This window comes from Micromonospora sp. NPDC050200 (assembly GCF_040656135.1).
In the GTDB taxonomy this organism is placed as follows: Bacteria; Actinomycetota; Actinomycetes; order Mycobacteriales; family Micromonosporaceae; genus Micromonospora.
The window spans coordinates 1-100,471 of record NZ_JBFALG010000024.1; the positions used below are offsets into that span (position 1 = coordinate 1).

A 100,471-nucleotide genomic window follows, 5' to 3' on the forward strand; every position below is an offset into this window, starting at 1 on the left:
CCTCCTTGACGACCTCGCTAACGGCGAGACCCTGCGCATTGGCGCCCTCCACCACCCGCATGGCCTGACGACCCAGGTCATCTCCTTGGTCAGCGAAGGAGACACGGCAGTACCCGACTACACGACCTTCGACACCCGCGGGCTCGGTCACGATCCACGTACCGGAGGGCGCCTGACGGACAGGGACCGGCATCTTCCCGTCCTTCACCCACCGCCAAGCGGTCTGATAGCTCACGCCCTGCTGGCGCGCCCACTCCGAAAGCTTCACCCAACCAGAATACACGGCGATGCATGACTACGCCTGCCTATATAATGGCGAGCAGTTGTTACCCCCCCCCCCCCCCCGCCGTCGAGGTTGACCGCGTCGTACATGCCGAGCGCCTGGGCGACGGCGGCAGTCTCGTCCATGGTGGTGCCGACGCTGGTGGACTGGCGGCCGTCGATGGTGGCGAGCACGATCTTCCCGTCCCGCGTGGTCCCGGCGATGGTGCGCGGGTTGCGGGCGAAGAAGCTGCCGGAGCCGGCCGGTACGACGATCTGGCCGTCCGCCGTCAACGGGTACCGCCCGTTCACCCCGAACAGCCCGGGCCGCACGGGAAACTCCTCACCGTCCTGGTCGGTCAGGGTCGAGGTCTGGCTCACGCACCCCTGCCCGGTCACGTCCAGCAGCGCCACGGCGTCCCGCCCGGTGGCCTGCAGCGACGTCTGGCCGGCGGCCAGCGCTACGCCCCGGGTGGTCGAGGTACGCACCACGCAGCCGAGCCGGTCGAGCACGACCTCCACGCCCGCACCCGACGGGGTGGACGCGGCGAACTCGGGGGTGAACGCGACGACGTCGCCGGGGAGGGCGCACTGCGTCTGGTCGGCGAGGGCGGCGCAGCCGGCGGGCACGACCGGCGGATGGTTGACGAACCCCAGCGGCAGGCTGGCTCCGGTCAGCCGGTTCCGTACGCTGCCCGACCAGGTCAGCTTCCCAGTAAGGGCGCGGTTGCTGTTGGCGTCGACGACGAAGCTGACCTCGGCCGGGTCGCCGGTGGGCTCGCTGAGCAGCTTCCCGCCGAACAGCCCCAGCCCGACCGGGTCACCGGGGTAGAGCTGGCTGGCGGTGAAGGTGAAGAAGGAGGCGTTGACCCCCGCCAGGGCGCCGGAGGCGCGGACAAGGTCGGTGGTCTTCTCGACCTGGCTCAGGTTCGGGCCGTACGTCGCCTTCAGGTGCCCGCGGGCCTGGCTCGGGTCGATGGTGAGCACGTTGACCACCCACGGACCGCGCGTGGTGGTGTTGATCTGGTCGGCGGGCGCCGGCTCACTGCCCCGCTCAATCCGGGTAAGGGTGACACCGCCGGCCAGGGCACGAGAGGTGCGTACCTCCGTCAGGTCGGCGTCGCCGAGCGGAAGGGCGCCGGCGGCGGCCTGGGCCCGGGCCTGCGGTACGACACCAGAGCCACCGCGGCCAGCGCGGCCGCCGCGATCGCCCCCGCCCGGCGGAAGCGGGACAGGTCAGGAATGGAAACAGTCATGCCCCTGACCCTGGTACCGCCACCGAACCACATGATCGAACTTCACTTGACACCGAGTCGAACTATGGCCAACGGACTTACCTGGAGGAGGCGGCGGTGAGCGGCACCGACAAGCCGATCGGCTACTGGCTCAAGCACCTGCACAACCTGATCGAGGAGCAGTTCGACGCGACGCTCGGCGACCTCGGCCTCGACCGCCGACAGTGGCAGATCCTGAACGTGCTCTCCAGCGCGCCGCGCAGCCGCAGCGAGATCGAGCAGGCGCTGGCACCGTTCTGGCCGGATGGCGTACCCGCCCTCGGTGCGGCCCTCAACGGTCCCGACGGCCTGGTCAGGCGGGGGTGGGTGGGGCACGACGGCGAGGCGCTCACCCTGATGGAGGCGGGCCGCTCGGCACATAGAACGGTGGCGGAGCGCGTCGGTGAAACGCGGCGGCTGCTGCTACGCGGGCTCTCCCCCGAGCAGTACGTCGAGACCGTCCGGATCCTGTCGGTCATGGCCGGCAACCTCGAATCGACGTTGGGCAGCCCGACGGCGAGCGGCAACCAGAACTAAGGGGACCACCTGCCGGTGCCGAGTTCCGGACGCGTGGCGGAACGGCTCCTGAGCGGCAACCAGCGGTTGGTCCACCTGCAGAACGCACTCATCGATGTGATCGATCTGCTCGATCCGCACGGAGAGCGGATCCCATCAGAACATCGCGGCCGACTGCCGGTGGATAAGCAGCAGGTGCCGGCACCGTTGGCACCAAGACATCGTTGAGCCTTGGACACCAGCCGGCCCTGACCGGCGGCACCGACACGACGTAGCCAACTGCTGCCCCTGGCGACTCGTCGCCGCCGGCTGGCGCACTGGACGGCCCGGATCACTGACCGGAGGGGGCACGAATGAGAGCCGTGGTGTACGAGGACGTCCGGACCGTCGGGGTGCGGGAGGTGCCCGACGCGACGCTGGAGGCGGAGACCGACGCGCTGGTGCGGATCACCTCCAGCGCCCTGTGTGGCACGGACCTGCACATGTACGACGGGCGGACCGGAGCGAGCCCCGGCCTGGTGCTCGGCCACGAACCGCTGGGCGTGGTCGAGCAGGTGGGTGGCGCCGTGCAGACCGTCCGGCCGGGCATCCGGGTGGTGATCCCGACCCACCTGTTCTGCGGCACCTGCATGATGTGCGCCCGCGGGCTGTCCGCGGCCTGCCTGAAAGCGCGTCCGGAAGGGCCGGGCGCCGCATACGGCTACGCCGGGATGGGCCCCTACGGGGGAGCCCAGGCAGACCTGCTCCGCGTGCCGTGGGCGGACGCGAACTGCGTACCCGTGCCCGGGGAGCCCGGCGACGCGCACGAGGACGACTTCGTCCTGCTCGCCGACGCGTTCGTCACCGGCTGGCACGCCGCCGCCACCCTCGCCGTCGTCGAGCCCGGCGACACGGTGGCCGTGTTCGGCGCCGGCGCCATCGGCCTGCTCAGCGCGTACTCGGCACTGCTTCGGGGTGCCCGGGTGGCGTACTGCGTGGACGGCGTGGATGCCCGGCTGGACAAGGCCGGCGAACTCGGCGCGGTCCCGGTCGACTTCCGTCGCGGCGACCCGGTCGAGCAGATCCGCGAGGACAGGAGACGGGCCGGCCTGCCCCTCGGCGAGGAAAAACTGAGCGGAGTCGACAAGGTGGTCGACGCGGTCGGGTTCCAGGCCCGCGACCGCGAACACCCCGACCAGGAACGCCCCAACCAGGTCATCGCCGACGCGGCACGGCTGGTCAACCCGACCGGCGCTATCGGCGTCGCCGGCGTGTACCCGGACAAGGACCTGCACCCACGACCCGGCGCCACCGCCCGCGAAGACCTGGTCGCACCGTGGGGGACCCTCTTCAGCAAAGGCGTCGCGGTCCGGTTCGGCCGCACCCACGACCGCCGCTACACCCGGCTGCTGCGTGACATGGTCGTCTCCGACCGGGCCAGGCCCGGTGTCATCGTCACCCACCACGGCACACTCACGGACGCACCCGACCTGTACCGGCGCTTCGACCGCCGCGAAGACGGGGTGATCAAAGCCGTCCTGCACCCGTGACAAACGCTCGGGAGTCCCGCCCCGCCGTTGACGAAGCCGACGCCAGCGCGGGGTCCAAGCGTGGAGCGGGCACTGCAGCCGGTACCCCACATCGGTCTGACGGGCTGTTCCGCCATGCAGTGGAATCAGCAGCACGATGAGTGCCCCGACCACGGCTGCGCCAGCAGCCGACTACGAAGCACAGGCGGAACGCATCGTCACGCCTGGCACCGCCGTCTTCCTTCATGAAGCCGTCGTACCCGGCGTGGGAGCATCCGATTCCAATACGACCGGTCGGACACGGTCGCCCGGGAGATCAGCCCCTCCCTTCCCCGGTCGCTGGTGAAGCGTAGTCAGCCCGCGATGTACGCCGGGAAAGCAGAAAGGCGGCGTCGTGGTGAACCGGTTGCCGCTGGAACGCAACAGAGAAGGCGATGGACAACGATGAGCTGATCGCTGCCATGGCGGGCGGTGACGACGTGGCGCTGCGGGAATTGTTCTCGCGGCATGCGCCGTGGCTGGCTGCCCGGCTGCGCGCGGTGCTGCCCGCCGCCGATGTCGAGGACGTGCTGCAGGAGACGTTCCTGGCGGCCTGGCGGGGTGCTGGGGGTTACCGGCGGGAGGGCGCAGGCGGCTGGCTGTGGGGGATCGCCCGCCGGCAGGCCGCGTTGTGGCTCCGCCGGCGCGGCCAGCCCGACGTACTGCTGGCCGCCCTGGTCGCCGACGATGAGCGACAGTCGGCAGACCCGGCGGAGGCGGCGTTGTCCAGGGTGGAACTCGCCGATGCTCTCAAGGCGTTGGGGCCGGAGGGCAATCCGCAGCGCGAGACGTGGCGGCTGATGTATGTCGAGGACAGGACGGTGGCTGAGGTGGCTGCGCTGATGGGTGTTCCCGCGGGCACGGTGAAGAGCCGCGCCCATCAGGTCCGCCGGCTGCTGCGCGCGGCGCTGCGGCGGAACGAGCCGGTGCGCGACGGGGGCAGTGATGACCGGCGGTGATGAGGTGACCGGCGACCGCGAGGACTCGGTGGGACGGGCTTCCAGGCCACGCGACGTCGATCTGGGCCGGGTCTGGATCGGGGTGGCCGCGGACGTGTGGCGACGCCGCCCTGGGCCGCTGGAGCGGCTGGCTGGGCAGGTGCTGCGGTCACCGGGCCTGGCCCGGGCGCTGGTGACCACGCCGTCGCTGCTGCTCGGGTGGGTCATCGCCACAGTGGTGGTGCTGGGCGCCGGGACGCTGGCCACGCTGGGGACCGGGGCACCGTACGTGGCTCTGCTCGCGCCCGCTGTCGCTGCGGCGGGCATCGCGTACGCCTACGGGCCGGGGATCGACCCCGCCTGGGAGTTGTCCTGCAGCATGGCGGTCAGCGACCGGATGGTGCTGCTGGTCCGGACGCTGGCGGTGTTCGGCCTGAACGCGGCGCTCGGACTGGCCGCCTCGGCCGCGTCGGGCGCCGCCATGACGGTCACGTTCGGCTGGCTGGTCCCGATGACCGCGGTGTGCGCGCTCGCCCTGGCGGCCGCGACGGTCGCCCAGTCGGCGAACGTCGGCGTGGCGGCGGGCGTGGCCGGCTGGGTGATCACGCTCATGTCCGGGCAGGCGGCCGCCGGGCGGTTGACCGCTGCGGTCACCGACTCCGCCCTGATGCTTCCCTACCTGGCGTTCACCGCCTGCTGCGCCGCGATCGTGCTGTTTGCGACCCGGACCCCGAGAGGAACGTCATGAACGTCGAGATAACCGACCTGACCCGGCGGCTCGGCCGCACCCAGGCGGTAGCTGGGGTAACGATGGCAACCGGTCGCGGGGTGTTCGGACTGCTGGGCCCGAACGGGGCGGGCAAGACGTCGTTGCTGCGGATGATGGCCACGGTGATCCCGCCGTCCTCCGGGCATATGCGGCTGCTCGGCCGCGATCCCGGCGACTACGGGCAGCGGAAGCAGATCCGGCGCAGGCTCGGCTACCTGCCGCAGAACCTGGGCTACTACCCGGGGTTCACCGTCGTGGAGTTTGTCGAGTACTTCGCGCTACTGAAGGAGATGCCAGCGGTAGGGGTGCATCACGCGGTGGCGGCTGCGGTCGAGCGGGTGGGCCTGGGCGACAAGGCGACGGCCAAACTGCGCACCCTCTCCGGCGGAATGCTGCGCCGGGTGGGGATCGCACAGGCGATCGTCAACGAGCCCGAGCTGCTGCTGCTGGACGAGCCGACCGCCGGACTGGATCCCGAGCAGCGGGTGGCGTTCCGTGCCCTGTTGCGCGACCTTGGGCAGCGCGCCACCGTGATCGTCAGCACGCACCTGGTCGAGGACGTCGGCGCCGCCTGCACCCAGGTTGGCCTGATGGACCGGGGAAAGATTGTCTTCCAGGGCACACCGGACGAGCTGACCGCCCGCGCCGAGGGAACCGATGCGGCGGGCGATGCCCCGCTGGAACGCGGATACAGTGCGGTGCTGGCGGAGGCGCGGTCATGACCGCCGCGCCACCAGTGCCGGTGCCTGCCAGGCCGGTGCGGCCCCCGCGGTTGCCGCTCGACGCGGCCGGGCGGCTGCTGCGGCTGGAGTTGCGCCGCAACGCGATGCTGTGGATGCTGCCGCTGGCCGCCGCGCTGTTCTGGTTCGTCACTTACCGCAGGAGCATGGCGTACCCGCCGTTGTGGAACGTCCGCGCCATGACCATGCAGACCGCCGGCGTGGCGGTTTTCGTGCCGACAGTGGTCGGTGCCGCTGCGTGGATGGGTTCGCGGGAGGGCCGCCACGGCATGGCCGACCTGGTGGCATGCAGCGCCCGGCCGCGCTGGGCCCGCCAACTTGCCGCCTGGGCGGCCACGACCTGCTGGGCGGTGGTGGCCTACCTGGGCTGTGTGGGCGTCCTGTACGGCGTCACCGCGCGGCAGGTCGCCTGGGGCGGGCCGTTGTGGTGGCCGGCCGCGGTCGGCGCCGCGAGCCTGCCGGCCTTCTCCGCGCTCGGGTTCGCCGCCGGGGCGCTGCGCCCCAGCCGGTTCACCACACCGCTGGTCGCGGTCGCCGCGTTCCTCGCGCTCGAACTCAGCGCGCAATTCATCCACGGCGACCAGTCGTACTGGCAGATTTCGCCGCTGGTTGCCGGTCCCTGGGAGATCGGGCCGAATGAGGGTGTCGGGACTTTCTACCGGTACCTGCCAGACCTTCCCATCGCCCAGGTGATGTTCCTCGCCGGCCTCACTGCGGCCCTGCTGGGCGTCCTGGGCCTGCCCACCGGCTCCGGCGGGCGGTGGCTGCGCCGGTCCGCCGCGGCCATCACCGCAGTCGGCCTGCTGGCGGCCGGAACCGCCGTCGCGCTGGCCGGCACCGGCCGGCTCGACGCACACGGCATGATCGCCATCCCCGCCCTGCGCGATGCGGCCAACGACCGTCCGATCCGCTACACCCCGGTCTGCAGCCACACCCCGATCCCGGTCTGCCTGCACCCCGCCTACACCATCTATCTGCCCGCCGTGGCGGCCGCCCTCGAACCGGTCCTCGGCGAGGTGGCGGGCCTGCCCGGCGCGCCGGTCCGCATCGACCAGGCCGCCGCGACCTATCAACAGGGACCAGGCAACAGCGTCGGTATCCGCAGGGCGGGCCCTCCCCTGAGCGGCACGCCGCCGGTGTTCCACCTGCTCCTCCCCAACCAGCTACCAGGCCCCGCCATGGCCACCAGCGACCTGACTGCCGCGATACGAACGACCGCCGGGCGCGACATCGTAGCCAGTCATAGGCGCCGGTCGCAGCGCCAGCCCGGCGCAGCAGGCCGTCATGGCGGCCATTCTCGACACAGTCGCCACGGCGCCCGATAGTCAGATCGCTGCTGCGGCTCAGCGGCTTGCCGCGCTGTCGGCTGCTGCCCGGCATGCCTGGCTCGTTGAACACCTGGCCGCGCTGCGGGCCGGCCACCTCACCCTGGCGCAGTTGCCATGACCGCGGGCGAAGCGCGTAAGGTGCCGCCAGGATTGGCGCCGGCCGATGGGGTGCTCCCCGGCGAGCCGCTGCGGCCCGGCCTGCGCCTGGCGCGCCTGCACCTGGCCAGCCGCCGGGTCCCGGCGGCTCTGGCAGCAGTCGCGGCCTGCGCTGTCACGCTGCGGATCGCGCTGCACTGGGACTGGGACGCCTACGGCGCTCTGCAGTTGCCGCTGATATTCGAAACTGGGTGCGCCGCAGCCATCGCTGTCACCACCGCCAGCCCGTTCGGCGAGCCGGAACGCGCTACCGGCCGGTGGCTGCCGCTCCTGCGGCTGGGCGCCGCGCTGGCGCTGACCGCAGCCGCAGCCGGCGCCCTGGCCGCCGCTGGAACCGGTGCGCACCTGGCCGGCGGCACCTTGGAGGTGCTGCGCAACATGGCCGGGCTGACCGGCATCGGCCTGCTGTGCGCCGTCGCGCTCGGCGGCGCGCTGGCCTGGACCGGCCCTACGGCCTACCTGATGATCGCTGTATACGCGCTGTACACGCAATGGCACGGCCCGGCCCTGACCACGCCATGGATCTGGCCGGCCCGCCCGGGCCACGACATCGGCGCCGCGATCTGTGCCGGCCTGGTGTTCGCCGTCGGGATCGTGCTCATCACGGTTTTCGGAGCCCGCGACCCTGTCGGGGAGTGAGTCCCGTGGGTGGTCCACCAGCAGCGGGCGCCGGGCGGCATCGGCGTCAACCCCGGTCAGTGGTCGCCGCAGCACGGGGTCGGGTTGGGGATCTCGAAGGGTGCGAACCGATCCGACCCTGCGGGCGTGACGATCAGCGTGAGGATCCCGTCGCGTCATAGCGGCGCGGAACTCCGGTGGTGGTCTGTGAGAGGAACACTTCGTAGCGGAGTTCCGCGCTCTACCTCTCACAATCCAGCCGATTCCCGCCCGTTGCCACTTATTCCGGACGGCACGTTTCGTACTCAGCTCAGGGCGTTGCGCGGACAGCTTCACTCTGCTACACGGAGCAGCCGCACAAACCATCCCACTCGCTTTTGTGGGCGGGATGGTTTGTGCGGCTCAATTTCCTGTCCGGTGGGTGAACCTCCACCGGTTACCGACGGCTGGTCCCTCGCTCAGCAGTGAGGCCTCACGATCGGCCCAGTTCGACGGTCTGCATGGCGCGGTTATGCGCCCGGCGAGTCACTTATCCCTTGCGGCTGAACCGAACCTTCGGTGCGATGCGCAGTAGCGCTGCCCCCACCGCCACGAACGCGAACCCAGCCAGAACAACCCACATTGTTGATGCCCCGGTCAGAGCCAGTCCACCGCCGGTGGCCATACCGCCACCGATGAGGCCGCCGCCTGTGTACCCATCCATCGCCTACCACTTTCTCTCTCTGCGCAGAAGCGCGTCCGCGAACGCCTTCGCGTGTACGAATTGGAGGAACATGTCGAGCACCAGCTCATACATGGTTGCGGCCAGAAGCATGTGCTTCCAGCCGCGATATCGCAACGTCACTACCCGTTCCAGAACAAAAACGGCAGTAACGAGCATCCAGAGAGGACGGGCTTGAAATCCGCCCACGGCCGCCGCGTATATTAGGGTGCCTAAGTACGCGAACGTGACGAGTATGCCGAGCATAGTGAACAACTGTCGGCCCCAATAGCGCCACGTGATACGCGTGAGGCCATATTGAACGCAGTTCTCGATGGCTCCGCGCTTCCAGCGTTCGCGTTGCTTCCACAGCGCGCGCCACGTCGGCATCACCTCGGTGACGAGCGTACATTCCTTCGGGCTGAGAACCTTGTAGCCGAGGTGAAGCAACGCGAAGGTCAATTCATTGTCCTCGGTAAGAACGCTGGTGTCATAGACGCCACCCATCCCGTCGCCAGCAGGCAGAACGCCCGCAATGCGCCCGCGACTGACGGCCTTGAGGGTGGCGACCCGAAACAGTGCCGCCGTACCCGTAACGACCAGGCACTTACCGTTGAGGCGTGCCACATCCCGGGCATACCGCGCGTACTCGTTGCGCTGCAGATGACCCACGAAACCGCCGCCTGCGCCGCCTCGGAAGATACCGCCAACCGCGCCCATCTTCGGGTCCGCGTTCAGCTTGGCAACGGCGTAGTTCAGGAAGTCAGGGTCCAGTTCGCTGTCCGCGTCCACGACCATGACCATGTCATTGTCGGCCATTTGTGGTAACAGATCAGCGAAGACCTGGTTAAGGGCGCCCGCTTTCTTGTGACTGTTGTCTCTGGTCACAAGAACCTGCGCACCAGCCCAATAGGCCAGCTTCGCGGTCTGATCGATGCAATTGTCCGCCACCACGACGACACGGCTCGGCCGGTATGTCTGATTCTGCAAGGCGTCTACCGCACCACGGATGCCCGCTTCCTCGTTGTGTGCCGGTATCACGACGATGAGCCGCCCCTTCGGGGTGGCGCGACCAACGGCGAGGACGCTCTCGCGACTCGGACGACGCCCCGATTTGCGAGGCGAAGGGATATGGCTTTCCCGCGAAGGGGGACTTACTGGCGCGCTGCCGGGGAGAGTCGCCGCCCTGGTGTTCGCCGCATCCGACATTCCGCGATGACGCCCTGCAACCGGCACCCCAGCGTAGGGTCTATGGGTTGTTGTGGCCGGAGTTTCCCGGCCTACTCCCGCCCAGGTTCCCACGCAGAGCCCCTTCCTCCGGGTCGACGTTCGGCCGCCGCGGATCCTTCAATTAGTCATGGACGGGACGTGGTGTTTCACGTTACCCGATGGCAGAGCGGTGGGTAGCCGACCGTTCGGCCGGTCGAGACGCGCCGAACGCATCGTGGTGCAACGTAGAGACGCAGAACCCGGCATGAAGGTGGTCCTCTCATAGCCGCACCGCGACCACGATCACCTCGGCTGGGAACCGCAACCCGGCGAACGCCGATTTCGGTGGCAGCCGAGCACGAGAGCGGGTCGGCCACTTCACCGGTCGAGCCTGCCTCGCCCCTGCCAACACTCAATGCAACGGTGCCCTGGTCGCTTGGTGCTTGCTGCGCGCCGAGCGACTCAGGCGAGGATCCTGCGGATGGCGTCGATGTCGTCGGCGGCGTGGGCGTGCAGCAGGGCGGCAAACTGGTCAGCGGGCAGGATCCGGACGCCCAGTTGCTCGGCCTTGTCGGCTTTGCTGCCCGCGCCCTCGCCGACGACGACCAGGTCCGTGCGTTTCGACACCGACCCGGAGGACCTCCCACCGAGCGTTTCAACGGCCTCGTTGCCCTCGTTTCGGGTCAGGCCCGGGACGGCGCCGGTCACGACGACGGTCATCGGGGTTCCGTCCGGCTTCTGCAGTGGACGCGGGCTGGGCGCGCCGTCCGGGGCCGGGGCGGCGAGGGCAGGGCTGTCAGGTTCCGTCATGTTCATCCAGCGTGCGGTGAGTTTGTCGATCACCGGGGCCAGTTCAATCAGCTCGGCGGCGATGGTGACCGCGCGTTCCGGGCCGACGCCCTCGACCTGCTGGAGGTCCTCGACGGTGGCGTCGAGCAGGGCCTGCATGGTGCCGAAGTGCCGGGCCAGGCGCCGGGACATGGACCGGCCTGTCATCCGTACCCCGAGGCCGGTCAGCACCCGCGACAGTGGCCGGTTCTTCGAAGCCTGGATGTTCGCCATGAGCTTGCCGGCGGATACCTCCGCCATCCGGTCGAGCGTGGCCAGGGTCGGCACGTCGAGGTCGTAGAGATCGGCGGGGTCGGTGACCAGGCCGGCCGCCACGAGACCACTGATGATCTTGTCGCCGAGGCCCTCGATGTCCATCGAGTCGCGGGCGGCGTAGTAGGCCAGGGACTCGTGTGCGCCGCAGGACCGGCCCCGGGTGCACCGCCACCGCTTCTGGGAGCGGTCGATGTCGCCAGCGCAGCGGGGACAGGCGGTCGGAGGTTCAAACGGTGTCGAGTCGGCGGGCCGGTCGCCGAGCCTGGCACCGGTGACCTCGGGGATGACGTCGCCGGCCCGGCGCACGAACACGGTGTCCCCGGCGCGGACGTTGCGCCGGGCCAGATCATCGAAGTTGTGCAGGGTGGCGGAGGTGACGGTGACGCCGCTGACCACGACCGGTTCCAGGACGGCGACCGGGGTGATGACACCGGTGCGGCCGACCTGGACCTCGATGCGCAGCAGCCGGGTGGTGCGGGTGTCGGCGGGGAACTTGTAGGCGATGCCCCAACGCGGAGCCCGGCTGGAGAAGCCGGCTAGGTCCCGGTCAGCGGGCTGGTCGGCCTTGATGACCGCCCCGTCCACGCCGAACCCCAGCTCCCCGCGGCGGGCGTGCAGCGCCTCCACCGCGGCGACGACCTCGTCAATCATCGCGCACAGCGGCATCCCGGCCGCCGAGGTCGCGGTGGTCGCGACGCCGAGCTGGCCGATGCGGGCCATCCCGGTGGAGTGTGGTACCGGCTCACCGTCGGCACCGTCCAGCCCATGCACGGTATACGCGAGGAACGACAGCGGTGCGTCGTAGGCGCGGTCCTGCGCGCGTAGGGTGCCGGCCGCCGCGCTGCGCGGGTGCGCGAAGGCCGGCTCGCCGTGGCTGGCGCGCAGCACGTTGGCGGCGGCGAAGTCGGCGTCGGTCATGAACACTTCGCCGCGGACCTCCACGGTCAGCGGCTCCGCCAGTCGGGCGGGTAGCCCGGCGGCCCGCCAGGCCTGCCTGGTTACGTCCTCGCCGGCCCGGCCGTCACCGCGGGTGGCGACCAGCGTCAGCTGCCCGTCGACGTAGCGTCCGGCGACTGCGAGACCGTCAATCTTCGGCTCGACCGTGTACCCGCCGACCGGGCGGCCCAGCAGCCGCTCCAGCCGGGCCGCCCACCTACGCAGGGTGTCGGCGTCGAACACGTTCTCCAGGCTGAGCATGGGCGAGCTGTGCTCGACATCGCCGACCACACCCACCCCGGCTGCGACCATCTCGGTCGGCGAGTCGTCGGCCTTCCACTCGGGGTACCCGACTTCGGTCGCGGCGACCCGCGCCAGCAACGCGTCGTAAGCCGCGTCGTCAATGACCAGGTCGGGCCCACTGTAGTACGCCGTAGCGGCCGCTCGGGCTTCGGCGACCGCTGACCGGTACGCCTCCACCGACTCGAAGGGCTTGGCCCGCGCGGCGTCAACGACCGGGTCGACCAGCTCATCCACACCGCTGCCACCCTGACTAGGCATCGGACCGACCTCCTTGATTCGCCGATGGTCTTCACAGCGAGTCACCTCGCACCCCGCTGGCGCATCGCATGGTCGTCCCACCGGGCTGACCTGCCGCGCAGCCTAGCCATCGGATACGACATGAGGCCTCCGTCGGGGCGAGATCGTGCCTACCGCGGTTCGGTCGGGATGGTGTGGCTGCGGAGCTGGGCCAGGAGTCGTCCTCTGTGGAGGCGGGAATGGCGAGGCCGAGGAGGCGTCGGGCAGCCGAACCCTGGGATGGGCAGAACGGGCCACCTGCTGATCTTCAGCAAGCGAGCGCAGAATCCGGTAGGTACCGGTATTCGAAATGGGTGAGGTGGAGTGCGGCGCGGACGATTTACCGTGTCGCCGGACCAACACCTCCATCAGCCCCCGCCGCAGGCGACGACGACCCCGATCAGCGTCGACCGACCGGCCTCGACCACCCGCTCATCCTCGGCCGACAGGTCGACGCCCGTGCTGGCGTTGACCTGGATCACCCGGTACGCCGTCAACCCACACGGCGTGTCCTCGTCGAACAGGGCCAGCCAGCCCAACTCCTCTTCGAAGCGCGACCGGGAGAGGGAGTCCCGGCCGGGGTGATCCTGACGCAACGGCCGCCCGTCGTACGTCGGCAGGGGCTCGACCTCGGCCCGGGTGTTACGCAGAGTGCTTTACTGCCCGACTCGGCCGTCGATGCATTCGCGTAGCAGATCGGCGTGCCCGCAGTGTCGGGCGTACTCCTCGATCCGGTGGACCCACAGCGCGCGGACGGCGATGCTGTCCTTCCCCACCCGCTCACCCAGATCCGGATGCGTGGCCAATGCTGTGTCGGTGGCCGCCTGCTCGCGAGCGAGATCGGCGAATGCGCTGTCGACTATCGCCTGCTCAGCGACGGCTCCGTCGAAGTCCCCATCACGCGCTCCGTACAGCTTCGGCGCTGGGTTCCCTGGCCGGATCCAGTTGCGCCAGTCCCGTTCCACTTCGGCCAGATGGCGGAGGAGTCCGAGCAACGACATGTTCGATGGAGGCACCGACCGACGAGCCAGCTGCTCCGGGTCCAACCCCTCACACTTCATCTGCAGGGTCAGTCGATAGTCCCTCAGGTAGTCCTGCAGCGTCGCCAACTCACCGTCCGGGCTGGCTCCGTCATTGTTTCGGGGATCCTGGTCGGGGTCCGCCCACATGTCGGGGTAGACATTGGCCTGGCTCCACCGCTCGGGTACGTCGCTCACCGGGTTCACGATGCCGAGCAGTGACCCGACAGGCAAGCGAGTATTCAGGCGGCGCCCAGCCGACGCTACCGGGCGCGGGCCGTCGTTCAGGGACCCGCTTCAAGATCTGGCTGACTGTTCCGCCGCAATCCGCGCGGGCAGCCGTCACTCGGTACATCGCAATCCGCAGACTGTAGTTACGCAGGGCGACCGACCGCGTGGTGGTAATCACCGTGCGGTGGGCCAGTCATAGCCGTCCTGGTGGAGCCGGCTTGGCCTCCTCCGGCAGCATGGTTCTATGAGCGAGCCGCCTCGTAGTCGGGGAGTGCGGCCGGGGTGGTCCGGGTTGCCGGGCGCATGGTCACGATCAGTACGGCCAGCCCGGCGAAGATGACCGTGGCGACGACGCCGGTGACGTGCAGGCTGGCGGTGAACGCCTCCCGCGCGGTGTGCAGCAGTTCCGCGCCCTGGCTGGCGGGAAGGTGCTGGCTCGCGGCGACCGCGCCGGCCAGCGAGTCGGACGTGCCGTCCATCCGGCTGCGGTAGACCACCGCGGCCACCACGCCGATCAACGCGAAGCCGAGCGAACCGCCGAAGTAGTTGCCGGTCTCCGACATCGACGCCGCCGAGCCGGCCCGCTCCGGCGGTACGGACCCGACGACCAGCCCGGTGCCCAGCGCGAACAGCGGGCCGGTGCCCAACGCCAGTACGGCGATGCCGATCATCACCATCGGCAGGGCGCTCGCACCGTGGACTCCGACCAGCAGCAGGCTGCCCAGCGCCGACCCCACCAGCCCGCCGGCGATCGCGGTCGTCTGCTTCATCCGCCGGGCCAGCACCGGTGCGGCCATGGTGCCGACCGCCACGCCCAGGCCCATTGGTGCGAACAGCACCGCCGACGCGACCGGCGAGAAGCCCAGCACGCTCTGCAGGTATTGGGTCACCATCAGGCCCGTACCCGCCATGGCGATTCCGGCGAAGACCAGCGCGACGAGTACGGCCGCTAACGGGCGGTTGCGAAACAGCCGCAGGTCCAGCAGCGGCGTCTCCAGCCGCAGTTGCCGGAGTGCGAACAGCAATCCGATGCCTGCGCCGACAACGAGGGCCACGGCCGGCACGACTGACAGGCTCTCGACGGTCAGCTGCTTGATGCCGTAGACCATCAAAAGCACCGCCACGAGCGACAGCCCGACGCTGGCCAGGTCCAGCCGGCCGGCCTGGTCGCTGCGGAACTCCGGCAGCAGGACCGGCCCGCCGAGCAGCAGCAGCAGCAGCGCCGGCACGGCGGCCAGGAACACCGATCCCCACCAGAAGTGTTGGAGCAGGAATCCGGCGAATACGGGTCCGAGCGCGCCGCCGGTGAACTGGCAGGTCGCCCAGATCGCGATGGCCTGCCCGCGCTGCCGTTCGTCGCGGAACATGTTGGTGATCAAGGCAAGGGTGGACGGCGTCAGGGTCGCGCCGGCGACGCCCAGCAGCGCACGCGCGACGATCAGCATCAGCGGGCTGACCGCGAAGGCCGCCACGAGCGACAGCACAGCGAACGCCGCTCCGCCGATCATCAGCAGCCGCCGGCGGCCGATCCGATCGCCGAGCGTACCCATCGTGATGACCAGGCCGGCCACCATGAATCCGTAGCTGTCACTGATCCACAGCTGTTGGACGTTGGTGGCACCCAGGTCGGCGCTCAGCCGTGGGAGCGCGAGGAGCAACGCCGTCATGTCCACCGCGACGAGCAATGTCGGCATCATGAGGACGGCCAGTCCCAGCCATGCCCGGTTGACCCGCATATCCGAAACTTCCTGTTCTCTCGACGTTTCGCAGGCTGGTCGGAGCGGTCGAGAGCTTCTTGACATCGGTACGGACGGGAAATCTCTCGTGTCTGCCACAGCGGGGGCACCAGAAATGACGACCTCGCGGTCCGGGCGATGCGGCGGCGAAAGACTCATGCGTAGGTTCGGACGGGGGATGTCAAGACTGCGGCGGCGGCTCCGACCAACCGGCTGAAGGGCCCAAGCTGGGGCTCGCGAACGACGAGGAGTACGAGGTGCAGTTCCTGATCAGCATGTATATCAACCCGGCCGTGCTGGACGCGCTGACCGACGAGGAGAAGGCGGCGATCGGCGACGGCCACGGCAAGTTCATCGGGACGCTGAAGGCGTCCGGCGAGTTGATCACCACGCAGGCGCTGGTCGACCCGTCACAGGCCGCTGTGGTGTCCGTCCGCAACGGCCAGCCGGTGGTGACCGACGGACCTTTCCTGGAGTCCAAGGAGTATCTGGGCGGTTTCTACCTGATCGACTGCGAGAACAAGGAGCGGGCGATCGCGCTGGCATCGCAGATCCCGGACACCGCGATCGAGGGTCTGGGGGTCGAGGTGCGGCAGGTGATGTTCGCTGACGGACAATTGGAGGCATGACAGCACCAGCCATCGAGGACCTGCTGCGTGAGCTAACGCCGCAGGTCCTCGGCATGTTGGTACGTCGGCACGGCCAGTTCGAAGGGTGTGAGGACGCCGTACAGGAGGCCGTCCTCGCCGCCACCGTGCAGTGGCCGGCCGAGGGAGTGCCGAACAACCCGCGCGGCTGGCTGGTGACTGTCGCGTCCCGGCGGCTCATCGACGAGATGCGCAGTGACCGCGCGCGCCGCGAGCGGGAGGCAGCGACGGCCGCCGAGGTGGTGGCCGAGGGCGTACCGGACATCGACGACTCGCTCGTCCTGTTGTTCCTGTGCTGCCATCCGACGCTGACCGCGGCCTCCCAGACCGCCCTGACGCTGCGGGCGGTCGGCGGCCTGACCACTGCCGAGATCGCCCGCGCGTTCCTGGTGCCGGAGGCCACGATGGCGGCCAGGATCAGCCGGGCCAAGCAGCGCATCAAGGCCGCCGGCAGTTCGTTCAGCCTGCCGGACGGCGCGGAGCGCGAGGAGCGGCTACGGGTCGTCCTGCAGGTGCTCTACCTGATCTTCAACGAGGGCTACACCGCCTCCTCAGGCAGCCAGTTGCACCGTGCCGACCTCGCGCACGAGGCGATCCGGCTGGCCAGGATGGTGCACGCGCAGCTGCCCGAGGACGGCGAGGTGACCGGGCTGCTCGCGCTGATGCTGCTGACCCACGCCCGCCGGGAGGCACGTACGACGGCGGCCGGTGAGATGGTGCCGCTGGACGAGCAGGACCGCACGAAGTGGGACCGCGGGCTGATCGACGAGGGCACCGAGCTGGTCAAGGCGTCGCTGGCCGGCCCGGCGCTGGGGCCTTATCAGCTGCAGGCCGCCATCGCCGCCACGCACGCCGACGCGGCCACGGCCGAGGAGACCAACTGGCCGCAGGTGCACGCGCTCTACCTGATCCTGGAACGGGTCGCGCCCAACCCGATGGTCACCCTCAACCGGGCGATCGCGCTCGCCGAGACCGACGGCCCGCTGGCCGGGCTGGCCCTGCTGTCCACGTTGAACAGCGACGAGCGGATGGCCGGGCATCACCGGCTGCTGTCCGTACGGGCGCATCTGCTGGAGAAGACCGGCGACACGGCCGGGGCGTACGAGGACTACCGGCGCGCCGCGAAGTCCACCGCCAGCATCGCCGAGCAACGCTACCTGGAGTCCCGGGCCAGCCGGTTGAGAAGATAGATTCTGCCCCAATCCACCACCAGGTCGGCGTGTTTGACCGAGGACCAGCCGGTCTGCGCCAGCAGATGCTCGTGCCGCACCCCCGGAAGAGTACGGGTGCCGCCGCCCATCACCCCCCACCCCGCAGGCCGGAACTTTCCTCCTTGACGCACCAGAGATATCGATGGCTTCGTCGTCGCGCCGCACTCGCTCACCACCCCGGCGAACCGGGTCCGGGCCGAGTTCACCGCGAGCCCGGACCGGGGCGGCACGGTCGAGGTCGAGGCACGTGGGTGGCGATCGGACGGGTGGACCGAGTGGCGGGCCGCCACCGACGAGGCCGTCTTCGACCAGCCGGTGACCCAGGTGCAGATCCGGGTGGTCCTCACCGCCGAGACGTCGAGCGCCGCCCCCGCCGTACGCGCGGTCCGACTCACCGCCGACTCGGTCGTCACCACCATGGGCGCCACCGCCGGCCTGACCTACCGGGTCTACGCCACCCGCGAGGGGCTGGTCGGCGGAACCACCGCCAATGGGCACGTGATCACCTCGCGGGACCACTTCGTCGCCCTGCCCTCCCGCCGCGGCCTCTCGCCGAACTACAGCGGCGACTACACCGTGCGGGTCTGCACCACCTCCCGCAGCCGCTGTGAGTACGCGCCGGTCTGGGACGTCGGCCCGTGGAACACCAAGGACGACTACTGGAACCCGAGCAGCGTCCGGGAAATGTGGAAGGACCTGCCGCAGGGCTTGCCGGAGGCACAGGCGGCGTACCAGAACGGCTACAACGGAGGCAAGGATCAGTTCGGGCGTATCGTGGCCAACCCCGCCGGGATCGACCTCGCCGACGGCACGTTCTGGGATGGCCTACTGCTGAGCGACAACTCCTGGGTCGACGTCGCGTACCTCTGGACCGGCACCGGCACCCGGGGCACGGTGGGCAGCGGCCCGCTGAACGTGCGCTCCGGTCCGAGCACCAGCTACTCGGCCGTCGGCCTCGCCGCGACGTACGCCAAGGTGCCGATCGAGTGCTACGTCACCGGCCAGACGGTCAGCGGCCCGTACCGCACCACCAGCCAGTGGGACCGCCTCGCGTCCGGCCACTACGTCAGCCACGCGTACATCTCCAGCGTGAGCGGTACCGTCTCGGCCTGCTGACCCCGACCGTGTCGGGTGCGCGGCGGGTACCCCCGCCGCGCACCGACTTTTCCCGCGCGCTGGCGCTGGCCGGCCGCCGATCAGGACCGTTCGGCGGCGGCCCAGGTCTCCCGCAACAGGGCGAGCAGGCCGCGGCCGTCCTCGGCCCGTGCGTCCGGCGCCGGCGAACCGGCTGTCCGACGCCGAACGCGCCCACGTCCGCGGTGCTCGACAGCGACCGGTTCGTCGACACCACCGTGACTGAGGCGTTCGCGACGCTGCTCGACGAAGGCGTGTACCTGGACTCGATCTCCACCCTCTACCAGGTTGTCGACCGGCGACGGCAAGCCCGACACCCCACCCGGGCCCGCCCGGAGTTGACCGCCACCGCACCCGGTACGTCCATGAACTCGCATCTTGCGAACTGATTGATGTACGCCGATACTGACGAAAGTGTCTGTCTGGAGGACGACATCGGCTGACCCGGCGATGCGTCTCCCGACGACGACTCACAGGGCCATCACCCATCTGGTCCTATCACTCCTGAGGAGGAGACAGTGAGGATCAAGCTCAACCCATCCCGCAGTCGCATCGGCCGATCCGCCCAGCTGCTCGCCGTAACCGTCGGCATGGCCGCCACCACCGCCTTCGCCCTACCGACCGCCGCATCGGCATCCCCTCAGGACTACAGTGCCAGCCAGCTCTCCCAGGTGAGCGACGCGGTGCAGCAGTCGGGCGTCGAGGGCATCGCCTGGCACGTGGACGCCGCATCCAACCGCGTCGTCGTGACCGCGGACAGCACCGTCTCCCGCGCCGAGATCGCGAAGATCAAGCAGACGGCCGGCGCCAAGGCCGGTGCGATCCGGGTCGAGCGCGCATCCGGTGTCTTCACCCCGCTGCTGTCCGCCGGCGACGCCATCTACGGCGGCCAGTACCGTTGCTCACTCGGCTTCAACGTCGTCAGCGGCAGCACCTACTACTTCCTCACCGCCGGGCACTGCGGCAACGTGGCCAACACCTGGTACACCAACTCCAGCCACACCACCCTCATCGGCCCGACCATCGGCTCCAGCTTCCCGGGCAACGACTACGCGCTGGTCCGCTACGACAACACCTCGCTCAGCCACCCCGGCGGGTACTCGGTCGCGGACGCGTTCGTCGGGGAGTCGGTCAAGCGCACCGGGTCGACCACCGGAACCCACAGCGGAACCGTCACCGCGCTCAACGTCTCGGTCCGCTACGTCGGCCAGGGCGGCGGCACCGTGAAGGGCATGATCCAGACCACCGTGTGCGCCGAGCCCGGCGACTCCGGCGGCCCGCTCTACGACGGCACCAAGGCGCTCGGCATCACCTCCGGCGGCAGTGGCGACTGCAGGTCCGGTGGCACGACCTTCTACCAGCCCGTACGCGAAGCGGCCAACGCGTACGGCGTGACCGTCTACTGATCCACCAGCGAGGCGAATGAAAAGGGCTCCCGGCCGTGGCCGGGAGCCCTTTTCCGTCACCGCCTTGGCCATGAGTAGCGTGTCGGCCATCACCTCGGCCCACGCCTGCCTGGAACGAGGCGGCCGATGGCAGCTCGGCGACCGGGTGGCGCAGGGTTGGCCTGTACGGGCCCGACCGTCTCGCCTGCCTGTTGGTCGGCTCAGTCCTGGCCCACCTCTGATAGATCCACGGCTTGGTTTACTGCCGTGCAAGCGACACTCCGGTATGGGGATCCTGCACAGTGGAGGTGCCGCGGTCCCTGGTCCCCCTAACGCACGAGGGGGCGGAGGCCCTATTCCGGCGGGAGGGGTTGCGGGCCGACCCCCGATGCCTGACGGCGGCCATCCGTCATACCGTCGCTGTCAAGGTTCGAGGTCGCTTACGTCTGAGGAGTACCAGCACATGGATTCGCAGCAGACCACTCCCGTTGATTCGCACCAGACCACTCCCGTGGATTCGCACCAGACCACTCCCGTGGACTCGCACCAGACCGTGCAGATGAACGGACACATGACGCTGCAGGACTTCGTGCTCAGCCTGCTCAGCGACCCCGACGCCAAGGCGGCGTTCGACCACGATCCGGAGGGTGCGCTGCAGGCCGTCGGGCTCAGCGACATCACCGCTGCCGACGTGCAGGACATGGTCCCGCTGGTGGTCGACTACGCCTCGGTGGCCCCGGTGACCGGTCAGCTCGGGATCGACTCGCCGGTGGCCGACGCCACCGACGTGGTCGGCCAGCTCCAGACCGCGCCGCAGGAGACCAGCATCAGCGGCACCTACAGCGGTGTGGACGTCAAGGCCGGGGTCCTGGGCGCCATCGCCGTCGACCCGACGGCCGTCGCCGTCGGAGCCACCGTGCTGCCCGGGATCGGCCTGGGCGTCGGGCCGGACGGTCTCGGCGCCGATCTGACCGGGGCACACGACGTGGCGCACACCCTGGACGTCGACATGGTGGGCGCGGTGGACATCGTGGCCGACCCGATGGTCGGGGACGTGGCCGGCACGGTCGGCAGCCCGGACAGCATCCTGCACGCCACCGACCACGGTCTGCTCGGCACCACCGACGGCCTGCTCCGGGGTGTGCTGTCGGGCGGCCAGGGCCAGGTCGGCGGGATCGGCGGCTCGCTCGGCGTTGACGACACCCTGGGCGGGCTCGGCCTGGGCGACGGCGGTGGCGGCGTGGTCGTCCCGGCCGACGCGCCGTCGATCGTGGGCGGGGTGACGCACCAGGTCGACGGCGTCCTGCCCGGTGCCACTGGCACGGTCGGTGGCCTCACCGGTGACGTCACCGGCGGCGTGACGGCCGACGCCGGAGTCCACAGCGAGGTATCCGCCTCGACCGGGCTGGGCTTCACCGACGGTCTGCTCTGACCGGTTCCGGTGGGAGCAGAGGGCCGGATCGCCACGGACGATCCGGCCCTTTCCCCATTGCGATGCCGACCACTTCGGGGTCGGCGCAGCGCTGCACCATCCCGTCGCCGCCCCAGACCAGGATCAGCTCGGCGTCGGCGGTGCTCGTGCTCATGACCCCGGCGGTACCCAGCGGCCGGAGCGTCCACGCCTGACCACGGCGCGACGCGCCGGATTTCGATCAGCGGCAGGCTGTGATCGGACGACCGCATTCGGTAGAGTGCGGGCGTTGATCGTCGGCGATGGTCGAGGGTCGGAGAGGTGCCGGGATGACTCGACGGGGCGGGCGGTGGACGCGGGTCGCGCTGCGCCTCGGGCTCCTGCTCGGCGGGGTCGTCGCGGTGTGGGGCGTCCACGAGGCATCCACCACCGCGGCCGCCCACGCCGCCGACCGTCCGCCGGCCGCGCCGGTGAACGCCGCCGTCGACCTGCTCACCGGCGTCCTCCACCCGATCCTCGACACGACACCACCGCCGGCACCGGAAAAGCCCGCCGACGAGACGGCCCCCGGCACCCCGCCGAGCGGAGCCGCCCCCCACCCAGCTTCGGGCCGTCCTCCGGCCTTGCCCGTGGCCCGGCCGGCGAACCAGGTCACCCCACCGCCGGCCCACCCCGTCCAGGTCGACACGCCGAAGCCCGCCGCCGACGGCCCCCGCCGCCCGGCGACCCGGCCGCGCGGCGGGGAGGTGCTGGCACCGGTGGGTGACGTTCTCCGTCCGGTCACGGAGCCGGCCCTGGCCGGGGTCCTGACCCCGGTGAGCGAGGCGCTACGACCGGTAACCGATCCGGTGCGGGCCGGTGTGCTCGCCCCCGTAGCCGGCGCCCTCAGCCCGGTGACCCAGCCGCTCGCCCCGATCCTCTCCCCCGTCTGGCGAGAGCTGGAACCGGTGCTCGAGCCGCTGGACCCCGTGCTTGAGACCCTCGAGCCGGTAACGGACCTCCTGGACCCGCCCACCGGCCCGCCGGCCACGCCACCACCCGCGCCACCACCCGCGCCACCACCCGCGCCGCCGACCGGCACGGTCGGCGGCCCCGTGACCGGCACCGGATCGGTCGGCGAACCGGCCGGGCCCGTTTCGGGCCCCGCCCCTACGAGCACCTCGACGGACTGGCAGAAGACGACACAGCTCTCGGCCCCGCCGCGCCTCGTTCGTTCGGACGGGCCGTACCCGCTCCGGCCGGACGCGGACTCCACGCCAGCCATGCCCGCCCCCGGCACCAGTGGATCCGGCTCGTCCGGCACCGTCCACGGCCACGCCGCCGACGCCCCCACGTCGGTATGGACCCCGCCCAGCCTGGCGGGGCACCGCTGCCACCCGACAGGCGGCGACGCCCTCCCGTCCCACTCGCCCCGCCCGGGCACCCGGCCCGCCTGACCGGCGGGCCGTTCCGTGCCGTCCGCGCGGCATCGGCGGCCTCTGCGTACCCGTATCCCTGACGGCCCCTGATGGCCCGCGCCGGTCCCGCGACGACGCCGGCATCCTTCCCCCGACGTACCCGATCACGATGGTGACCAGGAGTTACCCATGAACGTGACCCAGCCCGTCGTCCGGGCCCGGTGGTGCGACATCGACCGAATCGCCGATCTCGTCACCGAGGCCCTCTCCCCCACCGCCCTCGGCGCCTGGCTCGTCCCCGACGAGCAACGCCGGCCGACCATCCTCGCCGCCGTGGCCCGGATCTGGACCGAACACGCGCTGCTCTTCGGCGACGCGTTCCTGCTCCCGGACGGCACCGCCGCCACCGTCTGGTTCCACCGCTACCGGCCGATCCCGCCCCCCGCCCGGTACGCCGACCGACTCGCCGACGCGTGCGGCGAGCACCGCGACCGGTTCCTCCAATTCGACCAAGCCCTCGCCGCGCGGCGGCCCACCGAGGCGCACAACCACCTGGCGCTGCTCGCCGCGCCGGGCCCGGCCGGCTCGGGCCGCGCCGCGGCCGTCCTCGCCGGAGCGCAGCGCCGGATGGACACGCTCAGCCTGCCCACATACGCGGAGGTCTCCACCGACGCCGACCTCGACCTGTTACAGCAGCACGGATACACCCACCGAGACGCCTTCCCCGTCGGCTGCCACACCACCACACACGCGATGTGGCGGCTGCCGCCGTACTGGACCGGCCGGTCCAGCCGCAACAGCCACTCACCCGTGCACCGTCCACTCGTCCTGTCCCACAACAACCCGTCAATCCGGTGGGCGCTGCACTGATCCACCCGACCTGACCGGGGTGGCCCCGCCACCCCGGTCAGCGGGCCGCAGTACAGCGCTTCACCAGTGGGCGACCCGACACGAGGATCAGCAGCATGGACCCGATCACGGCGACCCACCGGAGCAGGGCGGCGGCCGGCCCGCGCTCGCATCGGTGGAACACGCCAGGCACCGCCAGGTCTCGACTGACCCATCCCGAGCCTGCGCCTGTACCGCAAACCGATGCGCCCCGCCCGGTTCGGGCGGGGCGCATCATCGTGTCAGCGGACGTGTGTGCCGCATCGTTGTGGTGCCACCGGCAGGCCCTCGCCAGCCTGCGGCACCGTGTGGGCCGCCCGGTCGGCGGCCACCTCGATCCGTGGCGATCGGTCCGTCGGCAGGTGCGCCGGGTCGGCGATCACGACCACATCCACCTCCCCGTCGATCATCATCTGCTCGACGGTCTCCCATGGCGCCCGGACGATCCCCTTCAACCGGTAGCCGCAGCGGCGTGTGTGGTTCAGACCTGCCACGGCGGCGGGCTCCACCAGCTCGATGTCGACGGGGATCCATATCACGGCTATCTCCATGACCTCTCCTGACCAACGTCGTGGACCTGGATGAGTGATCAGGAGGTGCCGCGGTGGTGGAGGGCCCCTTTCCACCGGCCGGCTCGTGGCGCGGCTGTCCAGGGCCGCCGCGGTTCCCCCTCTGCACAGCGGTGACGCGGACGGCGGTGACCCCGGTGTGGCCCAGGACGCCGGCAGGTCGACGCCGGCGGCCCTGGCCGCGGCGGACGCGGACGCCGGCGCCAGCCACAGCGTCGGCAGCCCCGGTGCAGGGCCTGCGGGAAGGTCCGGCGGCGGCGCTTCGACGGCAGCCGCTGGCGGCAGCCGATGCCATCCGGGGGCGCGGGCGGGGCTTGGCTGGTCGCACGGCGAGCCGGGCATCGTGGGCGTCGCCGATGGCGACGGCGACCGCGGAGTTGACGTCATGTTGGGTGAAGCCGCAGGAGCCGAGGCCGCCGGGGTGGGAACCGTGGGCGAGGGCGCGACGCCGGGCGCGGGCGTGCCGGTCGGCGTGGCGGTCGGCGTGGCGGTCGACGTGGCGGTCGGCGGCTTTACCGAGGGCAGGGGCGGCGTGCTGGCCGGCGATGTCTCGATCACGTCCGGCAGCAGCGTCCTGACGACCTCCGGCCGTACGACGGCCTCCACCGGCCGGGGACCGGATGGCAGCGGCAGCGGGTCGGCGTGGGCGACGTCAGCGCCCAGGGATGCGCCTGCCGCCGCCACCCCGAGCGTCATCGCCCGTAGCCAGAGCCTCACCCGACACATTCTCTCCCGCGAGCACGGTACATCGTCAACGGTCCATGGCCCATTCGCCACCTGCCGAAGGAAGCCGAGACGGCGCGGTGACGCTTCGAGGAGTTGCTCGAGGAATGCTTCAGCCGGGCCTCAAGCTCCCCGATCCGCGCAAGCGCCCACTCCAGCCGCCTGCCCGACGTCCTCGACGGCACGGGCGCAATCTCAGGAGACGCCCAGTCGCCAGGTGGTGGCCGAGCAGTACGACTCGCCGGGATTGAGCACGGCCGAGGGGAACGTGGGCTGGTTCGGGGCGTCGGGGTGTCGTTGGGTCTCCAGCGCGATTCCGTCCCCCGCCAGGAGCAGCCTGCCGTCACGGCTGGTGATCGTGCCGTCGAGGCGATTGCCGGTGTACACCTGCAGCGACGGCTGGTCCGTGCTGATCTCCAGGAAGCGTCCACTCTCCGGATGCTCCAGCCGCGCTGCTCTGCGCATCCCTTCGCCCCGCAGATGGAAGGCGTGGTCGATGCCGACCATCCGCTTTATCTGGGGATGATTGTGGCGAGCTCGGTGACCGATGGCGGCTGGCGTCGTGAGATCGAAGGGTGTTCCAGCTACCGGATCGAGGCGCCCGAGGGGAATGGCGCGATGGTCGACGGGCAGGTAGGTGTCCGCCTCGTTCGTCCTGAGTAGGTACCTCTTTCCCCCGAGTGTGAAGCGGCCGCGGGCGATGCGGTTGGCGTAACGGCCCACCGTCGCGCCGAGGTACGGGTTGGTCGGGGAAAGGTATGAGGCCACGTCCGAGTAGCCGAGGACGTTCGTGGTCTGAACACGCTCCGCCATCACGCGGGCAGGGCCGGTGACCGGAGTGGTCGCCGGCCCTGCCGTGGGCAACAGCCCGTGTCCAGCTACGCCGGCGGGGTGCTCTCCAGGATCAGCGCCGACGGCACCGTGGCGATGGTGGCCGACGGACCACTCCGGGGCCCTGGGGCTGCTGGTGACTGCGGACAGTGCCGGGATCGGGCATGATGACATCGGAGGTCAGTGACCTTGTCGCGGCGACCCTCGTCCATCCCGCTCTGTGGCCCCCTCCATCCCCCATGCGAGAAAGGTGCAACGATGCACAGGAGATCGACGTTCCAGCTGGCAGTCCTCACCGCTACCGCTGCGACATTCCTGGCGGCCGGTGGAGCCTCCGGGGCGGTGGGTACGGCAGCGTCCGTGACCGCCTCCGCGGGTGTTGCGGCGTGTGAGCCGGGTGCCGAGGGGCACAGCGCGGCGCGGGTGAGCGAGGGCGCCACCGCCCAGGAGCCGGAGCTCTATTCCAAGAATGAGGCAAACGCCTACGGCGTGATCAAGGATTCGCCGCGCCTGGCCAACGGCACCGTCGCCGTGCCGACGGTCTTCCACATGATCTCCGACCACCCCCTCAGTGCCGCGGAGACGACCAGGTGGAACACCCTGATCGCGGCGCAGATGACGGTGCTCAACGATTCGTTCGCGGGCCGCACGGCGGCGGACGCCGCCGACACGCCGTTCCGGTTCGACCTTGTCGACACGACGTGGACGGTGAACAGCGACTGGTACACGGTCGTGCCGGGCAAGAACGAGCGGGACATGAAGAAGGCGCTGTACACCGGCGACTCCCGCACCCTGAACGTGTACGCGGCCGACATCGGCGGCGGGCTCCTCGGCTGGGCGTACTTCCCGAAGGGTTACAACAACGGCCGGGACTACATCGACGGCGTGGTGATGCTCGACGAGTCGATGCCGGGCGGAACGGCGGGCAAGTACGCCCTGGGTGACACGCTGACGCACGAAGTCGGGCACTGGCTGATGCTGGAGCACACCTTCGCGCACGGGTGCTCCGCTTCCGGCGACTACGTCGCGGACACTCCGCGGGAGGCGGCGCCGCAGTTCAACTGCCCGGTGGGCGCGGACACCTGCACCGCACCCGGACTGGACCCGATCCACAACTTCATGGACTACACGCAGGACTCCTGCATGAACATGTTCACCGCAGGACAGGCGGACCGAATGAGCGACGCCTGGGTGGCATTCCGGGCCGGTGGCGCCAAGTAACCAAGCCTTGCGGGGGTTGGCGGGCCGCGGTCAGCGGCCCGCCAACCCCTTTTGTATACGCAGACCGAAGCGCGGGACCGCCTCGGGATTTGGTTGACTTCCCGTGCTGCCCAGCGCCGAGGAGTACGCCATGCCGAAGCCGTATCCGGCGGAAGTTTGGCCGGAGTACGTCAAGGATGGAATCCCGCACCCCCCGATCCACCGCATTAGCCTACGCATGTAACGCCCCGGACATTGATGGCGCTTTCCCTCCGGTGAGATCATTTCGGAGGGACTCAACTGTGAAATTGACGGGGATCCGCTGGAGCCGCCGGACGGCCGGCATCGGGGCCGCGCTGGTGGCCACCGCCGTGACCGGAACGGCCGGCCTCGTGGCGGTGGGCTTCGGCGAGGACGGGACCGAATGGGCCGGCGCGGACGCGCCGGTCACCACGGCGCTGCACACCGTGGACTTCCCGGCCGCCGATGACCGCGAGGTGACCATCCCGCAGCGGGACACCGACCACTTCGCCATGGTCGGGGTGACCTGGGCGAACCCGAAGATCGATTTCGAGGGCACCATCTCCGTCCGGACCCGGGCGGTCGGCGGCGGCTGGTCGGGCTGGCTGCCGCTGGAGCTGGACAACCACTTCGGACCGGAGCCCGGCGCGGAGGCGACCAACGGAAAGGCGCGCGGCGGCACGGACCCGCTGTGGGTCGGTCCCTCGGACGGGGTCGAGGTACGCGCCAAGGCGGCTGGCGGCCGCAGCAGCGACCGGCTCCCCGCCGGACTGCGCCTGGAGCTGGTCGACCCGGGCCAGCCGGAGCGCCGCAAGGCCGGCGCTGCCGGTGCCGGGCAGGTCCGCCACGAGCGCCTCCAGCCGGTCGCCGAGGTGCAGGCCCTGGAACCCACCCCCACCGACCCGACGCCGACCGACACCACGACGACCGAGCCGGCGCCGACCGACACCGCCACCACGACGGCGCCGCCCGAGACCGCCGCCCCGACGCCGACCGAAACCACCGCCCCGGCGCCGACCGAGACCACCACGCCCACGCCCACCACCTCTGCGCCCGCGCCCACGACCAGCTCCCCCAGCGCGTCGCCCAGCCCCACCACGGCCCCGAACCCGATCCGCACGCCGAAGGTGGTCACCCGCGCGGGGTGGAAGGCCGACGAGTCGATCGTGCTCGACCCGCCGACGTACGGGACCACGGTCAAGGCGTTCTTCGTGCACCACACGGCCGGCACCAACAGCTACAGCTGCGTCGACTCGGCGGCCATCGTCCGGGGCATCGAGGTTTACCACGTGAAGAGCAACGGCTGGAACGACATCGGCTACAACTTCCTGGTCGACAAGTGCGGCGTGGTTTTCGAGGGCCGCAAGGGCGGCATCGACAAGCCGGTGACCGGGGCGCACACCTACGGCTTCAACACCGACACCGCCGCGATCGCCGTGCTCGGGACGTACATCACCTCCGGCGCGCCCACCGTCGTCCAGGACGCCATCGCGCACGTCGCGGCGTACAAGCTCGGCCAGTACGGGAACGACCCGTACGGCAGGGTCACCCTGGTGTCCGGGGTCAACGGCAAGTACGACCTCGGCGAGTCCGTGGTGATGAACCGCATCTCCGGTCACCGGGACGCGGTGGCCACGGAGTGCCCGGGGGACTCGCTCTACGCCCAACTGAGCGGAATCCGGACCAAGGCGGCCATGATGTCTGGTCTGGCACTCACCGGCCTCACCGGCCGCAAGTCCGGCACCACCTACTACAGCCGGGGCTCGTTCACCGCTTCCTGGTCGGTGGGCACGCCGAGTTCCCTCATCAACAGCTTCGAGGTACTGGTGGATGGGAAGGTGGTGGTCACCACGGCGGGCACCGCCCGCTCGGCCGGGGTCACGGTGACTCCCGGCGCGCACACCCTGCAGATCCGCGGCGTGCACCGGCTGGGGTGGACCGCCACCACCACCGCGCAGGCCGTCGTCGGCGACACCACCCTGCCGACCTTCGCGACGCAGAGGGGGACGCGCTGACCGACGCGTGGCGGCAGCGCTGGTGACGGCTCGCCACCGGTACGCGCGGCTCAACGCACGCGTCGCGGCGCGGGAGCCTGCTGTTCCCCGCGGCGACGGGGTGCTGTTCCTGCGCTGACGTCGGACGAGGACGGGCCCCGGGGGGATTCCTCCGGGGCCCGTCCTCGATTCCGGAACCGGGATCTTCCCGGAAGTGCCGGCGGGCGCCGGAGGCCTCGGTACCGACGCCCATCGCCGTCAGATCGCCACCACCTCGCGCCGGCGCCTGATACCCGGACGGCCGGGCAGTCTCCCGCCCAGTTGCGGGAGGTTAGGCTTCGGCGCATGTCGAGCTGGCGATGGCACGACCGGGCGGCGAACACGGCCCTGGTGCTTGTGGTCGGCCTGGTGGCCCTCGTCGGCCTGGTGGTGCAGTCGCGTGACATCGACACCGCCGCTGAGTGGGCGGCGCTGCTGGCCGTGCTGGCATCCTCCGGCGCGCTGTACCTCCGCCGCCGCCATCCGGTGGCGGTGGGCGTGGTGGCGCTGGCCGCCGTCGGCGCGTACGGAGCACTGCTGCACCGGCCCGGGCCGATCATGCTGGTGTTCGTCGTGGCGCTCTACACCGTCGTCGACGAGGGGCACCTCGCGGTCGCCATCGGGCTCGGTCTCGCCTCGGTGGTCGCCTTCGCCGTCGCGGACAGCTACAACAGGACAGCCAACAGTGTCAACGGGGCGACGCTGCTGCACGCCGGTTGGCTCATCGCGGTCATCGTCGGCGTGACCCGCAACCGCCGGGCCTACCTCACCGAGGCGCAGGCCCGGGTGCTCGCCGCGGAGCAGGGCAAGGAGGAGGAGGCCCGGCGCCGGGCCACCGAGGAGCGGCTGCGCATCGCCCGCGAGCTGCACGACGTGCTCGGCCACCACCTCTCGCTGATCAACGTGCAGGCCAGCGCCGCGCTGCACCGCCCGGACCCCACCCGGTCCGCGCAGGCGCTCACCGCGATCAAACAGACGAGCAAGGAGACGCTGCGTGAGTTGCGGACGACGCTCGGAATCCTGAGGCGGGAGGGCGAGGCGCCGACGACCGCGCCCGGCCTGAACCGCCTCTACGAACTGGTCACGACGGCCGGGCGGTCCGGGTTGGAGATCCGCACCGAGCTGGCCGAAACCCGGCCGCTGCCGCCGGAAGTCGACCTGGCGGCGTACCGGATCGTCCAGGAGGCGCTCACCAACGTGACCCGGCACGCCGGTGCGACCGCCGCGGTGATCCGGGTCCGGCCCGACCGCGACGACGTGCTGGTGGAGGTCGAGGACGACGGCACCGGCGCACCGGGCCCGCCCGGCAACGGGATCCTCGGCATGGGTGAGCGGGCCCGGGCGCTGGGCGGTTCGCTGACCACGGGCCCCGGTCCGGACGGCGGCTTCCGGGTGCGCGCCCGCCTCCCGCTGCGGCCCGGCCAGGTGCCGGCGGGAGCGCCGGCGCTGTGATCGGAGCCGGGGGACGCGGCGTGATCCGGGTGCTGCTCGCCGACGACCAGACCCTGGTACGCGCCGGCTTTCGGTCCATCTTGGACGGTGAGGAGGGCATCGAGGTGGTCGGCGAGGCCGCCGACGGTGCGGAGGCGGTGCGGCTCGCCCGGCAGGTGCGGCCGGACGTCATCCTCATGGACATCCGGATGCCCGAGCTGGACGGCCTGGCCGCCACCCGGGAGATCGCCGCGAGCTCAGATGTCCGCGTGATCATCTTGACCACCTTCGACCTGGACGATTACGTCTACGGCGCGCTGCGGGCCGGCGCGAGCGGTTTCCTGGTCAAGGACACCGAGCCGGCGGAGCTGATCCACGCCGTGCGGGTGGTGGCGCGTGGTGACGCGCTCATCGCGCCGTCGATCACCCGCCGGCTGATCTCCGAGTTCACCGCCCGGGTCACGCATCCGGACCCGGGACCGCGGCTGAACGCGCTCACCGAGCGGGAGCGTGAGGTGATGGCGCTGGTCGCCGCCGGCCTGTCCAACGACGAGATCGCGGCGCGGCTGGCGCTGAGCCCGGCCACCGCGAAGACGCACGTCAGCCGGATCATGACCAAGACCCAGGTCCGGGGCCGGGCCCAGTTGGTGATCCTCGCGTACGAGTCCGGCCTGACCGTTCCCGGCTGGCTCGCCCACTCCTGACAACACCCGCCGGAACAGGCCCATGAGGGGTAGGAATCACCACACGGACCATGACCCGGCACCATGGCCGGGTCACCCGGTGCGGCGGGAGCGGGCCAGCGCCAGCCCACCGAGGACCACGGCGATCAGCCCCACCACCAGGGCCACGATGCCCCCGCCCAGCCCGTTGCCGGTGCCGAGACCACCGTCGGCAGTGGCCACGACCAGCCCACCGATGACCATGCCGATCAGCCCGAGCACCGGGGCCACGATGGCCCCGATTCGCCCGTTGCCGGTGCCGATACGACCGGCGGAGCGGGCCAGCGCCAGCCCACCGAGGACCACACCGATCAGCGCCACCACGGCGGCCACGATGGCCCCGATTCGCCCGGGGCTCATGGTGTAAACATCGGCAGCGGCCGGCTGGACCGAGACGTGCGCGGCCGCCGGTGCGGCAAGCCCGAACCCCCCGAGCAGGGCGGCTGCGGCGGCGGTAAGCAAGTGTCGGACGTACATCGAGGATCCCTTCGGTCGAATGACGGGTACAGGCGGCAGCGTATGTACCGGCCTGGTCACGGGTCGTCATGCCGAAGTTGCGATGGGCCTACCACCCGGGTTGTACGCGCTCGGGGCGTCGTACCACCACGGTTGTCTCCCCCAGATCATCCGTGAGTGAGGCTCCTGGACGGGCAGAGACAGAACGAGCTCATCCACTCCGTACAGGCGCCGCTGGCGCTTCCGCGCGATCTGCGACTCGACCGTACCGGTCACATCCAGCGGCGCCCGAACCTCGATCGGCAGTCGGGGTCAGGTACGGGGTGCGGCCACGGCGGCCTGGGCGTCGATGATGCCCCAGCCGTACAACGGGGAGTAGACGCCGCGCAGGCCGACGAGCGGGGTGCGGGCAGTCGACATCAGCACCGAGTACACGTTGTTCAGGCTGCGCCCCTGGGCAAAGAGCAGGGCCGCGACCCCCGACACGTAGGGGGTGGCCATTGACGTGCCGGCGTAGGCGTCGTAGTCGCCTTGCCCGCAGCTGGCCGAACCGGTGCCCACCGGCACGCTGGACCACACGTCGTCGTCGCAGTTGACCAGGCCGGCGCCACCGGGGGCGGCGACCGCCTTCAGGTCAGCCTTCGCGCCCAGGTTGGAGTACCACGCCTTCACCTCGTTGCGGTCGGTGGCGGTGACGCAGAGCGCGCCGGCTTCCCAGGCCGGGGTGTCGCAGAGGGGCGCGGTCTCGTTGCCAGCGGCGGCGATGACGGCGACGCCCTTCGCCTGTGCGTACGCGATCGCCTCGGTCGCGTCCGACTCGAGCCCGGTGAGCGTGAGGGCCTGGGAGCCCGGCAGCGCGCCGAGACTGAGGTTGACCACCTTGGCACCATGGTCGGCCGCGTAACGGATGCCCGCGGCGATGTCGGCGAAGCTACCGCTGCCCGCCTCCAGCACCTTGATCGGCATGATCTTCGCGTCGGGCGCGACTCCGGCGACACCGACACCGTTGCCGGTGGCCGCGGCCGCGATGCCCGCTACGTGGCTGCCGTGCTCGTCGCTGGCGTCTGCCATGCCGTTAGGACCGCGCCAGTCGCCGTCGCCGCAGGAGGTCAGGCCGCAGTTGACGAAGGTCGCGCCGGGCACGAGCTTGGACCTCAGGTCCGGGTGGTTGAGGTCGACGCCGGTATCCACGACCGCGATCACCACGCCACTTCCCGTGCTGGTCGCCCAGGCCTGTTCGGCGTGGATCTGCCGCAGGCCCCACTGCTTGTCGTACAACGGATCGTTGACAGCCGCCTGCGCGGGCGTAGCGACGACGGCCAAGATGGCGGTGGCCACCGCGGTGGTGGCGAGTAACCGGGATACCGACATGGGGCTCTCCTCAGGATGCGGCAGCGCTTCCTCTATCTATCGGCGATCATGGCTGGAATGTAACAACGGCGCCGCGACGTACTGGCGTTCCTGTTCGGACAGCCGGGTCGACGATGGCCGAACGCTGAGCAGCCTTTCGTCGCGGCGCAGAAAAGCTACGCGGTCTCGGAAAGAAGTGAAGCTTTTCGTTGCGAAAGCAGGGACGGTCGGAGAGGATCATCGGAACCCGCAGGTGGTGGGCTTGCGAGTCCACGTGCCGTCGGTCCGAACTCGATCCGGCGCACCCGTCCGGATCCACGGAAGGAGCATGCGTGCCCGTTCTCCCGATCCCCGCTGTCCTCCGCTCCCGCAGGGCGCTGGCCGCCGCCGCACTGACCGCGCTGACCGGCTCGATCCTCGCCGTCCCACCGGCATCGGCCGCCGCACCCGAAGGGTCCGCCCAGGGCACCTGCAAGATCGCCGACGACCCGTCCTGGTCCGGCTGGAGCAACCACGAGCAGGTCGGCCGGCAGCTCGCGCAGATCGCCCAGGCCAGCCAGGGCCGGGTCACCGTCGACGTGGTCGGCCACTCCCCGCAGGGCCGGGAGCTGTACGCGGCCCGGGTCGGCACCGGCGACCGGGTGCTGCTGGTGACCAGCGCCATCCACGGCAACGAGCGGACCGGCACCGAGGCGCTGCTGGGCATCCTGCGCCAGCTCGGCGCCGCCGGCGACGCGCAGACCCGGCAGATCCTGGGCGAGGTCACCCTGGTGGCGATGCCGATGGTCAACCCCGACGGCGGCGAGCTCAACCGGCGGATGAACGTCCGCTCCTGGGCCGACACCGTGACCGAGTTCCCGCAGCTGGCCGGCGCACCCCGGGCCTGGTACCACCGGCTCAACGGCGACGGCATCGACCTGCCCGGCTTCGACCTCAACCGGGACTTCAACCCCGACCTCGACTATGTGCCCCGGGCCGGCGACCTGCCCGGCCGGGACACCGACGCCGGTTTCTTCCTCTCCCCCGAGTCGCGGGCCATCCGCGACGTGTACGTGGGGCTGCGCGCCGAGAAGGGTGCCGTCGACGCGTACGTCGACCTGCATCACATGGGTCCCTGCGACCGGCTCACCGGCGGCGAGCAGGACGGCAAGTTCATCTCGGTGTCGCTGGACTACCCGCCGCTGGGCGTGCAGGACGGCGCGAAGTACCGGGCGCAGTGGCCGGCGCTGGACCAGGACAAGTCTCGCCGCTTCGCGCTCACCGTCGCCAACGGCATCCAGGCGAGCTACGGCAGCCAGTCCCCGGCGGCCGCGATCGGCCGCTACTACCACCCGGACGCCCGTGAGTACGCCGGTCAGGGGCGCTCCGCGCTCGCGCTCAACGGCACCGGCACCGTGCTGTTCGAGGTGCGGGGCCAGCAGGACGACCTGGGGCAGAAGCTGCACGGCATGCTGGTACAGAGCGTGCGTACCGGCGTGGAGTCGCTGATCCTGGGGCTGGCCGACGGCACGGTCGACCGGGTCGACGGTGACGACTTCTTCGACCTGCCCGACTACGGGTGGGACACCGCGGCGGACTGACCGCCGATCGGACTGCGGCGGTCGTGCGGGCAGGGGGTGCCGGTACGACCGCCGTGCCGCGTCAGCCGACCAGAGGGGCCGCGCCCGCTGGCCGAGGACGGCCGAGCCGGCATCGGAGCTGGGTGTGCACCTCTTGGCGGCTGGCCGCCTGCCGCCTGCCGCCGAACCCAGCCAGTGGCTTTCCGATCACGAAACGTGAGCGTGCGAGCGTTTGCGAGGATCAAGTGATGTGCGCCTCGCCCGCGTCCCCGTCGGAGCCGCCGCCGGTGCCCGGGCTAGCGGAGGAGGCCAAGGGTTCCTGGCGTACCCGCTGGATACGCCTGCTCGCCGTCGCCGTCTCGGTGATAGCCCTGGCGGCGGTCGGGTTGCACGGCCGCCTGCCCGACCCGAAGGAGTTCCTCACCGCCCTCACCGGCGCCGAGTACGGCTGGGTCGCCCTCGCCACGCTCCTGCAGATCGCCTCGATCGCCGCCTTCGCCGGCCAGCAGCAGCGCCTGCTCGGCTCCCTCGGCGTCCGCCTCCGCCGTCGCCGCCTGATGGCGATCACCCTGGCCCGCACGGCCATCTCGATCTCGGTCCCGGCCGGCGGGGCGGTCTCCACCGGCTACGCGATCCGCGAATTCGAGCGGGCCGGCGCCGCCCGTGAGATCGGCGCGGTCTGCGCGGTCGTCTCCGGTCTCGCCTCCATCGGCGGCCTGGCCCTGATCTACGCCGGCGGCGGCGCCGTCCTGCTCACGTACAGCTCGACGACGTCGCTGACCTGGCGCCCCCTCATCATCGTCGCGGTCCTCGTCGCGCTGACCGGCGCCGCCGTGGCCCTCGGCCGCCGCCTGACCGACGAGCCGCTCGACGCAGAGCCCGCCAAACACCACGGCCGCGTCGCCCGCTACCTGCACGGCCTCCTCGTCTCCGCCCGCGACGCCTGGCGCGCCGGCGCCGGCCTGCGCGCCCGCGACTGGTGGGCGGTCCTCGGCTACGCCACGGCGAACTGGCTGACCGACCTCTTCTGCCTGGCCGCCTGCACCCGCGCGCTGGGCCTGCCGGTCGACCTGATCGCCCTGGCCGGCATCTACCTCGGCGTGCAGATCGTCCGCCAGGTCCCGCTGACCCCCGGCGGCATCGGCGTCATCGAGACCGCCCTGGTCGCGGGCCTCACCACCTCGGGCGCGACCGCGATCAGTGCCACCGCCGCCGTCCTGATCTACCGGCTGCTCTCCTGCTGGCTGCTCATTCCGGTGGGCGGCGTCGCCGCCCTCGTCCTGCGCCGCCCCGGCTCCGGACGGGCAACCCCGGACTCCGGCCGGTAGTCATCAGCCGACGACCCGCTGGTCGCCCTGCCCGCCGCCGTGACCTCCGGGCTCGTCGCGGTCACCGGTGATGGTTACGAGCTCGGCGGGCGGGCCGCATCCAAACGCCCGGCAGCGAGTGCGGCGGGCAGGGGTGGGTACGCACCAAGCTGTACGACTGCCGGGCCGAGTCGGTCAACGTCGTGTACCACCGGTCGGGCCAGCGGCGTGTGATCGAGCGCCTGCGGGGAGTCTGCCGTTTCGGCCGCTACATTCAGCGAGCGGCGTAGCGCTTCGGTTACCTTGAGCAAGGATCGTGGCCGCTGGCGCGGTAGGCCACAGCGCAGTGCGTCTCTCTGAGGTGACGGATGAATGGGTGCTGATGGTTCTGTATGGCGCTGCCGCCAAGCGAAGAGACGAGTCGAAGTCGCCACGTTCCCTGACTGGCGACCGGATGCTCGGGGTGATCGGGTCAACCGTGACCGCGGCGGGCGGACTGCTGTCGGGGGTGACGCCTCTCGGCGAGATCGCGATCGACCTGCCCCTCATCCGGGACCTGCGAGCGTCGGCGACGCTGTCCGTGTTCGTGGTCTACCTGGGGCTCACGATGCTCCTGCTGGCCTGGTGGCGCATCGGCGCGGCAGCACGCACTCCCGGCGGCCCGTCCCGGCGCGAACTGGTGACGACAGCAGCATGGTGGGGGGCACCGTTCGCCTTTGTGCCCCCGATCTTCAGCGGCGATGTCCACAGCTACCTTGCCCAGGGCGCGATGACAATGGCGGGCCTGGACGCGTACCAGGTGGGCCCCGCCGCCCTGGGTGGTCCCCTCACCGTCAACGTGCCCGCAATCTGGCAGCACACCCCGGCGCCGTACGGCCCGATCTTCCTCGCGCTCGCCGGCGCCGTGACGGAGTTGACCGACGGCGGCGTCTGGGCCGGCATCGTCGGGATGCGGGTGCTGGCACTGCTGGGCGTGGTACTGCTGGTCTGGTCGGTGCCTCGGCTCGCCAGCTTCTGCGGGGTGCAGCCGGCGGCCGCGCTGTGGCTGGGCGTGCTCAACCCTCTCGTGCTGCTGCACCTGATCGGCGACGCCCACAACGAGGCGGTGATGCTGGGGCTGATGTGCCTGGGGTTGCTCCTGGCGCTACAGCATCGACCCGCGATCGGCGTCGTGCTCATTACCCTCGCCACCCTCGTCAAGGCGCCAGCGGGACTGGCGATCGTCTTCGTCATCCCAATCTGGGCGCAACAGATTGACGGTCGACGGGCAAGGCTGAGGGCAGCCCAGCGAACTGTCCTTGTTGCCGCCATCACCGCCTTGGCGGTCACCGCCCTGACAAGAACCGGGTTCGGCTGGGTACGCGCCCTCGACGCCCCCACGCACGCGCACACCTGGATGTCGGTCACCACAGATCTGGGTTGGGCTGTCGGCACACTGCTGTCTCACCTGAGCGGCGTCGAGGTCGACCACACCATCCGAGCGTTCTGGTTGGCCGGAATGATCGCCGCCGCGGGCGTCAACCTGGTCCTGTGGCGGCGCGCCACGCGAATTGGACCGTTGTCCGCCCTCGGCCTGTGTCTCGCGGCGATCGTCATCGCCGGCCCGGTGGTGCACCCGTGGTACCTGCTCTGGGCGGTCGTACCACTGGCAGCGGTCGCCCGCAGTGTCGCGATCCGTCGTACTGTCGCGATCGGGTCGGTGGCCCTCGTCCTGCTGGTCCTGCCCGGCGGCGTCCAGCCGGGCCCTGAGGCGCTTCTCGGTGCTGCTCTGGGATCGGTGGCCGCCCTCATTGCCACCGCGGCGTTCACGCGCCTGACGCCCTCAGCTCGATTCTCCACCCGTGCGGAATGGGCAGAGTCCGCGGAACGTCTTCGGTTTCGTGTCCGCCGTGCCGGTTTTGCAGGTGGCGGCCGTCGGCGACAAGCAGCCCGGCGGTGAACAGCAGCGGGTCACCGGGCAGGAAAGGTCCACCGGCAGCAGCACGGTGACCGTGGTGCCGGCGGACGGATGGGCGCAGGGCAGGTCGTACCGGGTGTCCGTGCGGTGGTGGGCCCCGGCGGAGCAGATGCGCAGCTCGCCGTGGTGGGCGCGGACGATCGCCTCGACGAGTGACAGACCCAGGCCGGTGCCCGGTGACGTGCGGGCGGTGTCGGCGCGGGTGAAGCGTTCGGCGGCGTGCGGCAGAAAAAGCGGGCTCATCCCGGGGCCGTGGTCGTGCACGGTGAGCCGGACCAGGCCGTCGGCCGAGGCGGCGACGACCTCGACGGGCGGCGCGCCGTACCGGGTCGCGTTGTCGAGCAGGTTGGTGACGACCTGACCGAGGCGGGTGGCGTCGCCGCGGACGGTGAGGCCAGCTGTGATGTGGTCGCTGATCGCCTGTTCGGTCGCGCCGGTGCCGGTCCGGTACCGGTCGACCAGGCCGGTCAGCAGCTCGCTGACGTCCACCTCGGGGGCCATGGCGTCCTGGACGGGTGGCACGCCGACGGCGAGCAGGGCGTCGGCGAGGGCGATCAGGTCGGCGGTGTCGGCGGCCGCGCTGCGCAGGGCCCGTTCGAGCTCGACGGCGGTACGGGGCCGGCGCAGGGCAAGCTCCAGCTCGGTGGACAACAGCGTCAACGGGGTACGAAGTTCGTGACTGGCGTCGTTGATGAAGCGCCGCTCCCGCTCCAGGGCGGACTCCAGGGCGGCGAGCATCACGTTGAGGGTCCGCCCGAGCCGGGTCACCTCGTCGTCGGCCCGGTCGGGCACCTCCAGCCGTACCCCGGTGGCACCGGCGGCGATCCGGGCCGCCTCGCTGCGGTAGCGCTCCACGGGCGCGAGCGCCGCCCGCGCGAGGCGGTAGCCGACGAGGGAGGCCACCGCCAGCGCGGCCAGGTTGGCCAGCGCGAGCTGGCCGATGAGTTCCCGCAGGGCCTCGTCGCGCTGGTCACGGCGGACCGCGGCGACGGTGACGGCGGGCTGCCCGGCCGGCGGTGCGGCACCCGGACGCACCGCGACGGCGTACAGGCGCAACGGGCGGGCACTGATCGGCAGCAGGGTGCCCCGGTCGGCGCGCACCGGCTCCCCCAGTGCCCGTTCCAACTGGTCGGGGGTGAGCAGCGAGCCGGCCGGCAGGCCGGAGCTGGCGGCGAGGACGTGGTTCCCGGCGTCGAGGACCTGCCAGTACTCCCCCGGACCGGTCCGGGCCGAGTTCGGAGACACCCCGCCGGTGCGGGCGAGATCGGTCAGTTGCGCCGACCGGGCGGCCAGATCCTCGTTCAGTCGCAGATCGAGGGCGTAACGGACACGCACGTAGACGAAGGCACCCGCGCCGGTGAGAACCACCAGCATCGCCACCGCGAAGCCGGCGATCAGGCGGACGCGCAGCGGCAACCGTCCCAGCGGGCCGGCGCTCGGCTCGCCGGCCACCGACCGGGTCCGGACCGCTGGGCGAGGCACGTCAGCCACCGTCGGGGCGCAGCCGGTAGCCGACACCACGCAGGGTTTCGATGGCGTGCCGCCCGAACGGCTTGTCGACCTTGGCCCGCAGGGCGGCGATGTAGACATCGATGACGTTGGAGCGAATGTCGGTCTCGCCGTCCCAGACCTCGTCGAGGATCTGATAGCGCGTGAGGCACTGTCCGGCCCGAGCCAGCAGGAGAGCGAGCACGTCGAACTCGCGGGCCGACAGGTCGATCTCCACGTCGCCCCGGAACACCCGCCGCCGCGCCGGGTCGAGCAGCAGATCGCCGGCGCGTACCTCGACGGGCGGTGGGCCGGCGGCGCGGCGATGCAGGGCACGCAGCCGGGCCAGCAGTTCGTCGAAGGAGAACGGTTTGGCCAGGTAGTCGTCGGCGCCGGCGTCCAGGCCCGCGACCCGGTCCGGGATCTCGACGCGCGCGGTGAGCATCAGCACGGGCATCAGGTGCCCCTGCTGCCGCAGCGTCCGGCATACCGCGACGCCGTCCAGGCCGGGCAGCATCACGTCGAGCACCACCGAGTCATACGTGCCGGTGGACGCCGCGAGCAGCCCGCCGGAGCCGGTGTACTCGACATCGACGGTGTGCCCGGCCTCCCGCAGGCCTCGGGCGAGCAGGTCGGCCAGCCGCCGCTCGTCCTCGACCACCAGAATCCGCACCCCGCCTCCTCCCGTCGGACCGTCCCTGCCCAGTGCAGCACGGCGCCCCGCCGCCTTCATCCGCCCTTCATGTCCTCCTGCCTACCGTCGGCAGCCCAGCCGGGGAACGAGACGGAAGGACACCATGAACGAGCGACTCTTCCTGGAGATCAACGATCTCGCGCGGGCGACGCCGTGGCTGCACACACCGCTCGCAGGCTACGCCGCGTACGGGATCGTGCTGTTCGCCGTCCTGCTGCTCGCCGGCTGGTGGTCCGCCCGAGCCAGCGGCACCGGCATGCCGGCGGCCCTGTGGGCACCGGTGGGGATGCTGCTCGCCGTCGCGGTGAACCAGCCGATCGTGGCCGTCGTGCACGATCCCCGCCCGTACACCACGCTACCCGGCATCCTGGTGCTGGCCGACCGGAGCAGCGACCCGTCGTTTCCTTCCGACCACGCCACCATGGCCGGCGCCGTCGCCGCCGGGCTGCTGCTGGTCAACCGGCGGCTCGGCCTGCTGACGGTGGCGGCCGCCGCGATGATGGGCTTCACCCGCGTCTACATCGGCGCCCACTACCCGTCCGACGTGCTGGCCGGATTCGCCGTCGGCGCCACCGTGACCCTGCTCGGCTACCTGGTCGCCCGCCGCCCCCTGGCCGCCGGTCTGCGGTGGTCGGAACGCACCCGACTGCGGCCCCTGCTGAACCCCTCAACCGGATCCGCCAGCCCCGAACCCGCCCCGACCAGGCGGTAACGGTCACGCCCTCGCTCATTGACCTGGTCACGCACCACGGCTACCGGGATGCGGGCCAGTGCTCCGTCCTGCCACCACTGGTACGCGGTTGCCGCCCCGGCCGTCGCCGCGCTCGCCTACCTCCGGTGGCGGCTGGACCGCCGAGCGGGCGACCATCGCTGACACGCCAGCCGGTTTCGTGCTGGCTTCATGTGTGATCTCCAGCGTCCCGCGCCGAGGAAAACCAGCTGACTGATTCGTCGCGAAGGGTGGCGTGGCGGTGCGTCGGATCAGTGATCAGGTCCTCGTGGTCAAAGGTTCAGGGATCGATCGTGTTGCGGCGGGCGAGTACGCCGAGTAAGTTGCCGGGCACGCCGTCGAGCTGGAAGGAGGTCAGAACAATGTCCGATGTTCTGCGCCCCCTCCGCGTCCCGGCGTCCACGCGGATCTGACCCGGGGCGTTCGCTTCCCGGAGGATCCACCTATGACTGATCTGGTCATCCGTCCGCTTGTTGCGGGCGAGGAAAGTCTGTTCGAGTCCATGCCCGACCCGCTGCCTCAACTGCGCCAGGTCGATTACGCCGACGGGATCGCCGGTGGCGGCTACCGGCCTGAGCGCACCTGGGTCGCTCTCCGAGCCGGCCGAGTGGTCGCCCGGGCGGCCTGGCTCCTCCCGCCGGGTGCCGTAGGCGCCCCCTGGCTGGAACGGTTCGACCTGAACGCCGAGCCGGAGGTGGGTGCCGCATTGCTGCGCGCCGCCCACGAGGCACTCGGCGGTCCCCGGTCGTACTACGCCGCTGCGCCGGCGCACTGGCGGCGCCGGCCGGAAGTACTCGCCGTGATCAAGGCGCCGATGGCGGCGGCCCGGCTCGCCGGGCTCGTCGAGCGCGGTGAACGGCTGAGATGCTCCTGGACGGGCACGCCGCTGCCGGCCGCCTCCGGGCGGTACACCTTCCGCCCGGCCGTCGACGCGGCCGAGATCAACGCCATGGTCGCCCGGATCGCCGAGCCGGACGTGCTGACCGGCAAGGAGACAGCTCGGGCGGTCGGCGGAGTGGACCTGGCCACCGACCCGCTGGCCTGGCTGACCGGCCCCGCCGAAGACTGGCGCATCGCGTTGGACGCCGGGAAGCCGGTCGGCCTGGCCGGAACAGCCGGGGATGCCTGCTACCCGCTCATCGCCTACCTCGGCCTGCTCGACGAGGCCGTCCGGGGTGAACTGCTGGCCGAGGCGGTCGAGGTACTGGCCGCCGGCGGGGCCAGGGAGGTGGTGGCCGACGTGGACGCCCACCGGGTGGCGGTGCTGGCGGAACTGGAACGGACCGGGTTCCGGCAGTTGCGGTCCCGGGTCCTCTTCGAACCCGCCGCCAGTGCCCCGTCCGACTCGGCCGTCACGCCCGGCTCCGCCGTGGCTGCCTGTTCCGTTGCCGACCGGGAGGGTTCGGAATAGATCGGACTGGTGCGCCCCGGCTCGGCCGGGTGCGGCGGGGTGGGTCCGCTCTGGCCCCGCCGCACCCGGCCTGCCGGTCAGGCCCGGCGGGCCACTACCGCGCCGTTGGCGCCTGGGGCGTCGAACGGCACCGTGCGGATGTCGACGAAGCCCGCGTCGGCGAGCCAGGCCGTGTACTCGGCGCCGGAGTAGTTCTTGCCGCCCTCGGTCTCGACCAGCATGTTCATGCCCATCAGCGCCGCCTCCGGCGGCCCGGTGCGCTCGTCGTTGAGCAACAGTTCGCAGACGACGACCGCCCCACCGGGCGGCAGCGCCGCATAGCACTTGGCCAGCAGGGCTCGGTTGGTTGGCACGTCCCAGTCATGCAGGATCATGCTCAGCAGGATGACGTCGTGCCCGTCCGGCAGCGCCGGGTCGGCGAGGAAATCGCCGGCGACCGTGACGATCCGCCCGGCCAGGCCCGCTGCCGAGATCCGTTCCTCGGCCCGGACGCACACGTGCGGCAGGTCGAAGATGGTCGCCCGCAGGTCGGGCAGGCGTCGGCAGAGCTCGATCGGGAAGGCCCCGGCTCCCCCGCCGACGTCGAGCAGCCGGGTGTGCGCGCCGAAGTCGTACGCGTCGGCCAAGGCGCGGGCGGTGAAGCTTGAGGTGGAGTACATCGCATCCCAGAACTGCGCGAGCATCTCCGGGTCGGCGGTGTCGAACATCGACTGCTGGGTTTGCGGGTCCCAGGTGAGGGGCCGGTCGGATCGCAGTGCCTCGCCGATGCGGTGCCAGGGCAGGTAGGTGCGCAGGTCAGAGTAGCGGACCTGCGCACCGAAGTAGTAGGGGCGGCCCTCGACGAGGAACTGCTCGGCGAGATCGGAGTTGCGGTAGCCGTCGCCGGCCTTCTCGAGCAGGCCGAGGGAAGCGCTTGCGGCCAGCAGCAGGTCGGTCGGGCGCTCAGCGAGTCCAAGCTCGGCGGCTGCCTCGTCGACCGTGAGGGTCCGTCCGTTCGCGAGCCGGGTGAACAGGCCCAGTTCGACGGCGACCGCAAGGGTTTTGAAGCCCCAGACGCCGGCGACGAGACGCATCAGAGGAGTGGGAGTGATCATGGACATACGAGATCATTGATGTCGAGTCTCTCCCGCGTCAACCCTGACGGGGTGAACATGACTCCGCCCTCCTGGCGCGGCTGCTACGGGCCGAAGCGGAGCGGCTGGCTCTACTGGGTTGAAGAGCGCATCACCTCCGGGTCGTTGTTCCACCGCCACACCGCCGAGGCGCCCTCCGGTAGGGAGCAACCGGTCACCTGAGCCGCCACACTCATGTCCGCGCGGCTGCCGCAGGGCCCGCCACCGCCTTGTTAGCGTGAGGCGACGGACCATCAACGGGTCACCGACGACAGGTTGAGGCTGTTCCGCCCGCCGCGCGACACCCCTCGAGCAGCCACCCCGGTGCTGACGCCGCACTGAGACACCCCCTGCACCGGCGCACCGATCGCGACGAGGGAGGGGTGACGTGGCCGAGGCCTCGAAGCAGCGAGACGACCCCGCAGGGACGCCGGCATCGATGATCGACCGTGGCAGACACATCTGCGGCCAGGTCGTGAAGGGGTTGAACACCCTCTGGAAGCACCACCTCGCACCCGCGCTGAAAAATCTGAAAGCCGCCGTGGCGGCGGAGACCCCACCTCCTCCGCCCGACGAGCCCACCGAGCGACAGGAGGCCTCAGCGCCCTTCGCGCTTCCCGCTCAGGGGTACGTGTTCACCTTCACCGTGCGCGCGACCTTCACCTGGACGGCGACGGGCGTACGTCCTGACCTGTTGAGCTGGTATGCGCGGTACTTCATGCCGGATGCCATCCGGCGGGTGAAGCGGGTCGCCGCCGAGCAGGCACGCGCGTTTCCCGCGCACCGGGCCGGCGAGCTGGAGGTCTCACTGCGGCGGGCGCTCGACGAGCAGGACCGGCCCCCATGGCACTACAAGCGGGGCCGGGTGCACGTCGCGTGCCGCCCGGAGGTGTCGGTACGGCTCGACGAGCGGGTCAGGCAGATCCTCCAGCCGTACTCGGAACGCCTGATCAAGCTGGAGTGCCAGAACGACCTGTACACGAGACGGGCGCAGTACGCCGAGCAGCTCAACCGGCGCTGGAAGGCGATCATGGACGAGTTCGTCGACCACCCCGCTCCCGGCGAGGCGGAAGAGGCGATCAAGGAGGAGCTGAACCAGGCCAGGCGACACCTGATGGAGGAAGAGAAGGCCGCCGCACAGTGGAACAAGAAGCTCCAACGCGAGCGGCGCCGCCACGAGGGCTTCGACGACTTCTTGAATGCGATCGACATCATCCCGCAGAGATCACCGACGCAGTCCGACGAGACCTCCGGACAGCCGGGGCAGCCGACCGCAGCCGAAGGAAGGCCCGCGTCCGACTCTGGTTGATCTGGATACCGCTGGCGGCTCCACGACGACCATGCCGCGGTCCCGATCACCGCCACCGCAATCTCATTACGGACTGATCCCGCCGATGCCCGCCCCGGCCGGCGGTCAGCCGACCATCGCGCGACGGCAGCGAGCCAGTTCCGCCCGCAGGTCGCGTCGCAGCGCCCGGTCCAGGCTGGGCTGGGCGAGCGCGTCAGCGAAGTCGCGGGCGGCCTCGTCCCACCGCCCCAGCCGCATCAGCGCCGTGCCCCGGTTGTAGCGGGGCACAGGCGCCGCCGACAGCGCCACCGCCCGGTTCAGATCGGCCATGGCGGCGGCCACGTCGCCGCGTTCGAACCGGACGGCGGCCCGGTTCGTCCATGCCTCCACCAGCCCCGGATCCCCGGCCAGGGCCCGGGTGAGCAGCTCGTCGGCCTCGGCGGGGCTGCCGCGCTCCGAGCGGATCAGCCCGAGGGTGCACAGCAGCGCGGGCTCCTGCGGGGCCAGCGCCAGCCCGGCCCGCGCCCCCGCCTCGGCCGCGTCGAGCGCGCCGCGCTCCACGTGCAGGTTGACCAGGGCGATCCGGGCGTCGAGGTGCCCGGGATCAATGGCGAGCACGGTGTCCAGGTCGGCACGCGCCCGCTCGGGGCGGCCCCGCTCCTGCTGGAGCACGGCCCGGTTGTAGTACGCCTCGGGCAGGTGCGGTCCCAGCCGGATCGCGCTGCCGTAGTCCCTGATCGCGGCCTGGAGCCGACCCGCCGCCCGGTGCAGGGCGGCCCGGTCCACGTAGTACTCGCAGTTGCCGGGGTCGTGTGCGATCACGGTGTTGAGGTCGGCCAGGGCCTGTGCCGGATCGCCCAGGGCCAGGTGCACCTGCGCCCGGTTGTGGCGTAGTCGGGCCAGATCCTGCGGGCGCTCGCCCGGAGCGAGCACCGCCGTCAGCCGGGCCAGCCCGTCGTCGATCAGCCGCAGCGCCCGGGCGGGCTCGCCCGCCCTGCTGTCCAGCAGCGCCAGGCCCTGCTCGTAGAAGACGGTGGACAGCACCCGCTGCCGCGGGTCGTTCAGTCCGGCGGCGAGGTGGAGCGCCCGTTCCAGCCAGTGCCGCGCCTGCGCCGGGTCCTGTTCGGCCGCCGGCAGGTGCCGGGCGTACAGCATGGCGGTGGCGTACGAGGCCGACATGGTGATCTTCGGGTCGTCAGTGGCAGCGCGCGCCTCGTGGTAGAGCTCGAGCGCTTCGGCGGCGCTGTCCAGCGCCGCCAGGGCGGTGGCCAGGCCGGTGGTGAACGCCCACCAGTGCCGCAGGTCGCCGTCCGGGGTCACCGTGGCGCGCCCGCGCCGGGCGGTTCGGGCCGCGTGGTGGTAGAAGCCGCGGGCCAGACTGTCGCCCAGGGCCGTGCGCGTCGCCTCCGGTGTGGGATCGGCCGCGGCCGGCTTGCGGGCACCGCCGTCGCACAGATCCAGACGCAACGGGGACGGCCCGATTCGGCGGGTCAGCGTCTCCAGCAACTCGCTGGTGGTCTCGTCGGCGCTGCCGACGTGGTCGAACCGTACCGTGACCGGGTGCCGGAGCCTGCTCGCCCACGCCGCCACGAACTCCGCCGCGCCGTAGGCCAGGCAGGCGGTGCGCCGGGCGGGATGGAACCGGATCGGCTCCTCCTCGGCGGCCGGTCGTGCCGCGTGGTCGAGCCGGGGTGCGATGGCGTGCAGCTCGACCTCGTGGCGGGACGCCAGGCGGGGACGGTCGGCGGCGATCCGGCCGAGGAAGGCCGCGACCCCGGCGTACGGCCCGTGGTCGCGGTGGCAGTCGTAGCCGCCCAGCTCACCGGTCACGGCCGGGCCGATCGCCGCAGGGGCGGGCGCCCGGGAGCGCCCGCCGTGCCGGCACCTACCAGCACCACTCGATCCAGAGCCGGCGGGCGCCGGACAGCAGACGCAGCGTGCTCTTGTGGCGGATGGGCATCTTCCTCACGGGCACCTCCGTTGTGATTCACGTCAGGGCTGCACAGAGCATAATACCGATCGATATAAATATGTAGAGTTCTCGTGATTGCCCTGGCGCGGTCAGGTCCGAGCGCGGCGAGCAGCACCGTCGCCGGGCGGCGGGCGGCCCGCCTCATCGCCACCCACAACTCGGGCTCCCGCGCGGCGATGGAAGGGGGTGGCCTGACGGGGGATGTGTGCCCCGACAGGCCACCGGAACCGATCAGTAGCAGACTTTCTGGCCGCGGGTGATGTAGTCGTAGTAGCCCTTGCCGCAGCCGAGGTGCCACAGGTGCCGCGGTTGGGCACTCTGGCCGCCGTACAAGCCGCCGGCGGCGGTCAGCTTCGCGTTGTACTGCAGTCCGAAGTGCAGGTGGGGGGGGCGAAGCCGCCGGTGCCGCCGACCAGGCCGATCACGGTGGCGTCGGTGACCCACTGGCCCTTGCTGACCCGGATCGCGCTGAGGTGACAGACGTAGCTCCACCAGCCTCCGCCGTGGTCGACGACGATGTACTAGCCGCAGGTCTCCCAACCCGATGGCGCCCATCCGGCGTAGAGGATTCGATCCTCGGCTCCGAGCCGCGAACTTCGGGATAGCCCGTTCCATCCGGGGCCGGCTGGCGGCCGTGGGTGGCAGCGGCACCGTGTACTCCCAGCCCCGTCACGGCACACAGGTCGAGGTGTGCATCCCCATCACCGTCACGTCCGAACAATCCGGATGACGGGCTGGCGCGGGTCAGGGCGACGCCGAGCAGGACCACCACCATCCCGGCGACGACGCGGGCGGTCAGCGCCTCGTCGAGCACCAGCGCGCCCAGCCCGACCGCGACCACGGGCAGCAGGTAGCCGACCACGGCGGCGGCGGTGGGCCCCTCATCGGCGATGAGCCGGGCGTTGAGGTGGAAGGTGACGCCGGTGCCGAGCGTGCCGAGGACGGCCACGGCGGCCAGCGCGGCGGGGCCGGGCATCCGCCACGGGCCGGGGTCGGCGGGGAGGGTGAGGGTGGTCAGGGCGGTCGCGGCCAGCAGTTGGGCGGCGGAGAGGGCCATCGGGGCGGACCGGTCGGCGAGGTACCGGGCCATGTAGGCGAAGGCGACCGCGTAGCTGGCGGCGGCGGCCAGCACCAGCAGCGCGCCCCGGCTGGTCAGGTCACCCGACCGCCAGGGCGCGAAGATGAGCAGCACGCCGGTGAAGCCGAGCAGCAGCCCCGCAAGGCGCGACGGGTGCCGGTGACGTTCCGTGCCGAGCAGAAGGCCGAACAGCAGCGACCACAGCGGCGTGGTGGCGTGCAGGACGCCGGCCACCCCGGAGTCCAGCGTCCGTTCACCGGTGCTCACCAGCAGGAACGGCAGGGCGTTGCAGAACAGGGCCGCGACGACGAGGTGAGCCCAGACCCGGCGTCCGCGCGGCAGCCGCTGTCCGGCGGCGACGGCCACCGTGAGCAGTACGACCGCGCCGAGTGCGCACCGCACGGCGGTGACCTGCGACGGGGTCAGCCCACCCGCCAGCGCGATCTTGATCCAGAGGAAGCCGGACCCCCACAACAGTGCCAGCACCGCCATGCGGACGACGGATCGGGTGGCCACGCGGTTCTCCTCCCGGCTCGGTGGTCTCCACACCCTCCGCCGCTTCCAGCTTTAAGACAAGCGATGATTTCTAGCAGGAGCGTTAAGCTCTGCTACATGCTCGACCCGCGCCGGCTGCACCTGCTCCGTACCGTCGTCACCACCGGCTCGGTGAGCGCGGCCGCCCGCGACCTGGGCTTCACGCCGTCGGCGGTCAGCCAACAGCTGGGGCTGCTGGAGAAGGAGGCCGGCATCACCCTGCTGGAGCGCAACGGCCGGGGGGTACGGCCGACCGAGGCGGGACGGCTGCTCAGCCGGTACGCGGAAGCCATCGACGCCCAGGTCGCGGCGGCGGAGGCGGCGCTGGCCGACCTGCGGGCCGGGGTGACGGGACGGCTCGCGGTGCGCTACTTCGCCAGCGTCGGGGCGGCGCTGGTGGCCCCCGCGCTGGCAACCCTGCGCCGCGACCACCCCGGCGTGCGGGTCGACCTGAAGCTGACCGACCCCGCCGACCCGCTGCGGGAGGTGCGGGACGGCAACGGCGACCTGGCCCTGGTGGTCCGCCCCCGGGAGCAGGCCGCCACCGACGGCCTGCGCTTCACCCACCTCCGCGACGACCCTTACCTGGCCCTGCTGCCGGCCGGGCACCGGCTCGGGGGTCGGCGCGCCCTCGACCTGGCCGACCTCGCGGCGGACCCCTGGGTCGGCAGCGAACAGCCCGGTCCCTGCCAGGACGCCATCCTCGTCGCCTGCGGGCGCGCCGGGTTCACCCCGCGGTTCGTGGTGCAGAGCGAGGACTATGCCACCGCCCAGGGCTTCGTCGCCGCCGGCCTCGGCATCGCCCTGGTGCCCCGGCTCGGCCTGCCCGCCCGGTCCCCCGGCGTCGTCGTTCGCCGGATCCACGAGCCGGAACCGGTCCGCACGATCTGGGCGGCGACCCGTGGGACCGCTCCGGCCACGCCCGCACTGACCGGCCTGCTCGCCGCGCTGCGCACCGCCGGACGGTGAGCGGGGGTCGGATCAGTCGCTGACCTTGACGACGATCTTGCCGTGCGCCTTGCCGTTGGCGAGAGCGGCGAGGCCGTCGGCGGCCCGGTCGAGCGGCAGGACGGTGCTGACGTCGACGGCGAGGGTGCCGTTGGCGGCCTGCTCGACGAGCGGGGCGATGACCTCCCGGACGGGTCCGGCCATGATGTTGCTGCCGGTCAGCCCGGCGGCGGCCAGGACGTCGGAGTCGGCGGCGCCGAGGGTGCTGGCCACCTTGCCGCCCCGGCACACGGCGTTCAGCGGCAGGCCGTCGGGGCCGTGGGCGACGAGGTCGATGAGCCCGTCGACCCCGTCCGGGTAGCGGGCGAGGACCTGGTCGGCCACCGGCCCGGTGGTGTAGTCGATCACGGTGTCGGCGCCGAGCCGGCGCAGCCGGTCGGTGTCCTCGGCGGTGCCGGTGGCCACGACCGTGGCGCCCCGGCCGGCGAGCAGCTGCACCGCGTACGAGCCGACGCCGCCGCCGGCCCCGACCACCAGCACCGTGCGACCGGGCTGCGGGTCGACCGCGTCGACCGAGGCGAGCGCCGCCGCGCCGGCGAGGGGCACGGCGGCGGCGGTGACGAAGTCGAGCCCGGCGGGCTTGGCGGTGACCGCGGCGGCGGGCAGCAGGGCGTGCTCGGCGAGGGTGCCGGCGTGCACCGGCGGGGCGAGCAGGACGTGACCGACCACCTCGTCCCCCACGGCGACATGGTCGACGCCGGCCCCGACGGCCTCGACGACCCCGGCGGCGTCCCGGCCGAGGACCAGCGGGTACTCGTGCGGCATCCTCCCGGCCATCATCCCGGCGGCCAGGGCGTTGTCGATGGCGTTGAGGCCGGCCGCCTTCACCCGGACCAGGACGCTGCCCTCGGTGACCTGCGGGACGGGCAGCTCGGACAGTTGCGGCTGTGCGTCGGCAGCCGGGACGTTGAGCGCGCGCATGACTTTTTCCATGGGGAGATCGTGACCGGCGGAGCCGGTCGCCGGAGGACGAATGACGGAAGGACATCTCTCCCGGCGGCGCCTCGGCGGTCCAGACCATCGGGTGAGGCCCAGGGCGGCATCACCCGTTGTGAGGGCTTACCGCGGCACCGCCGCCGAGCACCGGCCCGACTGCCACACTCGGGCGGGTGAGCACCGACGAGGGTCTGGTGGGCGCCGATGGGCTCGAACCGGCCGCGCCCGGTGCCAAGGTCACCCGGTTGGAGCTCTTCTACGACCTCGTCTTCGTCTTCGCCTTCCTCAACGTCACCTCGGTGTCCGCGAAGTACCTCGGCCCGTCGGCGCTGTCGCGCAGCTTGCTGGTCCTGGCCCTGCTCTGGTACGTGTGGACCAGCTTCGCCACCCTGGGCAACGCCGTCCGTGCCGACCAGGGCATCATGCCGCTGTTCGGATTCGGCATCATGGCGGCGATCTTCCTGGCATCGATCGCGCTCCCCGAGGCGTTCAGCGACAAACCGGCGGGCCTCCCAGGGGACCTGACCTTCGCGGCCTGCTACCTGCTGGCGCTGGGCCTGCAGGTGCTGGCCTTCTGGTACGCCGTCCGCGGCGACCCGCGGCTGCACAGGTGGTGGCGCAGACTGGCCGTACCGCCGCTGGTCACGACGGCGCTGCTGCTCGTCGCCGCGCTGGTGCCGCAGCGGTTGTTCCGGGGCGACGCCGAGATCCGCGCCCGGCTCGGCCTGTGGGTGCTGGCCGTGGCCGTCGCGTACCTGCTGGGCGCGCTCACCCGGACGCCGGGGCTGACCATCGTCTCGGCCGGGCACTGGGCGGAGCGGCACGCCCAGATCGTCCTGGTCGCGCTCGGCGAGTCGATCCTCTCCCTCGGGACGGGGCCGAACCTGCTGGCGGGGCTGCCGCTGACCTGGCCCATCATCGGCGGGGCCGTCCTGGGGATCGCGGTGGTCGCCGCCCTCTGGTGGGTGTACTTCGACGCCCGGGTGATCGCCGGGGAGCAGGCACTGCACCGCACCCACGGCGTGGCGCGGCTCGCGCTGGCCCGGGACGCCTACAGCTACCTGCACCTACCGATGATCTTCGGGATCATCCTGTTCTCCCTCGGCCTCAAGCACGTGCTCGCCCTCATCGCCGATCCCACCGTGCCGTGGGACCGGGACCTACTGCGTGGGATCGACCTCGCCGTCCTGTACGGCGGCGTGCTGCTCTTCCTGCTGGCCGTGCTGGGGCTCCAGATCCGTGCCGTGCACCGGTTCAGGTGGTTCCAGATCGGCGCGTTGCTGGTGCTGGCGGCGCTTGTCCCCGTCGCCGGCCAGCTGTCGGCCTTCGGGGCGCTGGCCCTGCTGGCCGTGGCCGTGGTCGGCGCGGCGACCGTGGACAGCCTCAGGAATCGGCAACCGCGGCAACGCCTGCGCCGGGCGAAGCTGGAGGAGGAACGCGCGCTGGAGGCCGGGGAGACCGAATGGCGGCGACGCCAGCACCTCCGGCGGCCTCCCGAAACGTGAACCGTTCAGGTCCGGCCCGGTCGCCGACCAGCCGCGCGTCCGGCCGCCGGTGCTGCGTCCCGGTCAGGGCCGGAAGCGGTAGCCCATGCCGGGTTCGGTGATGAGGTGGCGGGGGCGGGCCGGGTCGTCCTCCAGCTTTCGACGGAGCTGGGCCAGGTACTGGCGCAGGTAGTTGGTCTCGTGCTGGTACTCCGGCCCCCACACGTCGTGCAGGAGCTGGCGCTGGCTGACCAGCTTGCCGGGGTTGCGGAGCAGTTTGTCGAGGACCGCCCACTGGGTGGGGGTGAGTTTGACGTCGCCGCCGTCGTCGTCCCGGGTGATGGTGCGGGCGGCGAGGTCGACGGTGTGCCGGCCGACCCGGACCGTGGCAGCGGCCGGGTCGGCGGCGGCGTGCAGGCGGCGGGTGACGGCGCGGATGCGGGCGAGGAGTTCGTCCACGCCGAACGGCTTGGTGACGTAGTCGTCGGCGCCGGCGTCCAGGGCGGCGACCTTGTCCTCGCTGCCGGCCCGGCCGGAGAGCACGATGATCGGCACGTTGGTCCAACCGCGCAGACCCAGGATCACCTCGGTGCCGTCGATGTCGGGCAGGCCGAGATCGAGCACGACGAGGTCGGGCGGGTGGCTGGCGGCGGCCCTGAGCGCCGCGGCGCCGGTGGCCGCGACCTCGACGTCGTAGCCACGGGCGCGCAGGTTGATACGCAGGGCGCGCAGGATCTGCGGTTCGTCGTCGACGACCAGGATGCGGGTCATTCCTGCGGCCCTTCCGCGACGGTCTGCGCGGCGGCGGGCAGCCGCAGCACCATGGTCAGGCCCCCACCGGGGGTGGTCTCCGGGGTGATGCTGCCAGCCATCGCCTCGGCGAGGCCGCGGGACAGGGCCAGACCGAGGCCGACGCCGGTCTGGTTGTCGCGGTCCCCGAGGCGCTGGAACGGCAGGAAGACGTGCTCCCACTGGTCCTCGGGGATGCCCGGCCCAGTGTCGATCACCCGCAGTTCCACCTGGCCGGCATGGGCGCTGGCGGTGATCGTGGGCGGCTGGCCGGGCGGGCTGTGCCGCAGCGCGTTGGCGACGACGTTGACCAGCACCCGTTCCAGCAGCCCCGGGTCGGCGGCGACGGCCGGCAGGTCGGCGGGGATGTCGGTGGCGACGTCCGCCGCCGCCGGGCCGAGTTCGTCCAGGGCCCGAGGTACGGCGTCCTCCAGGCCGATCGCGGCGCGGCTGACGCCGAGCGCGCCGGCCTGGAGGCGGCTCATGTCCAGCAGGTTCGCGACCAGGCGGCCGAGCCGGTCGAGGGACTCGTCGGCGGTGGCGAGCAGTTCGTCACGGTCGTCGGCGTCGAACTCGATGTCGTGGCTGCGCAGGCTGCTCACCGCGGCCTTGGCCGAGGCCAGCGGCGTACGCAGGTCGTGGCTGACCGCGGCGAGCAGCGCGGTGCGCATCCGGTCGGCCGCGGCGAGGGGCCGGACGGCGGCGGCCTGGGCGGCGAGGCGTTCCTGGCGGAGCGCGACGGCGGCCTGGGCGGCGAACGCCTCGACGATGCGCCGGTCGGCGGCCTCCAGCCGCCGGCCGGACAGCACGACGGTGAGCCGGTCGTCCACCGGTACGGCCGTCTCCCCCGCGCCCGGGCTGCCCGCCGGCGACTCGCCGACGCCGGCCACCAACCGCCAGGCCCCTTCCTCGTTGACCCGACCGGGTCGCCCCTCGGCCTCGGCGGTCAGTTCCAGGACGCTGACCGCGCGCAGCGCGAAGGTCTCCCGCAACCGGTCCAGCAGCGCCGGCAGGGGCCGCTCCCCCCGCAGCACGCCGCCGGCCACCGTGGCCAGGGTCTGCGCGTCGGCGGACGCGCGGGCGGCCTCCCGCGTGCGCCGCGCGGCGACGTCGACGACCCAGCTGACCGCGACGGCCACGGCCACGAAGACGCCCAGCGCGAGGAGGTTGCCCGCCTCGGCGATGGTCAGCGTGTGGAAGGGCGGGGTGAAGAACCAGTTCAGCAGCAGCGAGCCACCGAGCGCGGCGACCAGCGCCGGCCACAGTCCGCCGACCAGCGCCACCCCGACGACGCCGGCGAGGAAGAGCAGGATGTCGTTGGTCAGGGTGAGATCCGGCAGCACGGACAGCAGCAGGGTCAGCAGCGGCATGCCCAGCCCGGCGAGGGCGAAGCCGAGCAGCCGTCGCCGCCGCGACAGCGCCGCCGGCACGCCCGCCCCCTGCCGGCCGCGGCCGGCCTGCGAATGGGTGACCAGGTGCACGTCGATCGGGCCGGACAGGGCGGTGGTGGTGACCCCGACCCCCCGGGAGAACAGCTGGGCGAACCGCCCGCGCCGGCTGGCGCCCAGCACCAGCTGGGTGGCGTTGACGCCACGGGCGAAGTCGAGCAGCGCCGCCGGAATGTCGGCACCGAGCACCTGGTGGTACGTCCCGCCCAGGCTCTCCACCAGCACCCGCTGACGGGCGAGCTGGGCGGGGTCCGCGCCGGCCAGGCCGTCGCTGCGGGCGACGTGCACGGCGAGCAGGTCGGCGCCCTTGCTCCGGGCCGCGATCCGGGCTGCCCGCCGGATGAGCGTCTGCCCCTCCGGCCCGCCGGTGAGCGCCACCACCACCCGCTCGCGGGCCTCCCAGGTGGCATGGATGCCCTGCTGCGCCCGGTACCGGTCGAGCTGATCGTCGACCTTGTCCGCCAGCCACAGCAGGGCCAGCTCGCGCAGGGCGGTGAGGTTGCCGACCCGGAAGTAGTTGCCGAGGGCCGCGTCGATCCGGTCCGGGCGGTAGATGTCGCCGTGCGCCATCCGGCGGCGCAACGCCTCCGGGGTCATGTCGACCAGTTCGACCTGCTCGGCGGCGCGGACGACCTGGTCGGGCACGGTTTCGCGCTGGATGGCGCCGGTGATCTGCGCGACGACGTCGTTGAGCGATTCGAGGTGCTGGATGTTGACCGTCGACAGGACGGTGATGCCGGCGTCGAGGAGCTCCTGGATGTCCTGCCAGCGCTTCTCGTGCCGGGAGCCGGGCACGTTGGTGTGGGCCAACTCGTCGACCAGCGCGATCTCGGGGCGGCGGGCCCGCACGGCGTCGAGGTCCATCTCGGTGAACTCGACGCCCCGGTAGGTGGCGGTGCGGCGCGGCACGACCTCCAGGTCGCCGAGCATCGCGGCGGTGTGGACGCGGCCGTGCGTCTCGACCAGCCCGACCACCACGTCGGTGCCGCGCTCGGCGCGGCGCTGGGCCTCCTCCAGCATCGCGTACGTCTTGCCGACGCCGGGGGCCGCGCCCAGGTAGATCCGCAGTTCTCCTCTGGCCACGGGGAACATCCTCTCGCTGCGCGGGCCGCCCGGCCCACGGTTGCCGCCGACGGGCTCGCCGGGCGGGCCGCCGGTGGCCCGCCCGACGGGGGTCAGCGGGCCGGAAACCTCTCGTCGAGGGCGAGGTTCAGTTCCAGCACGTTCACCGCGGGAGCGCCGAGGAAGCCCAGCACCCGACCGGTGGTGTGTTCCGCGACGAGGCGGCGGACCTCCGCCGGGTCCGCGCCGCGCTCGCGCGCCACCCGGGCGACCTGGATCCGGGCGTACGCCGGACTGATGTGCGGGTCGAGGCCGCTGCCGCTGGCGGTGACCGCGTCGGCGGGCACCGCGGGCTCGGCCGGCGCGTCGCCCCGGACCGGGACGATCACAGCGCCGGCGGCGACGTAGTCCTCGCCCGGCTCCGCCACCCGCACCGGCACGCCCTGCCAGGAGGCGACGAACGGTATGGCGGGGGCGGTCTGGTTGACGCTGACCACCCGGGTGACCGGGCCGGCGAGCCCGTCGCGGTGGAACACCGCCAGCACCGCGCCGACCCCGTCCGGCGTGCAGTAGGGCCGCCGGCCGTCGACGCCGTCGAGTTCGCCGACGGCCCGACTGCGGGCGCAGACCTGGGTGAGCAGGCTCGGGGTCGAGTCGGCCGGATCGGTGGCGATCGTGTCGATCACGCTCTCCGGGCCGAGGTTGCCGGCCCCGGTCGACGTCGGGTCGTAGCCGTCGCCGGCCGCCGACGGGCGGGACTGGAAGTAGCGCGGGACGGGGTTGCCGTCGGTGTCGGTGAACGACTGGCCGATCAGGGCGCTGCCGACGGTCCGGCCGTTCGCGGTGAGCAGCGACCCGTCGGCGTGGGCGTCGAGGCCGGGAATCCGGCCGACGGCGACCAGGGCGAGCGGGTAGGCCAGGCCGAGCAGCACGGTGAAGACGAGCAGCGCGCGCAGCGCGGCCAGGTGTCGGGTGAGCCAGTTGGGCAGGCGCATCTTCAGATCCCCGGGATGGATTGGACGAGCAGGTCGATGAGCTTGATGCCGACGAACGGCACGACGATCCCGCCGAGGCCGTAGACCAGCAGGTTGCGGCTGAGCAGCTGGGACGCCGACGCGGGCCGGTAGCGGACGCCGCGCAGGGCGAGCGGGATCAACGCGATGATCACCAGGGCGTTGAAGATGACCGCGGCGAGGATCGCCGACTCCGGGCTGGCCAGCCGCATCACGTTGAGCCTGTCCAGGCTCGGGTAGATGCCGGCGAACATGGCCGGGATGATCGCGAAGTACTTCGCCACGTCGTTGGCGATGGAGAAGGTGGTCAGCGCGCCCCGGGTGATCAGCAGTTGCTTGCCGATCTCGACGATCTCGATCAGCTTGGTCGGGTCGGAGTCGAGGTCGACCATGTTCCCGGCCTCCTTGGCGGCCGAGGTGCCGGTGTTCATGGCCACACCGACGTCGGCCTGGGCGAGCGCCGGGGCGTCGTTGGTGCCGTCGCCGGTCATCGCGACCAGCCGGCCGCCCTCCTGCTCCGTACGGATCAGCGCGAGCTTGTCCTCGGGGGTGGCCTCGGCGAGGAAGTCGTCCACGCCGGCCTCGTCGGCGATCGCCTTCGCGGTACGCGGGTTGTCGCCGGTGATCATCACCGTCCGGATGCCCATCCGACGCATCTCGTCGAACCGCTCCCGCATGCCGGCCTTGACCACGTCCTTGAGGTGGATCACGCCCAGCGCACGGGCCGGCTGGCCGTCGGCGTGCTCGGCGACGACGAGGGGGGTGCCGCCGATGCCGCTGATCTCGTCGACGATCTGACCGACATGCTCGGTGGGGTGCCCGCCGTTCTCGCGGACCCACTTCATGACGGCCGCGGCGGCGCCCTTGCGGATCCGCCGGCCCGCGCCGACGTCGGGGGTGAGGTCCACGCCGCTCATCCGGGTGTGGGCGGTGAACGGCACGAAGGTGGCGTGCGGGATCAGGCCCGGTTCCCGTTCCCGCAGCCCGAACTCGTTCTTGGCCAGCACCACCACCGACCGGCCCTCGGGCGTCTCGTCGGCGAGGCTGGACAGCTGGGCGGCGTCGGCGACCTCGGCGGCGGTGACGCCCTCGACGGGGAGGAACTCGGCGGCCTGCCGGTTGCCCAGGGTGATGGTGCCGGTCTTGTCCAGCAGCAAGGTGTCGACGTCGCCCGCCGCCTCGACGGCGCGGCCGCTCATGGCGAGGACGTTGCGTTGGACCAGACGGTCCATGCCGGCGATGCCGATCGCCGAGAGCAGCGCGCCGATCGTGGTCGGGATCAGGCAGACCAGCAGCGACACCAGCACCACGCCGGTGACACCCGCGTCGGTGATCGCCCCGGTGTCCGGCGCGGCAGCCTGGTACGACTTGGCGAAGATCGCCAGCGGCTGGAGGGTTACCACGGCCAGCAGGAAGATGACGGTGAGCGCGGCGAGCAGGATGTTCAGCGCGATCTCGTTCGGGGTCTTCTGCCGGTTCGAGCCCTCGACCAGGGCGATCATCCGGTCGACGAAGCTCTCTCCCGGTTTCTGCGTGATCGTGACGACGATCCGGTCGGAGAGCACCTTCGTGCCGCCGGTGACGGCGCTGCGGTCACCGCCGGACTCCCGGATCACCGGGGCGGACTCGCCGGTGATGGCCGACTCGTCCACGCTGGCGATGCCCTCGACCACGTCACCGTCGCCCGGGATGATCTGCCCCGCCTCGACCAGCACGGTGTCGCCCTGCCGCAGCTCGGCGGCCGGGACCGCCTCGTCCCGGTAGGCGTTCGCCGCCGCGCCGGACGTCCACCCGATCAGTCGCGTGGCGATGGTGTCCTTCCTGGCCTGGCGCAGCGTGGCGGCCTGGGCCTTGCCCCGGCCCTCGGCGACCGCTTCGGCCAGGTTGGCGAAGAGGACGGTCGACCAGAGCCAGATCGTGATCGCCCAGGCGAAGACCGACGGGTCGGCCACGGCCAGGACGGTGGTGAAGAGCGCGCCGATCTCGACGATCAGCATCACCGGGTTGCGCCAGAGGGTGCGCGGGTCGAGCTTGCGCAGCGCGTCGGGCAGTGAGATCAGCAGTTGCCTCGGGTCGAGCAGGCCGCCGCCGACCCGGTTGCCCGGGGTGGCGGGCGTACCCTGAGTGGCCGCGTCGGCGCCACCGTGCGGCGCCTGCGGGGAGACGATCATGTTCGCTTTCCTCATGGTGGTCACAGCCCTTCGGCCAGCGGGCCGAGTGCGAGCGCGGGCAGGAAGGTCAGCGCGACGAGGACGACCGTGACGCCGACGACCATCCCGACGAAGAGCGGCCGGTGGGTCGGCAGGGTGCCCTCGGAGGCGGGGGTGGGGTGCTGCCGGGCCAGCGAACCGGCCAGGGCGAGCACGAAGACGATCGGCAGGAACCGGCCCAGCAGCATGCACAGGCCCAGCGCGGTGTTCCACCACGGCGTGTTCACCGTGATCCCGGCGAACGCCGAGCCGTTGTTGTTGCTGGCAGAGGTGAACGCGTAGAGCACCTCGGACAGGCCGTGCGGGCCGACGTTGAGCGCGGTCGCGTCGTTGCCGGTGGCGAAGGCGACGGCCGTGCCGGTCAGCACCAGCGCCGGGGTGACCAGGAAGTACAGCGAGGCGAACTTCATCTCGCGGGCGCCGATCTTCTTGCCCACGTACTCCGGGGTCCGACCGACCATCAGTCCGGCCACGAACACCGTGATGACGGCCAGGATCAACATGCCGTAGAGCCCGGAGCCGACGCCGCCCGGGGCGACCTCGCCCAGCATCATGTTGCCCAGCGTCATCATCCCGCCCAGCGCCGTGTACGAGTCGTGGAACGAGTTCACCGCTCCGGTCGAGGTGAGCGTCGTCGCGGCGGCGAAGGTGGCCGAGTTCGACACGTCGAACCGGACCTCCTTGCCCTCCAGGGCCGCACCGACCGCCTGGGGAACGGTGCCGTTTCCCGCCAACTCGAAGGCGTTGGTCAGGGCGATGCTTCCGATCGCGAGGATCGCCATCACCGCGGCGATCGCGTACCCCTGGCGGTTCTGGCCGACCATCCGGCCGAAGACCCGGGGCAGGCTGACCGGAATGAGCAGGATCAGGAAGATCTCGACCCAGTTCGTCCAGGCCGTCGGGTTCTCGAAGGGGTGGGCGCTGTTGGCGTTGTAGAAGCCGCCGCCGTTGGTACCGAGTTCCTTGATCACCTCCTGGCTGGCCACCGGCCCGCCGGTGATGGTCTGGGTGCCACCGGTCAGGGTGGTGACGTCGGTGCCGGCGGAAAGGTTCTGCACCACGCCGCCGAGCATCAGCACGAGGGCGCCGAGCACGGCGACCGGGAGCAGGATCCGCAGCGTGATCCGGGTCAGGTCGACCCAGAAGTTGCCCAGCCGGTCGGTGCGGCTGCGGGCGAAGCCGCGGACCAGGGCCACCGCCACGGCGATGCCGACGGCGGCGGAGACGAAGTTCTGCACCGCCAGCCCGGCCATCTGCACCAGGTGGCCCATCGTCGACTCACCCGAGTACCACTGCCAGTTGGTGTTGGTGACGAACGAGACGGCCGTGTTCCAGGCCCCGTGCGGGACCACCGGGCCGAAGCCGAGCGACAGCCACAGGTGGTCCTGCAACCGCTGGAAGGCGTAGAGGAACAGGATCGACACCGCAGAGAACGCGAGCAGGCTGCGGGCGTACACGCCCCAGGACTGCTCGGCGTCGGGGTCGACGCCGACCAGGCGGTGGATTCCGCGCTCGACGCGGGACGGGCGGGTGCCGGCGACCACCCGGTACATGTGGTCACCGAACGGCCGGTAGGCGGCGGCCAGCGCCACCACCAGGGAGACGACGAAGACGACCCCGGCTGCTGTGGTGGTCATCAGAAACGCTCCGGGAACAACAGGGCGACGACCAGGAACACACCCAGGCCGATCGCCAGCAGCAGGCCGACGGCGTTGACGGCGCTCACCGCTTCTCCACGACCCTCACCAGGAGGGCGAGCCCCGCGAACAGCCCCACCGTCACCAGTACGAACACCACGTCAGACACGCTGACTCCCTTTGCCGGGCTCGGTCGGAACGACGGCCTCGCGGCCGTGCCGGGCAATCAAAACGCCGGTCGGCGACGGCGGACAGGGTTCATGACGCGACCGTGACGGCGAACGGCCGTTTCTTGACGCCCTTTTCACGCGGCCCGCCGACGGGGTGCGGGCGGTCACACCGGACGATCGGTCCCCCGGACCCGCCCACCTCGGTCGGCGGCTCTGGCGCCGCCGTGCCCAACCTGTTCGGGTGGCGCCGAACTGACCCTGCTGACCGACGTCGCCTGGCGCGGTCGGGAGATCACCGGGCCCCGGCTGGGTGGGACTGCTCGCGCTCCTGGCCGACCAGCTCGGCCACGGCTGCGGCAGCAGCCGGCTCATCGACGCCCTCGCCGAGAACCGGCCGGCGAAACCGATCGCCGCACGTACCCGGTCCGGCTCGCCGGCCAGGTCCGGGCCCGCAGATCCGGACGTCGCCGCCGTCGGCACGGATCAACGTCGAGAGGATCTGCATCCGTGGTGGTCCTGCCCGCCCCGTTCGGGCCGAGCAGGGAGAAGATCGTGCCCGCCGGGACGCGCAGGTCGATGCCGTCGAGGACGACGTGCTCGCCGTTCGGGGCCCCGCCGGCCGTCCGTCCGCGTCCGCCGGCGCGCTGGCCAGGCCGGGCTCACCACCCGCGCGACCTGCGGGTCCACCAGTTCCGCGCACCGACATGTCAGGGAGATCGGTCAATAGCTCGTCATGGGGCGACAGTGACCGATCCGGCCGTTCCGGCAACCAGCACCTGACGGACGGTAACCAACGAGGGGCAGTGGGTGACGCGGTGTCGACGGCCGCGGGCCCGCCGGCGTGGGCGACCACGCCGGCGGGCCCGGCGTCAGCCCCGCGGCGACGCGGCCGTGCTCAGCGGGGCAGCTCGCGCCAGGCGGGGTTACCGCCGCGCCACGCCCCGGCGAGAATGCTCGCCGAGGTACGACTCGGACACTCCTGCACCTTCGAGCGGCCGTAGGCGCCGCCGATCTGTGCCTGTACCTCCCACCGCAGCCCATCGCTGCGGATGTACACGTCGCGACGCCCGCGTGCCGTCGCGTCCCCGTTCCACCAGTGCTCCTCGACGATCACCTGGCGACGGTATCTCAACCGGCGTCCGAGCGGCACTGCCCGGTGGCCCACCTCCAGCAGCTCGATCGGCTGGCCAGGCCGCCGGGCCCCCGCGTACGCGACGGCCTCCCGCCTTACCGACGGAGTCGGGCGACCAGCCCGGCCACCGCCAGCAGCACGAGCGCGGAGAGCGGCGAGGTACGCAGGACGAGCAGGTTCGTGACCACGGCCCCGGCCAAAAGCAGGACCAGGCCGAGCGCGGCGTACCCGGCGAGACGGGGAACCAGCGGGTGTGACCGGGCGGGCTGCCGGGGTGATCGAGGTCGAGGAGGCCCGTCCCGCCCCCCTGGCGGGGCCGCGGCAAGTCGGCCGACCACAACCTCCGCCAGGGTCAGTGTCCACATCGGTCGAACTGGGACCAGAGCGAGCGAAGCGGGTTGCTCGACGTGGATATCCCAGTCACACACATTGCACATAACTGCTTACGCCCAGCACACTGAACGCGAACTGGGTTCGGGCTGAACGGCCTGAGGTCAGCCTTGTGTAGAGGAGGCGCTGCGGTGGAGGTTTCCCAGGCGGCTCCAGGGGTCAGCGCCAGGACGATCCCTGTCTGGAAGGCGCTGCCGCGGGCGATTCGGGACGCCCACCAGGCGCTCGTTGACGCCGGCAACTGGTCCGGTGGTGACGTCGTACGGCTCGGACTCGGGGTGTCGCGACCGTACCTGGTCACGCACCCCGACCACGTGCAGCAGGTGCTGCAGGAGAGAGCGGCCATCTATCCGCGCGGCGATGACACCGCCCTGTGGCGCTCGGTGCGGAAGCTCGTCGGTGACGGCATTCTCGCCGAGGGCGAGACCTGGGCGGCGAGCCGGAAGACCCTCGCGCCCATGTTCCGGCCGACCCGCATCGCCGCCTTGGTCGACACCATGGCCGCCGCCATCGCCGAGGCGGTTGATCATCTCGACGAGGCGGCCGCCACCGGGACGCCGATCGACGTCGGCACGGAACTGTCCCGGATCGTCTGCAGCGCCGCCATGAGGGTGTTCCTCGCCGACCGGGTATCCGTGAACGACGCTTTGCGGATCATGGCGGCGCAGGAGACCATCGTCACCGCGATGGCGCCGCGGCTACTCGCACCGTTCATGCCGTGGTGGGTCCCGATGCCAGGCGATCGCCGTTTCCACGCGGCCGTGCAGACGATCGACGACATCCTGCTTCCGGTGCTGCGGGAATCGCTTCGTCATCCCGGTGACGGCGATGATGTCCTGTCCACCCTGGCCCGGGCACGAACCCCTGACGCCCGCGCCCTGAGCGAGAAGCAGATGCGTGACGACCTCGTCTCGATGGTCGCCGTCACCACCGAGACCAGTTACGTCGCGCTCACGTGGCTGTGGCCCGTGCTGGCCAACAATCCTGCCGTCGCCAAGCAGCTCTACGAAGAGATCGAACAGGTTGTCGGAACCGGCCCGGTGCGGGCCGAGCACCTACCGCAGCTGACCTACACCACAATGGTCCTGGAAGAACTCCTGCGGCTGTTTCCGTCCGGTTGGATCGTGCCTCGACGCGCGGCGGCCGCCGACGTGCTCGGAGGGGTGCGGATCGACAAGGGGTCGACGATCATCCTCTCCCCGTACGCCACCCAACGCATGGCGGCCTTCTGGGGCCCTACCGCCGACGTCTTCGACCCCGAGAGGTTTGCTCCGGGTCGCGCCGCCGCGGAGGGGCGGCACCGTTACGCTCACTACCCGTTCGGCATCGGGATGCACAGATGCCTCGGGGAGCATCTGTTCAACCTGGAGGCACTGCTGATCGTGGCGACACTGCTCAGCAGGTTCCGGTTCGCGATGGCCGATCCGTCGATCCCCCCGACGAGGGTGGCCGCATCACTTCGACCAGGGCGGAGGGTGGAGATGACCCTGGCGCCTGTCGGCCGGCCTGTCGCACTCTAGGAGGCTGCTTCGTGGTCCCAACCACCCCCAACGGCTCGTTCACCGTGGCCTCCGAGCAGGGCCGGATCTGTTCCCTCGCCGCCAGAGGGCAGCGCGACCTGCAGAAGCAGGTCGCGCTCCACCTCAGTCTCTTCCCGGATCCGCCGGTCGACGCGGCGATGCTCAGCGCTCTGGCGCTGTCCACCGCGTTCATCGCGCCCTGGTGCACCGCGGAGCAGTTGAGGGTCGCCAACCGCGCCTCCCTGTGGGTCACCGCGGAAGACTGGCGAGTCGACCGGGTGGCCACCTCGATCGAGGAGGTCACGGAGGTCGTCGCCGCCTGCCTTGCCGTCGCTGACGGCAACCCGCCGGCGGCGGGGGACCAGCTCGGGCAGCTCCTGGCAGGTATCCGCGACCAGCTGGCCGCGGTGCCGGCCTTCGTCCACCTGCAGCCGCTCTGGCGGGAAGAGCTCGAGCGGATGTTGACGGCTGACGCGCGGGAGTGGCAGTGGAGAGCGGCCCGGGAAGCCGACGACACGCTGCTGCCGACGCCAGCCGAGTACCTGAGCAACGCCGACAACTACGGCGCGTCGTTTGTGAACGTCTCCCACTGGATCGCCACTGGCGCCGCGAGCACCCCGGACCAGCTCGCGGAGCTGACGGCGGCAAGCCGCCTGGTGCAGCAGGTGCTGCGCCTGGTCAACGACTTGGCCAGCTACGACCGCGACGTCAGGTCCGGCGACCTGAACATCCTGATGCTCGGCGTTGAGCAGGACGAGGTGCGGCGCCAGGTCAGCGACCAGATCGAACGATGCCGCCCACTGCTGCAGGCGCTCGAGCTCACCTGTCCGCAGGAAGCGGTCTACCTGTGGCGTGAGCTCGGGTTCACCACCGGCTTCTACCACGGAACCGACTTCTGGGCCAGCGTTGACGATTGACGAGCGAGCCGCTGGACCACTGCCCAGCCAGGGGCCTGCTGACCTCGGAGCCCGTGCACGCGAACTGATCGCCGAGATGATGCTGGAGCCATCCGGTCAGACGTCCCCATCGACGTACGAGACCGCCCGACTGGTGAGCCTGGCCCCGTGGCTGACCGGGCACCCCGAGCGGGTGCGGCATCTGCTGCACACCCAGCGCGCGGACGGCGGCTGGGGCCCACCTGAGGGTTACGCCCTGGTCCCCACGCTGAGCGCTACGGAGGCCCTGCTCGGGGTGTTCCGTTCGCAGCCACCGACTGGCCGGGCTGAACTGGCCGGTGCGATCAACCGCGCGCTGCAGGTCTTGTCCGGGTGGCTCGACGGCGCAACGGAGATACCGGATACCCCGGCTGTCGACATCATCGTGCCTGCGCTGATCGCTGGGATCAACGAGCACCTCAGTCGTCTCCCGGTATCGCCGCTGGCTGAGCCGGAGCTACGGTCCGCCCTTCGCCCGCTGCGGCTGCCACCCGGCATGACAGGGGGCAGATTGGCCGCCGTCCGCGACATGCTCGCCGCCGGCGCTCCAGTGTCCGACAAGCTGCTGCACGCCCTGGAAGTGGTCGGTGACCTGGCCCGCAACGCCCACGGCGTCACGCCCCTGCCATCGGGAACGGTAGGAGCGTCGCCGGCGGCAACCGCCGCGTGGCTCGGCGTCCCGGACGCGGTCGGTAGCAGCGCCGCGCCTCTGGCCTACCTGGAGTCCACCGTGGCTCGCTACGGCGGCCTCGCGCCATGCGCGACCCCGATCACGGTGTTCGAGCGCGCCTGGGTGGTCAGCGCGCTGGCAAGGGCAGGCATTCGCGTGACAGCCCCGCCGGGATTGATCCGCAGCCTCACGGCCGACCTGGGTGCCCGCGGAACTCCAGCCGGCCCCGGCCTACCCGCCGACGCGGACACGACTTCCGTCACGCTGTACGCGCTCGGACTCCTTGGCGCACCGGTGGACCCGGGTTGCCTGTGGACCTACGAGACACCAGCGGGGTTCTGCACCTGGCCGGGCGAGGACGGATTCTCGGTCACCACCAACGCACACGTACTGGACGCTCTCGGCCAACACCTGGCCGTCAGGCGACGAGCGGCACCCAGCTACCGGGCAGCCGTCCAGCGGCTGTCGGTCGCCTTGCGGGAGCATCAGCAGCCGGACGGGAGCTGGCGCGACCGATGGCACGCCTCGCCTTACTACGCGACCGCCTGCTGCTCGTTGGCGCTGTCTGAGTTCGGCCACGCGCCGGTCGCGGCGGAACCGCTCATCCGAGCCGTCGACTGGGTCCTCGAAACCCAGCGGCCCGACGGCTCATGGGGCCGTTGGGCAGGCACCGCAGAGGAAACGGCCTACGCAATGCAGACCCTGACGGCCGCGGGCACACGCCAGCGTCCCGACGTGGCCGCCGCCGTAGCCAGAGCCCACGCTTACCTCGTCGACGCCGCTCGTCAGCGGCAGGACCCCCCGCTCTGGCACGACAAGGATCTCTACCGGCCGACCCTCATCGTGCGCGCCGCTGTTCTCGGGGCTGTGCATCTGGCCCACCGAGCCGGACTGGGTGGCGGCCCCAACCTCCTCTCGACGTGCGCGTGACAACGCCGAAGGCGGGTCGCGTCCCCAGCACGCCCTGGACCTGCTGGCACGCACCCAACTTGTACCAGCAGGCCGATGCGACGAGTTCGATGACCTTGAGAGATCAGATTGATAACTGCTAGCGTGCCCCGGTCTGCGCACTCGAATGGCTTGTACGGCGTCCCTGCCGGCAAGTTCCTGATGTCCGACGTGGGACGGTATGATGCGGTCTCGTAGCACCAATCTACGTACGAAGGTCATTGCGCTCCTGGTATCACTTGTCGCCCTGTGGTCATTCGCGGCGTGGGTGACGTTGCGCGACGGCGTCAACCTGCTCGGAGTCCAGACGATTGACACCCAGATCGTCGGGCCGAGCGAGCCTGTTCTGCTCGCACTGCAGGTGGAACGCCGCCTTGCGGTCGCCTACCTCGGTGCGCCCAATGCCTCCCGGCGAGAAGCGCTGGACACCGCCCGCCAGGCGGTCGACGAGTCTGCGGCGAAGTTCAAGACCTCGGCGCGCAGTTGGCGGGCACAGTTGGCCAGCGACGCCGACGCGGAACAGCAGGTTGCGGCGGCAATCGAAGCGGTGGACGCGTTGGGCGGCACCAGAACCTCGGTCGACGACCGGGCCATCGACCGGGGAAGCGCCGAGCAGGCCTACACCGCTCTCATCGACACCCTCTTCCAGCTCTACGACGTTGTGGGCGGCCTCGACGACCCGGAGATCGAAGAGGACACCCGCCACCTGATCGAGCTTTACCGGGTTCGGGAACTGATGTCGCAGGAGGACGCACTGCTCTCCGGCGCCTTGGCCACCGGACGCATGACCATCGACGAACAGACGCGGTTCGCGCAGCTCGTCGCCGGCCAGCGGTTCCTTGCCAATCGGGCGTTGACGCAGCTACGGGAGTCCGACAAAGCCCGCTTCAGCGAGGTGGTCAACAGCCCGGCATTCACCAGGCTTCGCAGCCTCGAAGACCGCATCGTTTCCAGCGATCGCTCGAAGGCCAGGCCCGGCGTCACGGCGCAGGAGTGGAGTCGGGCCGCCGATGCCGCCCTGACCGACTTGCAGAACATGGTGCTCGGCAGCGGCGATGCCTTGGTAGAGCGAGCCACGCCGTTTGCCGTCTGGGTCATTGTCCGCCTGGTCCTGGCCGCGGGTCTGGGCCTGCTCGCGGTCATCGCCTCGACCGTCGTCTCCGTGACCACCGCGCGGGCCCTCGTAGCTCAGTTGCAGCGACTCCGCGAGGCAGCCCGGCAGTTGGCCGACGAGCGGTTGCCCAGCATTGTCGACCGCCTCGGACGAGGCGAGATGGTCGACGTCGCCACTGAGGCACCGCCCCTCGACTTCGGTGCCGACGAGATCGGTCAGGTAGGCGAGGCCTTCAACCGTGTTCAGGAAACGGCCATCCGAACCGCGGTCGAGCAGGCGGAGCTCCGACGTAGCGTCCGTGACGTCTTCCTCAGCCTCGCCCGACGCACCCAGGGTCTCGTCCACCGGCAGGTGACTCTCCTCGACGCGATGGAGCGCCGGGAGCAGGACGCCGAGGAACTCGAGGACCTCTTCCGCGTTGACCACCTTGCCACCCGCATGCGGCGCAATGCCGAAAATCTGATCGTGCTGTCCGGCTCGGTCCCCGGTCGCGCCTGGCGCCGTGACGTGCCCATGCTCGACGTTGCCCGGGCCGCCGCTCAGGAGGTGGAGGACTACACGCGGGTGACGGTGCGGCCCTTCGGATCGGTGGGGCTGGCCGGTCGAGCCGTCAGCGACGTGACCCACCTGTTGGCGGAGCTGATCGAGAACGCCCTCTCCTTCTCACCCCCGCACACGGAGGTGGAGGTCAGGGGACAACTGGTTGCCCGAGGGTTCGCCATCGAGATTGAGGACCGCGGGCTGGGGATGAGTGACGAGGAGATCGCCGCCGCCAACGAACGCATCGCCAGCCCGACCGAGTTCAACCTCTCCAACGCCAACCAGCTGGGGCTGTTCGTGGTCAGCCATCTCGCCGCGCGGCACCACATCGGTGTGCAGCTGAAGGCCTCACCGTATGGTGGGACCACCGCTGTGGTGCTCATTCCGACGGAACTGGTGGCCACCGCCGAGGCCCTCGCCAGCGCTTCCCGTGAGACGGAGAGTTCAGTCCGCACCGGCGCGGACGGCAGCCTCCCCGACGATGTCCAGCCTCGCGCAGCGGCGCGGACCGACGGCCCGATTGCGGTAGCCGAACCACCGGCGACGCACCGACCCACTGTCGAAATGCCGGCGGTTGCGCAGCGAATGCCCCTCCGCAGGGCCGTCGATGATCACGCGACGATTGAGGCGCCCACCCCGGAGCCCACCGCCCCGGAAGAGCGTACGGAACAGCGCCAGACCCGCACCGAGCACGGACTGCCTGTTCGCGTCCGTCAAGCCAGCATCGCCCCGCAGCTACGGTCCGACCCCGATGCCCTTCAGGACCCTGTTGAGGCAACCCCTTCGATGTCACCCGACCGGGTCCGCAACCGCATGAGCTCCTACCAGAGCGGCACCCAGCGCGGCCGTGCCGATGCACGTCGACTCAGCGACGAAGAGGACGAGCAGGGCCTCGACGCCGGGGGTCCTCCGGCGACCGAAACCGAGCGGTAGAAGGAGAAACGAGCCCGTGCAGCAGCAGACTTCTGCGAGATCCGATCTGGCCTGGTTGCTCGATGACCTCGTCGGACGCGTCAAGCAGGCCGAGCATGCCGTTGTGCTCTCCGTGGACGGCCTTCTCTTGGCCCGCTCCGCCGGGCTCAGCGGAGAAGACGGCGAGCATCTGGCAGCGATCGCTTCGGGAATTCAGAGCCTCGCGAAGGGGGCCGGCAAGCGGTTCAATGGCGGCCCCGTACAGCAGACCATCATCGAAATGCAGTCGGCTTTCCTCTTCGTGACGGCAGCTGGACACGGCGCGTGTCTGGCCGTCCTCGCGGCCGAGGACGCCGACGTCGGACTCGTCGCCTACGAGATGGCCATGATCGTTACCCGCGCCGGCAAGTACCTGGCTGCGCCGTCGCGGACGGCGAGCGGCCGGTCCACCGAGAAGTAGGGGCGGCCATGACGATCCCCGACGCGAACCCCTTGTGGGTCGACGACGATGCAGGACGCGTCGTGCGCCCGTATGCGATGACCCGCGGTAGGGCCAGAGCGAGGAACGACTTCAACCTGATCTCGCTGGTGACGGCAACTCAGCCGGTGCCGCCGCTTGATGTCGGCATGGCGCCGGAGCACATCCAGATCGTCAACCTCTGCCGCCGACCGCTCGCCCTGGCCGAGGTGTCAGCTCACCTGAGCCTGCCCCTCGGAACGGTCCGTGTTCTGCTCGATGACCTGCTCGTGCGAGGACTCGTGCAGGTATCCGAACCGCAGCCGCCCGCGGCTCTTCCCGACGACAGCATATTCGAGGCGCTCATCCATGGACTCCGAGAACATTGAGGGGGAGGTTGTCCTCCCCACCGCTATCAAGATCCTCGTCGCCGGCGGCTTCGGCGTAGGCAAGACGACGCTCGTCGGTGCCGTCAGTGAAACCCAGCCGCTACACACGGAGGAGGTTCTCTCCGAGCGGGGGGTCGGCGTCGACGACATCTCCGGTGTGGAGACGAAAACGACCACGACGGTGGCTATGGACTTCGGCAGGATCAGCTTTGGTGACCACCTCGTGCTGTACTTGTTCGGAACCCCCGGCCAGGGCCGCTTCTGGTTCGTCTGGGACGAGTTGGCCCTCGGCGCCCTGGGCGCGGTGGTGCTCGCCGACACCCGCCGCCTGCCTGACTGCTTCCCGTCGATTGACTACTTCGAGCGGAATCGGCTGCCGTTCATCGTCGCCGTGAACTGCTTCGACGGCGCCCGCCAATACAGCCTCGACGAGGTGCGACTGGCCTTGGACCTGGACCCAGACGTCCCCTTGATGCTGTGCGACGTCAGAGTTCGCGAATCCAGCAAGAAGGTCCTGATCAACCTTATCGAGCACGTGATGAATGGGCGAGGGTCGACCCGCAAGCCCCAGGCCGTGGGCCATTGACGCCGGGCCAGGAGTTGCGACGGTCGAGGTGATCACGCGCCGGACCACCTGGACGCGGAGGAGAGGCCCGCCCAGGTGGTCCGGCTCAGGTGCCGCCCGTCGGCGGCCGGAGCCGGCGGCGAGCACTGGTCGCGCTGCCGGCCAGCTCCAGCAAAGGAGCTCCGGGCACCCTGGCCCCTCGCCTGTCCGCAGACGGTCGGCCGTCAGTCGTCGGACTCGGGCGACCAGCCCTCCAGCTTCTTCCGTTTCTTCTCCAGCTTGCGCATCCGGACCTCCCGCTCGGAGGGCTTGCGCTTGATCGACACCCCGCCCCACAGGGCGAACCCGCCCACCGTGACCGTCGGGGCGCCGGGCGCACCCGGTCCGCTGGCCCGATGGTCGAAGCCGCCCATCACCCCGACCCCGGTCACGTGCACGGTGGCCTGCTCGGGCACCCAGATCTCCAGGCCGCCCATCAGGGCGTAGGCAGTGATCCGCACCGCACCCGCGGTGAAGATCGCGTCCCGCAGGTCGACCAGCCCACCACCCCAGAACGCCAGGCAGGTGAACTCGGGGCCGACGCTCCACGGGCCGGACCGTTCGAACTTGCCCGCCAGGGCGTAGCCGCTGCGCGACACCGGCGCCGCACCGTCGTACGTCGGCATCGGGACCGGGAACAGCGGCGACCCCACCGCCGGAAGGTCCTGGGTCAGGGGTTCGAGTTCGGCGTAGGTGCGGGCGGCGTAGAGGCGGCCCAGTCGCTCGTCCAACTCGCCCAGGTCCAGCCGGCCCTCGGCGGCTGCCTCGCGCAGCACGACCGCGACCCGCTCCCGGTCGGCGTTGGAGGCACGGATCTGTCCCGGGTGAACCGGTTCTGGAATGAGCTCGCTCACATAGAGGAGCGTAGAACAACCCCGCATCGGCAGGCCCCTCGCCACCCACCCGCACGCCGACCCAGGGCGGGATCGGCGCGGGCCGGGCCGACACCCTGCGGCGGGCGGCCTCACCGGGCCCACGACACCGCCGGAAACCGGCTCAGGACGCCAGGCGCCGCCGCCCAGGCCGGCGGTCACCACCAGCACCAGCGCCGCCGCCCGGGCCGTCGTCGAATCCGCACCCGGTACCGTTGCCGGGCAGACACTCCCGACGATCCGGACACCACCCGGGCGTCTCCCCCTCGGGAAGGACCACTCGTGCCGGACGCCGACGCCCTCATCGCCGACGCGGTCGCGGCGGTACGCGGCACCGACGTACGCGACGCGGAGCGGAAGCTGGACCGGCTCGTGGTCGGCACCGGCGCCGCGGACGGCGCGGCGGCGGTGGACACCGCCCTGCTCGACCGGCTGGCGGGCGCCCTCGCCCGGCTCTGGCCGCGCGGCTGGCAACCGGTCGACGTGGCCCGGATGGTGGCCCGCCGCCTCGGCGCGCGACCCGGCCGGCTGGTACGCGACGCGCTCGCCGCCCAGCGCCGGGGGCAGGCGGGCGACGTCCCGCCGTGGTGGGACGACCAGCTCGACGGGCTGGCGGCCCGGGTGTGGTGGGACGACGACGCCGGCTGGCTGGCAAGGTGGGCCACCCGCGAGGGTGAGGATCGGATCACCGCGCTGCGCGACGCGGTCGAGGTGCTGGCGCTGCTCGACCGCCTGCCACCGGTCGCGGTGCTACGCCCGCCACCGGGCGGGAGCGGGCCGACCGTGGCCCGGCGTGGCGGCCCCGGGCGGAGCGGTTCCCCGATGCTCGACCGGGTCCGGGCGCTGCTGGCCAAGGCCGAGTCGACCACCTTCCCGGCCGAGGCGGAGGCGCTGACCGGCAAGGCGCAGGAGTTGATCGCCCGGCACAGCCTGGACCGGGCGCTGGTCGACGCCGCCGCCGAACGCCCCGACCGGCCCGGCGGGCTGCGCCTCGGCACCGACGCCCCGTACGCGGGCGCGAAGGCTCTGCTGGTGCAGGAGGTGGCGGCGGCGAACCGGTGCGAGTCGGTCTGGTCCGACGACCTGGGCTTCGCCACCGTGCTCGGTTTCGCGGGCGACCTGGAGGCGGTCGAACTGCTCTACACGTCGCTGCTGGTGCAGGCCACCGCCGCCATGCTGCGCGGCCGCACCGAGCGGAAGCGGGGCAGCAGCCGGCGGACCAAGGCGTACGACGAGTCGTTCCTGCACGCGTTCGCGCTACGCATCGGCGAACGGCTGCGGGCCGCGACCGAGGTGGCCGACCGGCAGGCGGCCGAGGCGGCCGGCCCGGAACGGCTGCTCCCCGTGCTGGCCGCCCGCTCCGACGCGGTCCGCGAGCGGATGGAGAGCCTCTTCCCCGGCGTCATCCGGGCGCGGCTGACCATCCGGGACGCCGACGGCTGGCACTCCGGCACCTCCGCCGCCGAGCGGGCGTCGCTGGACCTCGGCGCGCCGCCGGCCCGGCCGCTGCCCGGCCGACGCTGACCGCTCGGGGAGAATTCTCCGGCGGCGGTGTCGGATCCACCGTGCGGGCTCCGACCTGTCAGGAGAGCAAGGAGCAGTTCGCCGGCTACCTGATGGTCGACTGCGACGGCCCGGAGCGGGCCGTCGAGATCGCCGCGCGCTGGCCCGAAGTCCGGATGGGCTTCGGGGTGCTGGAGGTGCACCCGGTGATGGACGATCACCCACGGTGACCACAGGGTGCCCGGCCACGACGGGCGCCGCCGGCCCCACGGACGGGACCGGCGGCGCGTGACGGCTCAGCCGACCGGGCGGAACCCGCGCAGTCGGAGGCTGTTGGCGACCACGAAGACCGAGGAGAAGGCCATCGCGGCCCCGGCGATCATCGGGTTGAGCAGGCCGGCGGCGGCCAGCGGCAGGGCGGCCAGGTTGTAGGCGAACGCCCAGAACAGGTTGCCCTTGATGATGGCCAGGGTCCGCCGGGAGAGCCGGATGGCGTCCACCGCGGCGGTGAGGTCGCCGCGTACCAGGGTCAGGTCGGACGCCTCGATCGCCACGTCGGTGCCGGTGCCCATGGCCAGCCCCAGGTCGGCACGGGCGAGTGCGGCGGCGTCGTTGACCCCGTCGCCGACCATGGCGACGGTCCGCCCCTCGGCCTGGAGCCGGGTGACCACGTCGACCTTGTCGGCCGGCAGCACCTCGGCGATCACCTCGTCGATGCCGACCTCGGCCGCCACCGCCCGGGCGACGGTGGCGTTGTCGCCGGTGAGCAGCACCGGGGTCAGCCCCAGGCCGCGCAGCCCGTCGACCGCCGCCCGGCTGGTCGGCTTGACCACGTCGGCGACCGCGAGGACACCCCGGGCCCGGCCGTCCCAGCCGGCCAGCACGGCCGTCCGGCCGGCGGCCTCCGCGTCGGTCGCCGCCCGGACGACCTCCTCGGGTACGTCCAGGCCCCGCTCGCGCAGCAGCCGGAGCCGACCGACGACCAGTTCGTGGCCGTCGACCGTGCCGGTGACGCCGAGCCCCTCGGCGTTGGCGAAGCCGGTGACCGCCGGCAGCTCGCCCGCCTCGGCGGCGCCCGCCGCGACCGCCCGGGCGATCGGGTGCTCCGAGCCGGCCTCCAGCGCCCCGGCGAGCCGCAGCAGCTCCGCCCGGTCGACGCCCTCGGCGGGGAGCACGTCGACCAGGGTCATCCGGCCGGTGGTCACGGTGCCGGTCTTGTCCAGCACGACGGTGTCCACCTGGCGGGTGGACTCCAGCACCTCCGGCCCCTTGATCAGGATGCCGAGCTGGGCCCCCCGGCCGGTGCCGACCAGCAGCGCCGTCGGCGTGGCCAGGCCGAGCGCGCACGGGCAGGCGATGATCAGCACGGCCACCGCGGCGGTGAACGCCGCCGTCGGGCCCGCCCCGGTGCCGAGCCACCAGCCCAGCGTGCCGGCGGCCAGCGCGATCACGATCGGGACGAAGACGCCGGAGATCCGGTCGGCCAGCCGCTGCACGGCCGCCTTGCCGGTCTGCGCCTGCTCCACCAGCTTCGACATCTGGGCGAGCTGGGTGTCCGCGCCGACCCGGGTGGCGGTGACCAGCAGCCGGCCGCCCGCGTTCACCGTCGCGCCGACCACGGTGTCGCCCGGGCCGACCTCGACCGGCACCGACTCGCCGGTGAGCATGCTGGCGTCGACGGCCGAGGTGCCCTCGTCCACCACCCCGTCGGTGGCGACCTTCTCGCCGGGCCGGACCACGAACCGGTCCCCCACGGCGAGCTGGTCGACCGGGATCCGGGTCTCGACGCCGCCGCGCAGCACCGCGACGTCCCGGGCGCCCAACTCCAGCAGGGCGCGCAGGGCCGCGCCGGCGGTCCGCTTGGAGCGGGCCTCGAAGTACCGGCCGGCGAGGATGAACACGGTGACCCCGGCGGCCGCCTCCAGGTAGATGTTGCCGGCCCCGTCGGTACGGGTGATGTCGAGCCGGAACGGGTGGGTCATCCCGGGCGTCCCGGCGTCGCCGAGGAAGAGCGCCCAGAGCGACCAGCCGAACGCGGCCAGGGTGCCGAGCGAGACCAGGGTGTCCATGGTGGCGGCGCCGTGCCGCAGGTTGATCCAGGCGGCCCGGTGGAACGGCAGCCCGCCGTAGACCACCACCGGGGCGGCCAGGGTCAGCGACAGCCACTGCCAGTAGGTGAACTGCCAGGCCGGCACCATGGCCAGCACGATCACCGGCACGGTCAGCACGATCGAGACCCACAGCCGGGTCCGCAGGCCACGCAGCTCGTCGGCCGGCTCGGCGGCCGGTCCGGCCGTACCCGCCGGGGTGGGCGGGGGCGGCACGACGGCGGTGTAGCCGGTCTTCTCCACCGTGGCGATCAGGTCGTCCGGGGTGACCTCGTCGGCGTACCGGACGGTGGCCTTCTCGGTGGCGTAGTTGACGGTGGCGGTCACGCCCTCCATCCGGTTGAGCTTCTTCTCGATCCGGGCGGCGCAGGACGCGCAGGTCATGCCGCCGATCGCGAGCTCGATCAGGTGGGGTGCGACCGGTAGGGACTTCGCGGTCGAGGTCATCGCGGCACCTCCGAATCAGTTGTGCCCGTGACCGGGGGCGCCGTGGCCGGCGTCGGCGGTCGGGGCGGGAGCGGCCGGATTGGTCGTCGGAGCCGGCGGCACGTCGCCGGCCAGCACCGTGAACTCGGCGGTGTGCACCGCGCCACCGTGCCGGAAGTCCAGGTAGAGCCGGTAGCTGCCGGCCGAGGGCACCTCGGCGGAGAAGGTCACCGCCGGCCCGGCCGGGGTGCGTCCGTCACCGGGCCCGCCCTCCGGATGCACGTGCAGGTACGCCAGGTCGCCCTGACGGAGCGCCACCAGGTGCCCGTACGCCCCGAGGTAGGGCTCCAGGTCGGTGACCAGCTGCCCGTCCCGGCTGACGGTCAGGGTCAGTTGGCTGGTGCGGCCCGGCTGCGGGGTGCCGGCGAGGGTGACGGTGTAGCCGTCGACCGTGGTGCTGGTGGCCGGCGCGGGCAGCGGCCGGGGCTGGAGCTGGCCGGGGACGGCCACGTCGACCCCGAGGGTGAGCGGATCGCCGCCCGACGGGGTGAAGTCGGCGAAGGCGCGCCAGACGCCCGGCCCGCCCAGCGGGGAGGCGACCCGCCAGGTGCCGTCGGCGCTCAGTTCGGGGTGGACGTGCCGGAAGCCGGACAGATCACGTCGCGCGACGATCAGGTGCATCCGCTTGTCGTGGGCCACCTCGTAGCTGGTCACCGGAGTGCCGTCCGGGCCGGCGATCCGGAAGGCGAACTGCCCGGTCGGGGCGTCCACCGGTTGCATGGTGTAGCCGCGGTCGGAGACGAGCAGCCCGCCGGGCAGGTGTGCCGTGGCGCCGGCGGGGCCGCCGCCGGGCGGGTCGGAGTCGTGGGCCGCGCCGGCGGGGTCGTGGCGGGTGTCGGCGGCCGGCGTGACGGGACCGGCCAGGTGGCCGACCCCGTACGCCGTGCCGAACACCGCCGCGAGGCCGAGGGCGAAACCGCTCAGCTTCGTCGCCGTGTTCATCGTGGTACCTCGGTTCTCTCTCGGGTCGGTGACCCGTCACGCCTCGACGAGGTCGTACCCGGCCTCGTCGACCGCGGCGCGCACGGAGTCGGTGTCCAGCGGGCTCTCACTGGTGACGGTGACCCGGCCGGAGGCCAGGTCCACCTGTACGTCCTTGACGCCTTCGATCGCGCTCACCTCGGCGCTGACCGAGTTGACGCAGTGCCCGCAGGTCATGCCCTGCACCTGGTACGTGGTGGTGACCATGGCGGCTCTCCTCTCGCAGTCGATGCTATACCCCCCAGGGGTAGCTCGCCCAAGGACCGTAGCATACCCCCCAGGGGTACGCTATCCTTGTCGTCATGACCACACCGAGCACCCCGACCCGGGGCTACACCGCCAGCAAGGACCAGCTGCTCGCGCGGCTGCGCCGCGTCGAGGGCCAGGTCCGCGGCGTGGAGAAGATGGTCGACGACGACCGGTACTGCATCGACGTGCTGACCCAGATCTCGGCGATCCAGGCCGCCCTGGACAAGGTCGCCCTCGGCCTGCTGGACGGTCACGCCCGGCACTGCATGCACGAGGGGGCCGCCGAGGGCCGCGCCGACGAGATGGCCGCCGAGATGATGGCCGCCGTCGGCCGCCTGATGAAGCGGGGCTGACCGACCGCGTCCCGGGACCTTCGGCCCGGCCACTGCGGGCCCACCGCCCCCGGACACCCGCCGTCGGCGCGACTAGCGTCGGAGGTGGCGACCGGGTCCGGTGCCGCCGGCACCGGACCGGCCGCCCGAGTCACGGACGGAGGGCGGCCATGATGGGTTACGGCCCGATGGCGGGCCTGATGTGGATCTGGCCGGTGCTGGTGCTGGCCGGCCTGGTGGCCCTGGGCTACCTGATCTACCGGCTGGCGCAGACGCCGCCGTCGACGGCCGCCGCCTGCTCCTCGGCGCGGGCGATCCTCGACGAGCGCTACGCGCGCGGCGAGATCGACGACGAGGAGTACCAGCGGCGGCGGTCGGCGCTGCGGACCGGGGGCTGACCGGCGCGGTCACGCCGACGGGGCCGGGGCGTCCGGAGCCGTAATGGCTCCGGGCGCCCCGGTCGTGACCGCTCAGAGCCGGGCGAGGATCGTCTTCATGGTGTCGATCTCGCCCTGCTGGGTGGAGACGATCTGCTGCGCCATGGCCCTGGCGTCCGCGTTCACGCCGCCGGCAAGCTCCTCCTGCGCCATGGTGATCGCGCCCTCGTGATGGGCGATCATCAAGGTGAGGAACTGCCGGTCGAACTCCTGGCCGGAGGCGTCCGCCAGCTTCCCCATGTCGGCGTCGGACATCATGCCGGGCATGCCGTGGTCCAGGTGACCGCCGGCCGGGCTGCCGGACGGGACGGGCCGGCCCCAGGCGGTGAGCCAGCCGGTCATGGTGGCGATCTCCGGCGCCTGGGCGGCCTTGATCTGCGCGGCGAGGCGCTTGACCTCCGGGTCCCGGGCCCGGCTGTCGGCCAGCTCCGACATCCGCACCGCCTGCTGGTGGTGCGGGATCATCATCTGGGCGAACATCACGTCGGCGTCGCCGAACGCGGCGGACGGGCCCGCCGAGGGGCCGCCGCTGGCGCCCGCGCCCGGCCGGTCGTGGCCGGAACCGGCCGGGTGATCGGCGCCGCCGCAGGCGGCCAGGGCGAGAGCGACGGTGAGGGTCACGCCGGCCAGGGCGGCGCGGCGCGCGATGGTACGAGTGGACATGATCGAGACCTTTCGGTGTGGATGACGTACGCAGCGGACTCCGGACGCGGCATGGCCGCGTCGGGGCGTCCTATCTGCGCAGCACCGACACCGTGGCGAGGCGGAGCCCGGCCGGGCGGGGTGGCGGGGCGCGCGGCCCACGCGACGACCCGGACGGGTGGCGGAGCACGACGGCGGGCCGGGCCCGGCCGAGCAGCAGCGCCACCAGCAGCAGCGCGACCGTGACGGCGCCGAGCACCGCCAGGCAGACACTCCAGCCGCTCGGGGCACCCCCCGGCTGGTCGGCGGGAAGCGCCACCGGCGCGGCGGCGTGGGCGACCGGGACCACCTCGGGCAGGGCGGCATGGGCGACCTTGACCGCCTCGGGGAGGGTGGAGGTGACCAGCGCCCGCGGCGACATGGCGGCGGCGTGGTCATCCGGGTGGGACGCGGCGGAGTGCGTGCCGTGACCGATGGTGTGCATGGCGGCCAGCCCGAGCAGGGTGCAGGCGAGCAGCAGCAGCCGGGCCCACCACCCGGCAGTCGACCCCGTCGCCGTCCGCATCAGACCACGCTAACCGACCGCCTCCCACGATCAAAGGCGTACCCGGCGCAGCAGTTGGGCGTTGAGCGCCACCACGATCGTCGAGGCGGACATCAGCACCGCGGCGAGCGCCGGGCTGAGCGCCACGCCCGCCCCGGCCAGCACCCCCGCCGCCAGCGGCAGCGCCACCACGTTGTAGCCGGCCGCCCAGGCGAGGTTCTGCCGCATCTTCCGGTACGCCGCGCGGGAGAGCCGGACCACCCCGGCGACCCCCCGCGGGTCGGACGAGGCGAGCACCACCCCGGCCGACTCGATCGCCACGTCGGTGCCCGCCCCGATCGCGATCCCCACATCGGCCCGGGCCAGCGCCGGCGCGTCGTTGACCCCGTCACCGACCATCGCCACCCGGAGCCCCCGGCGTTGCAGCTCGGCCACCTGCTGGTCCTTGTCGGCGGGCAGCACCTCGGCGAAGACCTCGTCGACGCCGGGCCGGAAGCCGAGGTCCGCGGCGACCGCCTCGGCCACCGTCCGGGCGTCCCCGGTGACCATCGCGATGGTCCGGACTCCCTCGGCGCGCAGCTCCGCAATCGCCTCCCGCGCCTCCGGGCGTACCTCGTCGGCGAGGGCGAGCAGGCCGAGGACGGTGTCCGGCAGGCGGACCAGGTGCAGCACCACCGCGCCGCGCTCCGCCCAGCGCCGGGCCGCCGGCTCCAGCGCCGCGGGCAGCTCCAGCCCCTGCTCGCGCAGGAGCGCGGGGCCCCCCACCGCGTACGACGTACCGTCGATGTCGGCCCGGACCCCGCGCCCCGGCAGCGAGCGGAACCCGGCGGCCGGGGCCGGGCCTCCGCGCCCGGCGGCGGCCGCGACGATCGCCCGGGCCAGCGGGTGCTCGCTGTCCGCCTCGACTCCGGCGGCGAGCCGCAGCACCTCGTCCTCGTCGCGGCCCGGCGCGGCGGCGACCCCGACCAGCGCGTGCTCACCCTTGGTGAGGGTGCCGGTCTTGTCGAAGAGCACCACGTCCACGGTGCGCATCCGTTCCAGCGCCAGCCGGTCGCGGACCAGCACGCCGGAGCGGGCGGCCAGCCCGGTGGAGAGTGCGATCACCAGCGGGATGGCCAGGCCGAGCGCGTGCGGGCAGGCGATCACCAGGACCGTCACGGTGCGCACCACCGCCTCGTTCCGCTCACCCAACGCGGTCCACACCAGGGCGGTCAGCACGGCGGTCAGGGTGGCGACGTAGAAGAGCCAGGCGGCGAAGCGGTCCGCCAGCACCTGCGCCCGCCCGCCGGACTGCTGCGCCTGCGTCACGAGACGCTGGATGCCGGCCAGGGTGGTCTGGTCGCCGACCGCGTCGACGCGTACCCGGATCGCCGAGTCGGTGGCCACGGTGCCGGCGACCACCCGGTCCCCGACGGCCCGGGGCACCGGTCGGGACTCGCCGGTGACCATCGACTCGTCCAGCTCGGCGGCACCGTCGACGACGCGCCCGTCGGCCGGCACCCGGCCACCGGGGCGGACCAGCACCACGTCTCCCACCCGCAGGTGGCTCACCGGCACCCGCTCGGTACCGCCCTGCGGCCCGACCCGCTCGGCGTCGTCCGGGAGCAGCGCGGCCAGCGCCGCGAGCGCGCCCCGCGCCTGGCCGATCGCCTTCATCTCCTGCCAGTGCCCGAGCAGCATGATGGTGACCAGGGCGGCCAACTCCCACCAGAAGTCCAGGTCGAAGGCGCCGAGGCTGGTGGCGAGCGAGGCGGCGTACGCGACGGTGATCGCCATCCCGATGAGCAGCATCATCCCCGGGGCCCGGTCGCGCACCTCGCGGACGGCGCCGACCAGGAACGGCCAGCCACCCCACCAGAAGACCACCGAGCCGAGCACCGGCCCGACCAGGGACCGCCCGGGGAACTCCAGGGAGTAGCCGAACCAGTCCATCACCAGGTGGCTGGTGGCGACCACGGGCAGCGTCAGCGCCAGGCAGACCCAGAACCGGCGGCGGAACATCTCCGGGTCGTGGCCGGCGTGCTTGTCGTGACCGGCGTGTTCGCCTCGGCCGGCGTGTTCGTCGTGGCCGGGAGGCCGGTCGGGCCCCGGGTGCCGAGCGTGGCCGGCGTGCTGGTCCATGCCCCAAAGATGCCCGGCGGACGCGCTGCCGGTGGTACGAACCGGGCGGACCCGCACCGACCCTGGCTACCATTTGCCGACCATGACACTCCGCCCGCAGCCACCGCTGCCCCGCGTACCGCGCCGGGGTCCGCTGCCGTGCGCGCCCGCCCGGGCGTGTCGCCACGCGGGCGATCGCGCCGCCCGTTCGCCGTCCGTCACCGTGCCGGCACCCGGCGGCGGGACCGGGGGTACGCGTCCCGGTGCGCACGTCCCGCCGGTGAACCGACCGGCCGGCTGACACGTACCCCGCTCTGGATCGTTGGGAGACTCGCAATGGGCGCCGACCACACCCGCCCCGCTCCGCCCGCCCCACCGGGGGTGCGGCGGATCCTCGTCGCGGCGGTGGTCCCGCTGTTCGTCGTCACGGTGATCGCCGCGCTGGTGCTCTGGCCGCGCGACTCCGGGCAGGCCGACGGCGGCACCGAGCCGCCGCGCCACCACGGCACGGTGACCCGGGTGGTGACCGAACCGTGCCCGCCGACGCCGGAGGCCCCCGAGGGGTCGCCCGGGGCGGCCGAGGGTCCGTGCGGGACGGTGACGGTCCGGGTCGAGCAGGGCCCGGACAGCGGCAGCCAGGTGGAGACCCCGGTGCCGGCCGGCCCGGGCGCGCCCAGTGTGGCGGTCGGCGACGAGGTGGTGCTGGTCCAGCTCTCCGACCCGGCCGACACCACGGCCAGCAGCTACCAGATCGCCGAGCACCAGCGGGGCAAGCCCCTGCTGCTGCTGGTGGCGCTCTTCGCGGCGGCGATCGTGGCGTTCGGCCGGCTGCGCGGGCTGGCCGCGCTGGCCGGGCTGGGCGCCAGCTTCGCCATCCTGCTGGCCTTCGTGGTGCCCGGGATCGCCGCGGGCGGCTCACCGCTGCTGATCGCCGTCACCGGCTCGGCGTTGATCATGTTCGTGGTGCTGTACCTGACCCACGGGATCACCGCGCAGACCTCGGTGGCGGTCCTCGGCACGCTGGGCAGCCTGGTGCTGACCGGGCTGCTCGGCACGCTGGCCACCGCCGCCACCCACCTGACCGGGTACGGCAGCGAGGAGGCCACCACGCTGTCGATGTACCAGCGCGACGTCGACCTGCACGGGCTGCTGCTGGCCGGCATCATCATCGGCTCGCTCGGCGTGCTCGACGACGTCACCGTCACCCAGGCCGCCACGGTCACCGAGCTGGCGCACGCCAACCCCGGGCTGTCCCGGACGCAGCTCTACCGGGCCGCCACCCGGGTCGGCCGGGCGCACATCGCCTCCACGGTCAACACCATCGTGCTCGCGTACGCGGGCGCGTCGCTGCCGCTGCTGCTCCTGCTCACCGCCGACAGCCGGCCGGTGAGCCAGATCCTCACCAGCGAGTTCCTGGCCCAGGAGATCGTCCGCAGCGCGGTGGCGACGCTCGGCCTGGTCGCCGCAGTGCCGCTGACCACCGGGCTGGCCGCGCTGGTGGCCACCGCCGGCCGTGGCCCGACGGCCGACCCGGCGCGGGGTTCCGGTCCGGCGCCCACGCCCCGCCCCTCCGTCGAGCGGGACGCGGCGCTCGAGGCGCTGAGCGCGCCGGGTCACGGCGGACCGTCCACCCCGGGCCCCGCACGGTGGCCCGACCCGGAAAGGAGCACGGACGCCGCATGGTGAAACTCCGCTGCGTGACCGACGACGACGCGGAACCTGACGAACGCGTCACTCGTCACGCAACGCCACGACGAAATAACGCGATTAGTCGGGTTCTGGACGTAGATCCCCGGCACGGCTGTCAGGTAACCTCGCTGCCGGCCACCGCCGAAGGCGCGCTGCGGCGCCTGCGGTGCCGCCGCCCAATCGCCGTACGGCGAGCCGGGGAACCAGGTACATGGGGTGAATCCGCGCGAGCGGTAGGGGCCACTTCCGTCCCGAACCCGTCAGCTAACCCGGTCGGCGGTCGACGGAAGGGAACACTGTGACGGCACCCCTGCGCCGCTGGTTGACACCGGTGGTGGCCGTGTTCGCCGCCCTGGCCATCCTCGCCGGGCCGACAGCCGCGATCGCCGCTCCCTCGACCCCCACCCCCTCGGGGCACGAGGAGGACGACGAGCCCAAGCTGCTCACCGACGTCATCGAGCTGCGCAACCGCGAGTACTCGAAGGCCAAGACGCAGCTGGGGAAGTCCAAGAAGCGGCAGCAGCAGCTCGGGCTGGAGGTGCGCCGCGCGCAGGACCAGCTGGAGGCGTTGCGGCCGCAGGTCTCCCAGATCGCCGCGCAGTCGTACCGGACCGGCCGGATCGGCGCGCTGGCGATGCTGCTGGAGAGCGACGCGCCGGACTCGTTCGTCAGGCGCGCCGCCGCGCTCGACGAACTGAACATGGTGAACGCGAAGAAGCTGGCCGAGGTCACCGCCGCCAAGAACCGCGCGGAGCAGGCCAAGCTGGCGCTCGACGCCGAGGTGCGCGAGCAGCAGAAGCTCGCCAACGACATGGCCCGGGAGAGCCGCGAGGCGGAGAAGGCGCTCGCGCTGGTGGGCGGCCGGGGCTTCACCGGCGGCCTGGTCGACGCGACGTCGCCGGTCGCCCGGATCGGCCCCGGCCGGACGGCGGACGGCGGCTGGCGCTCCGAGTCGCGCACCGAGAACGACCCGACCACCTCGGGCCTCATCACGCCGCGCACCCTGCACGCGTACAAGGAGGTCCGGCGGGCCGGCTTCAGCCGGTTCGCGGGCTGCTACCGGTCGGGCGGGCCGTGGGAGCATCCGAAGGGCAAGGCCTGCGACTGGTCGTTGCAGAGAAGCGGCTTCGCCCCGTGGTACAACAACGACACCCGGATGTACGGCAACAACCTCGCCGCGTTCCTGATCCGCAACGCCGACCGGCTCGGCATCTACTACGTCATCTGGAACCGGCAGATCTGGTTCCCGGCGACCGGGTGGAGGTCGTACAGCGGACCGTCGAACCACACCGACCACGTGCACATGTCGATGTTGTAGCGCACGACGCGTACCGAACGAGGGCCGTCCCCGGTGGGGGCGGCCCTCGTCGCGTCGGGTGGTTCAGCCGGCGACGGCGGCCGCGCGGTCGGCCTGGGCCGGTGCGGCAGCGGACCCGCCGGCGGCCACCGTCCGCACCTCGCCGGCGGTGAGCCGGTACGACATGCCGACCACCGCGCACCGCCCGGCGGCGACCGCACCGGCCAGGACGGCGGAGTTGCCGAGCAGCGCCTCCACGGTGTGCGCGATGTGGATGTCCACGATCTCGTCGATGTCGTCGACGCCCTGCTCGGCGGCCCGCCGCAGGCTGGGCGCCACCGCGTCCACCACCGCCCGCAGGTGGCCGACGGGCGACGTGCCGGTACGCGCGGCGTCCCGGGCGGCCTGCACGGCCCCGCAGGAGTCGTGGCCGAGCACCACCACCAGCGGGGTGCCCAGCACGCTCACCGCGTACTCGACGCTGCCCAGCACCTCCGGGCCGGCGGTGTGCCCGGCGGTCCGGACCACGAAGAGGTCACCCAGGCCGCGGTCGAAGATGATCTCGGCAGCGAGGCGGGAGTCGGAGCAGCCCACGATCACCGCGAACGGGTGCTGCCCGTCGGCGACCGCCGCCCGGTGGCGGGAGTCCTGGTTGGGGTGGCGCTGCGCGCCCGTGACGAAGCGCCGGTTGCCGGCGTGCAGTTCGACGAGCGCCTGCATCGGATCGGTCAGGGTCATTGCCTCACCTCGGGTCCCTCGCGTGGTCGACCTGGTCACACCGGCCGGCGACGGAGGCGGCCTCACTCCCCACGGTCACACCCGGCGAAAGATACGTCAAGCTTTACGTGATATGGATTTCATGCTTTCCCTCGGCGCCAGCGGCCGGGTCCGGCCGGGTCGAGCCGCAAAGGTTCCGGTGCGGGGAGGCCAGGGCCGTAAAGTCGACGGGCTGGCCATACCATGACGGGCATGGCGACGACAGCGGAGAACGGGAGCACCCGGAACTGGACTTTCCTCACCAACCACGCGCACGTGCTGCTCGCCATCGCCCGTAACCCCACCGCCCGGTTGCGGGACGTCGCCGACGAGGTGGGGGTGACGGAGCGGGCCGCCCAGGCGATCGTCGCCGACCTGGAGGCCGGCGGATACCTGCGCCGCACCCGGGTGGGCCGACGCAACGAGTACACGGTCAACCCGCGCGGCCACTTCCGGCACCCGGCCGAGGCCGACCGCCAGGTGGGCGACCTGCTCGCCCTCTTCACCGGCGAGACCGCCGAATCCACCTCCTGACCGCCGCCGCCGTCTCCCACCCGGGGCGGCTGGGCACCCACCGGCAGGCCCGTCCACCGTTCCGGCATCATGGGCGGAGCTCGCCCGCCGACCGCCGTCCCGCCTCCTCACGACGGGTTCGCCCATCCGTCCGGGCGCCGTTCACCTCGGGTGCGAGGCGCGTGCGGAGGCAACCAGGACGCCCGTCGCCCCGCAGCCGGCGCGGCGGCGGTAATCTCAGCACGTGCGCGAGAGCTTCCGGCCGGCTGGGACGGCGGTGACCGGGCCCGCCGGGCGTCCATCCCGGACGGTCCTCGGTGGAGTGTTGGCGACCCTGCTCGCCTCGCTCGTCGTGCCGCCGGCACCGGCCGTGGCGGCCCCGAACTGCCCCAGCCCGGCCGGCGGCGTCGCCCCCGCCGAGACGCCGTGGGCGCTGCGCCGGCTCGACCCGGCGTCCGCCTGGCGGATCACCCGGGGTGAGCGGGTCACCGTGGCAGTGATCGACTCCGGCGTCTCCCCCACCCACCCGCTGCTCAAGGGGCAGGTGCGCGAGGGCCGCGACTTCAACGGCCTGGCCCTGATGCAGGGCCGGTGCGACCTGGCCGGCCACGGCACCATGGTCGCGGGGATCATCGCCGGGCGGGACGACACCGGCGCCCCGTACAGCGGCATCGCCCCCGCGGCCCGGATCCTGCCGGTCCGGGTGCTGCCCAACACTGAGCGCACCAGCGACCTCGGGCTGCCCGTGCAGATCGCGAACGCGATCCGCTGGTCGGCCGACCAGGGCGTCCAGGTGATCAACCTGTCGCTGGTCACCGTCGACCACCCCGAACTCGCCCGCGCCGTGGACTACGCGCTCGGCAAGGGCGTCGTGATCGTGGCCGCCGCCGGCAACCGGAAGCAGGAGCAGCAGGACCTGCCGGCGTACCCGGCCGCGTACCCGGGGGTGATCGCGGTGGCCGGGGTCGACCGGGAGGGCGCCCATGTCGGCAGCTCGGTCAGCGGCAACTACGTGGACATCGCCGCCCCCGGGCTGGACATCGTCGGCCCGGCCCCGTCCGGTCAGGGCTACCGCGCCGAGCCGCAGGGCGGCACCAGCTTCGCCGCCGCGTACGTCTCCGGTGCGGCGGCGCTGATCCGCTCCGCCCGGCCCGAACTCACCCCGGAACAGGTCGCCTACCGGCTCACCCGCACCGCCGACAACCCGCCCGAGGGGCACAACCCCGAGCTCGGGTACGGAGTGGTGAACCCGTACCGGGCGCTGACCAGCCTGCTCGGCACCCGGACCGACCCGCCGGTCGGGGCGATGCCGCCACCCGCCGCAGCGGCCGACCCGCTGGGCTGGCAGCGCACCGTGGCGCTCTGGGTCGCCGGGGCCGCGGCGGTGCTCGCCGTGGCGTTGCTGGCCGCCCGACCGATCGTGGCCCTGGGCCGCCGGCGGAGGTGGCGGCCCGGCCGCCGCACCGAGACCGCCGACGCCTGACCGGCGACGGACGGCGGACGGCGGACGGCTGATCTGACGGCCGACGGCTCCCTCCCGCGTGGCCGGTGGACAGCCCGCACGGCCGACAGCGCGGGATGGCGACCCGACGGCGGAGCGCCGCCCACGTGACCGCGGGCGGCGCTCCGGTTCAAAGCCTCAGCGCAGGATGCCGGGCGCGGCGCCGCCGTCCGCGCCCCAGACGTCCTCGTCCTCCTCCAGCCAACTGTTGCGGGGAGCCTCCTCCTCGCCGTAGCCGGCACCGTGGCCACCGCCCATGCCGGCCATGCCGCCCTTCGCGCCGGCACCCCGGACGGCCCCGGCCGCGCCCTTGCCGGCACCGCCACGGCCCGCGCCGCCCATGCCGCCGGCCATCCCGCCCATGCCGCCGCCGAGCCGACCTCCGGCGCCGCGACCCGCACCGGCCCCGCCACCCATCATCCCGGGCATGCCGCTGGCGACCGCCTTGCCGAGGGCGCCACCGCCGGGGATCACGCCGCCGGCGCCGCCGAGACCGGTACCACCGCCGGGACCGCCACCGGAACCGAGACCCGTGGTGCTCGGCAGGCCACCGCCACCCGTGCCGGGCAGGGTGCCGGCGCCGCCGGCACCGGCCAGACCGCTGCCGTACTCGTCGCCGAGGCTGCCGGTGCCGCCCGGGGTGTAGCCGCTGCCGCCGTAGCCGCCGGCGCCCGAGGAGAGGTCGGGGTGGGCACCGGAGCCGATGGCTGGATCGCCCGTGCCGAGGCTGGGGGGCCGGTCGAAGCCGCCCCCCGGGGGCTTGTCGCCGAGACTCCCCACGGGGGGCTTTCCGCCGATGTCCGGCACCTTGCCGTTGCCACCACCACCGCCGCCATCGTCGAGTTTCGGCTTCTCGAAGCCGTCGTCGAGCGTGGGGTTCCTGGTGTTGCTCGGCTCGTCGAGATTCGAATCGATCGCCAGGTAGTGCCCGCTGACCTGCTCGTAGACCTTGGTGGCGTCGCCGGTCTTGTCGTTGAACCAGTCGACCATCGAGCTGATCGGGTCGGCCAGGCCGAGGAAGTCCGGCTTGACCTTCATCTCGAAGAACCCGGCGCTGATCGTGATCCGGCCGTTGCGGGCCTCCAGCACGTCGTTGACGCAGCTCGCCGGAACCGGGAACTCGGCCTGAGCGGCGCTCAGCTTGTCCGCGGCGTCCTTCAGCGAGTGCACGATGCCGCCCCGGCTCTCGGCATCGGCGACCACCTCGCCGGTGCTCTTCGCGAGCCCCTCGATGTGGGTCTTGAACGCCTCGTACGCCGGACCCTTCCAGGTCTCGCCGAGGTCCTTGACGTTGGTCTCGAGGTTCTGCTTGACCGTGGTCAGGTTCTTCAGCAACTGTTCCCAGCCGAAGGCGGCGCTGGTGACGTCACCGGGCCTGCCGTCGATGACGATCTGCTGGCACATCTCTTCCCAACTCGGCATCTGCCGCCTCCCCCGACTCAGTTCTTCCCGGCGCGGCTGGACGCGCTGTTGAAGGCGTTCTCCATCTGGTTGGCGTTCATCCTGTTGCGCTCATCGGCCGTGTCGTAGTTCTCCTTGACCTTCCGAAGCGCGTTGGCGGCCTTCCAGAGCTCACCGGCGAGGTCCCGCAGCCTCCGCTGGGTGCTCTCGTAGAGACCGGCGTGCTTCGTGGCGAGGGCGTTGGCCCGCTCGAAGCTGCCGAGCGGGCTCTTCTCACCGCCTGCGCCCGGCACCGTCGAGGCGCTGTTGCGCATCCACTTCCGGATGTCCTCTTCCATCTTGTACGACTGCTGGTTGAGGAACTCGGCGTGGTCGTCCAGCCACGTGATCGCCTTGTCGAGGGTCGAGGCGTCCCACTCCGTCTTGGCACCTGCCCCGCCGGGGGCGGGGGTGAGGTGCGTCGGCTTGTGCGCCTTGTTGACGTTGTCCAACGAGACGCCGTCGTAGTAGACGAACGGCGTGATGGTGGGTGCCACCGGGACGTTGGGCGTGTCGATCTCGATCCTGTCCGACTGCTGCGTCCTGTCGTCCGTCATCGGTTCCTCCCCGTCGCCGACAGACTCTCTGGCTTACTGGTGGTGCCCGCCGGGGCCCGGCGGGGCCGGCGGTGGGGGCGTCGCCCCGGGCTGGGGCCAGGGGGCGCCCTGCGGTGCCGCACCGGGCGGGCCGTAGTAGGCGCCCGGCGCCTGCGGCGGGACCGCTCCGGGCGCCCCGTACGGCGCGGTACCGGCCGGTGGGTACGGGCCACGGGCGCCCGGCACAGTGGCCGGCGGCACGGGGTGGCCGGGTGGCGGCGGGACGCCGGGGCCGGCCGGCGGGGTGACCGGGCGGCGGCGGGAACGGCGGACCAGCACGATCACCAGGATCGCCACCGCGATCGGCACCAACAGGCAGAGCACGCCCTGGATCAGGGCGCCGGTGCCGTTCTTCACGCCGAACGCGACGAGCGGGCCGTCGTCCTGCGACCGCTCCGGCAGCGGCTGCGACTCCTTCTCCGCGTCACCCCCGGCGGGCGCGCCGGCCAGCAGCGGGTTGCTCGACACGGTCGGCACCGAGCGGGTCAGCGCCGCCACCGGGTCCACCGCCCCGAAGCCGTACTCGTCGTCCCGGCCGGCGGGACCCCGGTCCTGGGCGGTACGGATCAGCCGGTTCACCACGTTCGCCGCGTCCAGGTCGGGGTATCTGGCCCGGACCAGCGCCGCCAGGCCGGACACGATCGCCGCCGACTCACTGGTGCCGTTGCCCACGCCGTAGCCGTTGTCGGACACCGAGGTGGGCAGCGGTGCGATGATCTTCTCCATCGGCGCGGCCAGCACCGCCTCCGGGCCCCGCACGCTGCCGCTGAAGAAGGAGCCGTCCTTGGCCAGGCCGGTCACCGCGATGACTCCGGGGATGTCCGCCGGCGTGGCGATGTCGACGTAGCCCTGCTTGGTGTTGCCGGCGGCGGCGACGAGCACCACGCCCTTGTCGAGGGCGTAGCGGACGGCCGCCACCTCGTCCGGCGTCGCCGCCCGATTGTCGCCCACGGACATGTTGACCACGTCCGCGCCGTGGTCGACCGCCCAGCGGATGGCCTCCGCGAGCTCTCCGGCGTCAAGCGTCCCGCCGATGGAGACCGGCAGGATCTTCGCCTCCGGCGCGATGCCGAGCTCCCGCGTCACCCCGCCGCCACGCCCGGCGATGATGCCCGCCATGGCCGTGCCGTGCGCGATCTTGTCGTCGGTGCCCCAGCCCTTCGCGGACGCGTCCGCGCCGGTGCCGTAGCCGGGGAGGACCTGGCCGCGCAGGTCGGGGACGTCGGGTTCGACGCCGGTGTCGAGGACGGCGACGACCACGCCGCGCCCCTTGGTGATCTTGTGGGCCTGCGGGATCTTCAGCTCGTCGAGGTACCACTGGAGGCCACGTACCGTGTCGGCGGCACGGGCCGGCGCCGGCGCCACCAACGGCACCGTGCCGGCGGCAACCACCAGGGCCAGTGCGGCCACGGTGGACCTCAGCACCGGCCGGAGACTCTTCCGCGTACGCATGACACTCCCAGGACGTCGGCGGCTCGCAACGCAGTGCGGCTCCGGCCCGGTCGAGCCGGACCGGAGCCGCGACGGCTGATTATCTCAGCCCCACACCTTGGCGTTGCTCATCTCGGTGGAGACGTAGTTCTCGCGAGCCACACCGACCGCACCGCCGATCTCGTTCAGGATGCGGTTGATGTCGCGGACAGCGCTGTCCCACTGCGCCTGGTGCTGCTCGTAGGCGGCCCGGTCCTGGCCGTCCCACTCGAGCTTCGACAGCATCGACCGCAGCGTGTCCAGCTTCTCGTCGATGGTCCGCGAGATGGACTGCATCTGCTGGTTGGCGCTCTCGAGGACTGCGTAGTCAACCTTGATGCTCATGATTTCCTCCCCTGCTCTTCTCGGCGGATCACGGGTTGAGAGCAGAGTGGAACTTGTCCAGCATCTGCTGCTGCTCTTCGTCGTTGACCTGGTGCGTCGTACCCGACTTGTCGAGCAGGTCGGCGATGTCGTCCATCGCCGTCAGCAGCTTGACCGTGTCCTCGTTCCAGCGCGTCATCAGCGACTGGAAGCCCGTGGACGCCTGTCCCTTCCAGGCGATGGCCAGGTCGTCGACCACGTTCCACAGCTTCTTCAGCTCGCCGTCGACCTCGCTGCGCGTGGACCGCACGTCACTCGCGGCGGTATGCAGAGTCGCTGCTTCGACCTCGAACGCCATGCTTCACACCCTTCCGTCATGTTGTGGCGGCGGAACTGCCGCGCCCTCCCCCGCGGCAAGGCCAACACCCCACCGACGGACACTCCGTATGAGACGGTAACCCACCGTGCCAAGCCCGCGCAGCCCTGCCCGAGCCGGCACCGATACGCTCCGTGACACATTGTGGACGGAGCCGCCGCCTCGCGTCGAGGGGTTCCCACCTGCCGACCAGCTCGACCGCCGGGTGGGGGCGACCGGGCGGCGGCCCGGCCGCCCCGGTCACACCGGCTCGACCCAGGCGGTCTGGATCAGCTGCTGGCCGTCCCGGCGACGCACCAGGGTGCCCCGGCCGGGCGGCTGCGGGCTGGGGCGCAGCGCGCCGAAGATCGCGCCCTCCTCGCGGTTGCCGGACATCAGCAGGCCCGGCGAGTCCAGCTCGCGCAGGCGTTGCAGCACCGGCTCGTAGAGGGCTCGGGCGATGCCGCCGGCCCGCCGCGTGATGATCAGGTGCAGGCCGATGTCACGGGCCTGGGGCAGCAGCTCGTGCAGGGTGCTGAGCGGATTGCTGCCGCCCGAGGCGACCAGGTCGTAGTCGTCGACCAGGATGTAGAGGTCCGGCCCCTTCCACCAGCTGCGGTCGCGCAGCTGCGCGGTCGTGACGTCCGGCCCGGGCAGCCGGTTCTGCAAGGCGTTGCGGATCGACCCGAGGCCCTGGCTGAACACCTGGTTCGACGGCGCGTAGTCGAGCAGGTGATCACCCTCGACCGCGCCGAGCAGGCCACGCCGGTAGTCGGCGATCACGATCCGCGCCTGGGCCGGGGTGTACCGCTCGGTGATGCCCCGGGCGATCAGCCGCAGCACGTTGGTCTTGCCGCACTCCACGTCGCCGAAGACCGTGAGGTGCGGCTCGGTCGCCAGGTCGAGGTGGACCGGCGCGAGCGCCGACTCGTTGACGCCGATCGGCAGGCCGGGCGCCGACCGGTCCACGATCCGGACCAGCTCGGTGAAGGGCAGCTTGCGCGGCAGCAGCCGCACCTTCGGGGCCGGATCACCCGGCCAGGCGTCCGCGACGTGCCTGGCCAGCTTGACCGACGCCTCGGTCAGGTCGTCGATGTCGCGCCGGTTGTCGATCCGGGAGACCGCGGTCAGGAAGTGCAGCTTGTCCCGGGTGAGGCCGCGGCCCGGCGCACCGGTCGGCACGTTCGCCGCGGCCCGCCGGTCGATCTCCGACTCGTTGGCGTCACCCAGGCGCAGCTCCAGCTTGGTGCCGAGCAGGTCCCGCATGTTGATCCGGATCTCCGCCCAGCGCACCGCGGTCAGCACCACGTGCACGCCGAAGCCCAGGCCGCGGTTGGCCAGGTTGGTGATGGTCTGCTCCAGCTCCTCGTACTCCTGGCGCAGCGTGTTCCAGCCGTCCACCACCAGGAAGACGTCGCCGAACGGGTCGTCGGCGAACTCGCCGGCGGCCCGGCGCCGGCGGTAGCTGGCGACCGAGTCGATGCCGTGCTGGGCGAAGCGGGTCTCCCGGTCGTCCAGGACCGCCATCACCTCGGCCACCGTACGGCGCACCGCCTCGGTGTCCCGGCGGCCGGCCACCCCGGAGACGTGCGGCAACCCGTCCAGGCTGCGCAGCGCCCCGCCGCCGAAGTCGAGGCAGAAGAACTGCGCCTCGCGCGGGGTGTGGGTGAGCGCCAGGGAGGCGATCATCGAGCGGAGCAGGGTGCTCTTGCCGCTGAGCGAGGCGCCCACGATGACCACGTTGCCGCCCGCGCCCGCCAGCTCGACCATCATCGGGTCGCGCCGCTGCTCGTACGGGCGGTCGACCACGCCGACCGGGACGGTGAGCTGCCCCCGGCCCGGCCAGGTCGCGGTGCACAGCCCGAAGGTCGAGTGGACGGCCAGCGGCGGGAGCAGCTCCGACAGGCTCGGCGGCTCGGCCAGCGGCGGCAGCCACACCTGGTGGGCCGGGGCACCCCGACCGTTGAGCTGCTCGATGAGCACGTCCAGCATCGCCACGGCCTTGCCGTCGGCCGGCTTCTCCTCGACCGGTGCCACCTCGACCGGCGTCTGCGGGACCTGCACCGGCACGAAGTTCACCCCGTACGGCACGATCCGGCGCTGCACCAGCGCCCGGGACGACCGGGGATTCTCCCCCGGCGCCCGGTACGGCCCGGAGACGTACGCCGCCCGGAACCGCAGCATGGTGCTGGTGTCGGTCTTCAGGTAGCCGTGGCCGGGCGCGTTCGGCAGCTCGTACGCGTCAGGCACGCCGAGCACGATCCGGCTCTCCACGGCCGAGAAGGTCCGCAGACCGATCCGGTACGACAGGTGGGTGTCGAGTCCGCGCAGCTTGCCCTCCTCCAGCCGCTGCGAGGCCAGCAGCAGGTGGACGCCCAGCGAGCGGCCCAGCCGGCCGATCATCACGAAGAGGTCGATGAAGTCCGGCTTGGCGGCCAGCAGCTCGCTGAACTCGTCGCAGATGATGAGCAGGCTCGGCATCGGGGCGAGCGGCTCACCGGCCGCCCGGGCCTTCTCGTAGTCGAACCGGGAGACGTAGTTGCCGGCGGCCCGCAGCACCTCCTGCCGGCGGGTCATCTCACCGGCGAGCGCGTCGCGCATCCGGTCGACCAGCGGCAGCTCGTCGGCCAGGTTGGTGATCACCGCGCTGGTGTGCGGCAGCGCGTCCAGCGAGGCGAAGGTGGCGCCACCCTTGAAGTCGACCAGGACGAAGTTGAGCTCCTCGGACGAGTGGGTCACCGCCAGCGCGCCGACGATCGTCCGCAGTAGCTCGCTCTTGCCGGAGCCGGTCGCGCCGATGATCAGGCCGTGTGGGCCCATGCCCTCGTGCGCGGACTCCTTGAAGTCCAGCTCGACCACGTTGCCGTCCGGGCCCACGCCGAGCGGGATGCGCAGCCGGTCCCGGTGGCTGCGGGGCCGCCAGGTCTGCCGCACGTCGACCGCCGCCGCGTCGCCGACGCCGAGCAGGTCGGGCAGCTCCATGCTGCGGGCCAGCGGCTCCTCCGAGGTGGTCTGCTGCTGGGAGAGCCGGTACGGCGCGATCTGCCGGACCAGCCCCTCGGCGGCCTCCGCGCTGAGCCGGTCGGGCGTGCCGAGCCGGGAGCTGGAGCTGCCCCGGACCAGCTCCAGCGAGCTGCCGTCACCGGCGTCCAGGCAGAGCAGCCAGCGGCCGGCGTCGCGGGGGATGGTGCCGGAGAGGTCGATCGTGGTGGCGCCGAGCAGGCCCGGCCCCATCAGCTGGCAGGTCGCCGACACCTCACCGCCGTCGATCACCACCACCACGTGCGGGGCGGTGGTCAACGGCTTGGCCTCCGGGGCGAAGCGGGGCCGCCCGGCCAGCTCGGCGGCGAGCGACTCCTCGGCCTCGGCCAGGCTGGCGAAGACGAGCCGGCGGGCGCCGGCGGCGTCGGTCCGCGCGCTGTGGTGGGCGTGGGGCAGCCACTTGACCCAGTCCCACACCTGCTGCCGGTCGGGCGCGGCGACCACCGCCAGGATCAGGTCGTCCGGGGCGTGGAAGGTGGCCAGCTGGGCCAGCGCGGCCCGGATCAGGTCCAGCACCGGCTCGCGGTCGCCGCGCAGCACGACCCGGCTGAACGCCCGCAGCGACAGCGCGGTGGGCAGCTCGGGCACGCTGGAGTGGGCCCGGACGAACCGGCGCAGCGCGATCGCGCTCATCGGCTCCAGGTCCTCCACCGGCTTGGTCTCCGGCGGAACGATCTCCACGGCGAGACGCTGCGGGCCGGTGGCGACCCGGGCCTCCCCGAAGTCGTCCTCGGTGATCCGCCGCTCCCACATCCGCCGGGACGCGGCGATCGACCAGAGCGCGTCCGGCTCCGGGTGCCGCCAGGTCATCGCGGCCCGCTGCTGCTCGGCGGCGCGCCGGGTGCGCTTGCGCATCTGGGCCAGGTAGCGCATGTAGTCGCGCCGCTCGGCGTTCAGCTCGGCCTTGTCGTTGCCGCCGTTGCCGAGCGTGCCGATCGCCATGCCCAACATGGACACGCCGAACAGGCCGCCGGCGACGTACGTCATCATGCCGCCGCCCCGGCCAGCGTAGAGGAACGCCATCGCGCCGACGCCACACATCATCGGCAGGATCATCAACAGCTGGCCCATGCCTCGGGGCGTCTGTTCGGGCAGCTCCGGAGGGGACTCCAGCAGCACCTCGCCGCGCGGCAGCGCGGGTCCCGGTTGACGCGGAAGCCGGCGGAACACCACGGTGCTCACGGCTGTCTCCTCCCCAGAAGCGGCCCTGATGCGGTTTCGCGACCGACCTGAGTCGTCGGGTGGGCATCGTACGTGCCCGCCATCGTAGGTAATCTCCCGTGGGCGTCGTGGACCCACGGGGGCGAGGCCGCCGGCCGAGGTGGATCTGACAGAGCACGAGGAGGCCACAATGGCGACGAAGTCGGCGACCGGCGGGTTGAGCCGGATCACCATCGTGGCACCCCGGACGAGAATGGATCTCGCGCTCCCGTCCGACGTGCCGCTGGCCGACCTGCTCCCCACCCTGCTCAGGTACGCCGGCGAGGACCTGGCCGACGAGGGCGTACGGCACGGTGGCTGGAGCCTGGCCCGGCTCGGCGGCCAGCCACTCGACGGCGGTCGTACCGCCGCGCAGCTCGGGGTCCGCGACGGCGAGGTGCTGTACTTCAACCCGCGCGCGGCGGCGGCCCCGGAAATCGTCTTCGATGACGTGGTGGACGCGGTCGCGACGGCCACCACGCAGCGCGCCGGCACCTGGCAGGTCGGCACCACCCGCTCGTTCTCGGTGCTGCTGGCCGCGGTGACGCTGGGGGTCGGCGCGGCGGTGACGCTGCTCACCGGCCCGCCGCAGCTGCCCGGCGCGGTGGCCGCCCTGCTGATGGCGGTCCTGCTGGTGGTGGGCGCGGCGGTGCTGTCCCGGGCGGCCGGCGACAGCCGGACCGGCTCGGTGCTCGCCCTGGCCGGCCTCGGGTACGCCGCCGTCGGCGGCCTGCTGGTGCTGGCCGGCGACCGGAAGCTGACCGAGCTGGCCAGCCCGCACGTGCTGCTGGCCGGTACCGCCGTGGTGCTCTTCGCCGCGGTCGCCGCGCTGGCTGTCGGCGACCGGATGCCGCTGTTCTTCGGGGCCGTGGCGGTCGGCACGGCGGTGGGTCTCGGCGCGCTGCTCTCGCTGGCCTTCGGCATCGGGGCGGCGGCCGTCGCCGCCATCGTCGCGACTGTCGCATTCGCGACACTGCCGGCGTTGCCGATGATCGCCTACCGGCTGGCCCGGCTGCCCGTGCCGTCCATCCCCACCGGCCCGGACGACCTGAAGACCGACACCGAGACGGTCGACGGCCGCCGGGTGCTGCGGCTGAGCGAGCGGGCCGACCAGTTCCTCACCGGGCTGCTGTGGACGGTGTCGCTGCTGGTGCTGGGCAGCCAGGTGGTGCTCGCCGGCAACGGCCGGTTGCCCGCGGTGCTGCTCTGCCTGGTGCTGGCGCTGCTGTCGCTGCTGCGGGCCCGGCCGTTCATCGGGCGCGCCCAGCGCACCCCGGTGCTCTTCGCCGGCACCGCGGGGCTGGCCCTCACCGCGGCGGCCATCTTCGCCGGGGGTTCGCTGGCGACGCGGCTCGGGCTGGTCCTCGGCGGCCTGCTGCTGACCGCGGTGGTCAGCCTGATCTACGGCCTGAGCGTGGCGGGCAAGCGGATCTCGCCGGTCTGGGGCCGGACCCTGGACATCGTCGAGATCCTGCTGATCGTCTCGCTGGTGCCGCTGGCGTTCTGGGTGTGCGGGCTCTACGGCTGGATCGTCAATCTCCGACCCTGATCGTGCCGGCCGCGGTGGCGACCGGCGTGGTGGCGTAGACCCCGGGCCCGTGCTGGCCGTCCAGCGGCCGGGCCGGGATGCCGCACCGGCGGGCCATGTCGCGGACCACCTTGACCAGGGCCTCGACGTGGCCGTCCATGGCGGCGACGCGCAGCAGCGGCGGCATCGGCCGATCGCCCGGCACCACCACCGCCGCCACCGTGTGCGACGGGGCCGAGGTCGAGGTGACCGCGTCCACCAGGGTGCCCAGCGACGCCTCGGGCCGCTTGCGCAGGGTCAGGCAGAGCTGCGTCCAGCCGCCGCCGCGCAGGCCGGTCCAGGTCTCCGTCGGGGCCGCCGGAGCGAGGTCGAGGCCGGCCGCGGAGACCACCGCCGCGCGCAGCTCGTCCCGGCCGAGCACCCGGTGACTCAGCCCGGCCGCGTTCAACGCCTTGCCCAGCCGTCCCACGCCGGCCGCGACCGTGCGATGCACGCCGCGCATCCCGCCGCCGCGGGTCACCGCCTCGGTACGGGCGTCCGGCACCGACAGGCGCAGCGCCACCCAGACCGTCCGGTGGGCGGCCGGCGGCGCGCCCGGCGCCGGGTACCAGACCAGGGTGTGCGACACGACCTGGGTGAGGGTGACCGGGCCGGCGAAGTCCGCGAGCACCTGAAGGGCACGGTCCACGACCGACGCCTCGACCGATCCGGCCGGCGCCCCGGGCCGCCCGGTCAGCGCCACCGCGGCGAACCAGCCACGCCCGTCCTGGCCGATGCCGAGCCGGGTGCCCCGCTCGGTGAGTTCGATCACATTCAGCTCGGGGGTGAGCGCCGCCAGCCGGGGATCGACCACGGCACCCCGGGCGACGGCCGCCCGGGCCTGCTCGCGGCGGCGCCCCAGCCGGCGGCGCAGCAGCAGGTCCTCGTACCACCAGCGACCGCCGCGCCGGGCGAACGCCGCCGCCGTCACCAGCAGAGCCAGGCCACCGACCACGCCGACCACCCAGCCGGGCCCGCCCAGCGCGGCCCAGACGGCGAGCGCGCAGAGCTCCAGCACGACGAGCTGGCCGGCGGCGACCGGACCGATCCGACCGCGTCCGCGCCGGTCGGCCGGCACCACCGGCCGGTCGGCCGGGACGGCGGGAACGGCGGGGGTACGACCGGGTGGCGCCTGGAGCTGCGTCATCGGTGAGCGTCCCTTCTGGACATCATGGGCATCCGGTGGGGTGGTGCGGTGCCGGAGGACGGGCGGGGGTCCCGATGACCCGCCCACGGCCCCTTATCGTAGGGAAGCCCGCGGCGGAGTTCGGACCTGATCGTCGCGGACCCACCCCCGCCGGAGGTCAATCATGCGGACCCGCCGCGATCAGGTGCAGGCGTACCGCTTCGTCACCCGCCGCATCGTCTCCGCGCTGCTCTCCGGCGACCCGGAGACCACCGACCTGCCGATGCGGCGGCTGGGCATGGCCGTCATCGGCAGCGTGCTCACCGCCGCCATCGTGCTCGGCGGAGCCGGGGCGTACGGCCAGTTCACCGGGAACACCGCCCCGCTGGAGGAGAAAACGCTGGTCATCGAGCGGGAGACCGGCGCGACGTACTTCTTCGCCGACGGCGTGCTGTACCCGACGTTGAACTACGCCTCGGCGCGGCTGATCCTCAACGAGGCCGACCCGCCGACCCGGACGATGTCGCGCGCGTCGATCGACGAACGGCCCCGGGGTCGTACCGTCGGCATCGTCGGCGCGCCCGACGCGCTGCCGGACCGCAAGTCGCTGGTCGGTCTCCCCTGGTCGGTCTGCGACGTGCCGGACCCGGGCGACTCCCGGCGGTCGACCACCCGGGTGGTGATCAACCGGCCGCTGACCGGCGGGACGCCGCTGGCGGACAAGGCGGTGCTGGTGCGCGACGACGGGCAACGCTTCCTGCTCACCGGCGGCTCCCGACTCCAGATCGTCGGCGGGGACCCGGCGCTGGCCGCGCTGAGAATGGCCAACGCCACCGTCCTCGACGTCGGCGCGCAACTGCTCAACGCGGTGCCGGCCGGGCCGGCGCTGCGGGAGCTGGGCATCGACGGCGACGGCACGCCGAGCCGCCGGTCGGTCGGCGGCCGCTCGGCCCGGATCGGCCAGGTGTTCCGCGCCGCGGGCGAGCACTACGTGCTGACCCGCGACGGCCTGGTCTCGATCGGCGAGGTGAGCGCCCTGCTCCTGCAGAGCGACGGCGGTCAGGTGACCGACATCAGCCCGGACCAGGTGGGCGAGCTGTCCGACCGGCGGCTGGAGCCGGAGGGCATGCCGCAGGCGCTGCCCGCGCTGCACCCGGTCCGCCCGGGGCAGACGGTGGTCTGCGCGAGCTACCGGCCCGGGCCCGCCGGCGGGCCGCCGACCACCACACTGGAGGTCTTCGACCGGACGCCGGCCGAGCTCTCCGGCACGAACGGCGCGGCGGCGGTGCGGCAGGGCCCGCGCGACGCCGTCGAGACGGCCGAGGAGGTGCTCCTGCCCGGAGGCAAGGGTGTGCTGGTCCAGGCCGCCCCGGGCGCCGGTGAGAGCACCGAGGCGGCGGCCGGGGCCACGATCTACCTGATCACCCCGCAGGGGGTGCGGTACCCGCTGGGCAGGCCCTCGGGCGAGACGACCACCGCGCTCGGCTACGGCGGGGTGAAGCCGCTGGTCGTACCGGCGTCGCTGCTCTCGCTGATCCCGACCGGCCCGACGTTGCAGCGGCAGGACGCGTTGGCCTACTTCGCCCCCGCCGACGGCCCCGGCACCGCGTCGCCGGCGGCGAAGGCGGCCACCGAGGCGCCGGCGCAGGGCGGCTGAGGCGTGGGACGGCCGGTTCACGGGTCGCCCCGGCTGGCGCCGGTCGACTAACCTGGGCACGGCCGACGGTATCGACTATGGACAACGGGGATGCTGCCATGACCGGGCGTACGACAGTCGACGTACTGTCCCTCGAGGACTTTCACCAGCGGTTGGCGGACCGGCTGACCCAGGCCGAGACGGCGCTCAGGAAGCTCACCACCGAGCTGCAGTGCCGTCCGCCCGCGCTCGGTTCCTTCACCGACGCCAGCAACAACGCCCGCCACTACAGCGAGATGCAGGCGAGCTACGCCGAGCGGGTCGCCCGGCTGCGCCAGGCGGTCGAGGCGTCCCGGACGGCGACGAGCACGATCATGACGAACTACCGCACCACCGAGGCGCGCAACGCGGCGAACGCCGCCGACATCGAGGCCGCGCTCAACGGGGTGGACGAGGCGCTCAAGGAGCGGGGGGACAGTCGTGTCTGAGTACACCCAGCGCTATCAGCACGTCAGCCACCGCGAGCTCTACGACGCGGTGCACGCCGGCGACCCGAAGCAGGTCGACGAGCTGGCCAGCCACTGGAGTTCCCTGCGGGACACGCTCGACGGCCTCTCCCGGGACCTCGGCACCGACCTCGACAAGCTGGCCCCCGCCTGGACGGGCGACGCCGCCCGCGAGTTCCACGACCGGGTGTCGCTGGTGGCACGCTACTCCGCCGACCTCGCCGAGGGCACGGCCGACGTGCGGCAGGCCCTCACCCTGATGGCCGGTCAGCTGCGCACCGCCCAGCGGCAGGCGGAGAGCCCGGAGGCCACCGACGACCACGACAAGGCGATCGACGGGGCGACCAAGGGCCTGATCCTCGGCGTGCCGGGGATGATCGTCGGCGGCATCATGGGCCACCAGCAGGACAGGGCCGAGCAGGAGAAGGCCCACCAGCGGATGGTGCAGGTGGTGGCCGACCTGGCCGCGGGCTACGAGGTCGCCTCGTACGGCCGGGTCGTCGACCCGCCGGCCCCGCCGCCGCGGCTGCCGGGTGACGCCGATCGGAACGGCACCACGGCCAGGGCCGTCCCACCGGTGGGCAGCCCGCGGCCCGCGCCCGTCACCGGCGACGCCGTTCCGGGTGGCGGCGCCACGGTGTCCACCCACAACAGCCCGGCGCACGGCCCGACGACCGGTTCCGGCGACACCGGCACCGCCATCGGCGGTCACGGCCCCAGCACGACCACCACGTCGGTCGTCGGCGGCAGCCCCGCCAACACCGGCACCTCGCTCGCGGGCGCCGAGCCGCTGACCGGTGGCACGCTGGTGTCCGGTGGCGGCCTGGCTGGCGCGGGCACCACGACGACGGGCGCCGGCTCGGGCATGTCGTTCGGCGGGGCCGCCGGCATCGCGGCCGGCGGGGTGCTCGGCACCGGTGCGCTGGCCTCCTCCGGCCGGGTGTCCGGCGCGACGCCGGTCCGGCCGGGCACCGGCGCCACCGGCATGGAGAACCGCTCCGCCGCCGGCACCGGCCGCAACGGCGTGATCGGCGGGCGCGGCCAACACGGCGCGGACGAGAACGACGAACGGCTGACCTGGCTCACCGAGGACGAGATGGTGTGGCACGACGGCGCCGACAACGCCCCACCGGTGCTCGGCGGCGAGCGCTGACCTGACCCACGAGAACGGCCCACCCGGAGGCTCCGGGTGGGCCGTTCCCCGTCAAGGCCCCGGCGGCAGAGCGAGGTCGTACCCCGATCAGGGAAAGGTCCGTCCACCTGGGACCGAGTGGCCCGACTCACGCCGGTCGGCGCCGTCGCTCCGCTGCGTACGCCGTCGGGTGGCGCTAGGTTGGAATGGTGCTGCCCGTAGCGTCCACCCGCCCGTTCCGGCTGGCGACGCTGCGCGATCTGACCCGGCTGGCCCTGACCGCCCTGGTGCTCGCCGTCGGTCTCGGCGGCGTGTTCGCCGCGACCGCCGGTCCGGCCGCCGCCGCGCCGGCCCGGCCCGCCGTGACGGCCGCCCGGGTGGCCGAGCCGCCAGCCACTGTCCGGCCCACCGACGAGCAGCTCGCCGACTCCCCCGCCCGGCCGGCTCCGAACACTGCGACGCTCTGACCGCCGTCGATGGTGACCGTGCCTCGCCCCTC

The 100,471-nt window shown here is 72.1% G+C and carries 87 protein-coding genes, 4 pseudogenes and 1 riboswitch; of the genes and pseudogenes, 49 read left to right on the forward strand and 42 right to left on the reverse strand.

Annotation, left to right across the window (positions count from 1 at the left end; genetic code table 11):
• Window positions 1-268 (reverse strand): annotated as a pseudogene (locus AB0I41_RS17605) (IS607 family transposase); the annotation flags it as partial.
• A gap of 71 nt (window positions 269-339) precedes the next feature.
• A pseudogene (locus AB0I41_RS17610) lies at window positions 340-1,517 on the reverse strand (phosphodiester glycosidase family protein); the annotation flags it as partial.
• Between the two features lie 96 nt (window positions 1,518-1,613).
• On the opposite strand from AB0I41_RS17610, the gene AB0I41_RS17615 reads away from it, so the two are divergent.
• The 8 genes from AB0I41_RS17615 (at window position 1,614) to AB0I41_RS17650 (ending at window position 8,168) form a co-directional block, all read left to right on the forward strand.
• Window positions 1,614-2,072: a hypothetical protein gene (locus AB0I41_RS17615; protein WP_357108220.1), complete on the forward strand. Its 459-nt coding sequence runs from the start codon at window positions 1,614-1,616 to the stop codon at window positions 2,070-2,072.
• A gap of 33 nt (window positions 2,073-2,105) precedes the next feature.
• Window positions 2,106-2,279 carry a hypothetical protein gene (locus AB0I41_RS17620; RefSeq protein WP_357108222.1) on the forward strand — a complete coding sequence of 58 codons (174 nt, stop codon included), beginning with the start codon at window positions 2,106-2,108 and terminating at the stop codon, window positions 2,277-2,279.
• Between the two features lie 125 nt (window positions 2,280-2,404).
• Window positions 2,405-3,580, forward strand: a complete 1,176-nt coding sequence (locus tag AB0I41_RS17625) for a glutathione-independent formaldehyde dehydrogenase (protein ID WP_357108225.1) — start codon at window positions 2,405-2,407, stop codon at window positions 3,578-3,580.
• Window positions 3,581-3,993: 413 nt separating this feature from the next.
• Window positions 3,994-4,557 carry an RNA polymerase sigma factor gene (locus tag AB0I41_RS17630; RefSeq protein WP_357108229.1) on the forward strand — a complete coding sequence of 188 codons (564 nt, stop codon included), beginning with the start codon at window positions 3,994-3,996 and terminating at the stop codon, window positions 4,555-4,557.
• Window positions 4,544-5,284 carry a hypothetical protein gene (locus AB0I41_RS17635; RefSeq protein ID WP_357108232.1) on the forward strand — a complete coding sequence of 247 codons (741 nt, stop codon included), beginning with the start codon at window positions 4,544-4,546 and terminating at the stop codon, window positions 5,282-5,284. Before AB0I41_RS17630 ends, AB0I41_RS17635 begins: the two co-directional genes overlap by 14 nt.
• A gap of 62 nt (window positions 5,285-5,346) precedes the next feature.
• Entirely contained in the window at window positions 5,347-6,027 is a 681-nt protein-coding gene (locus tag AB0I41_RS17640; RefSeq protein WP_357108430.1) for an ATP-binding cassette domain-containing protein, read from the forward strand.
• Window positions 6,024-7,370 carry a hypothetical protein gene (locus tag AB0I41_RS17645; protein ID WP_357108235.1) on the forward strand — a complete coding sequence of 449 codons (1,347 nt, stop codon included), beginning with the start codon at window positions 6,024-6,026 and terminating at the stop codon, window positions 7,368-7,370. The genes AB0I41_RS17640 and AB0I41_RS17645 overlap by 4 nt, the downstream gene beginning before the upstream one ends.
• A 117-nt stretch (window positions 7,371-7,487) precedes the next feature.
• Window positions 7,488-8,168 carry a hypothetical protein gene (locus tag AB0I41_RS17650; protein WP_357108238.1) on the forward strand — a complete coding sequence of 227 codons (681 nt, stop codon included), beginning with the start codon at window positions 7,488-7,490 and terminating at the stop codon, window positions 8,166-8,168.
• A 685-nt stretch (window positions 8,169-8,853) separates the two neighbouring features.
• On the opposite strand, the gene AB0I41_RS17655 is transcribed toward AB0I41_RS17650, so the two are convergent.
• The 5 genes from AB0I41_RS17655 to AB0I41_RS17675 all read right to left on the reverse strand — a co-directional run bounded on the left by AB0I41_RS17655 (window position 8,854) and on the right by AB0I41_RS17675 (window position 15,661).
• Window positions 8,854-10,056 carry a glycosyltransferase family 2 protein gene (locus AB0I41_RS17655; RefSeq protein ID WP_357108241.1) on the reverse strand — a complete coding sequence of 401 codons (1,203 nt, stop codon included), beginning with the start codon at window positions 10,054-10,056 and terminating at the stop codon, window positions 8,854-8,856.
• 462 nt (window positions 10,057-10,518) lie between these two features.
• Complete coding sequence (ligA, locus tag AB0I41_RS17660; protein WP_357108244.1) at window positions 10,519-12,657, reverse strand: NAD-dependent DNA ligase LigA; 2,139 nt, start codon at window positions 12,655-12,657, stop codon at window positions 10,519-10,521.
• Between the two features lie 386 nt (window positions 12,658-13,043).
• Window positions 13,044-13,271: a hypothetical protein gene (locus AB0I41_RS17665; RefSeq protein ID WP_357108247.1), complete on the reverse strand. Its 228-nt coding sequence runs from the start codon at window positions 13,269-13,271 to the stop codon at window positions 13,044-13,046.
• A gap of 60 nt (window positions 13,272-13,331) precedes the next feature.
• Window positions 13,332-13,892: a DinB family protein gene (locus tag AB0I41_RS17670; RefSeq protein WP_357108250.1), complete on the reverse strand. Its 561-nt coding sequence runs from the start codon at window positions 13,890-13,892 to the stop codon at window positions 13,332-13,334.
• A gap of 275 nt (window positions 13,893-14,167) precedes the next feature.
• A complete protein-coding gene (locus AB0I41_RS17675) occupies window positions 14,168-15,661 on the reverse strand; it encodes an MFS transporter (RefSeq protein ID WP_357108253.1) in 1,494 nt (497 codons plus the stop codon).
• A 257-nt stretch (window positions 15,662-15,918) separates the two neighbouring features.
• On the opposite strand from AB0I41_RS17675, the gene AB0I41_RS17680 reads away from it, so the two are divergent.
• From AB0I41_RS17680 to AB0I41_RS17715, 8 genes and pseudogenes are all read left to right on the forward strand, one after another.
• Window positions 15,919-16,290: a YciI family protein gene (locus AB0I41_RS17680; protein WP_357108256.1), complete on the forward strand. Its 372-nt coding sequence runs from the start codon at window positions 15,919-15,921 to the stop codon at window positions 16,288-16,290.
• A complete protein-coding gene (locus AB0I41_RS17685) occupies window positions 16,287-17,498 on the forward strand; it encodes a DUF6596 domain-containing protein (protein ID WP_357108259.1) in 1,212 nt (403 codons plus the stop codon). The genes AB0I41_RS17680 and AB0I41_RS17685 overlap by 4 nt, the downstream gene beginning before the upstream one ends.
• Before the next feature lie 336 nt (window positions 17,499-17,834).
• Window positions 17,835-18,635, forward strand: a complete 801-nt coding sequence (locus AB0I41_RS17690; RefSeq protein WP_357108262.1) for a hypothetical protein — start codon at window positions 17,835-17,837, stop codon at window positions 18,633-18,635.
• Between the two features lie 197 nt (window positions 18,636-18,832).
• Window positions 18,833-19,000: pseudogene (locus tag AB0I41_RS17695) on the forward strand (IS3 family transposase); the annotation flags it as partial.
• Window positions 19,001-19,171: 171 nt separating this feature from the next.
• Window positions 19,172-20,059 (forward strand): S1 family peptidase, encoded by an 888-nt coding sequence (locus AB0I41_RS17700; protein WP_357108264.1) that lies wholly within the window; start codon window positions 19,172-19,174, stop codon window positions 20,057-20,059.
• Between the two features lie 442 nt (window positions 20,060-20,501).
• A complete protein-coding gene (locus AB0I41_RS17705; RefSeq protein ID WP_357108266.1) occupies window positions 20,502-21,470 on the forward strand; it encodes an IniB N-terminal domain-containing protein in 969 nt (322 codons plus the stop codon).
• A 308-nt stretch (window positions 21,471-21,778) separates the two neighbouring features.
• Window positions 21,779-22,885 carry a hypothetical protein gene (locus AB0I41_RS17710; protein ID WP_357108268.1) on the forward strand — a complete coding sequence of 369 codons (1,107 nt, stop codon included), beginning with the start codon at window positions 21,779-21,781 and terminating at the stop codon, window positions 22,883-22,885.
• 150 nt (window positions 22,886-23,035) lie between these two features.
• Window positions 23,036-23,716, forward strand: coding sequence for a hypothetical protein (locus tag AB0I41_RS17715; RefSeq protein ID WP_357108270.1), 681 nt, complete (start codon window positions 23,036-23,038; stop codon window positions 23,714-23,716).
• 260 nt (window positions 23,717-23,976) lie between these two features.
• On the opposite strand, the gene AB0I41_RS17720 is transcribed toward AB0I41_RS17715, so the two are convergent.
• Both AB0I41_RS17720 and AB0I41_RS17725 read right to left on the reverse strand, forming a co-directional pair.
• Window positions 23,977-24,285 carry a hypothetical protein gene (locus AB0I41_RS17720; RefSeq protein WP_357108273.1) on the reverse strand — a complete coding sequence of 103 codons (309 nt, stop codon included), beginning with the start codon at window positions 24,283-24,285 and terminating at the stop codon, window positions 23,977-23,979.
• 936 nt (window positions 24,286-25,221) lie between these two features.
• Window positions 25,222-26,031 carry a hypothetical protein gene (locus AB0I41_RS17725; RefSeq protein ID WP_357108275.1) on the reverse strand — a complete coding sequence of 270 codons (810 nt, stop codon included), beginning with the start codon at window positions 26,029-26,031 and terminating at the stop codon, window positions 25,222-25,224.
• A gap of 186 nt (window positions 26,032-26,217) precedes the next feature.
• Here AB0I41_RS17725 and AB0I41_RS17730 point away from each other — a divergent pair, with 186 nt between their 5' ends.
• The 4 genes from AB0I41_RS17730 (at window position 26,218) to AB0I41_RS17745 (ending at window position 31,246) form a co-directional block, all read left to right on the forward strand.
• The gene (locus tag AB0I41_RS17730; protein ID WP_357108278.1) at window positions 26,218-27,078 is read left to right on the forward strand and encodes a zinc metalloprotease; all 861 of its coding nucleotides are present in this window, start codon (window positions 26,218-26,220) and stop codon (window positions 27,076-27,078) included.
• A gap of 281 nt (window positions 27,079-27,359) precedes the next feature.
• Window positions 27,360-29,093, forward strand: a complete 1,734-nt coding sequence (locus tag AB0I41_RS17735; protein WP_357108281.1) for an N-acetylmuramoyl-L-alanine amidase — start codon at window positions 27,360-27,362, stop codon at window positions 29,091-29,093.
• Between the two features lie 324 nt (window positions 29,094-29,417).
• Entirely contained in the window at window positions 29,418-30,563 is a 1,146-nt protein-coding gene (locus AB0I41_RS17740; protein ID WP_357108283.1) for a sensor histidine kinase, read from the forward strand.
• Window positions 30,564-30,583: 20 nt separating this feature from the next.
• The gene (locus tag AB0I41_RS17745) at window positions 30,584-31,246 is read left to right on the forward strand and encodes a response regulator transcription factor (RefSeq protein WP_357108286.1); all 663 of its coding nucleotides are present in this window, start codon (window positions 30,584-30,586) and stop codon (window positions 31,244-31,246) included.
• Between the two features lie 72 nt (window positions 31,247-31,318).
• Here the strand turns inward: AB0I41_RS17745 and AB0I41_RS17750 are convergent, their stop codons facing one another.
• Window positions 31,319-31,741, reverse strand: a complete 423-nt coding sequence (locus AB0I41_RS17750) for a DUF6223 family protein (protein WP_357108289.1) — start codon at window positions 31,739-31,741, stop codon at window positions 31,319-31,321.
• Between the two features lie 291 nt (window positions 31,742-32,032).
• Window positions 32,033-33,091 carry a S8 family peptidase gene (locus AB0I41_RS17755; RefSeq protein WP_357108293.1) on the reverse strand — a complete coding sequence of 353 codons (1,059 nt, stop codon included), beginning with the start codon at window positions 33,089-33,091 and terminating at the stop codon, window positions 32,033-32,035.
• A gap of 311 nt (window positions 33,092-33,402) precedes the next feature.
• Between AB0I41_RS17755 and AB0I41_RS17760 the strand changes: the two genes are divergently transcribed.
• The 3 genes from AB0I41_RS17760 to mptB all read left to right on the forward strand — a co-directional run bounded on the left by AB0I41_RS17760 (window position 33,403) and on the right by mptB (window position 37,875).
• Window positions 33,403-34,650: a M14 family zinc carboxypeptidase gene (locus AB0I41_RS17760; protein ID WP_357108295.1), complete on the forward strand. Its 1,248-nt coding sequence runs from the start codon at window positions 33,403-33,405 to the stop codon at window positions 34,648-34,650.
• Between the two features lie 227 nt (window positions 34,651-34,877).
• A complete protein-coding gene (locus AB0I41_RS17765) occupies window positions 34,878-35,957 on the forward strand; it encodes a lysylphosphatidylglycerol synthase transmembrane domain-containing protein (protein ID WP_357108298.1) in 1,080 nt (359 codons plus the stop codon).
• 361 nt (window positions 35,958-36,318) lie between these two features.
• Window positions 36,319-37,875: a polyprenol phosphomannose-dependent alpha 1,6 mannosyltransferase MptB gene (gene mptB / locus AB0I41_RS17770; RefSeq protein WP_357108432.1), complete on the forward strand. Its 1,557-nt coding sequence runs from the start codon at window positions 36,319-36,321 to the stop codon at window positions 37,873-37,875.
• Here the strand turns inward: mptB and AB0I41_RS17775 are convergent.
• Window positions 37,759-39,375, reverse strand: a complete 1,617-nt coding sequence (locus tag AB0I41_RS17775; RefSeq protein ID WP_357108301.1) for an ATP-binding protein — start codon at window positions 39,373-39,375, stop codon at window positions 37,759-37,761. The genes mptB and AB0I41_RS17775 overlap by 117 nt on opposite strands.
• A gap of 1 nt (window position 39,376) precedes the next feature.
• Complete coding sequence (locus tag AB0I41_RS17780; protein ID WP_357108303.1) at window positions 39,377-40,054, reverse strand: response regulator transcription factor; 678 nt, start codon at window positions 40,052-40,054, stop codon at window positions 39,377-39,379.
• Between the two features lie 124 nt (window positions 40,055-40,178).
• Here AB0I41_RS17780 and AB0I41_RS17785 point away from each other — a divergent pair, with 124 nt between their 5' ends.
• Both AB0I41_RS17785 and AB0I41_RS17790 read left to right on the forward strand, forming a co-directional pair.
• On the forward strand, window positions 40,179-40,787 hold the full coding sequence (locus tag AB0I41_RS17785) for a phosphatase PAP2 family protein (RefSeq protein WP_357108306.1): 609 nt from the start codon (window positions 40,179-40,181) through the stop codon (window positions 40,785-40,787).
• Between the two features lie 463 nt (window positions 40,788-41,250).
• The gene (locus AB0I41_RS17790; protein WP_357108309.1) at window positions 41,251-42,216 is read left to right on the forward strand and encodes an acetyltransferase; all 966 of its coding nucleotides are present in this window, start codon (window positions 41,251-41,253) and stop codon (window positions 42,214-42,216) included.
• 77 nt (window positions 42,217-42,293) lie between these two features.
• On the opposite strand, the gene AB0I41_RS17795 is transcribed toward AB0I41_RS17790, so the two are convergent.
• Window positions 42,294-43,310 (reverse strand): methyltransferase, encoded by a 1,017-nt coding sequence (locus AB0I41_RS17795; protein WP_357108436.1) that lies wholly within the window; start codon window positions 43,308-43,310, stop codon window positions 42,294-42,296.
• An 18-nt stretch (window positions 43,311-43,328) separates the two neighbouring features.
• On the opposite strand from AB0I41_RS17795, the gene AB0I41_RS17800 reads away from it, so the two are divergent.
• Both AB0I41_RS17800 and AB0I41_RS17805 read left to right on the forward strand, forming a co-directional pair.
• Window positions 43,329-43,511, forward strand: coding sequence for a hypothetical protein (locus AB0I41_RS17800; RefSeq protein ID WP_357108311.1), 183 nt, complete (start codon window positions 43,329-43,331; stop codon window positions 43,509-43,511).
• 205 nt (window positions 43,512-43,716) lie between these two features.
• A complete protein-coding gene (locus AB0I41_RS17805; protein ID WP_357108314.1) occupies window positions 43,717-44,637 on the forward strand; it encodes a hypothetical protein in 921 nt (306 codons plus the stop codon).
• Window positions 44,638-44,742: 105 nt separating this feature from the next.
• Here AB0I41_RS17805 and AB0I41_RS17810 read toward each other — a convergent pair whose 3' ends face one another.
• From AB0I41_RS17810 to AB0I41_RS17820, 3 genes are all read right to left on the reverse strand, one after another.
• Complete coding sequence (locus tag AB0I41_RS17810) at window positions 44,743-46,446, reverse strand: tetratricopeptide repeat protein (protein ID WP_357108317.1); 1,704 nt, start codon at window positions 46,444-46,446, stop codon at window positions 44,743-44,745.
• A 489-nt stretch (window positions 46,447-46,935) separates the two neighbouring features.
• Window positions 46,936-47,052, reverse strand: coding sequence for a hypothetical protein (locus AB0I41_RS17815; RefSeq protein ID WP_357108439.1), 117 nt, complete (start codon window positions 47,050-47,052; stop codon window positions 46,936-46,938).
• Window positions 47,010-48,182 (reverse strand): DMT family transporter, encoded by a 1,173-nt coding sequence (locus AB0I41_RS17820; RefSeq protein ID WP_357108319.1) that lies wholly within the window; start codon window positions 48,180-48,182, stop codon window positions 47,010-47,012. The genes AB0I41_RS17815 and AB0I41_RS17820 overlap by 43 nt, the downstream gene beginning before the upstream one ends.
• Window positions 48,183-48,278: 96 nt before the next feature.
• On the opposite strand from AB0I41_RS17820, the gene AB0I41_RS17825 reads away from it, so the two are divergent.
• On the forward strand, window positions 48,279-49,169 hold the full coding sequence (locus tag AB0I41_RS17825) for a LysR family transcriptional regulator (protein WP_357108321.1): 891 nt from the start codon (window positions 48,279-48,281) through the stop codon (window positions 49,167-49,169).
• A 12-nt stretch (window positions 49,170-49,181) separates the two neighbouring features.
• On the opposite strand, the gene AB0I41_RS17830 is transcribed toward AB0I41_RS17825, so the two are convergent.
• Window positions 49,182-50,141 (reverse strand): NADP-dependent oxidoreductase, encoded by a 960-nt coding sequence (locus AB0I41_RS17830; RefSeq protein ID WP_357108323.1) that lies wholly within the window; start codon window positions 50,139-50,141, stop codon window positions 49,182-49,184.
• 176 nt (window positions 50,142-50,317) lie between these two features.
• Between AB0I41_RS17830 and AB0I41_RS17835 the strand changes: the two genes are divergently transcribed.
• Window positions 50,318-51,649 (forward strand): low temperature requirement protein A, encoded by a 1,332-nt coding sequence (locus tag AB0I41_RS17835; protein ID WP_357108326.1) that lies wholly within the window; start codon window positions 50,318-50,320, stop codon window positions 51,647-51,649.
• 63 nt (window positions 51,650-51,712) lie between these two features.
• Here the strand turns inward: AB0I41_RS17835 and AB0I41_RS17840 are convergent, their stop codons facing one another.
• The 9 genes and pseudogenes from AB0I41_RS17840 to AB0I41_RS17880 form a co-directional block, all read right to left on the reverse strand.
• Complete coding sequence (locus AB0I41_RS17840; RefSeq protein WP_357108329.1) at window positions 51,713-52,399, reverse strand: response regulator; 687 nt, start codon at window positions 52,397-52,399, stop codon at window positions 51,713-51,715.
• Window positions 52,396-54,948: a DUF4118 domain-containing protein gene (locus AB0I41_RS17845; protein WP_357108332.1), complete on the reverse strand. Its 2,553-nt coding sequence runs from the start codon at window positions 54,946-54,948 to the stop codon at window positions 52,396-52,398. Before AB0I41_RS17845 ends, AB0I41_RS17840 begins: the two co-directional genes overlap by 4 nt.
• 92 nt (window positions 54,949-55,040) lie before the next feature.
• Window positions 55,041-55,922: a potassium-transporting ATPase subunit C gene (locus AB0I41_RS17850; RefSeq protein ID WP_357108334.1), complete on the reverse strand. Its 882-nt coding sequence runs from the start codon at window positions 55,920-55,922 to the stop codon at window positions 55,041-55,043.
• Window positions 55,923-55,924: 2 nt separating this feature from the next.
• Complete coding sequence (kdpB, locus tag AB0I41_RS17855; protein ID WP_357108441.1) at window positions 55,925-58,111, reverse strand: potassium-transporting ATPase subunit KdpB; 2,187 nt, start codon at window positions 58,109-58,111, stop codon at window positions 55,925-55,927.
• Between the two features lie 20 nt (window positions 58,112-58,131).
• Window positions 58,132-59,787, reverse strand: a complete 1,656-nt coding sequence (gene kdpA / locus AB0I41_RS17860; RefSeq protein ID WP_357108337.1) for a potassium-transporting ATPase subunit KdpA — start codon at window positions 59,785-59,787, stop codon at window positions 58,132-58,134.
• Window positions 59,787-59,876: a K(+)-transporting ATPase subunit F gene (kdpF, locus tag AB0I41_RS17865; RefSeq protein ID WP_357108339.1), complete on the reverse strand. Its 90-nt coding sequence runs from the start codon at window positions 59,874-59,876 to the stop codon at window positions 59,787-59,789. Before kdpF ends, kdpA begins: the two co-directional genes overlap by 1 nt.
• A gap of 462 nt (window positions 59,877-60,338) precedes the next feature.
• Window positions 60,339-60,556, reverse strand: a pseudogene (locus AB0I41_RS17870) (ATP-binding cassette domain-containing protein); the annotation flags it as partial.
• A 296-nt stretch (window positions 60,557-60,852) separates the two neighbouring features.
• Window positions 60,853-61,071, reverse strand: a complete 219-nt coding sequence (locus tag AB0I41_RS17875; protein WP_088964186.1) for a hypothetical protein — start codon at window positions 61,069-61,071, stop codon at window positions 60,853-60,855.
• A 113-nt stretch (window positions 61,072-61,184) separates the two neighbouring features.
• Complete coding sequence (locus tag AB0I41_RS17880; protein WP_357108343.1) at window positions 61,185-61,454, reverse strand: hypothetical protein; 270 nt, start codon at window positions 61,452-61,454, stop codon at window positions 61,185-61,187.
• 198 nt (window positions 61,455-61,652) lie between these two features.
• On the opposite strand from AB0I41_RS17880, the gene AB0I41_RS17885 reads away from it, so the two are divergent.
• The 7 genes from AB0I41_RS17885 to AB0I41_RS17915 all read left to right on the forward strand — a co-directional run bounded on the left by AB0I41_RS17885 (window position 61,653) and on the right by AB0I41_RS17915 (window position 69,550).
• A complete protein-coding gene (locus AB0I41_RS17885; RefSeq protein WP_357108444.1) occupies window positions 61,653-62,999 on the forward strand; it encodes a cytochrome P450 in 1,347 nt (448 codons plus the stop codon).
• Window positions 63,000-63,010: 11 nt separating this feature from the next.
• Window positions 63,011-63,916, forward strand: a complete 906-nt coding sequence (locus tag AB0I41_RS17890; protein ID WP_357108345.1) for a terpene synthase — start codon at window positions 63,011-63,013, stop codon at window positions 63,914-63,916.
• A complete protein-coding gene (locus AB0I41_RS17895) occupies window positions 63,906-65,534 on the forward strand; it encodes a prenyltransferase/squalene oxidase repeat-containing protein (protein WP_357108348.1) in 1,629 nt (542 codons plus the stop codon). Before AB0I41_RS17890 ends, AB0I41_RS17895 begins: the two co-directional genes overlap by 11 nt.
• Window positions 65,535-65,736: 202 nt before the next feature.
• Entirely contained in the window at window positions 65,737-68,139 is a 2,403-nt protein-coding gene (locus tag AB0I41_RS17900) for a nitrate- and nitrite sensing domain-containing protein (RefSeq protein ID WP_357108351.1), read from the forward strand.
• A 16-nt stretch (window positions 68,140-68,155) separates the two neighbouring features.
• Complete coding sequence (locus AB0I41_RS17905) at window positions 68,156-68,578, forward strand: roadblock/LC7 domain-containing protein (protein WP_357108354.1); 423 nt, start codon at window positions 68,156-68,158, stop codon at window positions 68,576-68,578.
• Between the two features lie 8 nt (window positions 68,579-68,586).
• Window positions 68,587-68,964 (forward strand): DUF742 domain-containing protein, encoded by a 378-nt coding sequence (locus tag AB0I41_RS17910; protein ID WP_357108357.1) that lies wholly within the window; start codon window positions 68,587-68,589, stop codon window positions 68,962-68,964.
• On the forward strand, window positions 68,945-69,550 hold the full coding sequence (locus AB0I41_RS17915; protein WP_357108359.1) for an ATP/GTP-binding protein: 606 nt from the start codon (window positions 68,945-68,947) through the stop codon (window positions 69,548-69,550). Before AB0I41_RS17910 ends, AB0I41_RS17915 begins: the two co-directional genes overlap by 20 nt.
• Before the next feature lie 203 nt (window positions 69,551-69,753).
• Here the strand turns inward: AB0I41_RS17915 and AB0I41_RS17920 are convergent, their stop codons facing one another.
• Window positions 69,754-70,422 carry a DUF1707 domain-containing protein gene (locus AB0I41_RS17920; RefSeq protein ID WP_357108362.1) on the reverse strand — a complete coding sequence of 223 codons (669 nt, stop codon included), beginning with the start codon at window positions 70,420-70,422 and terminating at the stop codon, window positions 69,754-69,756.
• A 300-nt stretch (window positions 70,423-70,722) separates the two neighbouring features.
• On the opposite strand from AB0I41_RS17920, the gene AB0I41_RS17925 reads away from it, so the two are divergent.
• Window positions 70,723-71,964 carry a DUF2786 domain-containing protein gene (locus AB0I41_RS17925; RefSeq protein ID WP_357108364.1) on the forward strand — a complete coding sequence of 414 codons (1,242 nt, stop codon included), beginning with the start codon at window positions 70,723-70,725 and terminating at the stop codon, window positions 71,962-71,964.
• Window positions 71,961-72,173 carry a YciI family protein gene (locus AB0I41_RS17930; protein ID WP_357108447.1) on the forward strand — a complete coding sequence of 71 codons (213 nt, stop codon included), beginning with the start codon at window positions 71,961-71,963 and terminating at the stop codon, window positions 72,171-72,173. The genes AB0I41_RS17925 and AB0I41_RS17930 overlap by 4 nt, the downstream gene beginning before the upstream one ends.
• 66 nt (window positions 72,174-72,239) lie before the next feature.
• Here the strand turns inward: AB0I41_RS17930 and AB0I41_RS17935 are convergent, their stop codons facing one another.
• Genes AB0I41_RS17935 through AB0I41_RS17945 form a run of 3 tightly spaced genes read right to left on the reverse strand, consistent with a single transcriptional unit; the run spans window position 72,240 to window position 75,725 of the window.
• On the reverse strand, window positions 72,240-74,498 hold the full coding sequence (locus AB0I41_RS17935) for a heavy metal translocating P-type ATPase (RefSeq protein WP_357108367.1): 2,259 nt from the start codon (window positions 74,496-74,498) through the stop codon (window positions 72,240-72,242).
• 15 nt (window positions 74,499-74,513) lie between these two features.
• Window positions 74,514-75,479 carry a hypothetical protein gene (locus tag AB0I41_RS17940; protein WP_357108370.1) on the reverse strand — a complete coding sequence of 322 codons (966 nt, stop codon included), beginning with the start codon at window positions 75,477-75,479 and terminating at the stop codon, window positions 74,514-74,516.
• Window positions 75,480-75,515: 36 nt separating this feature from the next.
• A complete protein-coding gene (locus AB0I41_RS17945) occupies window positions 75,516-75,725 on the reverse strand; it encodes a cation transporter (protein WP_357108373.1) in 210 nt (69 codons plus the stop codon).
• A 95-nt stretch (window positions 75,726-75,820) separates the two neighbouring features.
• Between AB0I41_RS17945 and AB0I41_RS17950 the strand changes: the two genes are divergently transcribed.
• Together AB0I41_RS17950 and AB0I41_RS17955 are read left to right on the forward strand one after the other, a co-directional pair.
• Window positions 75,821-76,120: a metal-sensitive transcriptional regulator gene (locus AB0I41_RS17950; protein WP_154939970.1), complete on the forward strand. Its 300-nt coding sequence runs from the start codon at window positions 75,821-75,823 to the stop codon at window positions 76,118-76,120.
• Between the two features lie 149 nt (window positions 76,121-76,269).
• Window positions 76,270-76,497 (forward strand): SHOCT domain-containing protein, encoded by a 228-nt coding sequence (locus AB0I41_RS17955; protein ID WP_357108376.1) that lies wholly within the window; start codon window positions 76,270-76,272, stop codon window positions 76,495-76,497.
• A 72-nt stretch (window positions 76,498-76,569) separates the two neighbouring features.
• Here the strand turns inward: AB0I41_RS17955 and AB0I41_RS17960 are convergent, their stop codons facing one another.
• From AB0I41_RS17960 to AB0I41_RS17970, 3 genes are all read right to left on the reverse strand, one after another.
• The gene (locus AB0I41_RS17960) at window positions 76,570-77,199 is read right to left on the reverse strand and encodes a DUF305 domain-containing protein (protein WP_357108379.1); all 630 of its coding nucleotides are present in this window, start codon (window positions 77,197-77,199) and stop codon (window positions 76,570-76,572) included.
• A 70-nt stretch (window positions 77,200-77,269) separates the two neighbouring features.
• Window positions 77,270-77,743 (reverse strand): hypothetical protein, encoded by a 474-nt coding sequence (locus AB0I41_RS17965; RefSeq protein WP_357108382.1) that lies wholly within the window; start codon window positions 77,741-77,743, stop codon window positions 77,270-77,272.
• Between the two features lie 30 nt (window positions 77,744-77,773).
• Window positions 77,774-79,723, reverse strand: a complete 1,950-nt coding sequence (locus tag AB0I41_RS17970; RefSeq protein WP_357108450.1) for a heavy metal translocating P-type ATPase — start codon at window positions 79,721-79,723, stop codon at window positions 77,774-77,776.
• A 435-nt stretch (window positions 79,724-80,158) separates the two neighbouring features.
• Between AB0I41_RS17970 and AB0I41_RS17975 the strand changes: the two genes are divergently transcribed.
• Together AB0I41_RS17975 and AB0I41_RS17980 are read left to right on the forward strand one after the other, a co-directional pair.
• Window positions 80,159-81,508: a YibE/F family protein gene (locus tag AB0I41_RS17975; RefSeq protein ID WP_357108384.1), complete on the forward strand. Its 1,350-nt coding sequence runs from the start codon at window positions 80,159-80,161 to the stop codon at window positions 81,506-81,508.
• Between the two features lie 166 nt (window positions 81,509-81,674).
• Window positions 81,675-81,805, forward strand: a riboswitch (cyclic di-AMP (ydaO/yuaA leader).
• 4 nt (window positions 81,806-81,809) lie between these two features.
• Complete coding sequence (locus AB0I41_RS17980) at window positions 81,810-82,829, forward strand: hypothetical protein (RefSeq protein WP_357108387.1); 1,020 nt, start codon at window positions 81,810-81,812, stop codon at window positions 82,827-82,829.
• Between the two features lie 63 nt (window positions 82,830-82,892).
• Here the strand turns inward: AB0I41_RS17980 and AB0I41_RS17985 are convergent, their stop codons facing one another.
• Window positions 82,893-83,546, reverse strand: coding sequence for a carbonic anhydrase (locus AB0I41_RS17985; RefSeq protein ID WP_357108390.1), 654 nt, complete (start codon window positions 83,544-83,546; stop codon window positions 82,893-82,895).
• A gap of 222 nt (window positions 83,547-83,768) precedes the next feature.
• Here AB0I41_RS17985 and AB0I41_RS17990 point away from each other — a divergent pair, with 222 nt between their 5' ends.
• Together AB0I41_RS17990 and mycP are read left to right on the forward strand one after the other, a co-directional pair.
• The gene (locus AB0I41_RS17990; RefSeq protein ID WP_357108393.1) at window positions 83,769-84,098 is read left to right on the forward strand and encodes a helix-turn-helix domain-containing protein; all 330 of its coding nucleotides are present in this window, start codon (window positions 83,769-83,771) and stop codon (window positions 84,096-84,098) included.
• Between the two features lie 223 nt (window positions 84,099-84,321).
• On the forward strand, window positions 84,322-85,560 hold the full coding sequence (gene mycP, locus AB0I41_RS17995) for a type VII secretion-associated serine protease mycosin (RefSeq protein ID WP_357108396.1): 1,239 nt from the start codon (window positions 84,322-84,324) through the stop codon (window positions 85,558-85,560).
• Between the two features lie 156 nt (window positions 85,561-85,716).
• On the opposite strand, the gene AB0I41_RS18000 is transcribed toward mycP, so the two are convergent.
• The 6 genes from AB0I41_RS18000 to eccCa form a co-directional block, all read right to left on the reverse strand.
• Window positions 85,717-87,000 (reverse strand): hypothetical protein, encoded by a 1,284-nt coding sequence (locus tag AB0I41_RS18000; protein ID WP_357108399.1) that lies wholly within the window; start codon window positions 86,998-87,000, stop codon window positions 85,717-85,719.
• 17 nt (window positions 87,001-87,017) lie between these two features.
• Window positions 87,018-87,575 carry a hypothetical protein gene (locus AB0I41_RS18005; RefSeq protein ID WP_357108402.1) on the reverse strand — a complete coding sequence of 186 codons (558 nt, stop codon included), beginning with the start codon at window positions 87,573-87,575 and terminating at the stop codon, window positions 87,018-87,020.
• Window positions 87,576-87,608: 33 nt separating this feature from the next.
• Window positions 87,609-89,039: a S8 family serine peptidase gene (locus AB0I41_RS18010; protein WP_357108404.1), complete on the reverse strand. Its 1,431-nt coding sequence runs from the start codon at window positions 89,037-89,039 to the stop codon at window positions 87,609-87,611.
• A gap of 111 nt (window positions 89,040-89,150) precedes the next feature.
• Window positions 89,151-89,429: a WXG100 family type VII secretion target gene (locus tag AB0I41_RS18015; protein ID WP_357108407.1), complete on the reverse strand. Its 279-nt coding sequence runs from the start codon at window positions 89,427-89,429 to the stop codon at window positions 89,151-89,153.
• A 28-nt stretch (window positions 89,430-89,457) separates the two neighbouring features.
• Complete coding sequence (locus tag AB0I41_RS18020) at window positions 89,458-89,766, reverse strand: WXG100 family type VII secretion target (RefSeq protein ID WP_357108410.1); 309 nt, start codon at window positions 89,764-89,766, stop codon at window positions 89,458-89,460.
• A 258-nt stretch (window positions 89,767-90,024) separates the two neighbouring features.
• The gene (gene eccCa / locus AB0I41_RS18025) at window positions 90,025-93,987 is read right to left on the reverse strand and encodes a type VII secretion protein EccCa (protein ID WP_357108412.1); all 3,963 of its coding nucleotides are present in this window, start codon (window positions 93,985-93,987) and stop codon (window positions 90,025-90,027) included.
• Window positions 93,988-94,156: 169 nt separating this feature from the next.
• Between eccCa and eccD the strand changes: the two genes are divergently transcribed.
• Window positions 94,157-95,554 carry a type VII secretion integral membrane protein EccD gene (gene eccD, locus AB0I41_RS18030; RefSeq protein ID WP_357108414.1) on the forward strand — a complete coding sequence of 466 codons (1,398 nt, stop codon included), beginning with the start codon at window positions 94,157-94,159 and terminating at the stop codon, window positions 95,552-95,554.
• Here the strand turns inward: eccD and AB0I41_RS18035 are convergent.
• Window positions 95,538-96,719, reverse strand: a complete 1,182-nt coding sequence (locus AB0I41_RS18035) for a type VII secretion protein EccE (RefSeq protein ID WP_357108416.1) — start codon at window positions 96,717-96,719, stop codon at window positions 95,538-95,540. The two genes, eccD and AB0I41_RS18035, sit on opposite strands and share 17 nt — an antisense overlap.
• 163 nt (window positions 96,720-96,882) lie before the next feature.
• Between AB0I41_RS18035 and eccB the strand changes: the two genes are divergently transcribed.
• From eccB to AB0I41_RS18055, 4 genes are all read left to right on the forward strand, one after another.
• Window positions 96,883-98,355, forward strand: a complete 1,473-nt coding sequence (eccB, locus tag AB0I41_RS18040) for a type VII secretion protein EccB (protein WP_357108419.1) — start codon at window positions 96,883-96,885, stop codon at window positions 98,353-98,355.
• 98 nt (window positions 98,356-98,453) lie between these two features.
• Window positions 98,454-98,822: a hypothetical protein gene (locus tag AB0I41_RS18045; RefSeq protein WP_357108422.1), complete on the forward strand. Its 369-nt coding sequence runs from the start codon at window positions 98,454-98,456 to the stop codon at window positions 98,820-98,822.
• Window positions 98,815-99,993: a hypothetical protein gene (locus AB0I41_RS18050; RefSeq protein WP_357108424.1), complete on the forward strand. Its 1,179-nt coding sequence runs from the start codon at window positions 98,815-98,817 to the stop codon at window positions 99,991-99,993. Before AB0I41_RS18045 ends, AB0I41_RS18050 begins: the two co-directional genes overlap by 8 nt.
• A 188-nt stretch (window positions 99,994-100,181) precedes the next feature.
• The gene (locus AB0I41_RS18055; RefSeq protein ID WP_357108427.1) at window positions 100,182-100,439 is read left to right on the forward strand and encodes a hypothetical protein; all 258 of its coding nucleotides are present in this window, start codon (window positions 100,182-100,184) and stop codon (window positions 100,437-100,439) included.
• Window positions 100,440-100,471: the final 32 nt, after the last annotated feature.

Bases quoted from the DNA above. Each gene is read 5' to 3' on its own strand.
- AB0I41_RS17915 (WP_357108359.1), top strand. From the start codon at position 68,945: ATGGACTCCGAGAACATTGAGGGGGAGGTTGTCCTCCCCACCGCTATC.
- AB0I41_RS17765 (WP_357108298.1), top strand. From the start codon at position 34,878: ATGTGCGCCTCGCCCGCGTCCCCGTCGGAGCCGCCGCCGGTGCCCGGG.
- AB0I41_RS17725 (WP_357108275.1), bottom strand. From the start codon at position 26,031: ATGTCATCATGCCCGATCCCGGCACTGTCCGCAGTCACCAGCAGCCCC.
- AB0I41_RS17650 (WP_357108238.1), top strand. From the start codon at position 7,488: ATGACCGCGGGCGAAGCGCGTAAGGTGCCGCCAGGATTGGCGCCGGCC.
- AB0I41_RS17945 (WP_357108373.1), bottom strand. From the start codon at position 75,725: ATGGTCACCACCACGTACCAGGTGCAGGGCATGACCTGCGGGCACTGC.
- AB0I41_RS17975 (WP_357108384.1), top strand. From the start codon at position 80,159: ATGGGCGCCGACCACACCCGCCCCGCTCCGCCCGCCCCACCGGGGGTG.
- AB0I41_RS17960 (WP_357108379.1), bottom strand. From the start codon at position 77,199: ATGTCCACTCGTACCATCGCGCGCCGCGCCGCCCTGGCCGGCGTGACC.
- AB0I41_RS17880 (WP_357108343.1), bottom strand. From the start codon at position 61,454: ATGTGGACACTGACCCTGGCGGAGGTTGTGGTCGGCCGACTTGCCGCG.
- AB0I41_RS17940 (WP_357108370.1), bottom strand. From the start codon at position 75,479: ATGAACACGGCGACGAAGCTGAGCGGTTTCGCCCTCGGCCTCGCGGCG.
- AB0I41_RS17675 (WP_357108253.1), bottom strand. From the start codon at position 15,661: ATGCGGGTCAACCGGGCATGGCTGGGACTGGCCGTCCTCATGATGCCG.
- kdpA (WP_357108337.1), bottom strand. From the start codon at position 59,787: ATGACCACCACAGCAGCCGGGGTCGTCTTCGTCGTCTCCCTGGTGGTG.
- AB0I41_RS17740 (WP_357108283.1), top strand. From the start codon at position 29,418: ATGTCGAGCTGGCGATGGCACGACCGGGCGGCGAACACGGCCCTGGTG.
- AB0I41_RS17830 (WP_357108323.1), bottom strand. From the start codon at position 50,141: ATGGAAAAAGTCATGCGCGCGCTCAACGTCCCGGCTGCCGACGCACAG.
- AB0I41_RS17955 (WP_357108376.1), top strand. From the start codon at position 76,270: ATGATGGGTTACGGCCCGATGGCGGGCCTGATGTGGATCTGGCCGGTG.
- kdpB (WP_357108441.1), bottom strand. From the start codon at position 58,111: ATGATCGTCTCCCCGCAGGCGCCGCACGGTGGCGCCGACGCGGCCACT.
- AB0I41_RS17850 (WP_357108334.1), bottom strand. From the start codon at position 55,922: ATGCGCCTGCCCAACTGGCTCACCCGACACCTGGCCGCGCTGCGCGCG.
- AB0I41_RS17655 (WP_357108241.1), bottom strand. From the start codon at position 10,056: ATGTCGGATGCGGCGAACACCAGGGCGGCGACTCTCCCCGGCAGCGCG.
- AB0I41_RS17715 (WP_357108270.1), top strand. From the start codon at position 23,036: ATGAACGTGACCCAGCCCGTCGTCCGGGCCCGGTGGTGCGACATCGAC.
- mptB (WP_357108432.1), top strand. From the start codon at position 36,319: ATGGTTCTGTATGGCGCTGCCGCCAAGCGAAGAGACGAGTCGAAGTCG.
- AB0I41_RS17625 (WP_357108225.1), top strand. From the start codon at position 2,405: ATGAGAGCCGTGGTGTACGAGGACGTCCGGACCGTCGGGGTGCGGGAG.
- AB0I41_RS17965 (WP_357108382.1), bottom strand. From the start codon at position 77,743: ATGCGGACGGCGACGGGGTCGACTGCCGGGTGGTGGGCCCGGCTGCTG.
- AB0I41_RS17985 (WP_357108390.1), bottom strand. From the start codon at position 83,546: ATGACCCTGACCGATCCGATGCAGGCGCTCGTCGAACTGCACGCCGGC.
- AB0I41_RS17990 (WP_357108393.1), top strand. From the start codon at position 83,769: ATGACGGGCATGGCGACGACAGCGGAGAACGGGAGCACCCGGAACTGG.
- AB0I41_RS17900 (WP_357108351.1), top strand. From the start codon at position 65,737: ATGCGGTCTCGTAGCACCAATCTACGTACGAAGGTCATTGCGCTCCTG.
- AB0I41_RS18035 (WP_357108416.1), bottom strand. From the start codon at position 96,719: ATGACGCAGCTCCAGGCGCCACCCGGTCGTACCCCCGCCGTTCCCGCC.
- AB0I41_RS17720 (WP_357108273.1), bottom strand. From the start codon at position 24,285: ATGGAGATAGCCGTGATATGGATCCCCGTCGACATCGAGCTGGTGGAG.
- AB0I41_RS17635 (WP_357108232.1), top strand. From the start codon at position 4,544: ATGACCGGCGGTGATGAGGTGACCGGCGACCGCGAGGACTCGGTGGGA.
- AB0I41_RS17795 (WP_357108436.1), bottom strand. From the start codon at position 43,310: ATGATCACTCCCACTCCTCTGATGCGTCTCGTCGCCGGCGTCTGGGGC.
- AB0I41_RS17910 (WP_357108357.1), top strand. From the start codon at position 68,587: ATGACGATCCCCGACGCGAACCCCTTGTGGGTCGACGACGATGCAGGA.
- AB0I41_RS17755 (WP_357108293.1), bottom strand. From the start codon at position 33,091: ATGTCGGTATCCCGGTTACTCGCCACCACCGCGGTGGCCACCGCCATC.
- AB0I41_RS17970 (WP_357108450.1), bottom strand. From the start codon at position 79,723: ATGTTCCGCCGCCGGTTCTGGGTCTGCCTGGCGCTGACGCTGCCCGTG.
- ligA (WP_357108244.1), bottom strand. From the start codon at position 12,657: ATGCCTAGTCAGGGTGGCAGCGGTGTGGATGAGCTGGTCGACCCGGTC.
- AB0I41_RS18020 (WP_357108410.1), bottom strand. From the start codon at position 89,766: ATGGCGTTCGAGGTCGAAGCAGCGACTCTGCATACCGCCGCGAGTGAC.
- AB0I41_RS17630 (WP_357108229.1), top strand. From the start codon at position 3,994: ATGGACAACGATGAGCTGATCGCTGCCATGGCGGGCGGTGACGACGTG.
- AB0I41_RS17685 (WP_357108259.1), top strand. From the start codon at position 16,287: ATGACAGCACCAGCCATCGAGGACCTGCTGCGTGAGCTAACGCCGCAG.
- eccB (WP_357108419.1), top strand. From the start codon at position 96,883: ATGCGGACCCGCCGCGATCAGGTGCAGGCGTACCGCTTCGTCACCCGC.
- AB0I41_RS17785 (WP_357108306.1), top strand. From the start codon at position 40,179: ATGAACGAGCGACTCTTCCTGGAGATCAACGATCTCGCGCGGGCGACG.
- AB0I41_RS18045 (WP_357108422.1), top strand. From the start codon at position 98,454: ATGACCGGGCGTACGACAGTCGACGTACTGTCCCTCGAGGACTTTCAC.
- AB0I41_RS18005 (WP_357108402.1), bottom strand. From the start codon at position 87,575: ATGACGGACGACAGGACGCAGCAGTCGGACAGGATCGAGATCGACACG.
- AB0I41_RS17705 (WP_357108266.1), top strand. From the start codon at position 20,502: ATGGATTCGCAGCAGACCACTCCCGTTGATTCGCACCAGACCACTCCC.
- AB0I41_RS17950 (WP_154939970.1), top strand. From the start codon at position 75,821: ATGACCACACCGAGCACCCCGACCCGGGGCTACACCGCCAGCAAGGAC.
- AB0I41_RS17800 (WP_357108311.1), top strand. From the start codon at position 43,329: ATGTCGAGTCTCTCCCGCGTCAACCCTGACGGGGTGAACATGACTCCG.
- AB0I41_RS18000 (WP_357108399.1), bottom strand. From the start codon at position 87,000: ATGCCGAGTTGGGAAGAGATGTGCCAGCAGATCGTCATCGACGGCAGG.
- AB0I41_RS17640 (WP_357108430.1), top strand. From the start codon at position 5,347: ATGGCAACCGGTCGCGGGGTGTTCGGACTGCTGGGCCCGAACGGGGCG.
- AB0I41_RS17710 (WP_357108268.1), top strand. From the start codon at position 21,779: ATGACTCGACGGGGCGGGCGGTGGACGCGGGTCGCGCTGCGCCTCGGG.
- AB0I41_RS17840 (WP_357108329.1), bottom strand. From the start codon at position 52,399: ATGACCCGCATCCTGGTCGTCGACGACGAACCGCAGATCCTGCGCGCC.
- AB0I41_RS18015 (WP_357108407.1), bottom strand. From the start codon at position 89,429: ATGAGCATCAAGGTTGACTACGCAGTCCTCGAGAGCGCCAACCAGCAG.
- AB0I41_RS17750 (WP_357108289.1), bottom strand. From the start codon at position 31,741: ATGTACGTCCGACACTTGCTTACCGCCGCCGCAGCCGCCCTGCTCGGG.
- AB0I41_RS17825 (WP_357108321.1), top strand. From the start codon at position 48,279: ATGCTCGACCCGCGCCGGCTGCACCTGCTCCGTACCGTCGTCACCACC.
- AB0I41_RS17790 (WP_357108309.1), top strand. From the start codon at position 41,251: ATGACTGATCTGGTCATCCGTCCGCTTGTTGCGGGCGAGGAAAGTCTG.
- eccD (WP_357108414.1), top strand. From the start codon at position 94,157: ATGGCGACGAAGTCGGCGACCGGCGGGTTGAGCCGGATCACCATCGTG.
- AB0I41_RS17645 (WP_357108235.1), top strand. From the start codon at position 6,024: ATGACCGCCGCGCCACCAGTGCCGGTGCCTGCCAGGCCGGTGCGGCCC.
- AB0I41_RS17935 (WP_357108367.1), bottom strand. From the start codon at position 74,498: ATGACCTCGACCGCGAAGTCCCTACCGGTCGCACCCCACCTGATCGAG.